Genomic DNA, 115,343 nt, shown 5'->3' on the forward strand with positions numbered 1-115,343 from the left:
GCTGTCCAGAAAGGTTCCCTGATTTTTTAACTCTTCTATAATATCATATATTTCCTCTATTGTGTCTACGGAAAAATCCCTTGTGTCCATCCCTTTTACTCTCCTGTTCCACTTAATCCCAGCAATAACTGCATTTGTAGTATGCTGTTATCCTCGCTTTCTTCATATCCGTCTCTTATCTTTTTTAACGTTTGAATCGTTTCATTGATAAGATACTCATCCAAAATAGCTATTACTTCATTACTGGCATTCACCAATTCATTCACACTGTCTCGTGCCAACCCTGCACCTTCCATTTCTCCGAGGCTTTCCCGTACTGCCCGGCAGGTATCCTGCAATGCTTCCAACTCTGCAATTCGCAGATTTACTTCTAAATAACTTACTTCCAGACTATTCTTCATAAAGTTCTTCGTCCGCCTCCTCAAAATCCACTTTCCACTGTTCCAACTGGTCTTCCACATTTTGAAAAATAGTTTCTGCTACTTCCTTCAGCGTACTGGTTTTTTCTATATATTCGGCAAGGTTATCGTGCACCTGTCCCTGCTTTACACTTTTCCACACCACATCTCCCATGATTTTCTGATATTCACTTAACAGATACATTACATTTTCCTTCATTTCCCGAAATGCAGTTTTTCCCATCGTTACCTTGGAAAAGCTTACCTTAATATCTACTTCTGCCACGTTGTTGCTCCTCCATCTGAATTTCCTGTTCTACTTGCACTATCCGCTCTCTGGTATATCTGATTTTTCGATTTAACTCTTCCAGTTCTTCTGTAAAAGAATTTTCTATCCTTTTCAATTCTTTTGTCTTTTCTTCCACCTTTTCATAAAAACTCCGAACATTCTGTCCGCTAACCCTGCCTTCCAAGACATATCGCATGGACGCAACACTCCGCTGACAAATAAACAGACTCTGAAAACGATTTAACACGCCTGTTTTTTCCAGTTCAAAAGTCACAATGTCTTCTAATCTCTTCTGGTTTGTGTTCAAAATCTCCTGTGCATATTCCAACTGTCTGCTACATTTCTTCTTTTTCATTTCCAAGTCTTCTAACTCTCGTTGCAGCCTTTCTTTTTCCATCCGCTTGCTCAAAAACTCACCCCACTTCCTGTTCTTTTCTGTTACAAAGTCAGCTACAATTTTTCATACTTTGGATTTTACTGAATCAGCCGTCTATGGAATCATAGACCTAGACAATTTCCCTATCCTTTTTGTATACTCTCCTCGTAACTTACTATAAGTGTAATTTTTTTCCTCTTTCCTGTCAACTGTTTTCTTTGTATAATAAAGAAAAAGTACCGTCTGCCATCAATATGGCTGACGATACTTCATAACTTACTATTTCGTTTTTATACTTCTAACATCTTAACATTCACTAATCATATTTCAACATTTCATCCATGTTTCCATGTAAACGTTCTAAATATTCCTTTACCTCATCTTTTAAGGTAGCATCACGCAATGCAAACTCAATGTTTGCCTGCAAGAATCCCATCTTACTTCCCACATCGTAACGATGTCCTTTAAAATCATATGCATACATTGCCTGATCCTTTGCTAAACGCTTTAAGGCATCTGTCAGTTGGATTTCTCCACCTTTTCCTGCATCCTGAGTTTCCAAAAATGAGAATATTTCCGGTGTAATGATATAACGACCTAATACCGCAACATTAGATGGTGCTTCTTCCAGAGATGGTTTCTCTACCATATCCTGTACTTTATATACACGGTCATCTACCTGCTTACCTGCAATAATTCCGTATTTATTTACTACTTCGTGTGGAACAGTCTGTACTCCTAAAATAGATGTCTGGTACTCATGGAATACATCTAACATCTGTCCTAAACATGGTTGTTTTGAAATAACCACATCATCACCTAACAATACCGCAAATGGTTCATCACCAATAAAATGCTGTGCTGCTAGTATAGCATGTCCCAGTCCTCTTGGCTCTTTCTGACGAATGTAATGAATATTTGCCATCTCAGAAATTTCTTTTACCATATCTAGCATTTCCTGTTTTCCACTTCGTTCTAATTCCAATTCTAATTCGATAGAACGGTCAAAGTGGTCTTCAATGGAACGCTTATTACGACCGGTTACCACGATAATATCCTGAATTCCTGCTTCCACTGCTTCTTCAATAATATACTGTATCGTTGGCTTATCAACAATTGGCAACATCTCCTTCGGTTGCGCCTTTGTTGCCGGCAAAAATCTGGTTCCCAAGCCAGCTGCCGGAATAATCGCTTTTCTTACTTTCATAATTATCTTCTCCTTTTATGTATTCTACGCCAATGAAAAGTCTTTCGCTTCCTTAGACTTAATATTCATGGTAATGGAACAATCTGCCAGATGTTCATAATTTACTTCCAAATTATACTTTACCTTGATGTCTATATTTTCATCGGTTTCATTAATATCTACACTTTTCGCATCTATTCCTATTAAAATACTTCCGAAAGGTGTGTGATAATAAGAAATGTTCTTTTTATTTTTCTCAAATATCATATGCACATTGGATACACCCTTTTTGGTAATATCCAAAGAATCGTCTGTAATCTTAATAAGATTGCGGGTACTTCCTTCAAAGCCTTCCATAACTTCATCGTATAAGATATAATGTTTTCCATTTTTCTTATAATAATCACCAGCAGTAATAACCTCTACCGGTTCTGCCTCTTCCTCACCCTGCGCTGCAAACTGCAAACCGCTAATTGTTAATAATACATCTTTTGTCATATGTTACTCCTCTATATGTATTAACCGTGCTTCCTCTATCTCACATGGTAAAATAGAATTGGCAAAATTTTTAAACTTCTCTGCTGCATCACTGACATAAAACTGATACATTGGCACTTCTCTGGTGTCCGCTCCGTCATTGGTAAGCTGATGCTCTGCCAATAATCGCTTCAAGCCTTGTGCTGTTTCATATGCAGGATTTACCAAATTAACCTTTTCTCCCATAATGCCTCGTATCGTAGAACGCAATAACGGATAATGGGTACAACCTAATATCAAAGTATCAATATCAGACTTTTGGAAATAATCCAAATACCGTTTGGCAACTTCAATGGTAACCGGATCTTTCAACCATCCTTCTTCTACCAGAGGTACAAATAATGGACATGCTTTTCCAAGTACCACTGCATCCGGATTATGCTCCTGAATTGTCTTGGTATAAATCTGGCTTCCAATGGTTCCTTCTGTTCCGATTACACCAATTCTTCCATTTACTGTCGTCTCTGCTGCCACCTTAGCCCCCGGCTTTACCACTCCGATAATGGGAATCTTCATTTCCGGGCGAATGGTTTCCAGTGCAAATGCACTTGCAGTATTACATGCGACTACAATTGCTTTCACTCCCTTAGATTCCAGAAAACGAATAATTTGTCTGGAATAAAGAGTAATTGTCTCTTTAGACTTACTACCATAAGGTACTCTTGCCGTATCACCAAAATAAATGATACGTTCTTCCGGTAATTGGCGCATAATTTCTCTTGCTACCGTAAGCCCACCTACACCGGAATCAAATACCCCAATCGGGGCATATTTTTTATCTTCAAATGATTGTATCATATTACTTTCTCCATACATTAAGTCATATAGATTTATATTACCTTTTTTAGTGAAAAATTGCAACTGATTCCTTGATATCTTTCCAGAAATCTAAAAATGCAAACTTTATTTCATAATTTTTATCTTCCATAAGACTCTGATATTCCTCTGGCGTTAATATTTGTTCCAACGATTTTTCTGCTTCTGCATCCACTACTTCATAAGTACTATTGAAAAAACATAAGTTTGGGTACATTACACACCACCAGTTATGTCCCTCTCCCTCCCCGATAACAACTTCCAATGCTTCATAATTTCCTGCCTGAAATGTATAGGGTCCATATGTCTTTTCCGGAAAATCAATATTAGAAAGTCTTGCAGATACAGTATATGTATATCCTTTCTCCGATATCACTTCTTCTGCTTTTTGTTCAATATCCGGAATACTTTCCTGTACAATCTGTCGGCTGCTTTCAATATCTGTTACATTTGCAAGTCTTGGCTGCATAAACGCACCGATTGCATCCCGCACTTCTAACTTTAAATTCTGGTCTTCCTGACTGTCACTATTTGCCAATACATGAAATCTTATAATTTTTCCTGCAATTTCTTCTGCCATTTTATGTTGCTGATACTGTTTTCCTCCGATTACAAGACAAATTGCCACTACTACTAATAATAAAATTTTCTTCACAAAAAATACCTTCCTTAACCGGGCTGCGCAAACCCTTTTTACCGGTTAAAGAAAGTATTACCCATTATTTTCCTCTTATACATTTATTGAAAATTTAAGATTGTAATCTCTGCCTGAAATACATGTCTGACACTTTTTCCGTAAGTTTTCGGCATATTATCATACTTCTTATATAATTCCCGCTGATGTCCGCCAAGTGTAATATAACTGTTTGTTATATCTACTCCGTATGTTTCCTGCAATTCGTTTGCTGTTTTTGTCAGTTGAAATGCTAATTGCTCTGCTACCTGTTTTTCCAGTCGATATTTTTCTCCATCTTCCAGAACAATCGATTGACTGATTTTCCCTTTTCCTACAAGGCTTGTCTTTACTACCGGAACTCCATCCTTCTCTTGAATTTCCTGTTCTACCCTGATGTTGCTGATTTCTATTACCGTGCCATCTTCACATTCATACGAAAAATGCTTTAACAGATTTTGACTTAAAAATACCTCCATTGCCTGTTCTACAGAAATGTCCCCTACATACTCAAAATCAGAAATCACACCGTACTGTGTAATTGCAGGCTGTCCTCCCTGTTCTGTCAGCACCGGAACCAGAAGAAGCTCATCTTGATTATGCCACTGATTCATCAAGTCTCCTATGGTTGCAACCTTATTTGCTCGAAAATCCTTCTGGCTTTCTAACATTTCTTCTAAATATTTTCCCACAGAACCTTCTGTCTTATCTGTTAATGTGAGGATTTCCGCCGCCTTTTTGGGTGTAAAAAATAGGCTGATATTTCTTGCTACTTCCGGTCTGTCTTCCCAGTTTTCCAATAAACCTCGTACCTTTTGCATGTTTCCGAAGTTCTCTTCACTTACAATTATTGTTTTCAAATGATTATAATCCAAAATTCGATTGGTATTATTCTCGTAAGACTTTTCAACGTGATACAAATCTTTTCCCTCTAAGGAAAACCCCATGGGTGTATCTGCTGTTTTGCTTTTTTCTGAAATCTGCTCTAAATCCGGGAAGTCATAAGTAATGACTAAATTTTCTTCCGGCTCTTGCATTTGTATATCAACCCCCATTGCCAGTGGGAAACTCCGTTGCTCTAATTCCGCAGAATCACATCCCCCCAGAAAACTCATACTTAGTAAGAAGATTGCTATTTTGACTGATTTTCCCATGTCGTTTTTTCTCCTTCCGGTTTTTTCATAATTCTTCGTACCTGATATACCAGAGGCACTATAATCAAAATAACTAACATTCCCGGCAATGCAATTCGCTCTTGGTATGCTTTAAATATATCCTCCATAAATCCATTTTTTATAAAACTATCTGCTATAAAAAATATAAAAATCAGAGCCACCCACATACTGTAATTACTTTTCTTTTCATTGCACAACTGCTTCATAATTAACGTCCCTTGAAAAACTCCGGTATGAAGAAGTGCAAATAATGCAAAAAACCAAATGGCTGTCATGGTTACATCTTGCCGTGTAAAAAATCCTCCCGGCAAATCTACCATTCCCATGAGTGTAATCACCGGATGTTTCAATACCTGCACTGTTTTTTGTCCAAAATTTCCTATCAAAATTAAATATATCACTACATTTAAAATCGTTACTGTTATAACTGCTATTTTTCCGCTTTTTACCAGTCTTTCCGGCTTTTGTGCAAATTCCTTTAAAAACAATAACCCTGACAACGGCAGTAAATAACTCCAAACGGTAATACTATGCTCCATATACCCTCTTCCATTGGTATAAAAAACAGGAGTCCATATATCTGTATCCACGGAACCGGTGGCAAATATCAACATAATCAACAACGGAATTCCAAGAAACCAAAATAAAATTTCATAAATTCTCACTCTTCCTTCGATTCCGCGAAACGTTCCATAAGCCGCTAATAATAACAGCAATACCTCCACCATCCAATAATTTCCCTTGGGCAACAGCCACGACAAAATAAGAATATCTAACTGATATAACACATATCCGGCTAATATTATAAAATACAGCAAATAAAACACCATAAAGACATCTGAAAGAATCTGCCCCATGGTTTTCTTTAAATACTGGTAATAGCTTCCTTCCATATACCGTACATTCCCCTGTATCACTCCCAGTAGCAGGATTCCGCCGCCCATTCCAAGAAGAAAACAAACAATCCCATCTGCTCCTGTCATATCTGCTACTATTCTCGGTAACACCAAACTACTAAGTCCAAACAAATCCAATATCATAATTCTGCTTATCTGGCGTAATGAAATTTTCCAATTATCTGCAAACATATTTTTCCGCCTTATTTTAGTTTTAATCTGGTTCTTGCGCCTTCTCGGGTATAAAGAGATCTCTTTTTCAGAAATTTCAACGGTAAACGCAAAAAGGTATCTCTTTCATCCTGATATCCATTTAAATCTGCCCCCACAAAGGGAGCTAAATATGGAATTCCAAAGCTTTCTAAATGAGATAAATGTATCAACACCGCCATAATTCCCATTAAGAATCCGAAAAATCCCAAATATCCACATACCAAAATAAATCCAAATTTCAAAATCCGAAACGCTGTGGCAAATTCTTCATTTGGTACTGCAAAGGAACACAGTGCGGTCAATGCCACCACAATTACCACAATAGGACTTACAATATTGGCATCCACTGCCGCCTGTCCGATAATCAATCCTCCTACAATACCAATGGTATTCCCGTTTGCTCCCGGTAGCCGTACTCCTGCCTCTCGTAACAGTTCAAAGGCAAGTTCCATTAAAAGCACTTCAATGACTGCGGGAAAGGGGACTCCCTGTCTGGATGCCGCCAGTGATAGCAATAAATCCGTAGGTAAAATCTGTGTATGAAAATTTGTCATTGCAAGATATAATCCCGGAAATGTCATTGCAAGAAACGATGCCACATAACGCAATACTCTGGTAAAGGAAGCAATTTCCCAGCGACTATAATAGTCATCGCTTGTCTGAATAAAGGAGTTATAGGTAGCCGGAAGTATCAACGCCACTGGTGAATTATCCGATAACAGTACAATTCTCCCCTCCAGAATCGCCATCGCCGCTCTATCCGGTCGTTGCGTGGTTTGAAACTGGGGAAAGGGAGAATACTTTTTCCTTTCTGTTAGCTGCTCAATAATTCCGCTATCCAATGTTCCATCAATTTCAAACTCCTGTAACCGCTTTTCAATTTCTTCTAATACTTCCGGATGAATTAAATCTTTTAAATAAACCAAATCCACGTTGGTATGTGTCCGCTTTCCTGCAAAGCTCTCTCGCACCTTTACATGGGGACTTCGAAGTCTTTTTCGAATCAATGCGGTATTTAACTTGACTGATTCTGAAAAGCCCTCATTAGAGCCTCTGATTACCTTCTCTGACTCTACCTCATATACTCCTCTTCCCGGATATCCCAGATCCGGAATCTTCAATGCCTTCTCATATCCTTCTAAAAAAAAGATGACATCACCGGTCAACATTCCCTGTGCTGCATCTTCTATGGTATCAAAGGGAGTCGAATCTGAAATATCCCATGTATTTTCTTTGACATAAGAAATAAGTTCCTCCTCTGGAAGTGTTCTAAGTGTAGTTAACAATTTTCCAATTGCCGACTCTTTCCACTCTGTATTATTCAGTGCCACCTCGATATAGGCAATATAACACTCTCGTTTTAATTTTGTTCCTACTTTAATGCGTCTTTTCTTGATGTCGGCACAATCCGAAAACAGTATCTCATAGTTTTTAATATTTTCTTCCAGGTTTTTGGTGATTTTTTTTGGCATAATCTATCTCATTCTTTCCACAAAAAAAGAACCCCTATGGAAAGGAATTCTTTTCTTTTTTCTTTTATTTTTTATTTTTTCCTGATTTTTCTTTTTTATTCCTAATTATTCCTGTTCACGAATAATATTTTTCACCATCATTTCCTGATTTACTACATGGTAACTCATCACTCGGATTACCTCATCCTTGTCTTTTCGCTTTAAACAGTCGAAAATCTTTTCATGTTCATGTATTAACGTTGGATAGATATCTTCATTTTTCAAGTATTCTACTCGATATCGGTATATCTGTTCTCTTAAATTATTTAACATATTAACCAGTTTCGGATTGTCCGTTGCCTGATAAATCACATCATGAAATTCCACGTCTGCCTGAGCAATTCTTTTTACATCATGCCCTCTGGTACTTGCTTCAAAATTTTTCAAAGCTACATGCAGCTTCTCTAAATCTTCTTCTTTCAAATTATCACATGCAAGTCCTACTGCAAGTTCGTCTAATGCCTTACGAATCTGTAATACATCTTCCATGTCTTTTTCTGTCATACGGGCAACCTCGGCACCTTTTCTCGGTACCGTTACTGCTAACCCCTCTAATTCTAACATACGAATTGCTTCACGAATCGGCGTTCTGCTAACCCCAAGCTTGGATGCTAACTGCAACTCCATCAATCGTTCTCCGGGCTTTAACTCTCCTTTTAAAATTGCTTCTCGCAATGTATTAAACACCACATCACGCAGAGGCAAATACGCATTCATATTTAATTCTAGCTTTTCTGTCATAACTTACCTCCCATTATTATAAACTTCTGTTAAATATACCTGTTTTGCAAGATTACCTTCAAGCATCCGTTTATAAGCAACTTCTGCCTTTTCCTTGTCATCAAATATTCCGAATACAGTAGGGCCGCTTCCGCTCATCATAGCGTTCAGGGCACCGTCTTTTATCATTTGCTCTTTGATTTGGGCAATTACAGGATAATTGGGAATCGTAACACTTTCTAATACATTTCCCATGTGTGCTGCCATATCTGCCAAATTTTTCGTTTCTATATCCTGTATTAAAAGATCGATGTCTGGATGCACAGTATTCTCATCAAGCTTCAAATTCTCGTATACAAACTTGGTAGAAACACTAATTGCCGGCTTTGCAATTAATATCTTACACTGTGGTACCGGAGAAAGTTTTGTTAACTGTTCTCCAATTCCTTCTGCCAAAGCCGTTCCTCGCATGAGACAATACGGAACATCCGCTCCTATTTTCACGCCACGTTCCATGAGTTCTTCTAACGATAACCCCAAATGAAACATTCGATTCATTCCATACAGTACTGCTGCCGCATCGGAACTACCTCCTGCCATACCTGCCGCAACCGGAATAAATTTCTGCAAATCAATCTGCACTCCCTGCTGTATCTTAAATTCCTCTATTAACAGTTTTGCAGCCTTATACACCAGATTATTCTCGTTTTCCGGCAAATAGAACAAGTTTGTTTTTACTTGTATCTTGGGTTCTCTCCGCTTACGCATAACGATTCTGTCATAGAGACGAATGGTCTGCATAATCATTTTCACTTCATGATAACCATCTTCTCTTCTTCGGATTACATCCAATCCCAGATTTATTTTTGCCAGCGCTTTGAGTCTCATTTCATACATTGTTTTTCTCCTGTATTTTGTATACATACTACTTATTAGTTAAACATTTTTTATAGAAAAAGTCAATGGCTATTAATTTTTCCCTTCTTTCTACCGATAGAAAATATAACAATAGATTAACGGGTATGGATACCCATGATATTTTCCAAGGAGGGTTCTATTATGAATGTAAACAGTGTGAACAATGTAGCTGCTTATACCGCAACAACCAATACGAAAACTTATACAAAGTCTTCTAACGATACAAGCACAACAACCGATAACTCCGGCGTTGTTTATGAAAAAGGTACAAATACCTCTTCCAAAACAATTTACGCAAAGGAAGATGTGGTTGCCCGTCTTAAGGCTGATGCTGATTCCAGAACTGCTCAGTTAAAGAGTCTGGTAGAAAAAATGATGTCTCAGCAGGGCGTTAAAATCGGCGAAGCTGATGACATGTGGAAGTTCCTTGCAAGTGGCGATTATACCGTTACTCCGGAAGTAAAAGCACAGGCTCAGGCTGATATTGCTGATGACGGATATTGGGGTGTAGAGCAGACTTCCGATCGTATCATTGAATTTGCAAAGGCTTTAGTTGGTGATGACCCGGATAAAGCAGAATCTATGCGTGCCGCTTTTGAAAAAGGTTTCAAAGCTGCTACAAAGGCCTGGGGAAAAGATCTTCCTGATATTTCTCAAAAAACTTATGATGCAGTTATGAAAAAGTTTGATGACTGGGCTGGCGTTAACAAGGATGATGATACTAAATCTAACGAAACAACATCTACAGAAACAAAATAAATCCTTTCTTAGTAACAACAAAAAGAACCGTTTACACGGTTCTTTTTGTTGTTACTGATTTTACTATCTTATTTTTTCTTTTTAAATCTTACTCTGAAAGTATACCATAATGCGCCTGTAATGCATACGGAAGAATAAGTTCCGCAAACAATACCCACCATCAACGGTAATGCAAATTCTTTTACAGAGCTTACTCCTAAAACAAACAACAATGCAACCATGACAAAAGTTGTCAAAGATGTATTGATACTTCTGGACAAGGTCTGTGTAATACTTCTGTTTGCCACTTCCATAAGGTTTTCTTTATTCTGATCTCGCAATGCCGGAAGATTCTCACGGATACGGTCAAAAATAACGATGGTTGCATTGACTGAATAACCTACAATAGTTAACATACATGCAATAAAGGTATTTCCAACAGAAACTCGCGCGATAGCATAGAATGCTAATACAACTAATACATCGTGTACCAACGCAAGTACTGCACTTCCTGCAAAACGTATATCTTTAAAACGGAACCAAATATAAATCAACATACAGATTGTTGCGATTGCTACTGCCCAAATAGCATCTGACTTCATTTCTGAACTAATGGTAGAACTGATGTTTTCAGATGTTATGGTTTCTTTATCTACACCAAACTTATCTGCTAATGTATCATTTAAGGCTTCACGTTCTTTCAGATTCAGGGAACGTGTCTTAATAACAATCTGGTTAGACTCTTTAATCTTTTGTGTCTGAATGTTCTTATCACCGGTTAATTCTTCTAATACCGGAACAATCTCTTTGTCAATTTCTGAAATAGAATAATCTTTTCCAAAATCAACTGTTGTTGATGTACCACCTACAAAGTCAAGACTATAATTTAAAATCTTATCACCCTTTGCATTATGTACACCCATTCCAATAAATCCTGCTGCAATAACTGCAATAGAGAGTGTAAAGAATACCGCTCTTTTTCCAAGGAAATTGATGGTTTTTCTCTCTTTTTTCTTACCGTAAAGCTTCTCACTCTTAGCTCCCAGTGTATAGAAGCATTTCATTAACCATCTGGTTACTACCAATGCGGTAAACATGGATAATACAATACCAATTCCTAATGTATAAGCAAATCCCTTTACCGGACCGGAACCTCTAAGTCCTAATACAACTGCTGCAATCAAGGTAGTAATATTACCATCTACGATAGCGGATAACGCCTTATCATATCCCATTTTCATTGCAGTCTTTACTGTTTTTCCTGCTGCAATTTCTTCCTGAATTCTGGCAAATATAATAACGTTCGCATCTACCGCCATACCAATGGAAAGAATAATACCTGCAATACCCGGTAATGTCAAAGTAATATCAAAAATCCACAAAGCCCATACCATTAATGCAGAATACAAAATCAATGCAATGCCTGACGCCAATCCTGAAATACGATACATGACAATCATAAACAGAATTACTAATACCAGACCGATTACTGCCGCCATTAAGCTTCCTGACAATGCAGAAGTTCCTAACTGCGCTCCAACTACCTTGGAATTTAATTCCTTTAATTCCAAAGAAAGAGAACCGATACGAATGGTAGATGCTAATTCATCTGCTGCTTCATAGCTTTCCATACCTGTAATCTGTGCATTTCCATCTGAAATAACAGACTGTACGGTTGGGCTGCTGATAGTCTCTCCATCGTAAACAATTGGAATACTCTTTCCTAAGTTTGCCTGTGTTGCATCTGCAAACTTCTTTGTTCCTTCATCTGTTAATGTTAATGCTACTACATTCTGCTTCTGCCCTTTATCATCTGTATAAGTCTTAGGCTGAGCATCTTTGATGTCAGATCCACTTAAAATTGTCTGTCCATCTGAGGTTTGAAATTCCAAAGAACCCGGTTTTCCCATTTCTTCCAATATGGTATTGGCATCGGAAACACCCGGAATTTCAATACTAATACGGTCAGAGCCTTCCTGATATACACTAGCTTCTGTACTGTACTTTTCTACACGCTTTTGCAGTTTATAAACGGTATCCTTCATATCTTCTGCGGAAGGATTCTTATCAACTGCCTTGTAGGTAATGCTGACACCACCTGCTAAGTCAAGTCCCAGCTTAATATTACGGCTTGCCCCAACACCTACTGTAGAAACAATTGTGCCTGCATACCAAGTCATTCCTGTCAGCACTACTAAAATCACTGCAAGAATCACTGCTGCTTTGCTTTTCTTCATGTTAGTTCTTCCTTTCTTGTATTCTTTATGCATGAATATTATGCTTCATCTGCCAATGCAGCTTTTATCATAATAGCACATTCTATACGTTTTTTCTCTAACTCACAGCCAATGTCATAAGCGTCCGTAATACTTCCATGGAAATTATATGAATTTGCTGCACAACCACCACTACAGTAAAATCTCGCAAAACAATTTCTGCATTTTTCCTTAGCATACACATTACAGCATTTAAATTCGCTCTGTAATTCTGTATTCTTAATACCGTCATATACATTTCCCATCAGGAACTTTTCATTTCCAACAAACTGATGGCAAGGATAAAAATCTCCCCAAGGAGTTACTGCAAGATATTCTGTTCCGGAACCACATCCGGACAATCTCTTTGCCACACATGGTCCACCTTCTAAATCTATCATAAAGTGGAAGAAATTAAAATCTTTTCCTTCTTTATGTCTCTTAATCATTTCCACAGCCAGCTTATCATATTCTTCAAAAAGCTGTGGTAAATCTTCTTCTTTCAGTGCATAACTTTCTGTTGGCTGAGCAACTACCGGCTCTACGGAAATCTGTTTAAATCCTAAGTCTGCCAAGTGCAATACATCTTCGGAAAAATCCAGGTTATTATGTGTAAAGGTTCCTCTTACATAATAGCGTTCCTGATTTCTACTGTCTGCAAACTTTTGGAACTTCGGTACAATCAAATCATAGCTTCCTGCTCCTTTACGGAATGGACGCATATAATCATGTACTTCTTTTCTTCCGTCAATACTAAGTACCACATTTCCCATTTCTTTATTGGCAAATTCCATGATATCGTCATTTAACAATACACCATTGGTTGTCAGCGTAAAACGGAAATTTTTATTATGAATCTTTTCCTGTTCTCTTCCGTATGCAACTAACTGCTTTACCACATCAAAATTCATCAGTGGCTCTCCGCCAAAGAAGTCAACCTCTAAATTCCGTCGATTTCCGGAATTGGCAATCAAAAAGTCTAATGCAGCCTTTCCTACTTCAAAGGACATCAGCTCTCTTCTGCCATGATATTCGCCTTCTTCTGCGAAACAGTAGCGACAGGCGAGGTTACAATCATGAGCAATGTGAAGACATAATGCCTTTACTACTGTTGGTCTTGTCTTAAACTGTTCAATATACCCTTCGTACTCATCCTTGGTAAACAGTTGTTCATCATCTGCCAGTTCTTTCACTTCTTCCCAAGCTTCTTCAACGTCTGCCTTATTATATTTACTCTCCAGGCTTTGTATAATCTCTTCCTTTGTATTTTCTTCAAACATTGGAATAACGTCATACATAACATCATCCACGATGTGTACTGCTCCGCTGTTTACATCCAACACAATGTTGTAGCCGTTGTTTTTATACTGGTGAACCATTGCAGTTCCTCTCTTTCTATAACGCACAAATGACCGCTCGCTACTAACGAACGGTCCTTTTTTGTGTTTTTATTCTTTTTGTATTCTTATTTATTTTCGCAGCTCTGATTTCCTACTGTACAGGATGTCTTACATGCTGACTGGCAAGATGTCTGACATTCACCGCATCCGCCTTTTTTTACTGTTTTCTGTAACTTTCTTGTATTTAATGTTTTTACATGTTTCATAAGAAATACTTCCTTTCCATATAATTCTGATTACTAATAGGCATTATATCATACTTGTTGTGGATTGCAAAGCATTTTTTGCATTTTCCTTGACAGGAAATTCCACAATTGCTTTAAATTGGTCACAGTCAATTTCTACTTCAAAAAGTCCTCCAAGGGCTGAGGTATAGGTACTTACAATAGCAAGTCCCAATCCATTTCCTTCTGTAGTTCGTGCCTTATCAGCTCTTGCAAATCGTTCTACAATCTGGTCTTTTGAAAAATTCATCCGGTAGTTGGCAGTATTGGTAATCTCAAATCGTACCATCTCTTTTCCTGCCTTTTCAACTCTGGCAGTTTTTAAGAAAATTCTGGTATGCTCTGCGGAATATTTCAATGCATTTTCCATTAGATTCTGACATATCCGGTACATATAGCTACTATCCGAGGTAAACTCCGTGTTTTCTTCCGTAAGTTCTGCTACCACCTCTCTATTTGCCTGTGTGAACTTATCTTCCATATCCGCCTGCACTTGCTCGATAAGACGATTCAATTCCATTTTTTCCATATGAAATTCTATGTTTCCACTGCTTGTTTTTGCCAGGTCAAATAGACTGTCTATCATCTCTTTCAACTTCTGTGCTTTATTTCCAAGAACTTCCACATAATCGGCAACAACATCACTCACTTCTTCCTTTTTTATCAGCTCAATATACCCAACCATGGAAGTAAGTGGCGTTTTTAAGTCGTGAGACACGTTGGAAATCAGGTCTACCTTCAGTCTTTCACTTTGAATTGCCTGTTCCATGGCTTTCTCCACATTCTGTTCTACTAACGCCTCCATATCTGCTATATGATGATTTAACAAACGAAGCATGAAACGAATTACCGTTGCCTCAGCTACAATAAACTGAATCAACACGCTTACAATAGTGACGTATCCCACACTATAATTGTATCCATACCAGTAATATACTTCAATAATCTGTGTTTTAAACATAAAAATTGAAAGAATTCCTACTCCCAATGCTATGCCTATCAGGAACTTCTGTTGCTTTTTCCACTCTTTTTTCCATTTTTGAAAGAAATCTTCCACAAAAGTATCCCATACCTGATAACGTTTCTCCATTCCGCACCGAATTCCGTTGAAAAGTGCTATTCCCAAAAGGACATTCAAAATTCCTCCTACTGCCCACGCTGACCTACTTGGAAAATTGAACCATTCCTTCCACATATATAGAAATAGCCATATTCCTAAAATTCCACATATCAGCGCAATGATAATTTTGGCTCTTTTCGTTTGCAAATGTTTTCGTATTTTCCACTCTGTTTTTTTAGTATTTTTCCATTTTGTATCCAATGCCCCACACCACCTTTACATATTTTGGTTTTTTCGGATTAATCTCCAGTTTCTCACGAATATGACGAATATGTACCATAACCGTATTTTCCACTGCATAATTTGCAATTTCTTTCCATGCTCTTTCGTAAATTTGTTCCGCTGAAAATACCTGTCCCGGATGTTCCATCAACACTTCCAGAATGCGGTATTCTGTTGCTGTAAGTTTTACTTCCTGTCCATCTACTTCTGCAACCTTCATTTGACGGTCCAGTACAATTCCACCATTTACCAGTCGGTCTTCCTCTTCTTTGGGTGCACTACCGCCCCAAGTATGATAACGTCTAAGCTGCGCTGCCACCCTTGCTGTAAGTTCTGCCGGATTATAAGGCTTTTCGATATAATCGTCTGCTCCCATCACAAGTCCCGACACCTTATCGCTTTCCTCTGTTTTCGCTGAAAGGATAATCACCGGAATTTTATTATTTTCCCGTATTTTCATCAATGCGGAAAGTCCGTTGAGTCGTGGCATCATTACATCCAAAAGAATCAAATCCACCTCTTCTTCCTGTAATACATCTAATGCCTCTATACCGTCATATGCCTTTAATATGCGATATCCTTCATACTCTAGAAGTTTTCCTAAGGAAAACACTATCTCTTTGTTATCATCTACTACCAGAATTGTCTGCTGTTCCATCGTTTTTAGCTCCTTGCCTTCTTACGTTTTACATTTGTAATTATAATAGGCGTTTTAAAAATAAAACTCAATGAAAATCTTAAAAAAATCTTAATCCTATTAGCTTGCCATTCCCCCAATCATTCCAGAGGCAATGCACAATATTAATGTGGTAAAAAATCTGCCAATTTCCATATTAATTCCATGTGTGAATAAAATGGAGCCGATTACTAAAATCACAAAGTAGCAGCCACCTAATACCATTCCCCACAGAAATTTTCTGGTTTTCATAATTTTTCCACCCAGAAATCCACCCAAAAATCCGGATATTACATAAATAAGTACAATTCCAACTGCTACCACACTTTCACTTAATTGTAACTTACAAAGCATTCCCGCTAAAATCACCAACAATATTCCCGTAATAATATACATAAACAGTAATAATTTCAAAATAGACAGTACCCATGTTTGTTTCATCATTCCTTTTCCCATTGTTGTTTCCTCGTATTCCAATTATTCTACTCTCATCATATTCTTTTTTACTTCTTACTATGCCCTTATGGTAAATTTTTCATATAATTTCTGAATTTTTTCTGAAATCCTTGCAAATAACACTGGTTTCCGTTATATTTATATCTATGTGATGAAAGGAGAGATGTACTTGGACACAAGTGACGTCATACAGTTATTAGTTATTATTATTTTATTATTGTTATCCGCATTCTTTTCTTCTGCGGAAACAGCACTTACTACCTCAAATAAGATTCGTATGCGGTCTTTAGCAGATGAGGGAAATAAAAAGGCAAAAAAGGTTTTAGAAGTTACAGACAATTCAGGAAAAATGCTTTCTGCTATTCTGATTGGAAACAACATTGTAAACCTTTCCGCTTCTTCTCTTGCTACTACCTTTGCGACCAAAGCATTTGGAAATGCAGGCGCAGGTATTGCAACCGGTGTATTAACCCTTCTTGTTTTGATTTTCGGTGAAATTTCTCCGAAAACACTTGCCACTATTCATGCAGACAAGATTTCTCTTTCTTATGCCGGAATTGTTAGTATGCTTATGAAGATACTGACCCCGCTTATTTTCATTGTAAATAAAATGGCGTTGGGATTACTTACTTTACTTCGAGTAGACCCTAACGGAGCTCAAAATACAATGACAGAAGATGAACTTCGTACCATTGTGGATGTCAGTCATGAGGAGGGTGTCATTGAAACAGAAGAACGTGAAATGATTAACAATGTTTTCGATTTTGGAGACGCACAGGCAAAAGAAGTTATGGTTCCTCGTATTGACATGACCTTTGCAGATATCAACAATACATATCAGGAATTACTGGATATTTTCCGTAAGGACAAATATACACGTCTTCCGGTTTATGAAGACTCTACCGATAATGTAATTGGTATTATTAACATGAAGGATTTATTGCTCTATGAAAATAAGGACAGCTTTTCTGTTCGGGATATTTTAAGAAAACCCTATTACACTTATGAGCACAAAAATACTGCCGAGCTTTTGGTAGAAATGAAAAAATCTTCCATCAATATTGCAATTGTACTTGATGAATACGGTGCAACTGCCGGTCTTATCACTTTAGAAGACTTGCTTGAGGAAATTGTCGGTGAAATTCGTGATGAATACGACATGGACGAAGAAGACCCAATCCAACAGATTAACGAGCACGAATATATGGTACAAGGTTCTATGAATCTGGAAGACTTATGTTCTACCTTGGCTTTAGATTGGATTTCCGAAGATTATGATTCTATCGGCGGCTATCTGATTGGACTTTTAGACCACTTACCTACGGTAGGGGAATGTGCCACTACTCCGGAAGGTGTTTTCCTTCGCGTAGAAGATATGGAAAAGAACCGTATTAATAAAATATTTATGAAACTTCCTGAAAAAATGAACGAAACGGAAGAAGAAGCATAAGAAAGAGTCCGCTTGTCGGACTCTTTCGCGCTCGAACGGTGTCATTTATGACTAATTTCATCTCCGCGAGGTGCGATTCCTTAGCGGAGCGTTTTTATAACCGAACTTCTACCGGCATATCCAATTCCATACTCTCTTTTGTAATACTGCAATCATAGGCAAGAACTCCTACACCATTTTTTGCTACCTGACGCAGTGTATCACCAAACTCCAAATGTGTTCTGTCATTTGGCTCAAACCATTTTATCCCTTTCATTTGTATTACAAAGAGAATATACGCTTCATATCCTTGTTGCACTGCCTGTTCTAGTTCTTTCATATGCTTAATGCCACGCAAGGTAGGTGCATCCGGAAATCTTGCGACACCTTCTTCTTCTAGTGTGACACCTTTTACTTCAATAAAAATTTTTCTTTCCTCTGCTGTTTCTAAATAGAAATCTACTCTGGAATTTCCATACTTACATTCCGGCTTCAAATAGGTAATATTTTTAAAATATACTTCTTTTTCTAACCATTCTTTTACTGCCTGATTGGGTGCCTGGGAGTCCATATTAATAAGAACTTTTCCCTTTTTCACTCCCACTAAATCATAAGCAGTTTTGCGATTGGGATTGCCGCTTTTTTCCAAATATACTTCTGCTTCCGGAAGCAATAATTCTTTACATCTTCCGGTATTTTTCACATGACACGTTTCTACCTTTCCATCCATATCCACCATGGCAATAAAACGATTCGGACGACTTTGAAATTTTCCGGTTACTATATTTTTATATTTCACGTTTTCTCTTTTCTTCTCCCAATCTAATTTCTCTTTCTAGAACTGAAATGTATTCGCTTCTATCTTAACACTCTTCTTTTCTTCCGGTGTTGCCTCTAACAAATCAAATTTCTTAAAGCCAAATATTCCGGCAAAAACAGACTTTGGAAACATCATAATCTGTGTATTATACTTCATTACGGTATCGTTGTAGAACTGACGTGCTTTTACAATCTTATCCTCTGTATCAGCCAATTCTTCATGTAATTTCATAAAGTTAGTATTTGCTTTTAATTCCGGATAATTCTCACTATGTACTAAAATTTGATTTAATTCTCTACCGAGGGCATTACTTGCCTGATAGGATTCGCTTGCGCTAGAAGCATTCAACACTTTACTTCTAAGTTCTGTTACCCTTTCCAATGTGGCTTTTTCGTAATTTGCATATCCCTTGGTTGTTTCAATCAGGTTGGGAATCAAATCTGCTCTTCTCTTTAACTGAACCTCTACTTGTGCTCCCTGATTTTCCACACGATTCTTCAATACCACTAATCCATTATATATTTTTATGATTATTGCCAAAATCAATACTACTACAACTGCTATTATAATTCCTACTACCATTTCTCATTTCTCCTTTTCATAATCTCTTTTACAATTTGCTGGTTTTCTTCTAAAACTACTGCATAAACCAAATAATCATCCCATAAGACTACCTGTTCTTTGTGTGCCTCACTTAAATTTGAAAAATCGTGAATAAAGTTCTTCATACCGTAAATACATTCTGCCATTTCATTTCCTGCATCCGTTCTCGTCCAAATTTTTCTTTTGGACATCGTAGCAATTCCACCAACTATTGCTAATAACGGTGAAATAATTGTCAATATAAAAAGAACCAGCGCAAGAATCATCTCAGCAATCACAGGATATACCTGTGGATATTTACCTAAATACTCCAATTGTTGTCCAAAGCTCATATCATCCGATGCTGCTTCCAATATGGCTTCCAATTCTCCCGTATTGGCATTTGCATGAAATGTCACTACCAAAAATAAAATGAATAGAAGAATCGGCATCAGACAACCTCCGCCACATCCACATCCTGTTTGCTTTTTGCCAAGTCCTCGTTTTCCCCTTGACAATGGATTTTTTAAGTAGCCTTCTTCCTCTGCTTCTTTTTCTACAAGTTTTCGCCACTCTCGATCATTTTCCATATTGAATGTATGATTTACCAAACCTTCTATCAGATACTTATCACTTTCTCTTAAATCAGCATTCTGATAATCTCCTGCTTCGTAGTTGTTTCCTTCTACTTTTAAAATACCCATTTCCTCGTATTTTAAAATAGAGGCTGCTACATCCTTTCTCTGCTCTATTTCAAGGTCAGATATAATACTGATCATGGCAGGAGATAATCCTGTCAGTTTATCACGATAGTAGTCAAAATCTTCAATGGGAATAAAACTGTTATTTTTTATCACCTGTTTTTTCATCTTACGGAAAAATACTTTTAAAATTGCGAATGGAATTATGGATTCCAAAAATGCGATAAATGCCAAAAAGCATATCAGCCCTATAATCACAACAAGAGAATGTTCTGCCTCTAATATCTCCGTGATTTTGCTTCTGCTTTTCCATGCACTTAATAGGAAAAAAAATACCGGTACTAACCATATAGCATGCTCTAACCTGCATATCCGGTTCAGACTTTCATTTCGAAATACTTTCTTTTTCACACTCTTCCCTCTTTTCTTTTATTATTTTACACCTATAAAAAATATCATATTACTTTCTTTTTGTAAACCAAAAAAGGATACCTTTTGGAATTTCAAAAGGTACCCTCTTTCACTCATATTATTTTTTCAAAATTAGTTCAATTTCCAGATATCCTTGTTGTACTCTGCAATTGTTCTATCGGAAGAGAAGAATCCTGCTTTAGAAGTGTTTACGATCATCTTCTTAGCCCATCCTTTACGATCTTCGTAATCTTTGTAGATTTCTTCTTTCTTAGCTGCATAAGACTTGTAATCTAACAGAGTCATGAACCAGTCTTTGTTTAATAACTCGTTGTAAAGTCTTTCCAGGTTTTCTTTATGTCCAACCTTTAATAAGGTATCACTTACGATAAAGTCAACTGCTTCTTTGATTTCCGGATCTTCTTCATAGAATTTTCTAGATACATAATCTGCTTTTTCATAATGTTCAATAACAGTATCAGAAGATTCACCGAAGATATAAATGTTATCTTTTCCAACTAAATCGGCGATTTCTACATTTGCTCCGTCCATAGTTCCTAAAGTAAGTGCTCCGTTTAACATGAACTTCATGTTTCCTGTTCCGGATGCTTCTTTAGATGCTAAGGAAATCTGCTCGGAAATATCACATGCCGGAATTAACTTTTCAGCCTTTGTTACGTTGTAGTTTTCTACCATAACAACCTTTAAGTATGGGCTTACTTCCGGATCATTGTTGATTACTTCCTGTAAGCATAAAATCAAATGAATGATATCTTTTGCAATAATATAAGCAGGAGCTGCCTTTGCACCAAAGATAACAGTGATTGGTGTACTTGGCTTGTTTCCTTTCTTAATATCTAAATATTTGTGAATTACATATAATGCATTCATCTGCTGACGTTTGTACTCATGAAGACGCTTAATCTGAATATCGAAGATAGAATTCTCATCGATTTCTACACCTTGAGTAGCCTTTAAGTATGCTGCAAGATTCTTCTTATTTTCTGCCTTAATCTCTAATAATTTATTTAATACTGCATCATCATCCTTGTATGCTAATAATTTTTCTAACTCATCAGCATCTTTGTGCCAGCCTGTTCCGATAGTTTCATCTAAGTAATGGCTTAATCCCTTGTTACAATGCATTAACCAACGACGGAATGTAATACCGTTTGTCTTGTTGTTGAACTTTTCAGGATAAATCTTGTAGAAGTTATTTAATTCGTTCTTCTTTAAGATTTCAGTATGCAAGTATGCAACACCGTTTACGCTGTATCCATAATGAATGTCCATGTGTGCCATGTGTACACGATTTTCATCATCAATGATTGCTACAGACTTATCATCGAATTTTTCTTTTACTCTTGTATCTAATTCACGGATAATTGGCATTAACTGTGGAACTGCTTTGTTTAAGTAATCCATTGGCCATTTTTCCAATGCTTCTGCAAGAATCGTGTGGTTGGTGTATGCACAGGTCTTAGAAACAATTTCAATTGCCTCGTCCATACGAATTCCTCTTTCCATTAATAAACGGATTAATTCAGGAATTACCATACTTGGGTGTGTATCGTTAATCTGGATTGTTGCATAATCTGCTAAGTCATGTAAGTTACATCCCTTTGCTTCTGCTTCTGCAAGAATGAGACGTGCACCATTGCTTACCATGAAGTACTGCTGGTATACACGAAGAAGTCTTCCTGCTTCATCAGAATCATCCGGATATAAGAACAATGTAAGGTTCTTTTTGATGTCGTTCTTATCGAAGTCGATTCCATCGCCTACTAAGCTTTCATCAACTGTTTCAATATCGAATAAATGTAATTTATTTGTTCTGTTTTCAAATCCTGTTACATCTAAGTCATACATTCTGGACTGTACGGTAAATCCACCGAACTGTACCGGATATGTTACATCTGTCTTTGTAAGCCAGCTCTGTGCTTCAATCCAAGGATTCTTGTTTTCTTTCTGTAAACGATCCTGGAATGTCTGTAAAAATAATCCGAAGTGATAGTTTAATCCAATACCATCTCCGTTTAATCCGATTGTTGCCATGGAATCTAAGAAACATGCTGCCAAACGTCCTAATCCACCATTTCCTAAAGATGGTTCCGGCTCAACCTGCTCGATTAAGTTGATGTCTTTTCCGTTTTCAGCGAAAAGCTGTGCTACTTCATCATAGATACCAAGGTTAATCATATTGTTAGATAATAATTTTCCGATTAAGAATTCTGCGGAAATATAATATACTTTTTTCTTTCCTGCATTGCTTTCTTTTTCCTTTGCAAGTTCCTTTACAACTGCAAGTAATCCGTAATATAATTCTTCGTTGCTACAGTCTGCAATTGCCTTACCACACTGTTTTTCCAGTAATTCTTTTACCTTCATTTTTATCCTCCTAAAATCTTTTGATTATTTAAGACACATCGTCTTGTGTTCTGTTTTTATCTTATGGGTACATTATAGCCTTATTTTTTCCGTTTTTCTTGCAATATGATAGCATAATATAGTACAATACTATCAAATTAACCAAATCTTTTTGAAAGGCTTTACGAAAGGATAACTATCTATGAATATACTGGAATATGAAAATACACAGGAAATCAAGTCTCATGGACTGGCAGATTTTCCTTTTAATATTTACCTTTGCAGTATCCCACTGGACTTCCCTTTAGTTCCTGCTCACTGGCACAATGATATGGAAATCATTTATATAAAGAAGGGACAGGGAAGAATCACTGTGGATCTGGTTCCTATTGTGGTAAATTCCGGAGATATTATTGTAGTTCCCCCGGGACAACTCCACTCTATCGAACAATTTGAAGACCGGTCTATGGAGTACGAAAATATTATTTTCCAACTTAATATGTTAATGGCTGTTCAGGGGGATACTTGTACGGAAAAGTTTTTTCAGCCATTGTTGCAACGCCAAATCAGCATTTGGAATCACTACACTCCGGATTCTTCTGTTTATCCGGTTTTGTCCAATTGTCTGGATACTATGGATAACATCTGTAAAACCTTTGCTCCCGGATATGAACTGGCAATCAAGGGACAGCTATTTACACTTTTCCATTCTTTAATTTCCTTTATTAAGGACCCGCTGCCCAGTCATCAGAACAAGTCCTTAGACCGACTCAGGGATATATTAAAATATGTAGAAACGAATTACAGTGATAAGATTTCCATTGCAGATGCGGCTGATATTTGCGGCTTTTCTCAGTCTCATTTCATGAAGTTTTTTAAACAAAATATGGCTGTTTCCTTTACTGATTATCTTAATGATTACCGCCTCACCATGGCGACCAGACTATTGGTTTCCTCTTCGGATTCCATTGTAAATATTGCCGCTGAAACAGGTTTTGACAACCTTTCTTATTTTAACCGACTTTTTAAGAGAAAATACGGATGTACACCGACTGCATTTCGTAACAGGAGCTAATACCTATGAAAACACTTACTTACCGAAACAAAAAATTTCGCAATACACTACTCTTTATACTGTTTCTTCTTTTTATCGCCTATTGGATTGCCTGCTATTTTGCAGTAAGTCTTGCCTTAGTGCCTTCTTTTATGGAAAAAACAGACGCTTTTGAAGAAGTAACAGAAACTGCAACGGAAGCCTTAGTGCAAACCAGTGATATTCAAAATAATCACGCTGCCGCTATCCAAAAAACAAATGAGTGGCTACAAACTGCTTCTTATGAAAAACCTACCGCTACTACCACGGATGGCTATCAGTTAATTGCTACTTCTTTTGCCCCACAGGAAGAAAGCCACTTGTGGGTACTGTTACTTCACGGATATACCGGCTGGAAAGAAGAAATGTACCCTATCGCCTGTGAATATGTTGCCCGTGGCTACCATGCTCTGGTTCCTGATATGCGATGCAGCGGAGAAAGTGAAGGCGATTTTATTGGTATGGGTTGGACCGACCGTCTGGACAACATGCTTTGGTTAGACCAAATCATTGCCAAAGACCCTGATGCCAAAATTGTCATTCACGGTCAGTCTATGGGGGCTGCCTGCGCGCTTATGATGTCCAGGGAAAAACTTCCTTCCCAAGTATGTGCCATTGTAAGCGACTGTGCCTACACCGATGCATACCAGATGTTTGCCAAACAAATGAAGGATTGGTTTGGACTCCCCTCTTTTCCGCTACTGGACAGTATGAACCTTGTGTTACAGCTACGGGGCGGATATAACTTAAAACATGCCTCTGCCCTCAAGGCTATTAAGAAAACCTCGCTTCCTGTTTTGATTATCCACGGAGACCAGGATGACATGGTACCGGTAGATATGGCATATCAACTTTACGATGCAGCCGGGGGCGAAAAAGAACTTCTTATTATTCCCGGTGCCGGACACGCACAGGCGATGGATAAAGATCCCCAGACCTACTATGAGACTACGTTTCAATTTTTAAAAGAGCATGGTGCAGAATAACACCATGCTCTTATCTTTTCTGTTGCTTATCTTTTTTGTTCAATCTGATTCATTGCCTTCCTAAACTGAAACCGGAATAAAATCATTGTAAATGTAACTGCAAAGAAATCGGCAACCGGCTCTGCCAGGTACACCGCCATAGTTCTGTTTTTCGTTACGATATGTGGCATAAGGTAAATCAGTGGCAGTAATAACACAAATTTTCGCATAATCGCTACTATGATAGATGCCCCTGCTTTTCCCAATGAAGTAAAGGTCATCTGACAAGCAATTTGTATGCCAAACAGCATCATACATGCCATATAAATACGAAGTGCTGTTTTGGTAAACTGTAACAGTTCTGTATCGGTAGTAAACATTGCTGCAAATCCTTGTGGGAATATCATTACACATAACCACAAGATTACTGCATAGCTAAGGCTCACTTTTAACAATAGCCAAAAAGCTTCTCTTACACGTTTTGCATTTTTCGCTCCATAGTTATAGCTGATAATGGGTTGCGCTCCCTGTCCAACTCCCTGTAACGGCAGCATGGCAAACTGCATAACACTTGTCAGTATCGTCATGGCACCAACTGCAATATCTCCGCCGTACTTTAATAAGGAAGAGTTAAAGCATACAGAAATCACGCTTTCGCTTGCCTGCATAATAAAGGTAGCCAGTCCCAATGCCAGACTTGGCAAAATAATCTTGGCTTTTGGCAGTAAATACTTGGTTTTTATTTTTAAAACGGTTTTGTTTCCAAACAAGAATGATAACACCCAGATACAAGAACATGCCTGTGAAATAACCGTTGCAAGTGCAGCTCCTTTTACTCCCATATGAAATCCGAAAATAAAAATGGGATCTAAGATAATGTTTGCCACTGCTCCGATTAGAACGGATAACATTCCTGTTTTTGCAAATCCTTGGGCTGTGATAAATGCATTCATTCCTAATGTAAGCTGAACAAATATGGTTCCTATGGCATAGATGCTCATATAACTTTCTGCATATGAAATGGTATTTCTACTAGCTCCAAAGGTCAACAACAAATCACGATTCCACAGTAACAGTACCACAGTTAAAATAATTGAAATGAGAATTTGCACAAAAAAGCAATTTCCCAACATATTCTCTGCTGACTCCTTGTCCTCTTTTCCCATAAAAATAGAAGCTCGTGGTGCACCACCATTGCCCACCAGCGCAGCAAACGCCGAAACAATCATAATGATTGGCATACATACCCCAACTCCGGTTAATGCCATAGCTCCTACTTTTGGAATATGTCCAATATAAATACGGTCTACGATATTATAAAGCATATTTATCATCTGTGCCGCTACTGTAGGTAATGCCAACTTTAATAACAATTTTCCAATGGGTTCTTTTCCTAAAAAATCTTTGTTATCACTCATCTTCTCTGTCTCCTTGTTCTATGTTTCTAGACCTATTTTATCATACTTTTCTTGCATTTTTCCTGTCAACTTAAAACTTAATAAATTTATTCTCCCATTGTCTGATATAAACCTTTGAAAATCTCCGGGCAGATATTGACAAATTTTTATCAAAGTTATATAGTTAAAGTATGTTTTGCCGATGTTTTGGGCAATCCGTGAACTATTAAATTACATATTATATTAGGAGGTTTACACATGAATAACTTAAAGTTAGAAGTGGAAAACGAAGTTGCTGTTCTTACAATCAGCAGACCTGCAGCATTAAACGCATTAAACAGTGAAACTTTAACTGAGCTTAATACTGTATTATCTGAAATTGAAGCTAGAGACGACGTAAAAGTTGTTATTTTAACAGGTGGTCCTGACAAAAAGGATAACCCATACAAATCTTTCGTAGCTGGTGCTGACATCTCTGAAATGGTTAACTTTACAGCTGCTGAAGCTCGTGCTTTTGGTATGAGAGCTGCTGAACCATTCTTCAAGTTAATGAACATGCGTCAGGTAACTATCGCTGCTGTTAATGGATTTGCTTTAGGCGGTGGATGTGAAATCGCAATGGCATGTGATATCCGTATCGCTGCTGACAACGCAAGCTTTGCACAGCCTGAATGTGGTCTTGGAATCATCCCAGGATTCGGCGGAACTCAGAGACTTGCTCGTTTAGTAGGAATGGGACGTGCAAAAGAAATGATCTTCACCTGCGATAACGTTAACGCAGAAGAAGCTTACAGAATCGGTCTTGTTAACAAAGTAGTTCCTAAGGAAGAATTAATGGATACTGCTAAGAAGATGGCTGCTAAGATTGCTTCTAAAGCAAGCTACGCTGTATCTATCGCAAAGGCTGCTATCAACAACGGATATGATATGGATATCAAGAACGCTGTTGAAATGGAAGCTAACTTATTCGGTGTAACATGTTCTACACATGACAAGAAGGAAGGAATGACTGCTTTCCTTGAAAAGAGAGCTGCTGACTTAACAGATTTCTAAGTCATTTGATAAGCACAATTTTAAAAGGTATTCTACTAAAAAGTGGGATACCTTTTTTATATTACATAAACTATTTTAGTCTTTCATATTCTTCTATAGCATATCTATCTGTCATTCCTGCAATATAATCAACAATACAACGAATCAAAATTTTTCGTTTTTCAAAAATCACAATACATTCTTTTGTTTGATCCCCTTTTCCCACTTTTAAATAACGCTCCATTCTAGGTTGATTTTCATCGCTATTCAACTTCTTTTTTCCCCCTCATACTTGCACAATTTCCTTACTATTGCTATCATAATAGTAATTACTTTTTTATAAAAACACAAATCGAGGAGGCATCATTATGAATCACAATATTACTTTTATTGGTGGCGGAAATATGGCAAGTGCTATCATCGGAGGTATTCTTTCTTCCGGTCTTGCATCCAAAGAACAGATTACTGCTACTGCCAAAACAACTACAACCTGTTCTTCTTTGGAAGAACGTTTCGGTATACATACTTCTCAGAATAACCAAACTGCTGTTGAAAATGCCGACATTATTTTCCTGGCAGTAAAACCTTTTCTATTCTCTGAAGTTATTCCCGAAATCAAAGACCATGTAAAAAAAGATGCATTAATTATTTCTATTGCTGCCGGTCAGCCGATTGCATCTATTGAGCATATGTTTGGTTTTTCCATTAAACTTGTTCGTGCCATGCCAAACACTCCGGCTCTGGTAGGGGAAGCTATGAGTGCACTTTGTATTAACGATAATGTCACTGAAGATGAGCTTTCTACTACTATTGATATTTTTAACAGCTTCGGAAAATGTGAAGTGGTAAAAGAATCTTTGATGGATGTAGTAACCGGTGTATCCGGCTCTTCTCCTGCCTATGTATATATGTTTATTGAAGCTATGGCAGATGCCGCTGTAGCTGACGGTATGCCTCGGGCACAGGCTTACAAATTTGCCGCTCAGTCTGTCCTTGGTTCTGCAAAAATGGTATTAGAAACCGGAACACATCCGGGAGCTTTGAAAGACGCTGTATGCTCTCCGGGAGGTACTACCATTGAAGCAGTTGCCGTATTAGAAGAAAAAGGACTTCGCAACTCTGTAATTACAGCACAACGTGCTTGTGTACAAAAATCAAAAGATATGAGTAAATAATTTTTACTATCATAAATAATTATGGGAAGGAATGTGAACATTATGTGGGCTTATGAAAGTGTATTTTATCAAATTTATCCTTTAGGACTATGTGGCGCACCTTTTGAAAATGACGGTGTACTTACACACAGAATTTTAAAAATCAAAGATTGGATTCCTCACATGGAAAAACTGGGTATCAATGCTATCTATTTTTCTCCATTAATTGAATCCGATACTCACGGCTACAATGCCAGAGATTATCAAAAGTTAGATACCCGTCTCGGTACTAATGATGATTTCAAAGATGTATGCGATGCACTGCACAATGCCGGAATCCGTGTGGTATTAGATGGGGTTTTCAATCATGCAGGACGTGGATTTTTCGCTTTTCAGGACGTATTGAAAAATCGAGAATCTTCCCCTTATAAGGACTGGTTCCACATTGATTTCAACGGAAACTCCAACTATAACGACGGATTATGGTACGAAGGTTGGGAAGGTAACTATGATTTAGTAAAATTAAATCTGAGAAATGAAGAAGTTATCTCTTATCTTCTGGATAGTGTTACCTTTTGGGTAAAAAATTGGAATATTGACGGATTACGTCTTGACGTGGCATATTGTCTTGACCACGACTTTGTACGACGACTTCGTAGCCACTGTGATAGCTTAAAAGAGGACTTTTTCTTAGTAGGAGAAATGCTTCACGGAGACTACAACCAATTAATGAATGATGCAATGCTTCATTCTGCTACCAACTACGAGTGTTATAAGGGATTGTATTCCAGCTTTAATTCTATGAATATGTTTGAAATCAATCACTCTCTTTTAAGACAATTCGGACCGGAAGACTGGACACTTTATAAGGGCAAACATCTTTTAAGCTTTGTGGATAATCACGATGTTTCCCGTATTGCCAGCATTTTAACCAATAAGGCTCATCTTCCACTTATTTATGCTCTTTGCTTTGGTATGCCTGGGATTCCATGCATCTACTACGGAAGTGAATGGGGAATAGAGGGTGATAAAAGTCAGGGAGACCCGGCACTTCGACCTGCATTAGAACATCCGGAATGGAATGACTTAACCGATTGGATTCAGAAATTAACTGCCGCAAAAAAGGCTTCGGAAGCTCTTAATTACGGTAACTTCCGTTCTGTGGTTCTTACCAACCAGCAATGCATTTTTGAACGCTCCTCAGAACATGAACGTGTTTTAGTGGCAATCAATGCAGATGGTCAGCCTTATACCGCACACTTTGATGCCGGATGTGGTACTGCTACTGACTTAATCACCGGAGGAAAGCATGATTTTGGTGGTGGTAGCGAACTTCCACCATATAGCGCATATTTCTGGAAATGCGAAGCATAACATTTATATCCTTAGCGGAGCGTTTTTATATCATAGGAAAATCATAACTTTCACACTTTTATGTAACACGATATTTCCTATTGCCAAAAAAAACAGGTAGTGGAAACTACCTGTTTTTATGTGTTATTTTTCTTAATTGATTAAACCAACTCTGTGGCAATGCCAGTCCAAATACAATTCCAAGCACCATAACTCCTGCAATTTTGAATGTTTCAATTCCTTTTGCGGTAAATTGTGCTAAGTCATTCATAATCAAATAATAGGAGGTATAGTAAATTCCGGCTCCGGGCACTAAAGTAAAGATTCCTGTCACCAAAAATATGGTAACCGGCGACCTTCGTATTGCTGATAAAATCCTTGCTACCAAAGTAAGAATCAAGGTTGCCCACAAAGAAGCCATTACTACACTTGCCCCGTAGCTTAAAAATAACTGATAGGACACCCAGCCAATACATCCATTCAATGCACAAAATACATATTCTTTTTTCGGTGCGTTAAATAAAATCGCAAATGCTATGGTTGCCACCATCGACATAATTATCTGATCAATCATATCAACACCGCACCTCCCGTTACAAACTGAAACAATTTAATTGCCGCACCCACTCCAATTGCAATACAAATTGCCGTCATTAGTGCATCCATCAACCGTATGCTGCCTGATAAATAATCTCCTCCAAATAAGTCACGAATCGCTGTAGTTAATGCCACCCCCGGTACCAGTGGAATAATTCCACCTATAATTACTTTGTCAAACCAAATTCCGGTTCCTGCCATATATAGCACCAGTGCTCCCGCTGTCACAATGGCACTTCCGATAATATTTAAAATAAATTTTGAAGTGTGATGTCTGGATGCTGTAAACAGAAATACTTCCAGTAACATCCCCAGGAAAAATGAAATGGCACTGTCGTATAATCTTCCGCCAAACAGATAACAAAATCCTGCACTGCCCATACCGCATGCCAGTACCCGCATCCATTTATCCGGAAGTTTCTTTTTCTTATACATTTCCAAACGCTCATATGCCTCATCTATGCTGCAAGTTCCTTCCCATATTTCTCTGGAAAGCTGATTAATGTCTTCTATCATTTGTAAATTTACATCACCAATGGTCACATAACGTACCATACTGCTGGCATCTTCTTCTCGTTCACGCACAGTAGCAAATATTCCATTTGTCACCACATATACATTGTAATCTTCTATCCCATATGCTTCTAAAATACGAGTGACAGTTTCTTGTACACGATAAATTTCTCCACCGTTTTTCAAAAGTACTTCGCCTGTGGATACCGCCAAATCCAAGATTCTTCTACTCTCCTGTTTGTTTTCCATAAAAGTAATCCCTTTCCTATGATAGAACAAAGAGTCTGCTCGCCGGACTCTTTCGCGCCCGCGGGGTGTCATCTATGACTAATTTCCTCTTGCATAAGAAGAGGCTCCTTGCGGAACCTCTCCGGTTATGTATCTTTGTTTAATTCCTGTTCTTCTTCCTGTTCCTCTTTCGCCTGAAGAATTGCTTCATTTAGGGAAAGCATCTTCGCATCCAGCATAGACACGATTCCGGCACATTCTCGTAAATCACGGCTAATATATTCTGGCGCATTTCCTTCAAATTTATAGTAAATCTTATGTTCCAAACTTGCCCAGAAATCCATGGCAATTGTTCGAATCTGAATCTCCACCTTGGTATCTACTACGCGGTCTGATAAGAAAATAGGTACTGTTACTAACATATGATAACTCTTGTAACCGCTGTCTTTGGGATTTTTGATATAATCTTTTACCGAAACTACCGTAAGGTCATTTTGTTTCCCAATCATTTCTGCCAAACGATAAATGTCGGAAGTAAAAGAACAGACAATACGAATTCCCGCAATATCTTTTACATAAGTCACCATATTATCAATGGTACTTTCGTAACCGTTTCTCTTTAACTTCTTTACAATACTTTCCGGTTCCTTAATACGAGACTTTATATACTCGATTGGATTGTATTTGTGTATATATTGAAATTCATCTCGCAGAATTTCCAGCTTAGTCCCTACCTCTTTTAGCGCAGAATTATATAAAAACATAACTGTTTTCCAGCTATCTACATCTTCATTAAATGTAATAGGGGTATCCATTTTGTTTCCTTCTTTCAATGATATTTCTTATAATTCACTTGCTCATATTATATCACATTTTTCCCCTTTTATGTGTCTTTTTTCCTATAATTAATAAACTTTTCATTTTATTTTGACACTAAATTTCTGCTTTTTCTTTTGCCTCTGTAATAATTTTTTTCGGAAATCCTAAATACTCTAACAGGCGAATTGCATTCTGGGAAGTAGATGGTCCCGGATACAATTTATAGTCAAATTCAATATCATGCTGTCCGATTTTCTCACTAAAATGATAGTTCTGATACTTGTTTTGAAGTAATACGGTAAGCTCCTGATCGTGGGAAGCAACCATTACCAGACAATTCTTTTCACACAAATACTCCATGATTGCCTGTGATGCTGCAATTCGCTCCTTTGTATTGGTTCCTCTCAATATTTCATCTACAATACAAATGGTACATCTATCCTCATTTAAGTGTTCCAACATTCGTTTCAAATACTTTATTTCTTTGATAAAATAACTATCTCCCGACATAATATCATCCTGTACTGCCATGGAGGTTACTATATCTGTATGCGGCAACTGCATTTTTTGTGCCATACAGGTGTGTATGGTCTGTGCTAAAATCACATTTACCCCTAATAACTTAATAAATGTTGATTTTCCCGATGCATTTGACCCTGTAATAATGCAATTTTGATTCCAATTGATAGAATTGCATACCGGATTTTCAATGAGTGGGTGATACGCTTCTTCCAGTAATACTTCCCGCTTTTTCCAAAATTCCGGCGTTGTATAAAAGGAAATACTTTTTCGAAAAGAAGCAATACTGATCGCCATGTCTATCTTTCCGATAGTTTCAAAAATCTCCATATATTCTTTTCGATATTGCACTAACATCTGAATACTTTTTTCATACGCAATTAAATGCCAAAGGGTTGCACCTAACAAATAGTCTCCCAAAGCTCCCATATCCGCTGACAGCATCGTTTTCTGGGCTGACTGCATCTTTTCAATATTTCCTTCTGCCTTCTTTAATGCCTGTAACGGTTCTGATAGCTTTTTTGCAAATACTTCTTCTAAATTCACTTTTTCCAAACGTTTTCCTGTAGTCAAAATGGCACTTATTGTTCCTAACATCGCAAGATTGTTCTCATAGCGCATTTTCATCATTGCATATATTACAATATTCAAAATCAGATTTGCTGCAAGAAATCCTGCAAAAAAAATATTTTTAGACACTAATAGCCCAATTAAGAAACAAATCGGCAAAATTTGCAGTATTCTATACACAGTTATATTTCCAATTTTACTTACTTCGAGATTTTCCATATAGGGAGAAATATAGTAGGAAGCCTCCTTTTTCCCGATTCGTTGCAGGCATTCTAACGTGTCATTTCGCTCTTTTTCATGTTCTGAAAAATACTGCACAGACTCCTCTAATTCTTCTAATTCTTCTTCTGTAGAATCTGTATTGTGCATGGTATCGTATAAAATCTGCTCTCCGGTAGCACTAGCACAATTATTGATACGCCAAAACACCTCATCCATTGACAAATCTTTCCAGGTAATATCATCCACCTTGGCTTCTTTTCCACGATTTTCTAAGAAAAAGCGAATTTTTTTCGTATCTTTCTCCTTCGGCTCCGGTTTCTTTCCGAAACTTTTTCTAATTTCCTGCCGTTTTTGTTTCTTATATTGCATTTTATAGTAAGTACTATATCCGAAATAAGCTAAAATCATTCCGATTACAACAATAATTGCTTCCATACTTCTTCCTCCACCTTCTATATACTGTATTATTTGTTTAATACAATAATACAGTATTTTGCTTTTGTCAAGAGGTGTACACTCTTAGCGGAGCGTTTTTTATACAATAGGACGCAATTTCCTATTATATAAAAAGAGCCGCTGCACAAATGTACAACGGCTCAAAAACTTTATACTTATTTACTTTCCAAAATCTTATCAATACTTACTAATTTTACACAAGTAACGAAGATATCTGTTGCCATCTTTAAATCCTCTGTTGTTGGGTAAGATGGTGCAATACGGATTGTGCTGTCTTTTGGATCTTTTCCATATGGATAAGGTGCTCCTGCCGGTGTCATGGTAACTCCTGCTTTCTTTGCCTTAGCAACGATTTCTTTTGCACAACCTTCTAATGCTTCAAAGGCGATAAAATATCCACCCTTTGGTGTAATCCAGCTTCCGATTTCACGACCTGCTAATTCTTCATTGAAGGTATTGATAATCATTTCAAACTTTGGTCTTAAGATTGCTGCATGTTTTTTCATATGTTCTTCGATTCCGTGAATATCTTTGAAGAATCTTACATGACGCAACTGATTTACCTTATCGTGTCCGATAGTTGCTACTTTCATCTGCTTTTTAATATCTACTAAATTGTTTGCGGAGGTTGCAATTGCAGCTACACCAGAACCCGGGAAACTGATTTTAGAGGTAGAACAGAACTTGTAAACCATGTCTGGATTACCTGCACGTTTACACTCTGCTAAGATTTCAATTAAGCTATCCTGATCTATATCATATAAGTGATGTACACCATATGCATTATCCCAATAAATACGGAAATCATTTGCTGCCGGTTTTAATCTTGCAAAACGACGTACTGTTTCATCAGAGTATGTAATTCCCTGTGGATTAGAGTACTTTGGTACACACCAGATACCTTTGATTGCATCATCTTTGCTTACCAGTTCTTCTACCATATCCATATCCGGTCCGGTTGGAAGCATTGGTACGTTAATCATTTCAATTCCGAAATATTCTGTAATAGCAAAATGTCTGTCATATCCCGGAACCGGGCATAAAAATTTTACTTTATCTAATTTGCTCCATGGAGTACTTCCCATAACACCGTGTGTCATAGAACGTGCAATACAGTCATACATAATGTTCAGACTGGAATTTCCATAAATAATAATATTGTCCGGATGGCATTCAATCATGTCGCCTAATAAAACTTTTGCTTCCTGAATACCGTCTAACACACCATAATTACGGCAATCTGTTCCATCTTCGCAGCTTAAATCTGTGCTGCTATTTAAAACGTCCATCATTCCCATAGATAAGTCTAACTGTTCTGCGGATGGCTTTCCTCTTGACATGTCCAATTTCAATCCGCTCTGAGCATAATTTTTATATGCTGCTTCTAGGCTTGCCTTTTCCTGTAATAATTCTTCCTTGCTCATCTCCTGATATGACTGCATTTTCAAATCCTCCTAAAACTTCCTTATATTTCATGTCTTTCTTTTTCTGCAACTTTTTATATTATGCACTATTTATGTATAATTTGTAAAGCAATTTCTTTCACAAATTTACATTTGTTCGTGTAGTGCGGACTATGCAAATTTACCAAAAAACGCTTTTTAAGCATTTTCTTTTAAAAATGTCAGATGATTTTTGATTGTTTTTTCATATCCGTTTTCAGTAGGTTTATAAAATTGACAATCTGTTAATCCATCCGGCAAATATTGCTGTTTTACATAGTGATTTGGATAATCATGGGCATACAAATACCCGTCTCCGTGACCTAATTTTTGTGCTCCTTTGTAATGAGCATCTTGCAAATGTACCGGAATTGGAGCCGTCTTTGTATTTCTTACGGTATCCATGGCATCAAACACCGCCATGCAGGAGGCGTTACTCTTTGGTGCAGATGCCACATAGGTAACTGCCTGTGCTAAAATAATCTGTGCTTCCGGCATTCCTACCCTCTCTACCGCCTGAGCTGCACTGACTGCTACCGTCAATGCATTTGGATCTGCATTTCCCACATCTTCCGATGCACATATCATAATTCTTCTGGCAATGAACTTAATATCTTCTCCTGCATATAACATACGCGCCAGATAGTATACTGCTGCATCCGGGTCTGAGCCACGCATACTTTTAATAAATGCAGAAATAGTATCATAATGGTTGTCCCCTGTTTTATCATAACGAAGTACACGTTTCTGAATACATTCTTCTGCTACCTCTAAGGTAATGTGAATTTTTCCATCCTCTCCCCTTGGAGTAGTAAGAACTCCCAATTCAATGGCAGTAAGTGCCGCTCTGGCATCTCCGTTTGACACATCTGCCAAAAATTCCAGTGCATCCTCTTCTAATACGGCATCATAAGAGCCCATTCCTTTTTCCCTGTCTGTTACCGCACGCACCAGAATGTTTTTGATATCTTCTTTTGTCAAAGGCTTTAATTCAAAAACAACAGACCTTGACAACAACGCTCCGTTTACTTCAAAATAAGGGTTTTCCGTAGTTGCTCCGATTAAAATAATGGTTCCGTCTTCTACAAATGGAAGAAGATAGTCCTGTTGCCCTTTGTTAAAGCGATGAATTTCATCAATAAACAAAATGGTTTTTTTTCCATACATTCCCTGATTATTTTTCGCCTGTTCTACTACCTCTTCCATATCTTTTTTCCCGGCAGAAGTGGCGTTTATCTGAGTAAACTCTGCACTGGTGGTATTGGCAATTACTTTTGCTAATGTCGTCTTTCCGGTTCCGGGTGGTCCATAAAAAATAACAGAACTCAACTTATCTGCCTTAATGGCACGATACAAGAGCTTATCCTTCCCTATAATATGCTGCTGTCCTACTACTTCCTCTAATTTTACTGGACGCAATCGACTGGCAAGTGGAGACTCTTTTTCTTTATTCTGTTCTCTCATATAATCAAATAAATCCATATTTTCTCACTTCCTAAAATACTTTTTTCTTTCATTATTCTAAAATCAATTTATCAACTGTAACAAATTCATACCCTTCCTTTTGTAACAGGTCAATGACTTCTGTTACAGCATCTACGGTACTTTCATAGCTGTCATGCATTAAAATAATATCACCTTCTTCTACATTCGTCACTACTTTCTTAATGATTTTATCCTTATTTTTACTGGACCAATCTAAGGTATCTACGTCCCATAAAACCTCTATCATATTCACTTCACAGTCCAGATGTTCTTTCCAATCTCCAAAAGGCGGACGCAAATATTCCGGATATTCTCCGGTTATACTATAAATCAACTCATTGGTTCGATTTACCTGCGTACACGCCTGTACACTGGATAACTTGCTAAGTTGCTCATGCTTATATGAGTGATTCCCTATCAAATGTCCTTCTTCGCTCATACGCTTTACAATTTCCGGATACTTTTCCACCTGTTCTCCTAAAAGAAAAAAGGTGGCTTTTACTCCTTTTTCTTTTAATACATCTAACATCTGTGGCGTATACACCGGATGGGGTCCATCATCAAAGGTCAGTGCTACCTTTTTCTTTTCTTTTTCCATATCTTCTCCTTCTTCCTCCTCTTTCGTTTCTTCTGCCTTTTCCTTATTATCTTCCTGATATATTTTACGAAAATTTTCCGTTTCCATGGTTGTCTTTTCTGTTTTTTTATAGGAAAATCCTACCAGAATCAGCATTATACAAATGATATCCAGACACAACCACTTTTCCCATACTTTTTTCTTTTTGCCTTTATTTTTCATATAATAATATCCAACCCTTCATAGATTATCATTACTAACTCTAATATATGAAAGGCTGGATGTCCTATATTAATTACTTATTTAACTTTTCGTAAATTTCTTTGGTCTGCTCACCCGATTCATCTCCCAGCAGATACCAGGTACCATCTTTTGTTTCTATCATTAAAAATGGATTTTCTTCCGGATTCAGACACACTTTAAATCTTCTATCCAGTTCTCTGCTAAACCACTTTCCCTTGTACAAATTATCCAGAGAAGTACCACTGCTTCTTGACATGGACGGTAATGTCTCCAATAAGGTAACAGAGGAAATGTCCTCTTCTTCAATCTGATATTCCTGTTTCCACTGGGAAGCATTCAGTTCTCCGTTTTTATATTCCAGCTTTATAGGAACAAATTCATCTAATGCGCAAAGCACTACCGCCCCTATAGAAATAACAACTGTAAGTCCAATTACAATTACATTAAATACTACGGCTCCCGGTTTTGCCATATTTACGGTCGTTCCGGTTCCTAACTTATTGTTTACCCAGAAACGATTATCGTTTTTATTATAGTAAAAGATTCCCCATATCCAGTTTTCATCATCTTCTGCCAATAAATTTTGTGGTGTCTCATTATTTTTAGCTTGATATTGTGCCTTATACAATCGCATCTTTTTATTCGCTTTAACATATGGAATATACATACAGATAATCATGGCAAACAGCCAGATAAGCCAGAGCATTATCACAATAGAAATATACTTAATGGGATACATTACTATCTGCGTTACCAAGAAAAACACGGTCCAGTATTTTAATTGTTTTTTATAGGTTCTGATTACCTCTTGTACTCCTTCTTCCTTCATTGCATCCTGCCATAAAGTAATTCCAAATAAGGAATGATTCCGTTCCTTTCCCATTCCTTTTAGTACAAAATACATAATCAGCAATACCGGCAATCCACTGACACCTAATATAATTGTGGTTATCATAACTTTTCCCTCCTGTATAACTTTTGACATAAAGTTAATAATTCTTCCTCTTTTACTCCTGCAATTTTAGCTTCTGCAATTATTAATCGAAAAGATTCCTTTAATTCTTCTGATATTCCATTTTCCATTTTCTTTTGAGAACATACCATTGCACCATTTCTCCTATCTGTAATGATATATCCCTCTTGCTTTAGTAGCTGGTATGCTTTATTTACCGTCATCGTATTGATTCCTGTCTCTTGTGCAAGCGCACGCACAGTTGGAAGTCTATCGCCATCCTTAAATATTTCATCTGCGATTGCCTGTACAATTTGATCACGCACTTGTTGGTAAATCGGAACGCTACTTGCAAAATCCAATTTCATAATCATTGTATCACGCCTTTTGTATTATTTGTATTATAGATTGTAATACTAATAATACATAGAGTCAATACCTATATACAAATATAAAAACACATAGATATTTTTTTATAACACGCATCTATAATTCATCAACAGCCTTTAATTATATAGCAAAGAGGCATTATCTGCCCCGATGCTTCTCTTTTCGTTTCTGTTGTTTTAGTTCAAATTGTCGCTGTTTTTCGGCATCCCGTTTTTCACGGCTAACCGTTTTTCGTATCAATTTGTTTTCTTCCCGTTGTAGTTGCAAAGCCTGCTGTGACTTCGTCCCTGTCCCGGAAACAGTAGATTGTTTTCGCAATTCCCTCTGTATCCGTTTCGGATTCGTTGCCTCCTTTTTTACAACCACATCAACAGACGGACTAAACCTAAGCCGACTATAATTTTTTAGTGCAAACTCCCAAATTTCATAATCCTTTGGTTCTGCTCCAAATGTAACTTTGCATACAGATAACTTTCCGCCCTCTATACGCTCAAATACACCAACCCAAAATGGATTTTCAAAATAAACCGTCAGCTTTCCTAAATTAATGTCCATAACGAAACCCTCCTGATAATTTAATATTTACAGGAATGGACAACCCGGAGGGGAAGGTTACTTACCTGAGTTTTGCGACTCAGACGGCTGGGCTACCTACCAGCTCTAGCACATAAAAAATGTACAGTGCGTTTTTATCCTGCATTTATATAAAGTGCATTTTTGCACAATATATCAACTGTATTCAGTTCTTAAAATTAGAAGTTATCACTCTTTAAAGCTTATACTCATACCATTCATCGTCAATTTTTTCAAACCCAACCGATTGAAACATAAATTGACTCTGTCCATTAAAAGAATAAATATTTGCTCTTACCCTATCCATTCCTTTCTCCCTTGCAAGTTTTAGTATATCTAAAACGCACCGTCTTCCAATGTGTCAATTCTGGTATTCTTTACAAACTACAATAGCGATTTCAGCGTTATCTCTTAGGGAAACATCCCCAACTAATACCCCCTTATATTCTATATAGTAGCAATCACCATGTGCATTAAGGTAATCATACATATTATGTAAGAGTTCCAAATCATATGGTTCATCTCTATTATCCACCTGCTTACATACATCCAAATCCTGATACCATGGAAACGATGCCTCGTCATTCCTATAATAAGAAATCAGTTTAATTTCCTCGTCAATAACTCGTTCTGTCATTTTCATTATCTCCTCAAATTTCGATTATTTTAAACTCTTTCTAACTTATACTTCTCGACCATTCCAGCACTAATACTACACATTTTTAGTAATCAACAGAATTTCCAAATAAACATAACATTCTGTTATTAATTTTCAATTCTATTCTTATACTCACTCTTTATACTCAGAAAATACAACCCTATAAACCAACAAAGAAATGAAAGGAAATACACTATTCCTTGATATTTTTCATTCATCATTGTTACCGCTGAATCAGGCAAAAGTGTTAATGCTATAACTATTAAAATTATAGCTAAAACATTAAGGTATTTTGACAACTTATCATAAATATATTTTTCAAAATTCTCATATCTGAAACACTTTAAAAATATAATTCCAAAAACAATAATTCCCACCAGCATTATCCAATCTTTTTGATATCTTAACAAAAAGTATGAAACTAATACACCTGCTAATAGTAAAGCAACAGCTCCAATCACCAACCTTATTTTACAATTTGTTTCTTTCATAGTAATTCTCTCCTTTATTATTAAAAATTTAACCCTAAAAATAATTCAACATCTTCATCTTAACTTTGAAAACCGACAGTTATCTCTCCATTTTAATCTTTGTAACATGAAAATTGCAACAATCATCTCCCTGTGCCAAAGTTTTTGTACGATGTAATTGCCCACCATCATTTCTATAATTTCTCTCATCCATATTACATAAACATGGGACAAATTCAAAGCAATTTTCCCTTTTGCCAAGTTTACTAATACTACATTCCGTATATGTATTATAGAATTCATCTATTCCTTTTTCATAATGAAATTTCCAGTCAGGTTCAAACTTCGATGTCTGACTTGCTATGCTTTCCTTCACTTTTTTATCCTGCACTTTATCCGTAAATAAAGTACATTTTTTATTTTTGTGTGCCTTTATCATAAATGGTGAATCAAAAACCGCTGTTACCATCTCATTCACAATATCAGGATTAATCTTGTCCGGTTCTGCTTTATGTAAAGAAAAAACAAATGCTGGTTTAAAACATAACAATTCTACTGCTTTTGCATAAATTCCATATTTTAGCATCTTTATCATCTATTCTTTCAAATTTCAATTAAGAAGCCTCATAAAACAGTATAACACAAAATAAAATTGATATGTTGAACTGATTGAAATGTTTTCGATTTTTGTAACTGATGATTGATTGAATGATACGGAGATAAGATACGATGAAAACGATATTTGCAGAATACAACCTGAGGGCAGAATAACCATTCAAAGATTATTCTGCCCTTTACTCTTATAGTTTTGTACAATCTATTATAATTTGTTCTGCGTCTTTTATCTGTATCATTTATCATTTTCACAGAATCTGCTTCCGTAACATTATATAGCTTACATATGCGTTGCGTTTTTTGTGGCATATCCCCATGTATAAAAACATTCAGCACATCATCTCTATCCTTTAAGATAAAGTCTGCATTTCTTCCTATAATCACACAATCTTCTTTTTCTGCAATTTCCAAAATCACTTTTCTCTGTGCTTCATACACCATATCTTCCACCGATTTTCCTGTAATATCACGTCCTGAAAAAGCATATGCAAACAAGCCTTTCTTGGGTGATAATTCTGCATTTGCCTGAATATACTCCGGTGATAACCCCGACTTTTCTGCAATCTGACCTATAATATCTTTGTCATAATAGGCAATTCCAAGCTTCTTTGCCACTTCCTCTCCAATAAAGCGACCACCACTTCCAAACTCTCTGCTGATTGTAATGATTCTTTTTGCCATTGCCAATTCCTCCTTATTTTTAGTAAAAATGCGCAAAAAAAGAAGATATGCACTTCTGTGTCATATCTTCTCAAATATCGTTTCCTCTTGCGCAAAGTTTATTTTACCAAATTACAAATATTAAATGCAAAAGGTATTTTTTACAATATTTTATATAGTATGTATAGTGATTTTTACTATAACTTCTGCATATATCTCGGATTTTCCTATATTATTTTTTATTTTCATGCCTCATATTATATGCCGTTCGATGTTCTACTGCTCTTTGCGATGCTTTCATCTTTTTTTCTTTCGCTGCAATTCGTCTGTTTTCAATGCCACGCAATGTAATTTCATACTGATGGTATAACTTTTCCCTTTCAGTTGTATAAACAACAAGAGAAGCTAAAAGGCAGCCTTCACAGCTGCCCTTCCTTTCATCTTATTATAGTAAAAAAATATTTTAACTTTCAATATATTTAACTTCATATCGCAATCTGAGATATGAGTTTTTCAAAGTCACACATTCTTGCAATTTCAACACACCTAATTGTGATAATTCACTTTCTGACACTAGAGATTTTCCATCAATTAAGGTAGATGTATCTTTTCCACCAATTAAAACAGGTGCAACAACAATATCAATATAATCTATCAGCTTTTCACGAAGAAATAGTCCATTTAATGTACCGCCGGTCTGTATCGTTATTCTCTCACAACCATATTCTGATTTGAGTTTTGTAAAAACATCCCTCAGCGATAATTTATTTTGATATATAATATGGAGATTGTCCTCTTCTATCTTAAATGCCGGATGGTTTTCATTAGATGTAACTAACACAAATTGTTTCGATAATGCACAAAAATAACGTATGCCATTTTCATTCAGATGTTTATTATCAATTACAGCAAAGGAAACAGGCGTTTTATTTGGCATATCCTTCGTATTAACACCGATTTTTGCCTGCACCCTGCCAGAATTAAGTGACCATAAATCTGTTGTCTGCTCTATTTCATAATATTGATGCAATCCTTCTTTCACTCCTGCAATTTTAGGAAAGTCTTTATCTACATCTAAATTATCAGACGCACCCGTGCTTATTTTTCCATCAACAGACATTAACATAAATAACGTTGTAATAGGTCTATCCATTTTTTCCTCCAAGTTTCGCTTTATCTAATTCCAAAAACTGAAATTTCTCTAGTTCTAAAAATTGGGGGTTATTTGTGTGTCTGCATATATTCAGCTTTAACTTTATCAATCGTTTTACCACCAATACCAAAATTTTTATCAGGTAATTCTTTTATTGTGGTTGCAAAAAATTCTTGTGGTACATTCATAATTTCAGAGGATACTTCTGTTAATCTTTTGATTAACTGTTCCTTTTGTGCATCTGTTAATACTCCACTTTCAATTGTTATGTATGGCATTTTACTTCTCCTTTCAAATCCCGATTTCTCAGTCTAATTATACACTATTTGTATTAGCGGTCAAGGCGGAATTTCAACAGACTTTCTATCAGCCGTTGGACGATATGCTCCTGCATATCCGTATTGAACTGTCCGTCCATTTTCGCACAAGAACGGATATACCCGGCATAATGGGATAGGACGGAGGCAACGGCTTCTGGGTCGCCCTCTTGATTACTGAACAGCAAAGACAGGCTCGGCTGGGTTTGCTACATAGGATAAAAGCCGGATTTGTTTAGCTGATACCATTCCAAACGTGCTTGCTCCGATTTTACATCTAACAGCTCCATTATTTTTTTGGCAAACTCTAATGTTGCGGAACCATTGGCTGTAATGATATTGCTGTCGCAAACAGCTTGTACTTCTAAAAAGTTATCATCCCCTTTGTAATGAGGTGCTTGCGCTTTCATAAATTCAAGGGTATTTCCAGAGTGTTTTATTTTGTCCAGATAGCCATTTTCTGCCATGAAATTTACTGCATTACAAATTGCGCCAACGGGAATATGCTTGCTGATAGCGTAATCGACAACCGGCAATATGCCATTATTTTTTTGCTCTATCCATGCTGTCCCGCCTGTTAGAATTAACAGGCTAAAATCGCTTGGATAATCATTGATAGCATAATCGGGAATTACATGAAAACCACCCATAGACACTTTCGCTTTTTTATCAAAGCTAATTGTTTTTACAGTATAGCCCGTACCTGGCGCATTGAGTTCGGCGCAGATATATGCTGGCTCCCAATCTGCAAAACCATCAAAAATAAACACTAACACTTCTTTCATAATCTGTTACCACCTTTCCGCAAACAGTATACAATACAAAAGGTGACAACTTATGTGTCACCTTTCATACAAATGATTGATACTTTTTAGTCGGCTTTTTATGTCTGCATATAACTCTGGCGGAGAAATAACTCTAACTTTATCCAGCAATTCAAATACTAAGTTGCTTGCAACAGACAAATTAGGTGTATAAAAGCATATACGGGCGGTATTACACGCTTTGTTGACTTCTCGAAAAAAGGATGCGTCAATTCTTTGTGTTAATGCAAATTCATTTTGTATATCATATTCCAGCACAATTTCAATAAATCCATCTATCGGGTGTGCTGAAAAAAGAGTTGTCGTATAGTCACTTTCAAATTGAATACTTTTTACTTCTCGTGGTGCAAATTTTTCTTGGGAAATTGTCTGTGAAATGATACGCCTAAGTTTGAACAGACGAAAATCCTTTCTTTCACGACAAAACGCGTATAAATACCAGTCTGATTGTTTGAAAATCAGTTTGTATGGTTCTACCGTCCGTTTACATCTTGAGTTTTGTGAAACATATTCCATAACGACACAGCAATTATCCTGGATAGCTTTATGGAGTATAACTGCCTTTTCGTGTATGATACTGTCCGAAAACCATGAGGATAAGTTTATAACATACTCGCTTTGAGAAAAAACATACTCACTATTTTCTGGGACAAGTTTTGCAATCAAGCTATTGACTGCATTATCACTATCAATGCTTTTTAATCCGTTCAATGCTGTAAATATTTTCTGTGTATCGTCCGTTGACAATATCTTTTTATCTATTTTGTAGCCTTCTATAACCGAAACACCTCCGCCGACACCCGGATATGAAACAATCGGTATTCCAGCACAATTCAAAGTATCTAAATCACGGAAAATCGTTCTTTTAGACACTTCAAATTTATCTGCTAATTCTTGGACGGTTATTTTATCAACCTCGGCAAGAACACAAAGTAAACCTATCAGACGTTGTATTCTCATAATGACTTACCTTTCGCGTTTTCTTCATATCTTAATTGTATCATGTCAAAAAGAATTTTTCCATGTCCTTTCCGACGTTCATTCAGCTTGTAATTTGGAATTGTTATATTCCTTTGGCAAAGGCTACATTATTTCCGTGTTCATGGAAACTATGTTTCTTGTAGAACGAATAAATAGGCACATCTTTTTCTATTAATAAAAATATTGTCTTGATATCATTTTTCATAATCATGTTATATTTCCAATCGAAAAAGCAATCGTCCATCTTCCAACTCTCCCCAGCAATTTACTGGTAGCTCGTCTGTTTGATGAAAACCACAGTCAGAATGTAATTTTATCGATGTGACATTACTCTTTCCAATAATACATTCTAGCTTTTTTGCATTGATTTTCTTAAAATAATCAATCGTATGAAGAAGAAGCATTTTCCCATAACCTTTATTTCTTTGGGTTGGCATAGTTTCAACTGCCTCAATAAACCAGATTCCTGTTTCTGACTCAATCGCCCGAAGTCCGCTCATCCATTGTCCTTCTACGGTTTCAACTAAAACTACCTGCTTCTGATTGGCTATAAAATCTTTCAGGAAAGCGGCATACGCTTCCTTCATTTCAGCATGACTGTTAAATTCCTCTGTCATATCTTCCATTGATTCCGCATATAAAAGAAACATTTTATCTATCACTTTTGTATCTACATTTTTAATTTGTTCTAACATTGTAATTCTCCATCTCAAAATAACTTAAAATTATACTATCACATAACACATGATACCTCAACATAAATGGACTGTTTAAACCGGTTGAAATGCTTTTACTGTTTATAGGGCAATTTCTATTAAGACCACTTTAGAGACTTATGTGAATGAAAGAACTGTTGTGGAAAATTATAAATATCATCATCCTTGCCTTTTTCATGGACGGAAACACCGTATAAATCTATACTGGTAAATCCGCCTGATAAAGATACAGACTCATTTTTCTCTGTTGCTTCCTGTAGGATATTCTTAGCAAGTTCGTATGGATTTTTCATAATCAAATCTCCTGTTTCAAGTATATCTATCCAAACAGTATCATATCATAACAAGTCAGTCAAGGATTCAAAATTATTTTACAAATATCCCTCTAATAGCACAAACACCCAACTATTCTTTTTCTCCACTATCTTTTTTTCCCTTACCTCTTTTTCGTCTTACTATTCCATAAGCCAATGCTCCGCCTCCGCCGGCTGTTACTGCGCCAATGCCAAGATATATCGGTATATTTTTCGTCTCTTTTTTCCCAGATGTTTCTTCTTTCTCGGATATTTTTTCTTTTTCCGCTGTCTCTTCTTCATCTAAATTTATAATATCTTTAACTTTTTCACCTTCTTTGGCATTATCCTGTTTCATTTCTCTTTCATTCTCTTCTTCCCCTCCCGGTATTCCTTCTACTTCATTTTCCGTTTCACCGTCTTGTGTGATTTTTCGCTCATCCTCTGCCGGTACCCCTCCTGCTTGGTTTTGTGCCGCTGCATTTCTTTGATTCATCCTTTGGTTTTCACTTTGAGCAATGCCATATGATTCTTCCCTTATGGGAGTTTCATTGGAATTTTCCTGATATACAAAAGTAAACACATTTTCCGCTTCATTCTTACGCAATGTTCGGGTTAAGTTATATGCCTGAGGCTGATAGTTTTCAATATAGCGAAATGCTACTACCGGTTGTTCCCCTACGATTCCGTAAAACTTCTGACTTTCTGCCAGTACTTTTCCTTGTGTATCCTGATAGTTTACTATATAAGAAACCATATCTCCCTTAATTCCATAAGCAACAACATACGACTGATCTTCTTTTACCGGAAATGCAGAGGCTCCTACTGTACCATTATCCCGTCCGCTTTCTCGCACTCCTTTTGCATAATAAGGAGAATCCTGCTTTAATTTTACCGCAGTAGATGCATTCACTGACACTACATCCCCGTACTGCAATCCGGTAATACAAAGTTTTGTTCCTTCTTGTTCAAATGTATTTATCTGATATTTGGAACCGGTTAGATGGTTATCCACGGTAATTCCCGTTTCTTCGGAAAGAATCCCCTGATTTCCTGCATACAAGGTCACAGTATAGGTATAACTTTTTTCACTTTCCTTCGCAAATACACCTTGCCCAAGCATGCAAATAAGTGTGCCGCCAATCACAATGGGCTGCCACACATATCTTTTTCTTTTCATTTCTCCACCTCCTGCCTCCGCTTTTTGCTAATTGCTATAACTCCGCAAATACTTCCCGCTACTAACGCTGCTACAGAAAAGACGAAAACACTTGTTTTATCTCCTGTCTTTACTAATTTATGTAAAACTGTAGTTGTTTTACCGGAAGCATTGACAGGCTCTACCGCAAAGTTCATTTGCAATTTTGCCAAGGTGTCCTGATACTGATTTCCCTGTGTTTCTCCTTCCAGGGTTACTGACAAAAGAATGGTTCCCCGGGCGTTAGGTTCTAATTCGTCTAAGAAAAAGAAGTCTTTCAAAGCATGGGTTGCCTGATGTAATCCTTTTCCGGCTTCATTTACCACTTCTCCACCAATGGCTTTGCTATTATATAACTGATTGCTGCTTCCATCCGGTTTTACATAAGTCAATACATACGCATATGCACCGCCCTCTGCCAAGGTCTGTGAATCCTCCAGACTTTGCAAAACATCATTTGCCATATACCAACTGGTTATTTCTTTATTATTATTTTTAAGAGACATATAAAACTTAGCGGTATCTCCCGGCTGAAGCTGCTGAATAACGTCATTAATTTCTTCGCTTTTAAAATTACTCTCCATCTGTTTTCCGTCAAACGTAACCTTCCAGTCAGCCCCTCCGGAAAATTCTTCCGCATGTACCCCCATTGTCATGGATAACATCCACACACTTATTAAAAAACTTACTTTTTTTCTCATGCTCATTTTCCTCCCTATGGTACAAGACTTAATGTTCCGTCATCTGCAATATTCACATCAATTCCCCAGGCACTTTTAATGGCATCTTTGGCATTGTGTGTCTGTACTGCATCCACTTCTGCTTCTACCAAAAATGAAACATCATCATAGAGAAACGTAGTAGTTACTGTGGTATACGCTCCCTCTGTTGTTGTTTCTTTTTTTACTTTAGATGCAATTTTTTCACTGATTTTAAGCGAATCCAAAAATTCCGGTGTTGTTTTTCCTACTGGCAAAATCTGTGGCCAATATAAAACCGTACGTTCTTCTGTTGACGCAGCTTCATCTACTAACCATCCGTTTTGTGTCATGTGAAGTTCAATTAACGTGGGTGCTAATGTTGTCTCCTTGGTTCCATCTTTTTTCACCCAGCTTTTCACAAGGGTTACTCTGACATATTCATCTATTTTTCCGCTATTTTTTACAGAAAGCTTTTCTACATAATTTCTTCCAAGCAATAACTTTCCATCCGTTTCCTGCAACATATCCTGCAAAAGCTCTTGACTGGTTTCCTCCCATATTCCACTACTTCCGGTATAATCTCTATTACAAATATTCTTACTTCCGCTTGCAGACTTTTCTACAAGACTCACTCCGATATCCGGAACTTCCATTTGTGCAGTATAATGCTCACTATAATACGTCAATGCTGCCTTAGCACTTCCGACTCCTCCCGATATGAGCAATATACCTGCCACTAAAAAGAGAACAACTGTGGACTTTTTTCCTGAAAACATCTGTTTTAATTTTTTCATTCTCCACCTTCCTCCTCACGCACAATTGTTCCGATATCTGTTTTGGTATCTATCTTCTTATTCCAATCCGCATAAGGTGTTCCGTCTTCTGTATACAGTACCGGTGTACATTCCTGAACCACTACCACATTGAAACTATCCTTCCATTCCTGTGGTACTTTCATTGTTACCACCAATTCCTGTGTTTCTGCTCCTACCGGAACAATTTCTTTATAATACCAATATCCATCCTCTTTTTCATTCCAATATGCCTGATTTGCTTCATCCATTGCAGAAACATAACTTACTTCTATGTCTTTACTGAAAAACACTTTTACACGCACATAGCAATCTTCTTCTCCGGTATTGATTAGTTGAATATGCTTTTTCATATCCTCTACATCTTCCTTGATGGTTATCTTAGAACCCAGAATAATGGGGTAGCCACCTGCTGTGGCTACATAAGTGGTAAAATATGCCATAACTCCCTGAATCTGTGTTATTTCCACCGCGATTAGCAGTCCCACAGCAAGCCAGACTATTTTTTGTTTCCATAATTTTTTCACTGTTTCAGCTCCCTTACTCTTGTGTTGACCACTGCCAGCCTTCATTCTCATCGTATTCAAAATGGTTGGTTACGCCATATCCGGGAATCAGCTCGTCATTGTATGTATTGCTAAAATCTGCTGTTACTATCTCATCTGCACTTATGACTACTGTTTTTTCTGCCTCGGTTTCTAAATGATAACTTGCTCCGCTGTATACCTCAGTTACAGTTACTATGGTTCCTGCGGGTATATGCTCTACTAAAATTTCTTTTTGCCCTGCCGCTGTATGGGTAGTGGAAAACACATTACTGTAAACGCTGTTTCCCTGCTTATCTACGCCCTCTACCTGAAATACAAAGGTGACTTTTTCCAGTGCCGTATTATAGGAAGTAAGGTTCTTACAGATTTTGAAACTTCCATACCTTGGACTTCGTTCCGGTTTTAAATCACTTTCTACCTGATAGTTCCATTTATCATCCGATAAAACTTCTGACTGTTCATACAGATTTTGCGGTAATGGCACTAAATACGGTTGAAATTGATACTCATATAATTCCGTAGTTTTTGCTTCCGGTATCACCAGATACAACCCGGTTTCTAAATCTGTAATTGTCCCTCTTCCATTTGTAATCTCAATTCTGGCATCCTCTGCTTTTCCTTCTGCCAGTTCCATGGATTTATCCGTCAGTTTCTCCCACTCTTCCTGCTTCATTACTCTGTCCTTCACGGTAAGGGATTCAAATGCAGATGTTGGCGTATAAGTTCCGTCTGCTGCAACATCTGCCACTTTGTATATCCTGGCTTCCAGTTGTAATCTGGAAAGTTCTTCCCCATAGGTTCCTGAATCTGCTACCTTAAGGGTGAGAGAACACGGTCTTGAAATATCTATTTTATTTGCGGCATATAACATGGAAACATTGATTTTTCCTATCCAAAGTCCTAAAATCAGTGTAAAACCTATGATTCCATATGCTGCCTTTCCTTTCACTTTTCTCATTTCTTTCCTCCCCAAATTTTCCTGTATTTTCCTTTATTCTGCCTTCATTCCACGTTTTCTTACTACTATAAGAGTTGCTGCTCCAAACATCAGCACACCTCCAAGGGTATAGAAAATCTTCGTACCAATACCACCGGTAGACGGCAGCTCTGTACCACTTACGTTTACTACATCCGTGCTTGCTGTTCCTTTTGCTAAATTAATAGTAAATACTGCATCTTCCCCATCTGAAATAATATTTCCGTCTTCATCTCGAATCACTAATTTCGTAAGTTTTGGATTATCGGCATTGGTATCATACTCTGCTTCTAGGGAAAAAATCGTATCATCTGCCTTGTTGTAACCATCCGGTACTGTTGTTTCCACTAACTTATATAAACCTGCATCCTGACCGCTAAAATTAAAGGTTGTAACCCCGAAAATTTCTTCTCCTACCGCCTGGTAAGTCTGCAATTTATCATCATATTTATAAAGTGTAAAGCCCGCTCCTTCCAGTGCGTTGCCTTCCTTATCTACCTTATTTACCTCTAATTCATAGGTAAATACAACTACCTTATCTTCCGGTGTTTCTCCGGTTCCATCTCCATAAGGATTGTTGCTGTACTCCAATTTTGCTTTATTTGGATTTCCTTCTGCACCAATAATTGCATTGCTGTTTAAAATTGCACTATAAGCTACCGTAATTTTACTTCCTGCCTTTACACTACTGATTTCCTTTAAATCTGTAAAACGTACTTCAAAAGTATCGCCATCTGTTAATCCGTCTGTTACTACCTGGTATCCACTGTCTATCACAATTCCGTCAACACTCACCTTTACACTATCTTTTTGAAAAGTAAGTCCCTCTGACATGGTATCGTGGAATGCATAATAGTATGTATTATAGTTGTCGTAATTTTTTTCCACTGTACCGGTCAACTGAAATGGTACTTCATCCCCAATGTCATAATCTGCTCCATCCTGCCAGTCACTTTCTGCTCCGGTTGAATCGTTCTTTTCTTTTACCTTCTTTTCTAACTCCGGTTTATCTTCCTTAGTCGTCACTTCCACATCTTCTTTTCCCGCTGTATCTAACATTACTAAGGAATAAGTATCCTGCGCATCCCCTGTCTGTTTTTCTACAATGAGATAATAGCCCTGTTCCATATTTTCAAACTTATCGGTATCTGTCACTGCTTCCGGTGCAACATCCTTTATTTCTGTATACACTGCATCTGCAAACGTACGGGTTTCTTCTGCTGTCAGTTCTGAAATATAATTTACAATGTCTCTTTCTTCTGTTTTTCCTGTCACCTTTTGAAGTGCATCCAGATATTTATCATTTAACGTATATGCATATTTTCCTTCTCCGCCATCTGTAACATTCAATAACTTATACGCTGCATACTGTGAGCCATTTGCTCCACCCTTAATCGTAATGTTTGCTGCAAACGTTGTCATTCCCATTGCAAGCACCATAACCATGCTTGCCAATACTGCCAATATCTTCTTCATATTTTTACTATTCTCCTTTTCATTCTTTTACCAATTTCCTTTCTATACACCGGAAGGTCAATTACACCTCCTTCCCCGCCTGCGGCGCAATCTATATCCCTGCATGAGACACGCAGTTCCCATGAAACTAATTCCTCCCAGTGTATATATAGTTGTTCCCGTTCCTCCCGTTTCCGGGATTTCCGGTTGATAGGTATCTACTTCATTTCTAGCTAAAATGGTAATATCTTTGCTGTCATAATAAACAAAGGAATATTTCTCTTTTCCTGCACTTCCCTTTTCACCAATACCGATAAGCTGATAGCCCTCCGGCATCTTATCTGTTACTTCGGTAACAACATATTCCCTGCCATTTTCTAACACCACTTTATTTCCGTTTTTATCTTTCAAATCGGACACCAGAATATATCCACCCTGGCATACTTGAAATTCACAAATAATTTCTTCTGATGCGGCATCCTTTTGAGACAAGGTAAAGGTAAATACTTTGCTTTCATCATAGTTTTGTACCTCGCCCCCAGCATCCACCACTTCTTTTTGAATCATTGGGATTTTCGGCATCTTCACCCCTACCTTTGGTGGTTCTGACTTCATAGGCTTGGTATGATTGCCGGAATAATATTGATATCCAAAACTGTTCCATGCAATGGCTCCCGGTTTTGCATCCGGTCCTAATTTACCGTCATACTGTACAACTAACGTCTGCTCATTCAAAAGCTTGAAGTTTTTCGGCAATGTTACCCGGAATGAGCGGTCTCCTTCCTGCCATATTTCATGCCACTCCTTTTCCTCTACACCATCAAAATCCTTCTGTGTAAACCGAACCTTAGGAGAAAATTCTACCTGATATCCTTCTATCGAAACCTTTTGACCATTCTCTAGTACATAGACTTCTAAGTTATCTGCAAAGGCTATGGAAAATTCACTGCCTCTTACATCATTTTGATTGATAACTCCTGTATCGTTATTGCCCGGCGTTACATCAATCAATACCAATCTACCAAATTCATTCTCACTTACATTTCGAATATTGTTTTTGTAAGTAACGTATTCTGTTCCCATTCCTACTGAAATATAATTTTTTTCCTGAGTTCCGCGAGCTGTATTGGTTTCTTTTCCTTTTTCTGCTACACTTTTCCATGAAACAGATGCATAATCTCCCAATGCGTTCACTTCATCGGAAGAGGTTACACCGATATAGTTTCCTTCATTATCTTTTTTCAGCTCTCCATGCTTTACCTTATTTGCCGCAAAAGCTGTGTCTGGCAAGATTGTTGCTGTATTCTTATATACTTTATAGTTTTCCACTGTATTATTGGTATATAGCGTTAGTTTTGCACAACCTCCCGGTGGAATTGCATACTTTTCCCCAGAAAATCGAAACTTATAATTGCTTTGGTTGGAATCTTCCGTTACAGTACTCCACACCTGTTTTGACAAATCAAATTCCTGCTGTTTTTGTCCGTCGTAGGAATATATCTCCAACTTATATGGCTCAGTGATTTGCTTTTTCTCTGCTTCTTTTTCCGTGATTAGATGAAAACTGGTAGTAACACTGTCTTCCACATCATAATCTGCTAAATCTACGGTTCCGTCATTATATAAATCAATTTCCCATTTTACTGTAGCATTGGGCTGAATATTGGACGTTTCATCTAATGGCATTTCTTCTGTTTTTCCCGGAATAATATAAGAAACTGCCTTTTTATTAATCCCCGGAACAATTACATTCTCTGGAAGAATGGCTACCGTAGAAGAAATTGTTCTTTTTCCATCCGTTACTCCCTCATCCATGGAATTTCCATTATTTTGGTTATAATCGTACGGTGTATTTCGTGTCTTAATTTCCTCATATTTCAGATAACTTACTTTCTCGTCTACCATAAGCTGCGCAGTATTTACAATCGGTCTTTCTGCCTTTGCCTGTTCATTTACCTCACAAAGCATAAGAAATGTCAGTGCCTTTCCGCTTTCCAGTTCATAGCCGCCCTCTGCCTGATTGAACGTAAATTCTACCTGATTCTCTTTTTCTTTATAATCAGAGTTTATTTTTACTCCCGATACCAACTTATTCGCTTCATAGGTATTCAGACATCCATAAGCATTTGACACAATCTCCTGTGTAAATGCCCCCCGCTTTTGCCAAAAGTTCCAAGAAACACTGTCAATTCCTATATAAGTAAGCTCTTTGGGCAATACATCCTTCAAGGTACTCAAATGAATAGCATCACTTCCGGTATTGATGACTGTCATATTATAAATCACCAGATTTTTCTCATTTTCCTCTTCTAAGTCCAGAGAAAACTGTTCTTTATCATACCAGTTCTGCCACAGGACACTTTCATTTTTCACCTTCTCTTTTTTGATTGCCCACACACTTTTTTGTACATCAGCAGAAGTTCTCGGTTCTGCCGTTTCTCCACCATACACGGTTACGGATTTTCTAATGTTATCTATGCGCGCCCTGTTGGTAAAACCATACTGTCCGCCCTCACTTTTTTGTTTTTCCGTTAATGTAATTTGTGCTCGGTATTTTATGGTAATCTCTTCCCCGGCACTCATTTTCCCTATGTTCCAGACTAATACGATACCATTCCAGCTTTTTCTTACTTCTGCCCTTCTTCCATCGATAACCGAAGTAAAAGTGGACGCTTCTTCACTTATATTTCCCTGCCAAAAATCTTCCCATGAAATTTCTGTATCTACAATCATTGTCCCTACCTTTTGATGTTGTATTAAGGTACAGTCTACTGGTAACATTCCTATGGGCAGGGAATCCGTTAATTGTAAATTTTCTTTTTGACTTGGATGTTCTGCATCATTTTTAAGAGATATTTTATAGTCAAATATCGTTTTATCCGGATAGATAACATTGGTATCCTGCTCCACCGTCTTTTCTAAATCAATAGGCGGATCTACCTTCACAACATCATAATCTTCTTTTTCTGAAGATGTTGTTACCTTATTTACGATTTGCATCTTTCCATCCAGCTGATCTACATCCACCTTACATACATAAGTAAGCACTATTTCTTCATGCGCATGCACAATTCCTACATTCCAGCACAAGGTTTGCCCATCAATCTGAAATTCCACTTCATGCTTATTTTTTTCTTCTCCTATTCCATAGTGCAAAATATAAGTTCCGCTTTGGGTAATATTCTGATTGATTCCTATGGTAGCCGATTCAAATATCAGACCTTTTGGCAACGTATCTGTTATTACTTCATCCATAACCGCATTCAAATCCGTATCATTGGATACTCGGATGATATAGGTAATCTTTTCTCCATTGGAAACTTTACCGTCTCCATCTTCGTCTTTACTGGTCTTTTCTACCTGCACTTCTGCTTTTTCATACAAAAGATTGACTTCGTTGGAATATTTTTTCTTATACTGCGCCACATTTTTAATCAAAGAACCATTGGAAAGTCCTCTCATCACTTCATCCGTTGCTTCTTTTACTGTGGTTTGAAAACTTATGTGTCGCTCCATGCCGGATGTTATATCTTCTCTGCTTGGTATCCAGTATATGGTATTTGTTTCTTCATTATATGTTACATCCTCGGGAAGTTCGGCAATTTGCTCCCGGGTGAGATACAGATACACGGGAAGTTCATCGGTAACCTGATAAAATGCTCCATTTTCATCCAATACCTTAATTGCACACTTTCCGTTATTTTCTACAGATAATGTATAAGTTACTGTATCTCCCGCCTGCACCGCTTTTTTATCAGCTTCTTTTTTTATAATTATTTCTTCCTTTTCTCCTACCAGAACCGTAACAGCAGAATCTGCCGAGCCTTTTACATCATAAGGCTTATAAGGCACCGGTTGTATTGCCACCTGATTTTCTATGGCACTATCCTTGGCATAATTTTCCGCTACCACCAGCAAATTTGCATTTAACTTCATTTCCAGCGCCAGATGATCCTGTTCTCTTGTTGGCACTCCGTCTTTTTTATATGTATTTGGCACTTTTACCTGAAAATTTACCTTTTTTCCCTCGAGTGTAATGGCAGTAATCTCACTATCCTGCTGCAATTTGGAGAAATAGCAGATGGTATTTCCATTGGCATCTACAATAGCTGTGTTACTCTCATTCACCCTTGCTCCTTCCGGAAATGCTACATCCTCCGGCAACTGCAATGTATCTGTTACTGTGATATAATCTGTCCAAATTTCACCAAACTTTTCATTGTTCAGACTATTTGCGGTAATGGTATAGGTCAACTCACCTGCCAGTTGATTCTCACTGTTGACTAAAATCTTATTTTTATCTACTCCATTTACCTTCTTATCTACCGGCTCCCATTCATTTTTTCCATGCCAGGTCAGTGTCAGTGGTTCACTGAAGTAATCATTGTCTCCAATAGGGGAATCCAGACCCTGAATTTTTTCTTTATCAATTTCTAACGTTACACATTCTCCATCTGCTCCGATTCCATTGCTGGAATTAAACTGTATTTCAAATTCTACCGTTGCACCTGCCGGTTGTTCAAACTCCACATACAGTTCTCCCTCTTCTTCTACCAACTGCAAAACAATATCATGTTCTTTCTTTTCTTCATCCTGCCAGATTACTTTCTTTTGTCCATTTTCAAATCCCGCAACCGAAATTTCTTCCGGCAGTTTTCCTATCTTTAGCCCGACTTTTACATTCTCTTTGGGATTATTCGCCTTGGAATATCTGGAAACTACTTTTGCATATAAGGTTTCTCCTGTTTGCGCTACACTTCCGTTTCTTCCTTCGGTAAGTTCTACTGCAAGTCTTTCGTTAATGGTTCCACCGCTTGCAATTACCGTTCCCAGTGATATGCCCGTTCCTAATACGGCTTCTACCATTAGGATTGCGCATATAGCTACTATTACGAATGTCCTTCTTTTCTTTTTCAAGCCCCATATCACCCTTCCACTATTGAAAATCATACTCATATCATTTATGTAAATTTTTACTTTCTATCTAAGTGTATGCAGGATATGGCAAATATATTCCTAATCTTTCTATTTGCTTTCCCGGCTTCTTATGCTAAACTATACATGTTCGTTTTAGGAGGAAATGAATTTTGAAAAGTTTAGAAACTTTAGCGCTATGCACCAGCGGCCCTCTTATGTCCGTTGGTTCACGAGGTGCCAGGTGGTCGAAAATTCAGCGGATGCCTGGACGCAGATACGGCTGTGAAGTATGGTAACAAATATGATGGCAACATCAAAACAAAAAATCCATAACCGTACAAACTATATCAAGGAGATTTTATATGTGCGGAATTATTGGTTTTACCGGTAAGTTAGAAGCTCAGGAGATTTTACTGGAAGGACTTGAAAAACTGGAATACAGAGGATATGATAGTGCCGGCATTGCCTATTTTAAGGAAAACGGAAGTATTTCTATTCGTAAAACGGCAGGAAAAGTAAAAGATTTGCGCGCCATTTGCGATGAAAATACTGCTACCTGTGGCATTGGTCATACTCGTTGGGCAACACACGGTGGTGTTACGAATGCAAATGCTCACCCTCATAAATGCGGGAATGTAGCTTTGATTCATAACGGAATTATTGAAAACTATCACGAATTAGTTGCTACTTATGATTTGGAAAAAGATTTAATCTCAGAAACAGATACCGAAGTTGCCGCTGCCCTGTTTAACAAGTTTTACGACGGTGAGAATCCAATCGCTGCAATACAGAAAGTAGTTCCTTTACTGAAAGGTTCTTTTGCTTTTTGTATTATATTCAAAAATAACCCAGACATGATTTATGCTGTAAGAAATGTAAGCCCTATGGTAGCAGCAACCTGTAAGGATGGCTCTTTTATTGCCTCTGACTTAACGGCTTTCATTCAATACAGCAAAAAATATTTTATTGTTCCTGAATATGCGATTTTAACCATGTCAAAAGAAGGTATTTCCCTTCAGGAACTGGACGGAACTCCCATTGAACCTGAATTTTTAGAAGTAAATTGGGATATTACTGCTGCACAAAAGGACGGCTACCCTACCTTTATGTTAAAAGAAATCAATGAGCAGCCGGCAGCAATTACAAGAACCATTGCCCCAAGAATTCACAATGGACTTCCGGACTTTTCTGCGGATAATATCCCGGAATCCCTTTTTGAAAATTGTCACGATATTACAATTATCGCCTGCGGTACTGCTATGTATGCGGGTATGGTAGGGAAAACACTCATCCAGGACTTTCTTGGTATTCCGGTAACTGTTGCAATTGCCTCTGAATTCCGATATGAAAAACCGGTTATTACAGAGGATAGTCTGGTGATTGTGGTATCCCAGTCCGGAGAAACCATTGACACCTTAGAGGCACTACGTCTTGCAAAAACTAAAACCAGCAAAACATTAGCAATTGTAAATGTAAAAGGTTCTTCCATTGCCAGAGAAAGCAACTATGTATTATATACGCATGCAGGTCCGGAAATTGCCGTTGCAAGTACAAAGGCATACACTGTGCAAACTGCCGCTTTCTACCTGATTGCTTGTAAATTAGGGCTTGTACAAAACAAACTGACAAAAACAGAGGCATTGGAATTTATCCAAAACCTGCAAAATGTAAGCGACAATATAGCTGAAATTTTAAAACTTTCTGCTAACATTGAGGAACTAACCAAACGTATGCTTAACGCTACCGACACTTTCTTTATTGGTCGAGGACTTGATTATACCCTTTCAATGGAAGGTGCCTTAAAATTAAAAGAAATTTCTTACATTCATGCAGAAGCATATGCAGCAGGAGAACTAAAACACGGCACCATTGCTTTAATCAGCGAAGGCGTTCCTGTTATTGCCCTTGCAACACAGGGTCATGTATATAGCAAAGTAATTTCAAATATCCGTGAAGTAAAGGCAAGAGGAGCTTATGTCATCTTATTAAGTATGGAAGAGAATGTAACCGATGCTTCCATCTGTGATGTACATATTCCTTTACCGAAAGTACCGGATCAGTTTGCAATCTTTGAAGCAGTTGTTGTGCTACAAATGATTGCCTATTATACTTCTACCGGAAAAGGCTTAAATGCCGATCAACCTAGAAATCTTGCAAAATCTGTCACGGTAGAATAAACAAAAAGAGAGAAACTCACAAAACGAGTTTCTCTCTTTTTCATTACTTTACTTTCTTTTTGCCTTCAACTCACCGTTTTCCACATCAATGAGAATGGTATCTCCGGCACCTACCTGATCTGCAAGAATCAGTTTTGCTGCCAAAGTTTCCACGGTCTTTTGCAGATAACGCTTCAACGGTCTTGCACCATAAACCGGATCATATCCATTGTCTACCACAAACTGCTCAGCCTGCGGTGTCAACTCTACTGAAATCTCACGGTCTACCAGACGTTTATTCAAATCTGCCATAAGTAAGTGAATGATTCCACCAATGTTATCTTTTGTTAATGGCTTAAACATAATGATTTCATCCAAACGATTCAGGAACTCCGGTCGGAAGTTGCCACGCAATTCATTCATAGCTGCTTCTTCTGCTTCCGGCTTAATATTTCCTTTTTCGTCAATACCATCTAACAGATAAGATGAACCCAGGTTAGAAGTCATAATTAAAATAGTATTTTTAAAGTCAACGGTACGTCCCTGAGAATCTGTAATTCGTCCATCATCCAATACCTGAAGAAGTACATTAAATACATCCGGATGTGCCTTTTCTACTTCATCAAATAAAACAACGGAATACGGTTTTCTTCGTACTGCTTCTGTTAACTGTCCGCCTTCTTCATATCCTACATATCCTGGAGGTGCTCCGATTAAACGAGACACAGAATATTTCTCCATGTACTCACTCATATCGATACGCACCATGTTATTCTCATCATCGAAAAGACTTGCTGCCAGTGCTTTAGCAAGTTCTGTCTTACCAACTCCGGTAGGTCCTAAGAACAGGAAGGAACCAATTGGCTTTGTTGGATCCTTAATACCTGCCTTGGAACGAATGATTGCCTCTGTTACCTTGGTAACGCCCTCATCCTGACCAATAACACGTTTATGCAACTCTTCGTCCAGATGTAACGTTTTGTTTCGTTCGCTTTCCGTTAATTTTGCAACCGGAATGCCTGTCCATCTGGAAATAATTCTTGCAATTTCTTCTTCACTGACATTTTCATGTACCAGGCTCAAATCCTTCTTGCGTACCTGTTCTTCTTCGATTTCCAGTTGTTTTTGAAGCTGTGGTAACTTTCCATACTGAAGTTCTGCTGCCTTTTCCAAATCATAGCTCTGCTGTGCTTTGGCAATCTCTGCATTTAATGCATCGATTTCTTCTCTTAACTTCTGCACTTTTTCCACAGACTTCTTTTCGTTGTCCCACTGTGCCTTTTTATTCTGAAATTCATTCTTTAATTCTGCCAGTTCTTTCTGCAAGGTTTCCAGACGGTCTTTGCTTAATCGGTCTTCTTCTTTTTTCAAAGCTGCCTCTTCAATTTCCATCTGCATAACCTTACGCTGCAATTCATCTAACTCTGTTGGCATGGAGTCTAACTCTGTCTTAATCAAAGCACAGGCCTCATCTACCAGGTCGATTGCCTTATCCGGCAGGAAACGGTCACTGATATAACGATTGGATAAAACTGCTGCTGATACCAATGCACCATCGGTAATCTTAACTCCATGGAATACCTCGTAACGATCCTTTAATCCACGAAGTATGGATATGGTATCTTCTACTGTAGGTTCGTCTACATGTACCGGCTGGAATCTTCGCTCTAATGCGGCATCCTTTTCAATATATTCCCGGTATTCATCTAACGTAGTTGCACCGATACAATGCAGTTCTCCACGGGCAAGCATAGGCTTTAATAACTGTCCGGCATCCATCGCACCATCTGTTTTTCCTGCTCCTACAATGGTATGCAATTCATCAATAAACAGGATAATCTGTCCTTCACTGCTCTTAATTTCATCTAAGACAGCTTTCAGACGCTCCTCAAATTCACCACGATACTTGGCACCTGCTACCAATGCACCCATATCCAAGGCAAATAACTTTTTATCCTTCAATCCTTCCGGAACATCGCCTCTTACGATACGCTGTGCCAGACCTTCTACTACCGCTGTTTTACCTACACCAGGTTCACCAATTAGTACCGGATTGTTCTTTGTCTTACGAGATAAGATACGAACTACGTTTCTAATTTCACTGTCTCGTCCGATTACCGGGTCCAGCTTCTGGTCTCTGGCACGTTCCACCATGTCATATCCATACTTTTCCAATGTATCATAAGTAGCTTCCGGATTATCCGAAACTACCTTCTGATTACCGCGTACTGTTGCCAATGCTTTCAAAAAGCGGTCTCTGGTGATTCCATACTCTTTGAAAATCTCTTTCATTGCCTGATTCGGGTATTTTAACAAAGTTAAAAACAAATGTTCAACGGAAACGTATTCGTCTCCCATCTTCTTTGCCTCATCTTCTGCACTGATTAACACTTTATTCAGGTTCTGTCCCATATAGACCTGTCCGCCGGAAACTTTTACTCGTTTCTCCAAATGCGTAATAGCATTCTGGGTAAAGTGTTCTTTATTTATTTCCATCTTTTCAATCAATTTGGGAATTAAGCCATCCTCTTGTGTCAATAATGAAACTAACAGATGTTCCTGCTCAATTTCCTGATTGCCATATTCATATGCAAGTTTTTCACAGCCATTGATTGCTTCAATTGATTTTTGTGTAAATTTTTGAATATTCATAAAGGGTTCCTCCTTCCCTTTCATGTTCTATTGTTCTACTTCGTGTATAACAATATCACACTTTGTTAGCACTGTCAATAGGTGAGTGCTAAATTTTTCAGATAATTTCAATTTTTTTTATAGCATACTAAATTAAAAAGTTCAGCAATATGTTACTACTGCTGAACTCTTTCTTCTCTAGGACTTCTGTTCCTGCTTTTTTAAATACATCTTTTTATCTGCATTTTTTATAATGTTATCAATATCTTTTCCTGCTCCAAAGTCATATCCAAGGGCAACGGAAATCTCTATTTTTGCCAGAGAACGCCAAACTTTTACAATCTCTTCCCATTTTTTTAATACTTCTTCCAGTTCTCCGTCCTTTGGATTTTCCATTACCATTACAAATTCATCGCCACCCAGTCGATATGCCTTTCTATTCTCCGCGGATAATCCTAAAATCATATTGCCCACATTGGTAATAACAAAGTCTCCCTGATTATGTCCCAAGGTGTCGTTTATCCGCTTTAAGTTATTTACATCCCAGAAAACTACGCATACCCGTTCAAACTTAGAATAAGACTTTTCCACCATCTGTAAAAATTTATTCTTATTGTACAAACCTGTCATCTCATCTATTTCGCTAAGGCGTTTCATATCTCCTGCATATTCGGCATAACCTAACAAGTTGGAAGAAATACTTTGAATTACCGGAAGTAACAGGAGCAACAAAATACAACGAGGTATAACGTAATACATTATCAGCGTATACCACGGATTGGTATTACTTGCCTGAAATTGCATCGTGGATGTGGCTGCATCCAAATAATAACTGGCTCTTTGTGTTGTGATAATCTGCATGTTCGCATCACATAATCCCCAGAAATATCCTCCTACCACACCGGAAAAAATACTTACTATACTTAGCAGATATGTGTACACAATCATTCGATTACTTGTATACTGCGTAGCTACCAATAATGGTAACACACTTAACAATACGGTATGATATGTTAATGTAATTCCTAAAATTGTAATTGCTAATATCATATTAAAAAGAAGCACATACTTGACCCATGGCTTATGCAAGTCACTCACTTTTCCAAATACAATCGCTGCCGCAATAACAATTGACGCACCTAATACTCCCTGAGACAACAATTCTGTATCTATAATAAAAATATTTAATACATTTGCTATCCAGATTGCCCATAATGCCACTAAGGTGATTTTCAGACACTTTAGTGTATATTTGTTTACTCTGCAATCAATCTCTCCCTGAGTATCGACTCCATAAACACTTTCAATCATTCTGTGCCTCCTTTCTATTTCTGGATATATGCTCTACATCCTTCTTTCAAGCGTTCCAGTCCATCTTTTACGCTTTCTCTCGGGCATGCAATGTTCATACGCAGAAACATTTCTCCGCCTTTGCCATACTGTCCTCCCGCAGACAAATACAGTCCGGTTTTCTTTCTCACAAATTCTGCAAGCTCGGATGCATCTTCACACCCTGATACCCCATTACAATCTAACCATAATAAATAGGTTGCATTTTCGGATACCAGCTTTATTTCCGGAAGCTCTTTTTCTAAAAACTCTTTTACACACTGCCTGTTTTCATATATATATGCTCTTAACTGCTCTAGCCATGGCTCTCCCTTGGTAAATGCTGCCACCGCTGCCTCCACTGCAAATACATTTGGTTCTGCAACCTCATCGGTATTCAATCCGCGATTTACCTTATGACGCAATGTTTCATCCGGTACTACTACTGCCGCAGTTTGCAACCCTGCAATATTAAATGCCTTGGTGGGAGCAATACATGTTATACTGTTTTTCCTACAGGTTTCTGAAACAGATGCAAACGGAATATACGCACTTCCCGGTGCTGTCAAATCACAATGGATTTCATCTGAAAGTACCAGTACATGATGTTTCCAACATAGTTCTCCTATTTTCTCTAGTGTGTCTCTATCCCATATTTTTCCTACCGGATTATGAGGATTGCAAAGAATCATCATAGTAGTCTGTGGATTAGAAAGCTTTTCTTCTAAGTCTGCAAAATCAATGATATAGGCTGTTCCATCATATTTCAAGGGACTTTGCAATACATTTCTTCCATTATTTACAATGGAGTTAAAGAAAATATTATACACCGGTGTCTGTATTAACACATTTTCACCCACAGTGGTCATTTTTCGTACAATACTGGAAATAGCCGGTACTACTCCTGTACAAAACATCATCCATTCCTTTTCTATTTTGAATGCATGTCTGTTTTTCCACCATCCAATGTATGCTTCATACCACTCATCCGGTACAATGGTATATCCGAAAACACCGTGTGCGGCTCTTTTTGTTATCGCCTCTGTAATCTCCGGTGCTGTTTGAAAATCCATATCTGCTACCCACATAGGAAGTTCATTTTCTGCAATATCCCACTTCAAGGAGTTGGTATTTCTACGATTTATGGGTGTATCAAAATTGTATTTCATACTAATTTTTCTCCTGTCTACATACTATTTTTGTCTTTTCGGGGTCAACTTTATCTCTTTCTATTATTAATTCATCAATGTACTCTGCACAAATAGTACCGCCGGACGGATTCAATACGCTGTCAATCTTGCTGGTAATATCTGCATCCACAGTAGAATATTCAAAAGCAAGTGTGGTATTTACCAACTTACAGTTTTTCATAATAAGGTTATCAATATAACACATTCCCTGTAAACTTTCTATGGTACAATTTACCAATGTTAAGTTTTTTGCATTCCAGCCTAAATATTCTCCCGAAATAAATGAGTCATATACGGTCGCATGATCACTATTCCAAAATGCATCCTTCGATAACATCCGCCCATTATGGATTTCTACATTTTCTGCTCCGTCAAAGGAATAATTTCCCACTAATTGAAAATCCTGAATCTTCATGTTACGACAATTCATGGCAAAGTAATCACCCTTTGCTGTAACATTTTCCATGGTGATATCCTTACAATTCCATAAGGTTTCCTCTGCATTTGGGAAGGTTACATTTTGTAATGTCACCCCTTGGCAACGACGAAAATTCTTCGGTGCTTCTATTATGGTATCTGCCACAGAAATCTCATTGGTATACCAAATTCCTGCTCGTGCCATCTCAAACAATGTACAATTCTTCAATGTAATATTACTACTATACCAAAGTGGATATTTCCACTTAAATAAACTTCCTACCAAATCAATATTATGGCTCTCTTTTAAAGGTGATTCTCCATCTGCAAATACCGTATCATATATCTGTAAATCTTTTCCCTGAAACAGTGCACGTTCTCCTGTCAGATACTCCTGTCTAATTTCTTTTTTCTTTTGCATGGTTTGCTCCCTTTCCTGCAATTACTTCATATGCCTTAAGTATACACTTGGATTTAGGAAATAGCAAATACTTCTCTTTTATAAATAATATACGAAAAAACTGCGGTGATAAGCTCTGTAACAGGAAAACTATACCATACCCCATTTGCGCCTGACATTCTGCTCAGTCCAAATGCCATGGGTATCATCACCACAATATATCGTGCCAATGATATATATAAGGAAGGCATTCCTTTTCCCAAACCTTCTAATGCACCTGAACAGGTAAGGGAAACTGCCGATACCAAGAATCCAAGACTGATTACATGCAGTGCAGTAATTCCAATCTGAACGGTCTGACTATTAGACGTAAATAAACCAATGAGATTTCCCGGTATCAGCCATGACAACAGGGTTCCTACTAACATCACTACACAGGATAACCCCAATGCTGTATGAAATATCTTTTTTACTCTTTCCTTTTCACCTGCACCGTAATTATATCCGATTAATGGTCGGATTCCCTGAATAATTCCATTAGCACTCAGATAAATAAAGGTTTGTAATTTATAATAAACACCTAAGACTAATACATACTTTTCCGAAAATCCTGCCAGGATTCCATTTAATGCTGAAATAAGCACTGACGGTAACGCCATATTTAATGTTGCAGGAATCCCTACCGCATAGAGCTTTCCTACCAGTTGCTTATCATTTGTTAAATATTTCCGTTCTATTTTTACCGGAATCGGGCGGGTCTTATATAATATGAGGTAAATGAGCAATGTAATACACTGTCCGATTCCCGTAGCGTATGCTGCCCCTGCAATTCCCATAACGGGAAACGGCCCGATTCCAAAAATCATCAGTGGGTCTAACACAATATTTGCAATAAATCCGCACATCATACTGAACATAGAGGCCTTCATTCTACCTACTGCCTGAAAGATTTTTTCTAATGAGATTCCTGTGGTAATAATAACAGAGAATAAAAATGCACGATTAGAATACAATAGCGTCAACTGTGTTACCTCTTTATCTGAGGTAAACATTTTTAAAAACAGCGGCATTCCGCCAATGCAGACAAATGTTAAAATCACACCATGCAAAAAGTTTAAAAATACACCCAGAGTTACTGCTCTATTTGCCTTTTCCTGATCATTGGCTCCTAAATAGAATGCCACTACTGCATTAATTCCCACACCAAATCCAACTGCAATAGAAGTAATCAGATTCTGTACCGGATATACCAAAGCTAATGCCGTCATGGCTTTTTCACTGATTTTTGCCACAAAATAGCTGTCTACAATATTGTACAATGAGTTCACTGCCATGGAAATCACCATCGGCAACGCCATAGACAATACTAAGGGTAAAATTTTCTTTTCTTTCATAAATGACTGATCCATATTTCTCTCCTTTGACATAAAAATACCACATAACTACAATCATGTAATTATGTGGCGAAAAAAGATTACTCTTGAAAAATCCACTCCTATAAAGGTTTTATGGATGCAGTGTAACATATGTTCGTAAAATTGTCAATTTTCCGCTAACCAATAGGTTGCCTTATCTCGTTCTAATATCTGTTCCGATATCATATCTCTGCGGATAGTACAAAAATCATCGTTAAAATCCGCAATTATGATATTTACTTCTCGTTCGGTATACTTTTTCCCTTTTTCAAAGGATTTCGCGATTTCTTCTAAAACAATTCGCTCCTTTTTCCTTTGTGCCGGAATTGACTTTAACTTACCGTATTCAAAAAATGCCTCGATTACTTTCTGACGATAGGCTTCCTCTCTTTCTTCCTGAAGCTTTGAGTCCGCAGATTCTTCTTTAATAATATCAATGATTTTTGTCATAAATACTTCTTTTTTTAAGGAATACATCATATAATACTGATCCTTATAAGACTCTACTGCTCCGGCATCTTCTAATTTATTCAAATGAAAAGAAATGGTTGGTGGTGTCAGATTCAATCGTTCTGCCAGACGCTCCACATACATATCTTCTATCATAAGAGACTTTAATATTTGAAGTCTTGACTTATCCGCCAGGCATTTAAATAATTTAATTGCTTCTGTCTCTGTCATTATTCTTCCTCCTACAATCTACGATATTCTGCCATAATTTTCTCTACTGTGTCAAGTTTGGTCTCTTCTATTAAAATCTTTGCCACATCCTGATATTCCTTTGCCTTTTCATAGGATTTCTTCCAGTTTGCAGGTACTGTTTCTGCTTTTTTCAAAAACATTTCCTCTGCTTTAGCTTCTTCTCCTCCGTTCTTTTCCGCTTCACGTTAAGATACCTGATATAAAGTTCCAAAAACATCATAAATATTTGCTTCTACTTTGCAAAGATTTGCCTCGTCTTTTCTATCTTCCACCACTTTATAATTTCACTATTATTAAAGCATGTATCCCAATCAACGCACTTATCCCTATTCTACCAGATTTATTTGGGCTTTTCCAACAAGATCCATATGCAACTGTACCTGATTCTTTCCACCAAACATCGTATTATCTCCAATGGCTATATGAAATGTATCGCACATCTTTTCACCCAATACTGCATAACCACAAAGCTTTGTAACATGGTCATTCATTCCGAATCCCAATTCACATACGGTTTTTTCTGCTGTTCCAAGCTGCTGTAAAAATTCATTTACTTCTTTACAATTGCTTTTTTCTACAATTCCGTTATGAATTTCCAATACTACATCATCATATGCTCCTACATTTTCTTCATACAATTCTCTTTTAACACTTCATAAGCAATGTCATATGCTTTTCCATACGGGTAATATATTCTGTCGGTTCTAATCCTGACTCCAATGCATTTTCCTGGGTAGGAATACGAATCTGCAAGAAACGTTGTACTTTTCCTAATGCCCCAAACAAATTTCCCATATAGTGTTTGTAAATCATCATCTGTTCCTGTTCTAACTGTGCACCCAGTACTACCGGCTGATATACAAAGATGTCTAATACCGTATCCACCTTTTCAAAAACAGAAAAATATTTTTTCCAAAAGAACGTTCTGTTGCCTGAGCAAACAACTTCTGATTTCTACCTCTGGACTGACGTAACTCTAATGGAGACGCACCTGCTGCCACGACTGTTTCTGCAAATTCTTCTAAAACATCCTCTTGCTCCTGTTCGCCCCAGAAATGCAAAAGTACCATCTCTCCTTCTTGTATTCCACTTGCTTTTACTATCTTGTTTATAATTTGTCTATTCATTATTTTTCCTTCTTTTTTTATATTTATCTAATCAAATTTTTCATTGCAAAAAAAGAAAGGTTTTCATAGACTTATTATCTTTCTATTAAAACCTTTCTTCTTCTATCACTACACAAAATAATATCTCATAATCACATTTCTTATAACAATAAGACTAAGGTTCCTGCCACTAACAGCACTAACCCCACAACTGCCTTTTTCGTCAGTCGTTCTTTTAGGAATACCCTTGCAAACAATATCGTAATCAATATGCTTAATTTATCAATTGGTACTACGATACTAGCCGGTCCTTCCTGCAATGCCCGATAATAACACAACCAAGACATACCGGTTGTCACTCCGGAAAGTATCAAGAATATCCAGCTAGTTCTTCCAACCCCTTTTACCTTCGATTGTTTCTTTTGCAAAAATACCACTACCCATGCCATTACAAGCACTACTCCGGTACGCACTGCTGTTCCGTAATTAGATGGAATTCCCTCCATTCCTAATTTTCCAAGAATAGAAGTTGCACTGGCAAACACGACTGAAAGTATTGCATATATCAGCCAGCGATAATCTTTTTTCTGCTGTTGTGTAACCACCGTTTCCTTTTTTTCTATCATTAGCATGGTTCCTGCTAAAATTCCAACCATTCCGATAAACATTGGAACGGTAAAAGCTTCACCTAAAAACAGAAATGCCAATATCATGGTAAGTACGGTACTGGTCTTATCGATTGGCGTTACCTTATTTACATCTCCCAGCTGTAATGCCTTGAAATAGCATAACCAGGATGCTCCGGTTGCTACTCCTGACAAAACCAGCAACCACAATGTCTTTTGTGTTACTTCATCAATGGGAACATAGGAATTTGTCACAAATACCATCAGCCAAGAAAACAGCAATACTACTATGGTTCGCAATGCCGTTGCCACATCTGAATCTGTATTTTTTACACCTATTTTTGCAAGAATTGCAGTTGCTCCTGCAAATAAAGCAGAGCCCGTTGCAAAAAGTATCCACATCTTTTGTCACCTGATTTCTCTATTGTTCTACCTTTATTTCATATGAGTGTTCAAAAACTTCCTGCGGTTTCAGTTTATTTCCCCACTCTCTTTCTTCTAATGTACCTTCAAATGTCTCTCTGTCACATCTGCCATACCAAAGCTCAATGCATACAAATGGTGCGCGCTTCTTTTCCAGAGACCAGATTCCCACTACCGGAGCCTGGAAAGATACGGTAATATATGGTTTCTTCTGTGGTCTACCAAGGAAACTTTTCGCACCTGATATTTTTCTATGATATAGGTACTTTCATCAAAAAATCCTTCTTCAAACTTATGATAGCCGTGCTCTAATTTTAAGCCATTCTTGTGATTAAACATCAATCCATCTTCTGCGCCTATGAATGAATACATTACTTCCTCTTCTTCATCCATTACAATACCATAATCGCTCTGTTTTTCTCCTTCGTTCAATGGACACATAAATGCCGGATGTGCACCAATGGAAAAATGCATTTCTTTCTCTTTTTCTAAATTTGTAACCTTCCACATTACCCGTACTGTATCATTTTCCAAACGATATCCGATTTCTAACTGAAATTCAAATGGATAATTCTTCTTTGTATCCGGTGTTGCCTTCAAACGGAACCATATTTCTTCCGGTTCCTGTGAAACACACTCGAATTCCATATCTCTTGCAAATCCATGCTGGGATAAATGATATTCCTGTCCGTCATATCTATATGCATTATCACGAACACGTCTACAATCGGAAACAATACCGGTGAATGTCTACCCCAAAATTTTGCATCTGCATTCCACAAATATTCCTTTCCGCTTTTGTTTCCCCTCAGGGAAATCATTTCTGCTCCTTTGGTTTCAAAACCAACTGTCAATTGTTCATTTTTTAATTCATATTTCATTGTTTCGTCGCTCCCTTTATTTTTCTCTATTCCCCTTATATTTTACCTATTTTTTAGTCATTTTTAAATCATTTTTTCAAATTCTTCCATGGGAATTGGTTTTGAGAACAAATATCCCTGTGCCATGTCGCATCCAATTCCTTTTAAAAATTCTGCCTGCTTTAGCGTTTCCACTCCTTCGCACAAGGTACCTATCTTCATTTTCTTTGCCATTTCCACTACTTGTTCTACAATAATACTGCTTCGTTCTGATTCTGCTGTTTCATCCAAAAATCCTTTGTCAATTTTTAAAATATCCACCGGTAAATCTTTTAATAAATTCAAGGAAGAATATCCGCTTCCAAAATCATCAATGGATACTTTATAACCTTGCTTTTTACACTCCTGTATAAAGTCCTTTGTCATTCCCTGCGCACTTCCCATGATAGTCTCTGTCAATTCCAGCTCGAAATACTCTTTTGGTATCTGATATTTTTCAATTAGCTCGTTTAATCTCTGGAAAAAGTCATAGGTTCTTACATGCACTCTGGACACATTTACTGATACACAAATTTGTCTTCTTCCTTCCTGTTTCCACTTCTGCATGCGTTTCATTACCTGCTCATACACATAAAAATCAACCTGTATAATAAATCCGTTGCGTTCAAATAATGGTATAAAGTTATCCGGCGGAATAATCTTTCCACTTGGTTCTACCCACCTTACCAAAGCCTCTGCGCCTACAATTTCACCTGTGGGCAGATAATATTTCGGTTGCAAATAGACTTGAAACTCACCTTTTAAAAGTGCATCTTCCATCTTATTTTCAATTGCAATTTCCTGTGCTATTCTCTTTTTTATTTTTTCATCATAATAAGCGATATTCTCACTGGCACTTTCCTTTATGTTCTTTCTTGCCATAGATGCCTGATCTACATATCGGGAAATATCTTTTCTTTCTCCACCTGCTTCGATTACACAGATTCCCGCTTTTATGGTGATTCTATAACTCTGACGTTTTCCGGCATTTTCAAAAGAAATTTCCTTTCCCAGCGGACGCAACATTTCTTCTCGATAATCTTTTTCAGCCATCATTATCATGAAAACATCCGCCGCTTCTCTGGCATAAATTCCTACTCCTCCGAAAATTTCCTGTATTCTTTTTCCCAGTGTTTTAAGTATGTTATCCCCTATGCGAACACCAAAATCATTATTTATGAACTTAAACTTATTTATATCAATGGTAATTACTATGTATGCCTGTTCCTGGTTTTTCTCCAGAAGTTCCTGTGCCTCTTTGTTAAATTTCACCTCATTCCACAGTCCGGTTACTGAATCTGTCAATGCTAAATGCTTGTAATGCTTCTCTCTTTTGGAAATAATATATGCTACTGCAACAATCACTGCTGAAATTGCCAGCAATATATGCGGTATAAACTGGCGTACCACTTCCCATATGGTTGGTTTATAGGATATATTAATTGCATTCTCCGTTACACATTTTTGGAACTTTTCTTCCGGTATTTTATTTATGGTTTTATCCAGAATACTTTTTAATACAGAAGCATTTTGTGTATTTTCTCCAATTCCAATATAAATCGGTATCGTACGAGTCATATTCGGCACGATACGCAGCTGCTCATAATTACTAAGATTATACACCGTCTGTAGAAAAACAGAATTTACTGCTGTTAAATCTGCCTCTCCTTCATTTACCGCCTCCAAACATGTAGTTATATCCTTATACTCTTTGATTTCCCACTTTGGCTCTTCACTTTGAAAATACGATTGAATTTCTACAAAACATTTCGGCAAAGCAATTACTGCATTTTCCGGTATTTCCTCTCCCTTTCGCCCTACGATTGTATACTCTTCGGAAAGATAACTTTGGGAATACAGCATATGATATTTTTCTGCCAGTTCCCTATCCATATAGCTTCCTGCAATGATATCTGCCTCTCCATCCCGAACCATTTCCCATGCTTTTGAAAAATCTTTTATCGGAATATACTCAAACTTCAAGCCACTCTCTTGTGAAATTAACTCCATGGTTTCCGCATAAACCCCTGCATATTTATTTGTCTTTTCATCTGTATATTCAATTGGATAGCTGTCAGAATTATATGCCACTTTTATCGTAGGTTCACTTGAAACATACTCATATTCTTCTCTGGTGATTCCTGTCAGTTTTTGATACGGCACACCAAAAAACACTTCATGCAAAGCTGCAATATAAAAAGGTTGTTCACGTTTTAACTCTAAATCTGTTTTATTCAGCTTATCCATTAGCTGCGGATTATTTCCACTTACTGCAAAAGATTCCGGTATGGAATATGTTTTTCCTACATATTTAATATTATCAATATCTCTTAAGCTTGACACTAACATAATATCTATGGTTTTGTTATTCAGTGCCTCTTGTAAGCTCTCATAATCATCAAAATAAACCGGTTCATATGAAATTCCATTTTCCTTTGCATAACGAACCAGTGCGTTTTCCAAATCGGAGCTTGTATTTATTCCAATCTTTTTTCCATTAATATGCTGAAAATCATCAAAAAAGATATCTGTATTATTTTTTAATGCAGCCAACATTCCATACTCCAAAGCAGTTGTCTCTTTACAGAACAATAACTGATCTTTTTGAGCACAGTCTTTATGTATACCACATAATAAATCAATATCTCCATTTAATAACTTTTCAATCCGTTCACTCTCATTCACTTTCACAAATTTATACGTCCACCCGGCTCTTCTTGCCAATTCATTCAGATAAGTGACACCATATCCATATAAGTTTCCATCTTTATCTTCCTTTATCATTGGATCATATGGTGTATAACCTACTGTAATTTTCTCCTTTTCGTCCTTTTTCTCCTGTTGTTCCGCCGCAAATACCCTGGCTGAAAGTGCTGTTAAAACTAATACCATTATTGCAATTGTAACAATACTACATCTTCCATGAAATTTTCTCATAATTTTCAGCCTTTCCCCGTGTTTTTCTTTCTTCTCATAATAATTTAATTATACTTTCTCATGATTAAAAAATCAATCTATTATTTTTCTAAATATAAAGAGTCCGTTTGCCGGACTCTTTCGCACCCGAGCGGTGTCATTTATGACCAATTTCCTATTGCATAAAAAGAGCTGTGCACTAATTTCTTAGTACACAGCTCTTGCTTAATAAAGTTCTGCAATTCTTGTAACTCCCACATAAATCTCTGATATCTTATACCAAGTGGGATAATCTACTACTCCCGTTGCCGGAAGCCCGAATATGGATTGAAATTGTCTAACAGCTTCTGCCGTGGCTGAACCATAAGTACCATCTGTAGCAATCCTTGGAATAGAAGTATAAACCTGTGCAATTCGATTTAACTGCTCCTGCATCTGACGCACCTTACTTCCGGTAGAGCCTATGGTCAAATCAGACCCAGGCCAGGATGCCGGTACCCCTGAAATTTCTTCTGCTTCATTAATGTACATGTCATTTCCATAATAATACCGTATAATCTCAACCGGAGAGTAATTCTGGTCTCCCAGATACTTTGACCCCCACTGACTTAACCAATTGGGGCAAGTAACTCTCTGTCCATCACAATACTGGGTCAAAATCGGCTGTTTTACATTTGGTCGGGACAAATAATTGGCAAATATCTCATCCACAACTCTGGAAATGCTTTCAAAATAGTTTCTTCCATACATCCATTTGTGATCATAAGCGGTGGATGAAGTAATGGTAAAATCATATCCCTTGTTTCGATACCATTCCGTATAAACTCGATTTAATGTAAACGACATAATTGCCAAAATATTAGCTGTAATAGTAGATTCCGGCCAAGTGGCATATATCTCACTGGAGGCTACATTTTTTATATAATCCCGATATCTTACATAATAATCGCTTGCGGTGGAGTCTCCCGGTGTTCCATCATGTACAATGACGTATTCCGGTATTACTACTCTGCTCAAAACAATCTCGCCACTTTCATCTACCGGCTTTATTTCATCCTCTGCAATTTTAGGAGGATAATCTCCAAATAAGGTATGTGCCGGAATCACAATGTTTTTTAAATCTTCTTCTGATACCTCTATGGGCTCCATGCGCACTCCCTGCAAGGCAGTCTGCCCGGAAAACACATCCGTTCCATCTACATTCACAGGTCGATACCCTTCTGCCTCTACATGTACCGTATATTCGGAATAAGGCTGTGGTTGATTGGGTTCCATACTATACTCTAGCGGTGGTGCCGCCACGGATATTTCTTCTGTCTGCCCATTGGCATTGGTTCGTAATTCCTCCATTGGACTTTCCGGGTCAGCCGTATAGGAAATGGTTATCCTTGCATTTTCAACCGGAACATTTCCCACTACGGATGTGGTTTCTACCCGCAGCTTTCCCATATCCACATGATTCATCTGTGCCGCTCGCAATTTCTGATTCATAAATACCTCTATATTATGCATTTATTGGTATTCTATGCAATTACCCGTTAAAAATTTCCTCCATTCTACATTCCTGCTGATTTTCTAATGAAATATATTCTTCGTCCATCTTAAGTTTTCTGGCACACATTACTCCTGTAACACAGATTGCCAGAACGGCTAATGTCACTACCACTACTTTTCCTGTATTTTTCGTTTTATTTATACTCGCAAATTCGTCTTTCTTTTGCTTCATTTTCTTTTCCTCCAAAGACCTTTCACGCTTACCACGCCATAGTACCACTAGTTTGTGAAAAAATCTTGAATTTCATTCTACATTTTTCTTAAGAAATTATGAAAGCGTTCTAGGAATTTTTTTTGAAATGTTGTATACTTATGTTAACAAATGAATTTTATAAAAAAGGAGAATACTTATGCATCAATTCCAACCATATCCTGTGGATCTTTTAGAATTTAACCCTTTTACCAAGATTGGAAATGACTGGCTGATAATCACCTCGGGGGATGAACAAAAGGCAAACGGAATGACTGCCAGCTGGGGTGGACTTGGTGTTCTTTGGGGTAAAAACGTAGCTTTTATTTTCGTTCGTGAGAGTCGTTATACCAAAGAGTTCATTGATAATAGTTCCACTTTTTCCTGTACTTTTTTTGATAAAAAATATAAGAATGATTTAAAATACTTCGGCATTGTGTCCGGTCGTCAGGAAGATAAGTTCAAGACTTCCGGATTGAATCTGGACTACAAAGACGGTATACCTTATGTAGATGAAGGTAATTTTGTTGTTCTTTGCAAAAAAATGGCTGCTGTTCCAATTGAAGAAGCACATTTTCTTGATCCGGAAATTAAGGAAAAATGGTATTCCGGCAATGACGCTGATAACTTCCACACCATGTATGTCGGAGAAATTACAGATGTTCTTGCAAGATAAAAAAAGTCCGCCAAGCGGACTTTTTTTTCTTGCAATAGGAAATTGCAGCCTATCACATAATAAACTTTACACTACTTCAATCTGACACATACCCATAGTGGTAAGTGCTGCCTCATGAGACTGTGGTGTTACTCCTGCGCAACAGGATGCATCTACACAAATCCGATTTTCCGGCATTGCGGCTTTTAATAACAATGCATTCGATACCACACAAATATCGGTACACAAGCCAACCAATTCTATTTCCAATGGTTCTTTTTCATTTTCCGTCTTTAATAATTCCATTAGTTCTATCGAACCAAAGGTAGGCTTTTCTACTACAACTGCACTCTTTGTTACAACTTCAACTCTCTCATCCAGTTCCCATCCTTCTGTTCCTTTTATGCAATGAACTACCGGAAGGTGTTTTCCTTCTGAGGTTTCCAGATAATTTTCTCCATGGGTATCTTTTGTTACATAGATATCACTGACTGAGTAGCTCTGTATCTTTTTCACTACTGCCGGAACAATTTCCTGTGCCTCTTTTGTTCCCAATGAGCCATCTATAAAGTCCTTTTGCATGTCTACTACTATTAATATTTTTCGCATACGCTTCACTCCATTCCCCATTATTATATTTATACTCCCCACAAATATCAAGTAGCACAACACACTTTTTATATACATATTATTTCAACATGTAGTCTTTTAATACCTCGTGGTCTCTTAATACTTTTTCCACAACAGTACCTTTGATTGCACGAATCAATGGTTTCTTTAATGCATTCAATGGTCCAGGTAACTGAATTTCCAACGGGGATTTTCCGTCCATCAGTTTTACAGAACTATCTAAAAGCTCTCTTACATCGTAAACACTGCCCCATACTTCCGGTACACCTCTGTCTACACCCAATAATCCATAGACTGCTTCCATTGCAGTTCTTACAGAATACTCTGTTGTAAAAATAGTGTCTCTTGGTGTTTCCGCAAACTGTCCTAAAAATGCAAAGTTTACACATCCATCCGGGATTACATCCGGTCTGTCTCCCTTTGCTCTTGGCATAAAGAATGCGGTAATATATGGCATCATCGTCGGAACACAAACTGCTTCGTTTTCTGCCAACTCATCAATTTCCTCTACCGGCACTCCCATGTGGTATAACCACTCAGCAGTAATTTCTTTTCCGGTACACTCTTTCATTGGTTTTTTAATGTAATCACCCGGTACATCGGTAAACAGACTGTATACCCAGATACACACATCTTTTTTATCCTGTTCCTTGAACTGTCCCTGCCTGTTAATGGTCCAGCTAAGAAGCCAATTGGAATCCTTGGCACTTACAATACCACCGGTTACTACTTTTCCTGTTCTTGGATCTCTCTTACATATTTTTTCAATATAAGAAATAATCTTATCGCTGGAAGTTGTTACGGTTGCTGATTCCCAGTTCGTCTTAGCTACATCGGAACAGAACTTTTCCGGATGGCCAAATGATTCATCCTGTTTTGCGATGTTTTTCCAAAGGCTCCAGCAACCACTTGTACGAACCTCTGCGTCACCGTTTGGTGCATGATTCTGATCTCCGTAAATGGTTCCTTCGGTACAGCTTCCATTGGTTACAAATACCAAATCATTTTCTGTGAGCTTGATTCCCTGTTCTTTTCCGTCAACTTTGCACTCAATGACTTTTGCTACTTTTTTACCATCCTTGATGTCAAAAATAACATTAGTTACTTCTGTTCCAAATCTGAATTCTACTCCTGCTTCTTCCAGATATTTCTGCATTGGCATAATCAAAGATTCGTACTGATTATATTTTGTAAATTTTAATGCACTGAAATCCGGAAGTCCTGAAATGTGATGGATAAATCTCTGAATGTAAAGTTTCATTTCCAATGCACTATGCCAGTTTTCAAATGCAAACATGGTTCTCCAGTATAACCAGAAATTGGACTCAAACACTTCTTCATCAAAGAAATCTTCAATTGTTTTATCATACAAATCTTCATCTTTTGTCATAAACAATTTCATGATTTCCATGCAGCCTTTTTGGCTTAACCCAAATTTTCCGTCTGTATGTGCATCCTCTCCGCGATTTTGTGTAGCACGGCAAAGAGAATAGTTTGGATCTTCTTTATTTAACCAATAATATTCATCTAGTACGGAAGCTCCCGGTATTTCAAGAGATGGGATACTGTGGAACAAATCCCACAAACATTCAAAATGATTTTCCATCTCACGTCCACCACGCATTACATAACCTCTGGTTGCATCATAAATTCCATCACATGCGCCTCCGGCAATATCCATCGCTTCTAAGATATGAATATTTTTTCCCGGCATCTGTCCGTCACGCACTAAGAAACATGCTGCTGCAAGAGATGCCAATCCACTCCCTACCAGATAAGCCTGTTTTTCTTCCACGCCTTCCGGCTTCTTTGGACGAGCAAATGCTTCATAATTTCCATTGGTATAATAGATTCCTTTGCTGTTCTTTTCGTATTTTCCACGCTCTGTATTGCGGTATTCACTTTGTGTTTTTTCTACTCTTTCTTTGATTTCTTTTTTCTCTATGTTTTGTTTCTTCAAACTCTTGGCTGCTACCGCTGCTGCTCCTGCACCTGCTGCAAGCATTGCCATTCCTCGTACTATATTTTTCTTTGCCATAACCAATTACCTTCCTTTCCTGTGATTCTTCATTCACTGTTATCACTATACCTTTATTATCTTTTCCTTACAATTTACAAAATTGCCGGAATGAATAAAAATTATACATTCCGGCAATTTTGTAAACTTATTCTATTTTATGTTCTTTTCTGGCAATTTCAAAATTTCGTACAGAATTGGCTATATTTCCTCGTACGGTTAAACTAATCTTCTCCACAAGAATCTGCGGTTCTTCTTTCATGCCTTGTTTAATCCAGTCTAACATAATTCCTACAAAGCTATATTTATAAAAACCTGCAATAAATAATTTATCTTCTAACGATATTTCTCTTCCAACAGACTTTTCTTCTACTACGTTCTCAATCAAATCTCTGGTAAGTCCAAACAAATAGTTCTCAATCTGCTCCCTGCTAACGGTACGATACACATTTAAAATAAATGGTTTGTTTGCCAATACAGCCTGAAAGATTTGATATAATCCTTCCTGCCAGGTGTCATAGGTATTATTGTTCTGTAATGCCTGTTTTCCGTCTTCTTCACAACTCCATTCCACCAAATCATAAATATCTTTAAAGTGATTGTAAAATGTCATGCGACTGATTCCACAATCTTTTGTCAAATCGTTAATGGTTATTTTATCAAATGGTTTCTGAAGCATCAGCTTTTTTAAGGATGCTTCTAATGCTATTTTCGTTGTATTAGACATTTCAAGCTACCCCGTTTACTTTCTGTCATACTCGGTTTTTCCTGCACATGAGGTACTGATAGACTCAATGGCAACCGCTCCGCCACGCACTACCTCAATATGATGAAATCTGCTCTTTAACAATGCAATCAATTCATTATTTTTTCGTTCTGTGGCTTTGCACTCCAACAAGACACTGTCTTTTCCTATATCAGATACTTCTACATGAAATACCTGCGCAATCTGAAATACCTCTGCCTTATCTTCCGAAGAACAGTCCTTTACTTTTGCAAATAAAATCTCTTTCATATGAATTGGCACATTACTAAGGTCTATTACCTTAATTACCTCTACCATGCAATTCAACTGTTTCTTTATCTGTTCAAAGGTCACATCATCACTGCTGACACAAATCGTCATACGAGAGATTGTTTCGTCCTCGGTAGTTCCTACGGTAAGACTTTGCAGATTATAGGATTTTCCGGAAAAAAGACCGGAAACCTTGGCAAGGACACCTACTTCATTTTCTACATATAATGCAATCCATCTCTTTTTCATGTCCTTCCCTCCTTATTTTAAAATCATTTCACTCATGGGATTTCCGCTCTTTACCATGGGGAGTACAATTTCTTCTGTTGCTATCATAAACTCAATAATTATCGGTCCGCTCACCTTTTTGGCTTTTTCAAATGCAGGTGCAATTTCCTCTTCTTTGGTTACACGCATTCCGGTTGCCCCATAGCTTTCTGCCAGCTTTACAAAGTCCGGCTCATATGGTGGACATGACGGATTTGGTCCTTTACAATCCCTTGGACAGTTCTTTCTACGGCGCAAACAAGTTGCTTCGTAACGCTTGCCGTAAAATAGCTGCTGCATCTGTCGTACCATACCAAGATAATAGTTATTGAATACACACACAATTACATGTGCATTCTGCACCATGGCTGTTGCCAACTCCTGAATATTCATCTGCATACCGCCATCACCACTAATGCAGATAACTTCTTTGTCCGGACAACCTATTTTCGCTCCAATGGCTGCCGGGAATCCAAATCCCATGGTTCCTAAACCACCGGAAGTAATAAACTTCTTTTTCTCATTCAATTCAATATACTGTGTCGCCCACATCTGATGCTGACCTACATCGGTTACAATAATGCCTTCATCAAACTGTTCATTGATATGCTCCATAATCATCTGTGGAGTCATGCCATGATCTCTTCGCATTTCCAAAGGATTTTCCTTATCCCATTCACGAATCTGCGTAAGCCATTTATCTGTTTTCTGTGGTTCTGCCCACTCTAACATTTTTTCAATTGCAAGTCCTGCATCTGCTACGATTGGCACATCTACCACTACATTTCGTGAAATAGAAGCAGTATCTACATCTACATGGACAATCTGTGCCTTTGGTGCAAATTCATTCAAATCTCCGGTGATTCTGTCGTTAAAACGTGTTCCAATGGAGAACAATACATCACATTCACTGACTGCCATATTTGCAGCATAGCGACCATGCATTCCACAGTTTCCGATATAATATGGATGGGTAGTAGGAATTGCTCCCTTTCCCATAATCGTTGTAACTACCGGGATTTTTGTCTTTTCTACTAACTCTTGCAACTTCTCATTTGCCTTAGCAATATTTACACCACCGCCAATTAAAAACAGTGGTTTCTTCGCAGATTTTAACAGCTTATAGCCCTTTTTCAGCTGACCGATATGTACACTCTCATTTGGCTTATATCCTCGTATATTCACAGTCTTTGGATATTCTGCCGGCCCCGGTTGCGTCTGGATATCCTTTGGTAAGTCTACCAATACCGGTCCCGGTCTTCCGGTTCTTGCAATATGGAATGCCATTTTTAATATTTTTCCAAGGTCTTTTCTGTCACGAACCGTTACACCATACTTGGTAATACTGCGGGTCATTCCCACAATATCCACTTCCTGAAATGCATCATTTCCGATAAGATTCAAAGGAACCTGTCCTGTAATACATACCAAGGGAATACTATCTGAATGTGCATCTGCAAGTCCTGTCATGATATTCGTAGCTCCCGGTCCACTGGTCACAATGCAGACTCCCACTTTTCCGGTTGCCTTAGCATAGCCTTCTGCTTCATGTATTAACCCCTGCTCATGTCTTGGCAATACCAGTTCTATTTCTTCATGCTTATACAGCTCGTCCATGATATCCGTTACCATTCCTCCCGGATATCCGAATACGATATCAACACCTTCTTCTATTAATGCTTTTGCAAATAATTTTCTCCCAGTTATATCCAATGCCATATTTTCACCTCATCCTATATCAGTCCCATTGTTTTTAGCAGGAAAATCCATCCCGTCAGAGTAAATGCTGCAAGTAATGTTGTAGTCACTACAATACTTGCTGTCAGCACACCATCATTATTCATATTTTTTGCCATAATATAACAGCTTGGAGTTGTGGGTGATGCCAGCATAATAAGTAAAGCAATCATCTTTTCTCCGGCAAATCCCATCCATGCTGCTATAGGTAGAAAAACTGCTGCCTGCACAACTAACTTGATGAAAGAAGCTGCCAAAGTTGGTTTAATTTTCGCTAATGCTTTCTTTCCTTCAAATCCCGCGCCTAATGCAATTAAAGCTAACGGAGTTGCCATTTGTGCAACATTGTTTACTGTTTTATCCACTAATACAGGGAAATCAATTTCTAACAGAGAAGCCATAAGTCCTAAGAAAATTCCAATAATAATCGGATTTTTTAAAATATTAAGAAAAACATCTTTTATTTTATTTTTCTGACTTTCCTCCTCACCCTTTTGTGCCTCAAAGGTCAGTACAATGACTGAATAAATATTATAAAGCGGAACTGCTCCGACAATCATTAGTGGTCCCATAGCTGACTGTCCATAAATATTCTGTATAAACGCCAGTCCCATAACGGCTGCACTGCTTCGGAAAGATGCCTGTACAAAGGCTCCTGTCATGGTCTTGTCCTTCATGAACAGCTTTGTACCACCCCAGATTACCCAAAAGCAAACGGAACTTGCAATGGCGCAAAACAGTACATACTTTAAATCAAAGACAGCTTTAATGTCTACCGAAGAAAGATCCCGAAACAGTAAAAACGGCAATGTCACCTTAAAATTAAACTTATTCGCCACTGTTACAAAATTATCATTTAACATTCCGATTTGTTTCAATCCCCATCCCAGTACCATAACCAGAAAAATAGGAATTGTCACATTAATACTAAAAATAAAATTTTCCATATCCTACTTCTTCTTTTTCTCATATTTCAGAAAATAAAATTCCAAATCAAAATACGTCTGTTCTTCACTATCTGCTGTAATCTCCCAATCTTCTTTTTCATCCAGATTCGGGAAATATGAATCTGCTTCATATGCATAATCGATTTTGGTAATATGGGCTACATCACACATATCTACCATCTGGCGATAAATGCTCTCACCACCAATTACATAAATATCTTCACTGTTATAGTTTTTTAATTCTTCTAATAACTCATCCATGGAATGCACAATAATGGCATCCTTTACTTTATAATTCTTATCAGAAGTCAATACGATGTTCACTCGATTTTTCAACGGAAGTCCGTTTGGAAAACTTTCCAGTGTTTTTCTTCCCATAACTACAACTTTTCCCGTAGTGGTTTTTCGAAAGAATTTCATATCTTCCGGAATACTTACTAACAGCTTGTTATTTAGTCCGATTGCCCAATTTTTGTCTACTGCTGCAATTAAATTCATGTTGTATCCTCCTATATTTAAACTGCTACCGGAATGTTTGTTATCTGTGGTCCGGTGACATAGTTATCTAAACGCACATCATTTCTGGTAAACTGATAAAAGTCCTTAATTTCCGGATTCAGCCAAAATGTAGGCGCAGGATATGTCTCTCTGCTGATTAATTCCTTTACTAGTGGAATATGACGGTCATAAATATGTGCATCTGCAATTACATGCACCAATTCTCCTACTTCCATATCACACACTTGTGCTAACATATGCACTAACACCGCATACTGGCATACATTCCAGTTATTGGCTGTTAATATATCCTGTGAACGCTGATTTAAAATAGCATTTAATATCAATTTATCATGTCCGGGCTTTTGTGTTACATTGAAAGTCATACTATATGCACATGGATAGAGATTCATTTCATGTAAATCCTGATGAACATAAATATTGGTCATGATACGACGACTGAAAGGATTATTTTTCAAGTCATAAATCACACGGTCTACCTGATCCATCATTCCTTCCTTATATTGATGCTTGACTCCCATTTGATAACCATATGCCTTACCGATAGAGCCTGTTTCATCTGCCCATTCATCCCATACATGGCTGTGAAGATCATGAATGTTATTGGACTTCTGCTGCCAAATCCAAAGCATTTCATCCGTACAACTTTTAATTGCTGTTTTTCTCAGGGTAATTGCCGGAAATTCCTTAGACAAATCGTAACGATTTACTACACCAAACTTTTTAATGGTATAAGCACTTGTCCCGTCTTCCCAGTGAGGACGCACCTTCTCTCCCTCTGTACTGGTTCCATTATCAATGATATCCTGACACATATTAATGAATATTTTATCCGCTAAACTCATTTTCTTTCTCCTTATTATGTCTCTCTTTTCTTCTCGCTTTCGCTCATTATATCATGAAGCAAAGCTTCATGATCGACATTCGTCGTTCGTCAAGAGCGAGCAAGCTCTCTCTGACTCTCTTGCGCTCATTGTATCACAAAACGAGGTAACATGAAACCTCGTTTTTTCTCCTTTTCTTGAACTTTTTCGTGGTTTTGTCTAAAATTTTAAATTTTTCAAGATTTTTTCACAGAAATAGTGTATACTATAAATATTACATATGGAGTAAGGAGATTTACTATGAGTCAGGAAAAAGTAGAACGTTATAAAAAAGAAAAAGCAAATCGAAAAAAAGTCTTAAAACGTGAAAAAATTAAAAAAGGTATCCTTTCTGTAGTTGGAACCATTGTCTGTGTTGCAATTGTTGGTTGGATTGGATATTCCGGATATGGTTATTATAAGACACAGAAAGCAGAAAATACCACTAAGACTGAGGTTGATTTAAGTGCTGTGAATGACTACCTTGGCAATTTAAGCAGTAGTGATGCACAATAAAATAAATATAACACTTTTACAATTCTGTAAAAGTGTTATATTTATTTTAGAAAAGGAACAACCGCTCACAAGGGGTTGACCTTATATCAAATAGTAATAAGATTACCACCCAAAATACCGGTCAAAGTTTAGAGGGTGGTTTTCTTATGCTTTAAGTCATTACTTCAAATTCGCAAAAACGAATGTCAGTAATGTAAGAATGAACATACCAAAAGACATCACGTCTTTAAAATCAAAATGATTTCTATTGTCCACTTGTCGGGCTATTTTTCTCCAATATACAAAAAATGTTGACTCGTTCCGTAAAGTTTTTCATCTTCTGCTAATGCAATTCCAAGTTCTAACCACTTTTTCTGTTCCTCGTTTGGAAGCTTTAAAATTTCCTGTTCTTTGCATCCTAATATATTTTCCACTCCTACAAACGCTAATTCTTTAAACTGTTGCTCTTGCATAAGACTTCTCGCTTCTTCTACACTGGTAAAATATGCTGTTGTAAATCCTCCTTCATTATTTTTACCATCTTCTAAATAATGTAGCAATTCTTTTACTTCATCCTCGTAGAAATCAAGATACGAAAAGCAATCTTGAATCGGTGCATATCGGGAAATAAATGCTGCTATTAAAATGCCACCTTTTTTCAAAAGTTTTCTTGCTTCTTCTACTGCTTTTTTTCTATCCTCTGCTTTGGTAAGATGATACAATGGACCCATGAGCAAAATCACATCAAACGATTCTTTTTCATATTCCGGAAGTGCCAGTGCATCTCCCTTCACACAATCTTCTAAAACTACTCCTGCTTCTGCCGTTTTTTCTTTTGCCACGCACACATTTTTTCCTGATAAATCAAGCAGCGTTACTTTATGTCCTTGTTTCGCCAAATAAATAGAATATCTTCCCGGACCTCCGCCAATATCAAAAATCTTACTTTCCGGTTTGGTTATATACTTGTCCAGATAGTGTTTGGTTATTTCAAATTCTATCTTATGCCGTTCTAACCTATTCCACTCCTCATATTCATTGTCGTACCAGTTTTCAATTTCATTCATGCCCATGTCCCCTTTCGTGTTTTTAGAATTGAGTATAACACCGTTGGAAACGAAAGTCAAAGAATATAATCACATCTTAAAATGTTTTTGAAAATACAAACAAAGTTTATTTTTTAACCAACATTTAACCAATTTCAACAATTCCAGAGAATATAAAAAATGCTGAAACCTTGTAAAATCAATAGTTTCAGCACTTATCTATTAGAGCGATAGACGGGGCTCGAACCCGCGGTCTCGACCTTGGCAAGGTCGCGCGTTACCAACTACGCCACTATCGCATATTGCATCTTTGAGACACATCTAGCATATTACTATAAAAAATCCACCTTGTCAATAGTATATTTCCATCTCTTTTTTCATATAGTAAATCAAACAGATTCTTAGGAGGACTCCTGTGAGTTCAAAAACCAAAATTGTTGTTCTGCATATGAAGGAGCTGATTTATACAGCCATTTTTGCTGTACTGGGAATTTTACTGATTCTACTGCTGATTTTCATGTTTTTACCAGATAGCAAAAACAATGGGCAATCGGAAGAAACCATGCAGTATGTAGCGGGGGTATATACCTCCTCCATACAATTAAATGACAATGCAATTGATGTGGAAGTGGCTGTGGATGCCAATCATATTAATTCCATCTCACTCATAAATCTGGATGAAACAACTGCTGCAATGTACCCGCTAATGCAGCCCGCTTTAGATAACCTGACACAACAGATTTATGAAACGCAGTCTTTGGATGATATTTCTTACGGCGAAGACACACAATATACTTCTACGGTATTGCTAAATGCCATTCGCTCTGCCTTAGAAAAAGCTGTCTATATACCGGAAAATTGAATTTTCTATGCCAAAGTGCTACATACAAACAGGAGCATATCACTTTCTTTTCTTTGTGATATACTCCTGTTTCCTATACTTTTCTTACTATACTGCCATAATCACTCCACCGTCATTGGCATACATACTACTGATTCCGGCAGTATCAATGACAAATACATCCTTAAACTTTCCAAGGCTTTTTACTTTTTCCAGTATCGTTTGTGCCCGTTCCGGACAATTACAATGGGAAATCGCCAGTATCTTTTGTTCCGGATTTTTCACTCTGGATAACAACGTTGTAATCATCTTATCCAATGCCTTTCCCATTCCTCTTGCCTGACTAAGCTGACAGATACTGCCTTCCGATGTAGAACCCATAACCGGTTTGATATTCAAAGCACTTGCCACAAATGCCTTAATGTTGCTTAATCTTCCATTTTTCCGAAGTGTTTCTAATGTCTCCAGTACAAAATAAGTATTCTGCTCCGCAATATATGCATCTACCTTTGCCACTACTTCTTCAAAACTACAACCTGCTTCTTCGTATTCCTGAATCTTCATGGCAATCAATGTTTCTCCTATTGACGCAGATTTTGAATCAAACACATGAATCTTTTTCTCGCCTTTTTCTTCCAGATACAGATTCTTACCCAACTCTGCACTATTATAGGAACCACTAAGCTGTGCAGACAATGTTACTGCATATACATGATCTGCCTCACAGTCATACGCCTCCTGAAATGCCTCCGGAGAAGGGCATGCAGACTTTGGACAATTCGGACTTTCCTTTACCTTTCTTAAAAATTCCTTCTGATTGAAGTGTTCATCATCAGTTACATGATAATCATCTACAAAAAGTTCTAAGGATACCGTCTGAAAATGTCCATCTTCCTTTAACTTTTCCGGCAGTTCACCACAACTGTCTACCACAATCTTATAGCTCATTGTATTCCTCCTGAATATTTCTGTTTTATATAGTATTCTTTCTCATTCTATTTGATATCCAAAATAACATTCTAAAATATAGCAATTTCTTTATGTAGTTTTAAATACTACTTTATCCTAACATAAATATTTAGGTTTGAAAAGACTTTTTTTATATCATAGGAAATATTGTGTCACGCTAAAATGCAAAAGTGTATAATTTTCCTATAATATAAAAAACTCTCCGCTAAGGAGACCCACCTTACGGAGATGAAATTCATCATAGATGACAACGCTCAGGCACGAAAGAGTCCGTTGCCGGACTCTTTATTCTTCTGAAAAGTAAAAACTTATCTCTAACCAGTCATCCTCCGTTATATAATTAATTTCCTGCACATCCGGACAATACTCTGACACATTTCCATCTTCCAGAAAATACTTTATTGCTTCATCATATAATTGCCGGTTTGCAAACCGTATTGTAACTATTTGTTTTTCCTCATACGCCTTTGCAAAGTAAGCACCAATCACCTCAGGATTCCATTCTTCAATATATGCGCCTTCTTTTCGGTAATAATTATCTGCTACTGCGGTACATTCCGGCAGATTCAACTCACCATCCGGCAAATGGCTACGCAACATTTCTTCGGTAGTCATTGCCATATATTTATAATCTATGAAGTATTTTTCCACTGTATCTTCTACATACTTTCCTCTTCCCCAGGTCACATCCATGTAATAATATGCTCCATTCATCTGAAAAAGATTCCATGCATGTGCATCACCTAATGCCGTTCCTGACACAATCACACTTTGAATTCCAAGTTGCTTCATCAAATACTGCGCTGCACAGGCATACCCCTGACATACCGTCTGTCCATTCAAAAATACACTTATAATATTTTGACTGTTTTGTGCTCCCTCCACATACTCTGTATTAGTACTAAGTAATTCATAAATATATTTTACTTTTTCATAATCGCTATCGTTGACAGAGATATTTCCTAACCATTGCTCTACTACCTGGTCAATCTGTTGCTGCGTTTGCTCTCGTTCTTCCTCTGTCATGGTGTAATTGGGAGTAAACTCTAAGCCTACCATCTCATCTCCCTGCATGTACTTAGTAAACACATAACCGTCAATCCAAAAAAGTCCACCATAATCTGCGCATACTGCCGTATACGCCTTGCGCATCACTTCTGTATCCATACTGGATAACATTATTTTTTCCTGATGACTTAAAATAGCAGTCAGCATCTCATCATATACTTGCTGCTCTTCCTGCTTCAAATTCTCATACGCATAATTTCCATCTGAGATTTTGGATACTTCTACCGTTTCCTCGGCTGCATTGGTCTGGTACTGCTGCGGCTCTACCTGTTCCTTCTTTACAGCAGTACAAGCTACCACCTGACTTGCAAGTACTCCCAGTACCAAAGGCAGCCATAAATGCCTGTTTTTCGTTCCCTTCACTTATATCTCCCTTCCTATATTAAAGGCTGAAAAATTCTCGCACCAATCCGGTTAATGATTCCATATCTTTCTTTCCCATGGTTTCTGCTGCTGAATGCATTGCTAAAAGCGGAATTCCAACATCGACCGTAGGAATCGGTATAATACTGGATGCAATGGAACCTAATGTTCCTCCGCCTGCCATGTCGGAACGATTTACAAATTTTTGATATGCAACACCTGCCCTCTGGCATATCTGTTCCACCACTGCAACTGCTTCACAATCCGTAGCATAGGACTGAGAACAAGCCTCTTTTATGCAAAGTCCTCCACCTAGCACCGGTTTGTTTGTAATATCCATTTTTCCTGCATTATTTGGATGCAAACCATGAGCTACGTCTACTGACAACAAAAAGGATTCGTAAATGCTTTCCTTGGTCTGTGCCGTTGTTTTTCCAAAACTATCACATATCTTTTCCAATACATTTAATAATAATAAGGAACCTGCTCCCTGCTTTGTCTTGCTGCCGATTTCCTCATGGTCAAACAATGCAATTACATTGATTCCCTTCTTCTGCTTTCCTTCGATAATTCCTGTTAATAATGCCTGTACCGAAGTAAGATTATCTAAACGTGGGGATAATATCAATTCCTCATTCATGCCAAAGGTTACCGGCTCTTGCATACAATATACCCACAATTCATAATCTAAGATATCTTCTACTGCTACGCCCTCTTCTTTTGCCAAAAACTTTAAAAATGCCTGTTTTTCATTTAACTCTTTTTCCAAAAGCCCTACAACGGGAAGCATATCTGTCTGTCGATTCAATTCTACTCCCTTATTCACCTCACGATTCATATGAATTGCAAGATTCGGAATTGTCATCAATGGGCGTTTTATATCTATATATTGCATATCCGGATGCATCACATCATTGCTTTTTACTGCAATACGACCGGATATACTTAATGGTCTGTCTAACCATGTATTTAAAATAGCTCCACCATACACTTCTACATTTACCTGTGCATATCCGCTGGTCACTACATCCGGATTTGGTTTAATTCTAAGACATGGAAAATCCGTATGTGCTGCTGCGATTTTAAATCCTTCTTGAGATTCCACCTGCTGACCTACGGTAAAAGCCAACAAGGTTGTATCGTGATGTTTCATATAGTATTTTCCACCCTCAGTAAGTCCCCATGTATTGGAAAAACGCAATTCTTCAAAACCAGCCTCTTTCAACTGCTGCTCTGCCTCTTTTACCACCATAATGGCACTGGTTCCTGCCTTTAATAATTGTAATAATTTTTCAGCCATAATATCCTCCTGCTTTACATCCGTTTCTTTTTCTTTTCTTACTATACTATAAATAGTTCTTTTTTTCTAGTATGACTCATTTCATTTCTGCAAGGTGAACTTTCTTAGCAAAACGTTTTTTATGTAATATGGAGTAATTTCCTATTGCATAAAAAGAAGTCTGACACTTCTGGTTGTCAAACTTCCTTTCTAATTTGAATATATTAAGGTAATACTCCACTTTCTCTTTTATCCTACTTTTCTGCCACAGTTTATGTAATTTGACTTTGGCCTTTTGTTTTGTAGCAACTCCATGATTTTCCGCTTATACTCTTCATCCTCTGTAATCCTTGTCAGGCTAATCAAACGATAGCGATCCAAATGATATGGGATACTCTTATGAATGGCTAAATCCACTAAATATTTTGCCGATTTAAAACTGTTAAGATGGGTGTGTCCGTCCTTAAACTCTTTGGCTGTATTATGAATAATAAAACCTCCGGAAGCTTTGTAAATATTATAGTTCTGCTTGCTGCAAATCTGATTCATCTCTCCACATCCTCTACATATGCTATTCATACTGTAAATGTACACATTTATTTTCGTATTGTCAAGTATTTTCTGAAAACTTTACATATTTTTCTATTTTTTTACTTATTTTTACTTATTACGCAAAGAAATCTTTCATTATATTGGCGTAGATTTTTAAAATGCAGTTATGGTATAATCACATTTATAACATGTTTAGAAGGAGGCATTCTATGATTGCACTGAAAATAGATAATATAAAAGAATTTATGCATCTGCTTTTGCTTTCAGAGACTTTTGATCATTTTTTACTTTCTGAAGCCTCCATTACTACATTTGCTACTATGATTTTAGATGGACATTCTTACGCTGACTTCTTCAGTCCTGAGGACGAAGGATATGAGATGATTGCAGAAGAATCTTATGCTCCCTTTGCCTTGTTGCGTCCATGTTGTTTAGATTTTATTAAGGGTAAACGTACTCCTGTTTCCTTTAAATTTGTTTTTTTACTTTCAAAGGTAAATCAGGAAAAAACTCTTGCCTCTTTACACAGTTCTTTTGCTACGGAAGACATTTCCGGCATGTATCTGAACTTGAAATACCAGGCTGGGGAAATCATCTGCACCACAGGCATTTCCTACCGTAATTTTTCCATGGATAAGTCCTTGGATCAAGCCTGGGATGATATGGTAATCCGCTTTTTCAAGAATCACAAAATCTTATTTGAAACTTTGACATAATTTTATAAAAATTTTACAAACTTTCTTACAATTTTCCTTTACTTTTACACTGTAATGTGCTATTCTAAGGCTATGTTGCAGGGCAGCATATATTATTTTTTTGGAGGTACTTGACATGCAGGGTACAGTAAAATGGTTCAACAACCAAAAGGGATATGGTTTCATCTCTGATGAAGCTGGAAACGACGTATTTGTTCACTATTCCGGATTAAATATGGATGGTTTCAAATCCTTAGAAGAAGGCGCTACTGTTGATTTCGAAGTAACCGAAGGTTCTAAAGGACCTCAGGCTGTAAACGTAACCGTAGTTCGCTAATTTAATCAGGTTTTCGCAATGTACCTTTGTCTCTAATATAGAAATTTCGATTTTTTATTAAGATTAAGATATTGATGAAACGCAGGTGATTAGAGAAAAGAGGATGTAAACACATCCTCTTTTTTTGTGCAATAGAACGCAATTTCCTATTATCTATCATTTTCCTTTTCCAAATAATACAACTAAGATACTTCCTGCAAATATGAACATATCGGATATATTAAACACGATTTTGTTAAACCAGTTCCACGGAGTACGAAAACTAAAATAATCCACTACATGCCCTTTTATGATTCGGTCATACAGATTACTGGCTCCGCCCCCCAACATCAAACTTAATCCTAAGAGAACTCCGGGATTTCTTTTTTCCCGCAAAAATAAGTACCAGATTATTCCCACAATCAGTACAATTCCACCACAAAAGCTTCTTAATACTTTTGGTCTTTTTTCCATAAAATTTAAGGCAGCACCATTATTATAGTATTTTTGTATTACAATTTTCCCACCACATACTTCATGCTGCTGATCCTTCTCTATCTTTTCTTCCACTTGTCTCTTGAGGAAAAAATCTCCTGCAAATAATATCGCCACTATCACACCATATACCATTTTGTTTTCTCCTTATCCTCCGGCTATTTTACTCGAATGTTTTCAAATGCCTGGTACAAATCCAGTTTTCCATATCCCCACTCTCGGTTTGGATAGGTTCTGCCCGGGTCACGCTGTGCTCCACGAATCAATATGTTCTTCATATCTAAATTATTAATCAATGTATTATTTCCTCTGACTACCGCCCACTCTAACAGCAATGCCACTGCTCCACTGGTGACTGCTGCCGCCACACTGGTTCCGCTTTGGGTTACAAATTGATTACGCAGTCCTGCTCCATATACATTTACTCCCGGTGCTGCAAAATCCGGCTTAATCATGCCGGTAACGGTAAATCCCCTGCTGGCATCGATAAAAATGCTATTATCACTTGCATCATATGCAGTAACTGTCATAACGGTATAACCATTTCCCGGTGTGGTAATGGTGGTATCCGGATTAGAACGTAGGAAATACACTTCACCTGTCATTAGTTCTCGTATCGGTAGCCACATATGATAACTTTCTGCATACACTGCCTGACGGTACACACGAATATTCCAAATGCCCTGTACCGGATTGATAAACCGTATAAAAATAAGCTGATCACCTGCGGATATTCTTGCAATTCGATAATCTATGGACACTGTGGTATTTTCAAATAAGAAGGTATATTCCTTCCCACCGGACAGGATAAATTCCCTTGGTATTCGCTCTCCGGTGGGAGATATGATTTCCACTGCAAAAAGCTGTGGCGCACTTGCCCACATTTCCAGAATAAATCCGTCTACTCCGGTTCCTACACTGATTTCCACATCCTGATACTCTTCCTGTTCCGGTATCTGTCCTGCAAAATGATGTCTCTGATTTCCTTCATTTCCGGCAGCAACTACCACACCTCTGGGTCTTCTTAATGCGATTGACTCTAATACCGACAGTAACGGATTGCTTCCTGTCCCATGACTTCCCGAATTAGAGCCTACTGAGGTACATAACACCAATGGCACATTCATTTTTTCTGCAAGTTGATTTAAATATGCAACCCCCGCCATAATGTCATTTTCCTGATATGCTGTTGCATTTTCCGGAATAAAATAAAATTCTCTCAAATATGGTTTTGCTTCCTTTAGCTTTACCATTGCAATTTGAGCATACGGAGCTGCCCCTATAAAATCCTGTTCCGGCAATTCACTTCCCGCTGCTACGCTTGCCAAAAATGTTCCATGTCCGTCTGAATCTTTTGATGGTACAATATTTTCCGGTTTCTGGCTCTCTAAAGCCGCATTGATAACTGTATTTTGATACTCACTTCCGTAAATAAAGCCCTCCGGTGGAGTTCCGCTTCGCTCTGTCTGATCCCAGATAGCGGCAATTCTACTACTGCCGTCTGCATTTAAAAATACCGGATTTTGGTAATCAATTCCAGTATCTACAAAACCAATTAATATTCCTTGTCCTTTTAATGACAAAGTGGGATAATTTTGCATACGCAATATCCCACTCGCCTCTAATGCACTCTTATCCATTAATGTAAAACACTTTGGAATGGATGAATAAGTATAATTGGCAATACTTAACGGCAACAATCCCTCTCGTGCTGCATACACAATTGTATACACATTATTAATCTTTTGTGTGCAATACTCATATATATTTCCTGCTGTTCCACTAAACTTTTCTGCTATAAAATCAAAGTAATCATTGGAATAAACCATATCTTCACAGTCCATGTATGGAATCCTTCTTTTTTACTAGGATATGACGGATTCCTCTTTTGGTGCTGCTTTGTCTTCTAATTCCATGCATCCACGCATTGTAATCACCGGGCCACCTTTATTTTCTATGTAGTCCTCTGTGATGGTGACAACCCCAATATTGTCATCCTTTGGAATCTCATACATAATATCCAGCATAAAATCTTCGATAATGGCACGCAATGCTCTGGCTCCTACATCCTTTTTCTTTGCTTTTCTCGCGATAGCACGAAGTGCTTCCGGCTCAAACTCCAACTTCACTTCATCCATTGCCAATAACTTCTTGTACTGTTTAATAATTGCGTTTTTCGGTTCTTCTAAGATTTTTACCAACATATCTTCTGTCAGTGCATCTAATGCAAAGATAACCGGCAAACGCCCTAAGAACTCCGGAATCATACCATACTTTCGGATGTCCTCTACTGCAACCTCATGGAGTAAATTCTCTTCCTTGTCATACTTATCTTTTAAATCTGCCTGAAATCCCATAGATGAATGCTTATTCAAACGTTCTTTGATGATTTCTTCCAAATCCGGGAATGCTCCGCCGCAAATAAATAAAATATCCTTGGTATTCACAGTCACCATCGGTACCATAGCATTTTTACTGTTTGCTCCTACCGGAACTTCGATTTCCGCTCCTTCTAAAAGTTTCAACATTCCCTGCTGTACACTTTCACCGCTTACATCACGCTGATTGGTGTTTTTCTTTTTCGCAATCTTATCAATTTCGTCAATAAAAATAATCCCGTGTTCTGCGCGTTCTACATCATTATCCGCTGCTGCAAGAAGTTTCGATACAACGCTTTCAATATCATCACCGATATATCCCGCCTCAGTTAAAGATGTAGCATCTGCAATAGCCAAAGGTACATCCAAAAGTTTTGCCAGAGTCTTAACCATATAAGTTTTACCACTTCCGGTCGGTCCGATCATTAACATATTGGACTTTTCAATCTCAACTCCATCCAGATTATCGCAGGATATTCTTTTATAATGATTATATACTGCAACAGCCATTACCTTTTTTGCCTTTTCCTGACCTACCACATATTCATCCAGACTTGCTTTTATCTTATGTGGTGCCGGAATAGACTTGATATCTAATACCGGTGCTGTTTTCTTTTCTTCCTTCGGTTTCTTTTTCTTCAGTCTCTGACTCTTTGGTACGGAATTCATATTCTGAATGTCAGATAAGTTTACCAGACTGATATTTGGCATTCCTGTCATATTGCTAAAATCACCCATTGGGAATCCGGAGTGATTCATACTGTCAAAAGTCTTTTGCATACAATCTGCACAAATGCAAATATTATTTGGAATCTTTATCATCTTACCGGCTTTGCTCTCCGGTCTGCGGCAAATATAACAAACATCTTCATATTCGTTGTTATCGTTATTTTCCTGATTATCACTACTATTACTATCAGTTACATCTTCTCTTGTATCATTTTCGTCCTGTAACTGTGTATCGTCAAATTTTTCGTTATCGTTCATTGTGTTCTCCTCTTTTCCTACGATTCCTCTAACAGAATCTTATTTTTATTATAATTCAAGGAGTATTTTTGTACAACTGATTTTTCAAAGGCTTTCGAAAAATTTTAGATTCTATTTATATTTTGTTTATTGCATAAACATGTTATATCCGCAAACCGTTTGCTCTATCGGATCATAATATATTCCCTGGCACATATAATCTCCCTGTACCAATAATAAAATCACATCATTTAATTCAATTATCTGATAAGAATAGTTTTCAATATCATCATACATACTACCACTATCATCGCTATCTACTGCCCATGCCTCATTTACTACTCCTATATTATTTTCTACTCCTACCTCCCCATTTTCGTTGAGATTAAGCATTTGCTGCAAGTTTTCCATCTGCATGGCATAGGATTCTGCAAAAGAACTTTCCACATTCTTGTTTGCATTCTTTGGATTCTCTATCACATATAACTCATCGTTATTCAAACATTCCAACTCTTCTACATTAAACGTCACAATCCCAATTTCATACTGATAGTTATCCAACATCTTTTTCAGTTTTTCTTTACCCCTTTTCCACTCTTCTGTCTGTCTTACATCCGCTCCCACATTTTTCATACAGGTAAAGTTATAAATAGCATAATCGGAAAATGCGGCTTTTACCTGATATTCCTCTCCACGCACTTCTAAAGTATCCTGATAAAAAAATATTTCTCCATAATCTGTATCAAAAGCTCGCACATTCTCTACGATGTTACTGCCCTTCTTTTCATATGCTGCATCTATGGTTTCTCTGGAAACGCCACAATGTACCGCTTCCATACTATACACTTTTTCCTGCATTAACGCTAATGTTTCCGTTAAATATGTTTCTTCTAACGCTTCATGTACTTCATTTTTCCCGTAATAATTCCATGGAAATAGCTGTATGTCTTCTTCTATTTTTCCGAAAAATACGTTGGAACTGGTATCTTCAAAATTTGCCTTTTGGGGCTTCTCCTCATTTCCAAGTACCATTTTTCCACCTTTTACAACTCCCAGATACCCCACTCCAAGAATCAGTCCTGCACAGAAAAAGGTTCGTATCATTGAACCCACTTTTCTATTCTTCATTTTCTTTTCCCCCTCTCATTCGGATAATAACACGGGTTCCTTGATTTACTTCACTTTCAAATCGCATACTTCCCCGATGTATTTCTACAATTTCCGCACATAGGGCAAGTCCTAATCCTGCCCCTCCTTTTTTCCTGCTTCGTGCTTTATCTACCATGTAAAATGCCTGTGTAATCTTTTTTAATTCTTCTTTTGGGATTCCGATTCCATTATCTTCTACCGTAATCACAAATTCCTCTTTTATAAAATACCCGGATACCTGAATTTTTCCACCTTCATTGGAAGCTTTTATGGCATTATCCACCAAATTATAAATCAAAGACTTGAATAATTCCTTATCAACCACCAACTGTCCGGACTCTGCTTCACATACGAACTGCATTCTTTGTTTCTGTGCCACTACTTTAAGAGATGCTCCGATTTCTTCAAATAATGCCTTCATATCTTCTGACTGCCACTCGATATTTGCTTCTCCTACGGTAATCAACTCCATGAGTTTTCCAGACAACGTACGCATTCTTGCAGCCTCTTCTTTAATAATTCCTGCATATTCGATTCTTCCTTCTTCTGATATATCCTTTTTGATCTGTAACAGGTCTGCAAATCCCAGAATAGAAGTAAGGGGTGTTTTCATTTCGTGGGCGAGATTATCTATAAATTGTTTGCGATTTTCCGCTACGTCTTCCAATGCTTTTACATTTTTCTCCACCGCAGCCGCCATAGTATTCATATTATGAGCAAGCTCCGAAAGTTCACCACTTCCTTTTTCCGGTATTCGCTTTTCATAGTCTCCCTGCGCAATTGCCTTAGTTCCCGCATTCATCTTCTGTAATGGAAGTAATAATAACTTTACCACGATGAGAAGAATTACAGAAATTCCTACTGCACATCCCATACTAATTATTTGGATTCGTTGCAACATATCCTGATGAATCTCCATTACATCTGAAATATCCTGCACGGTAACCAGATAATACTCCACTCCCTCGATTCGCTCTAAAGATACTGTATAAATCTTTTTTCCACTTGCCTGCATACAAGTATCTTTTTCTTTTTTTACCAATGCCAATAATTCCTTTGGTATTTCTTCTTTTTTATTGGCACATATCTGCTTTTGATTCTCATCCAGGAAAATTGTACTGTCAGTTGTTTCTTCATCCATCACTTCTTTCATTAACTTTTCTACCTGGGTATCTTCAAGTACTACCGCATTCTGTTTCAAACGCTCTGTGATAACCATGCTTTTAAAACCGGAACAAAAGAATTCATGTTCACTGTATACACTTTGTTTCTTCTGGTTCATTGCTAATGAATAACTGTTTTCCAATAACAAAATACTGGTCACACCTACTGCAAGCATCACCAGTATTAATGTATAGAGAAAAATCTTTTGCCAAAGCTTCATTCCCTACTCCTTTATACTTTCCAGACGATATCCAAGTTTTGGAATCGTCACTAATTTGTCCTTTAGATTCAATTTTTTCCGAAGCTGCTGAATATGAATATCTATGGTTCTTGTCTCTCCTTCGTATTCATATCCCCACACCGCTGTCAATAGACGCTCTCTGGAAATTGCCACATCCTTATGCTGCATAAAAAATATCAATACTTCAAATTCCTTCGGTGTTAAATATACCTCCTGTCCATTCCATTTACAGGTATGTTCTTCTACATTTACGGATATTTCTCCATAACGATATGTATTTTCCGACTTTTTCACTCGCCGCAGGATTACTTCGATTCTTGCTAAAAGTTCCATTGCTTCAAATGGTTTTACAATATAGTCCTCTGCCCCTAAACGAAGTCCTCGGACTTTATCCGTTAATTCCTGCTTTGCCGTAATAAAAATAACAGGTGTTTCCGTATTGGTTCGATTTTTCATTATTTCAAATCCACTCATATCCGGCAACATCACATCTAATAACACTAAATCATATTTTTGATTTTCCATTTTTGCAAATGCTTCTTTTCCATTATCACATACAGTTCCCTGATAACCGCCTATGGCAACCGTAGCTTCTATTAATTTTGCTATATTTGGATCGTCTTCTACTATTAATATCTGTATCATCTTTACTCACCTTTTCCTCCCTGCTCGCGTAAACCCATGTTTTTCAAGTTATCACGGTGCTCTTCAACCCTTCATGCAAGCACTCGGTTTTCCTCGCTACTCGCGTAAATTATATCAATTCTTTTTACGGAAATATGCAAAAAGTTGTAAGAAAATTGTAAAAGCAGCAATTCCCACCAAACTTCCTACCGCATCCACACCTACGTCAAAAATTCTGCCACTTCTTCCCGGCACAAATAGCTGATGAATTTCATCTGTTATTGCATACAAAATACAAACGCTCCATCCCCACAAATAATACCTTTTGGGTTTATTCGCATAGCAGCTCATATGTGCCAATACTAAAATTGCCAGTAATGCATATTCTCCCATATGTCCCGATTTTCGTATGAGAAATTGCATACCCTCTACTTGTTCCTCTATTTTCTCTTTGCTTTTTTCCTGCTGCTGTAACTGGTTCTGCTTTTCTGCAATCCCATATCCTATAAAACGGCTGATTCCGGAAGACCTGGTTCCGTTTTGGGCGGAAAAACAAAATATCACAATCATCCATAGTACTAATATTATAAATGTAATTTTCTTTTTCATGGTAATTTCCTTTTATCTAAAAATAGCACCTCTATAAAATAACACAGAAAAGGAGGATAAGCAAATGCTCATCCTCCTAATACACCTAACGGTTTTTATTCTACATTTTTTAAAGCTTCATCCATTGGAATCTTTCGAATCTTTCTAAACTGCAATAATGCTACTACCAAGTATGCTACCATGCTCATGATAAACATTTCCACATACACCTTTGGATCAATATACATGGTCAGCCAGCCGCTGTAATCACTCATCATAACTCGATAAATTCCACCGATTACTACCGTAGAAATCCACATACCCAGAATCAATGATAAAATTACCACCCAGGTAGTTGCCATCAAATACAGTCGGGCAATTTCTCCATTTTCATATCCAAGAATTTTTACCATAGAAATGGAATTGGTATTTTTCTCTAAAATCAATTTTGTCAGCAAATAAATTAACAGTGCTGACAAGGCTACTGAAAAGACATTTACCAGATAGAACATATTTCCCATGGAAACGTCCAACTGTCTGGATATCTTGGTTAAATCATCCTCTGTAATACAAGATGCTACATATTCCTTCTTTAGCTCTCCTAATTTCGTATTGGAGAAATAGCCGTTAAAATATCCCTCTTCTTTGTCAAAAGTTTCACAAAACTGTTTTTCCGGCATAAATACTGCTAAGGATGATGGATATTCTACAATCTTCTTAATCTGGAACCCATACATTTTGTTGCCGTATGACTCACGAAGTACAATTGTGTCTCCTTTTTTCAATTGATATTTTTCTGCATAACCATCGGAAATACAAATCCCGTCTGACGGTAAGTTCCACTTTACATATTCACTGTCCTTTTGTACTCCGTATACGCTGATTTCTTCTCCTTCTTTGTCTCCGTTTACGGTTTTCAAAGACACTACACAGTATTTTTCTGCTTCCTTATCGTCAACTTCTACCGGTGCTTTTAAAACATACTGATAATCTGCTATCATATTATTTACCACTTCATCCTGATAATGGGATAAGAGTGGCGACATCATCATACCGAACAAAAGTAAAATATTGGCAAATAACATTCCCACAAATAAGGTTATGTAACTGGAGCGGTTCTGTATGATAATTCGCAATCGGAATCTGGTAAAAAACTTCACCTTTGGAAGTCGTACTGCTTTTTTCTTCTTCTGACTGCTTAAATCTCTTCGTATAAATCGAAGTGGAGATAGTTTCAAACGATGTACCAAGGAGAATAAATTCGTAAGTAACATAATAATCATTGGTACCACTGTGGTTAAAACAAATGCCTCACCATTCCATATGGTTTTATAGGTTGGAAGGCTATAACTTCCGTAATACATATCTGCTACCATATTTTTAAAGATGGTATAGCCTAAAATATTTCCTATTATTGCCGCCAATAGCGTTACCAACATAGGAATTGCCAGATAATGTCTTACCATTTCTCCTCTGGTATATCCTGATGCACGCAAGGTTCCGATTACCGTTGCTTCTTTTGCAATGGTGTGATTAATGGTTACTGCAAATACAAATGCCAGTATCACGATTAAGATATACAATAATACTATCATCATTGCTTTATCGCCACCCATGTCATCCCCGGTAAAATTAATTGCCTGATTGATGTAACGTGGCACATATTTTTCAATGGTTGCATGTTGTGCTAATACTTTCATAAAATCATCGGAAGTTTCTTTTTCTTTGATTTCATTTTTTGGCTCTTTATCGTATTTCCATGCATAACTGTAATAGATTCTGCTGTCTTCAAAACTGTCAAATCCTTCGTCTGTCATAACAGCTACGCCGAATTTTACGGAATCAAACATCAAATCGCTGGTATCTGAAAACAACGCACTATAATCGGAAAGAGCTACCAATCCGCTAATCTTTAACTTTTTTCCATCGACTTCAATGGTGTCTCCTGTTTTCAGATTGTTGTTATCCGCATACATACGGTCTATGGCAATTTCCTTTTCATTCTTTGGCATTTTTCCCTTCATAACACATACCTTATTCACATCGGTACGGTTTTCAAAAATACGAAGGGTACTGTCCGTTTTTACGTTTCCGTTTACATCCGTATCTTCTTCTATATAAAACTGCGGATAAATCGTCACATCTTCTTTTTCTAACTCAGTAAGCGTATCTTCATCTGCCTTTTCATCCAAGACAAAGTGTCCATTTTCAATATTGTACTTTTCAAAGCTCTCATCATACGCCTGAATCATGCTGCTTCCTGCCACCAGAAAACCGGAAACAAAACCAATGGTTGCTGTCATAAACAGAAAAATTGATAAATATTTTGCAAATTCTCCTTTGAATTCTCGAGGCAGTCTTTTATTTAATGGATTTTTCATCTTACCACCGCCTTTACCAATCCAATTCACTTGCAGGAATCTTAGATTCATTTCGATAATCCTTGCGAATCTGTCCATCACGCAGCTTAATTACCCGGTCTGCCATATTCTTAATAGCATCGTTATGTGTTACCATGATAACCGTGTTTCCGTACTTCTGGTTTACTTCTTCAATTAATTTTAAAATCTCTTTGGAAGTATTGTAGTCTAAGGCTCCTGTTGGTTCGTCGCAAAGAAGAATATCTGGATTTTTCACAATTGCACGACCAATTGCTGTTCTTTGCTGCTGTCCACCTGACAACTGGTTTGGTAATTTATGTCTGTGCTCATATAATCCTAAGGTTTTCAATAAATCATCAATATCCAATGGCTTATCACTTAAATATGCGCCCACTTCTATATTTTCTTTTACACTTAAATTAGGAATGAGGTTGTACATCTGAAATACATATCCGAGATGTTTTCTACGGTATCTGGTCAGTACTTTTTCCTTCATATCCACTGTTCTCTCCCCATTAATAGCAACATATCCACTATCTGCTGCATCGATTCCTCCAATTACATTAAGCAGTGTGGACTTTCCGGAACCGGATGGTCCTAACAATACACAAATTTCTCCACGTTCAATGGAAAAACTGATTCCCTTTAGAACCTCTACTCGGTTGGAATCATTTCCGTAACTTTTTTTCAAATCATTAATTTCCAAAAACATACTTATTCCTTCCTTCATAACTCTTTTTCATATGAATAATTGTTCACATGTTTATTTAATCATATTTTTTCTGTACTGTCAATAGTTAGCTTTTACTAACCCGTTAAATATACTACAAATATGTTTAAAATGAAATAAATTAGTTGATAATATTTATCATTTTTTCTTATTCTTACCAGCCCGGCGATGACACTTACACGCGCTATAGTTATAAGTTATAACCAGCACCCGGAATTTTGTGTTTTACAATTGTTATGTTTTGTGATATAACAGTTTTGTTCCAAAATATTATTATTTTTAATTAGCAGAGTAGAATCTTGTGCGTTAAGTGCTGAGTGAACAGGGAGTTGTCACCCGGACGAAAGGCGAATGCCTGCGGTACAAAGTTCGCATCCCGCTGCTGCATATAGGCTGTCTGTGTCTCCTTTATGTAGTTATTGGAAAACTGCTATGAAGGAGGTTTTTTATTTATGAAAAAGATATTACAACTCTACAAAGCATCTTTACAGGAGCTTTCCGTTACCAGAAACATTGTATTCTGTGGTCTTATGGCTGCACTTGGTATCGTACTTGGTACCGTAGCAACCATCCCTATTGGGCAATACATACGAATCGGATTTTCCGGTCTTCCCAACCGCATGGTAGACTTTCTCTTTGGCCCTGTGGTAGGTTGTCTCTTTGGCGGTGCATTAGATGTTTTAAAATATTTTCTAAAGCCAACCGGACCATTCTTCTTTGGATTTACTTTAAACGCTATGCTTTCCGGTATCATTTATGGAAGTATTCTGTATCGTAAACCTGTAAGTTGGAAACGCATCCTTATTGCCGAATTTTTGGTAAAACTTTTCATAAACTGCGTTCTTGGAACCTACTGGTTATCCATGTTATATGGAAATGCATTTCTGGTTCTTCTCCCGGCAAGACTTTTAAAGAATGTAATTATGCTTCCAATTGACTGCGTTATTTTGTATTTTACATTGAATTATATTGGACAAGCTGCAAAACAGTTTGGATTTGTGAAAAATAAGATAATTGCTTAGCAAAAATAGCGGATACCAAAGATAAGACACAGATTGGTACCCGCTACTTCTATATAAAGTTCTATAATAATTCTTTTAATATTTTATTTACCATTCCGGGATTTGCTTTTCCTTTCATGGCTTTCATGGTCTGACCTACTAAAAAGCCGATTGCCTTTTCCTTACCGTTACGATAATCTTCTACGGATTGAGGGTTGTCCTGAATGATTTTTTCGATTGTTTCGCGAAGTGCTCCTTCGTCATTCACCGTTTTTAATCCTTTTTCTTCTACATATTTATCCGGATCGATATCCTCAGTAAATACCTTTTCAAATACCTCTTTTGCTACGGAACTATTAATCGTTCCCGCTTCTGTTAATTCGATAACCTTTGCTAAGTTAATTGGTGAGAACTTGATATCTTCCGGGTCCATATCATGCTCTTTTAATAATCGCATGGTTTCTCCCATCAACCAGTTGGATACTTTTTTCGGTTTCTTGCAAAGTTCTGTTGTTGCTTCAAATACATCTGCTAATTTCTTTACGGATGTAAGAATCTGTGCATCATATTCCGGCAAACCAAACTCTTCCTGATATCGTTTTAATTTTTCATCTCGCAACTCCGGTTGATTGTCCTTTACCTGTTGTAACCACTCGTCACTAATCACAATCGGTACTAAATCCGGTTCTGGGAAATAACGGTAATCCTGTGCATCTTCTTTAGAACGCATTGCATAGGAGTATCCCTGTTCGTCATTCCAACGTCTTGTTTCCTGAACTACTTTTTCTCCTGACTCAATCAAATCAATCTGACGTGCTGTTTCAGCTTCGATTGCCCTTGCAATTGCTTTAAAGGAACCGATATTTTTCATTTCGGTACGCGTACCAAATTCTTTTGCTCCTACTTCTCGTACCGACAGGTTCACATCTGCTCTCATCGAACCTTCCTGCATCTTACAGTCGGAAGCTCCAAGATACTGAATAATCATGCGTAACTTATCCAGGTATGCAATTACTTCTTCTGCGGAACGCATATCCGGTTCGGATACAATTTCGATTAACGGTACACCGGAACGATTATAGTCTACCAAAGACACTTCTTCCCAATCGTCATGTACTAATTTTCCTGCGTCCTCTTCCATATGAATTTCGTGAATACCTATGGTCTTTTTTCCGTTTTCCATTTCAATTTCAATGCCACCATCATGGCAGATTGGCAGATACAATTGAGATATCTGATAGTTCTGAGGATTGTCCGGATAAAAATAATTTTTTCGGTCAAACTTGCTGTATTGGTTAATCTGACAGTTCGTTGCAACTCCTACTGCCATCGCATATTCTACTACCTGCTTATTTAATACCGGAAGAGATCCCGGCATACCGGTACACACCGGACAGGTATGCGTATTTGGAGCACTTCCAAATGCGGTAGAACAGGAGCAGAAGATTTTTGTCTTAGTTGCTAATTCTACATGGACTTCTAATCCGATGACGGTTTCATACTGTTTACTCATAATCTTCTCTCCTTTCTAATCCTGTGCTATCGGACTATGCTGATATGTTCTGGTCTGCTCATAAGCATATGCCGCACGAATAATATTTTTTTCTTTAAAACAGTCACCAATCAACTGAAGTCCGATTGGTAATCCCTTAGAATCCAATCCGCATGGCAAGCTGATTCCCGGAAGTCCTGCCAGATTTACAGAAACGGTATACACGTCTCCTAAATACATCTTTAACGGATCACTTAATGATTCTCCTAACTTCGGTGCTGTGGTTGGCGCTGCCGGTCCTAAAATAACATCATACTTTTCAAACGCCTTATCAAATGCCTGTTTTATTAATGCCTTGGTGCGTAAAGCCTTCAGATAATATGCATCATAATATCCGGAACTTAATACGAAAGAACCTAACATAATACGACGTTTTACTTCCGGTCCAAATCCTTCGGAACGTGACTTCTTGTACATATTATGAAGTCCTTCGTACTCCTTGGTACGATAACCGTATTTTACACCGTCAAAACGTGCTAAATTGGAGCTTGCTTCTGCTGCTGCAATAACGTAATAAGCAGGAATCGCATACTCTACCAAACTTAAATCAAATTCTTCTACAATGGCTCCCTTTTCTTCTAAGGTCTTTGCTGCCGCAAGAATTGCTGTTTTTACCTCTGAATCTAATCCTTCTCCCAGGTAATCTCTTGGTATACCGATTTTCATTCCTTTGACATCATCTACCAATGCAGAAGTAAAGTCTGTGTCCTCTCTTTTTACAGAAGTAGAATCCTTCTTATCATAAGAAGTAATTGCCTCTAATATTGTGGCACAATCTGTGACATCCTTTGCAACCGGTCCAATCTGATCTAAGGAAGAACCGTAAGCAATCAGCCCATAACGGGAAACCGTTCCGTAGGTTGGTTTTATTCCTGTCACACCACAAAAAGAACTTGGCTGACGAATGGAACCACCGGTGTCAGAGCCTAATGCATAAAAACATTCTTCTGCTGCTACTGCTGCACAGCTTCCTCCGGAAGAACCTCCCGGTACATGTTCTGTATTCCATGGATTTTTAGTCACTCCATAAGCAGAAGTCTCTGTGGTACTTCCCATGGCAAATTCATCCATGTTGGTCTTTCCAAGAATGACTGCCCCTGCTTTTTCCAAATTAAGTACTGCTTCTGCTGTATAGGTTGGAATAAAATTATACAAAATCTTGGAACTGCATGTGGTAAGCATTCCTTTGGTACACAAATTATCTTTGATTGCTACCGGAACTCCTGCAAGTGGTCCGGTAAGTGTTCCATCATCTATCAATTTTTGAACCTCTTTTGCACGGTTCATTGCGCCTTCTTCATCTATGGTTACAAAGCTGTGAACTTGTTCTTCTTTTGCTTTTATGGCATCTAATGCTGCACGGGTAGCTTCTTGTACGGTTACTTCGCCAGCCTTAATTTTCTTGCCTAATTCTACAGCCGTTAACTCTAAAAGCTTCATATTATAATGCCTCCTTTACTGGTCTACGGTTTTTGGTACAACAAATGCACGATCTCTTTTCTCCGGTGCATTGGCAAGTGTCGCCTCTCCACCGTCTCCATTTTCTACTACGTCTTCCCGGAATACATTTTTTACCGGGAAAACATGTGACATCGGTTCTACCTTGGAGGTATCTAATTCGTTTAATTTATCAATATAATCAAGCATACTTTCCATATCTTTTTTGGCTGCCTGTTTTTCTTCCTCTGACAGCTCTAATTTAGCAAGGATGCCCACATATTCCATGGTTTCATCTGAAATTACATTTGCCATCTTTCTTCCTCCTCTAAGGATTTTAATCTCTTACCTTGATGTGTACTTCTCGCAACTGCTGTTCTGTTACTTCATTTGGTGCTCCACACATCAAATCCTGTGCATTTCCGTTCATTGGAAATGCAATGACTTCACGAATATTTTCTTCATTTCTAAGGAGCATAATCATACGGTCAACCCCCGGTGCCATTCCTGCATGTGGTGGTGCTCCGAACTGGAATGCACTGTATAATGCTCCGAACTTATTCTTCAGCACTTCTTTGTCATAACCTGCGATTTCAAATGCTTTTTCCATAATCTGCATATCATGGTTACGAACTGCTCCGGAAGATAACTCAATACCGTTACATACAATATCGTACTGATAAGCCAAAATGCTCAATGGGTCTTCCTTCTCCAGTGCTTCTAAGCCACCCTGCGGCATTGAGAACGGGTTGTGTGTAAATCCGATTTTCTTTGTTTCCGGGTCACGTTCAAACATTGGGAAGTCATTTACATAGCAGAAACGATATGCATTTTTCTCTATTAAATCCAACTTCTCACCTAATTCATTACGAATCATACCTGCATAATATGCTGCGCGTTCTTCCTTGTCTGCCATGAAGAAAATAGTATCTCCTACTTCTAATCCGGTAAGGGTGCGGAATTCTTCCTTTAACTCTGCCGGAATGAATTTATCAATTGGTCCTTTGTAACTTCCGTCTTCTAATACTTCCAGATAACCAAGTCCGCCCATACCAATTCCGGTAGCAAACTTCAACAGTTTTTCATGAAATCCCTTGGACATATCTGCATGAACTTTGATGGCTCTTACGGTTTTTCCAATAAATGGCTTAAAGGTACATTCCTGGAAGAAATCTGTTACATCCATAATACGAAGCGGATTTCTAAGGTCCGGTTTATCGGAACCAAACTCTAACATTGCCTGCTTGTAGCTGATAATTGGATATGGTGCTTTTGTTACAACGCTTCCTTCCGGTGCAAACTTTTCAAAAGTTGCAGATAATACTTCTTCTCCTACGCGAAATACATCTTCCTGTGTAGCAAAGCTCATTTCAAAGTCTAACTGATAAAACTCTCCCGGAGAACGGTCTGCTCTGGCATCTTCATCACGAAAACACGGAGCAATCTGGAAATACTTATCGAATCCGGATACCATTAACAACTGCTTATACTGCTGTGGTGCCTGTGGCAATGCATAAAATTTTCCTTTATATTTTCTGGAAGGTACAATATAGTCTCTTGCGCCCTCCGGAGAGGATGCACAAAGGATTGGAGTCTGTACTTCTAAGAATCCCATTTCTGTCATCTTCTGTCTTAAATAAGTAATTACCTTGGAACGGAAAATGATATTGTCCTTTACCTTCTGATTTCTAAGGTCTAAATAGCGATATTTCAAACGAACGTCTTCTCTTACTTCCTTACTTGTCATAATTTCAAATGGAAGCTGTGTATATACTTCGCCTAATACCTGAATCTCTTTTGCCTCTAATTCAATGGTTCCGGTAGGAATCTTCGGATTGTAAGTCTCTTCGTCTCTCTTTTCGATAATTCCTTCGATAGAAAGTGCCTGTTCCTTACGGATACCTTCTAACAATTTACCGTCACGAATAACCACCTGCATCACTGCATACATATCTCTTAAGTCAATAAAAGATACACCACCGTGGTCACGGATATTTTCTACCCAACCGGCTACTCGAATAGTTTTTCCAATGTCGTTTTCACTTACTTGGTTCAATGTTACGTCTCTGTAAATATTGCTCATCTTCTTCTACTCCTTTTTCTCATTCCGGAGTATTTTATATACAAAAATGCCCCGGAATACTTATTGGTATTCCGGGGCGAATAATCTGACTTATCCGCGGTACCACCCGCATTGAAAAATGACGCTGTCATCTTCCCTCTCTTTGTGCGTAACGTGCACTGCCGTACTGACCTACTTAAGTTCAACCAGTCTGCTCCAGAGTGTTCCCTTCGCTTTCTCTTCCAAGTGGTGCTCTCAGTCGGTGACACCTCATTCCTGTCGGCCTCTAAAAGCAAGAGTCTCCTTCAACGCTTTACTTTGTTAATGTCTTTTTGATGTTGATTATGATAGCACGGATTTTTTATTTTTGCAAGAGGTTTTGGAAAGATTTATGGATTTTATTTCCTAATTCACAAATTGTCTCTTATATTTTTCTACATATTTCTCCGCTTTTTCCTGTGATAATAAAAACTTTTTCTGCAATTTTTCAATAATACGACTTTCCGTCACCTTTTCTTCCATATTATCCTCAATAAAAATCCGAATTCCTATTTCAACACCTTCCGCTTTGCCCTTTGCTTCATGCTCTACTAATTCATCTGCAAATAAATCATACAACGCTTCACACATAATCCCTAACTCTCCTTTCTTTCGATAATTCGACCAGATAATGGCGTTCATTGGTGCACTGTATCTGGGCTCATCTTTATGTTGACTGTATGCTTGTTCTAAACGTTCATACAATTCTTTTTCTTTCAACTGGCTGTCCAGACATCTTAGCCACAATATTCTATTAAGTTATAAGTTTGAAATTTTTCAGCGATTTGCTTTGGAATATACAGATTTGAACGTTTTTCAATAATTAACACATCTACCCTTAAGGAATCTTTTGACTTTCCTAAATGATATTCTTCCCAAAACTCCAGTTCTTCCAGACATTCCTCCAATTCGATTTTTAATACCCCGGAAAGCACAAGCTATTTCCGGGATATTTTAGAATACTTTTAGAACCTTTATTAAATTTTTATAAGTGAAAGAAACTGCTTTTATCCATCTTTATTTCTTATTATCTCCTCTTCGAATATTTTCCCCCCAGTAGTTTTTCCCTGCTTTCATACTCTTCTTATATTCCTGAAATTTTTCACACATTTAACTCAAACAAATTGGTTCTATCAGATTGAAATTTGTATACGCTGAAAAATCCACTACATATTTATCTATCCACTCTAAAATATCTAATCGCTTTGAATAAAACAATTCTTTATTTTCCTGATATTGTTTTGCAGCAAGTCTATAAACACCATCTCGTGTTGTTTTTACTACAGGATTTTTCCCCTCATCGATACTTGAATTCTCCTCTTCTTTCCAATGAAAAATGGTTCCTTTATAAATATTTACAATATGAGTCTCCAATTTATGTTCAAAACTATTGTCCTCATAAATCTGCAACGCAAACTGCAAGTTTCCATTCAAGTACTCCGCCGGTGCTATATTGGCATCTGCTACGGCTTCTGTTTCTGCACGATAACCATCAAAATTAATACCGAGATGATCTAACAACAGACCGCTTGAAACATATGCAATATAATCTTTATTAGCCATTGCATTAAATTTACGTTTTTTATTAATTCCCGGATTTCTAAGTTCAATAGCTGCAGAAAGATATGCATTTCTCCACAAGGCACTTTCCGCCTGATATCCAAGTTGTTCCAAAGCATCTGCACAAAGATAGCGTGCCTCAAGATTCTGTGGATTGGCAAATACAAGATGGTTTGTTACTGTTGCAACCCACTGATATTCCCCACTTTCATAGTCCCTTTTTGCATATTCAAGAACTTTTTCAAAAGAACCTACATATTCTATAAACTTCTCTGCTAATTCTTTTTCCGGAAGTGGTAACAAATGCACTGGATTTCCATCATAAAACCCAAGATACCTCTGATATGCACCTCTTGCATTGAATGTATAGTTTCCATAATGTGCTCTTGTATACCAGGTTCTACTAATTGATTCCGGTATCTCAATAGCATTTCCAATCTCGTTTAAAGTATATCCTTTATTTGCCAATAACAATGCCTGGTCACTTGTGAACTTATATGCCGCTGCATTATCTAATAAAAACCGCTTTAATTTTTCCGGTCTTTCCTCTGTTTTCCAAAGAGGAATACCATGCCCCGCAAATATCACTTCCACCTCTTCGCCATAATCGAGATACAACTTATAGAGTACTTCTCCCCAATAATTGGCATCACGAACCTGTGCCCCTCGCATAGTATAGGTGTTGTGAATTGTCCCCACAGCATCATCTGCAAGATATAGCGTATGATAATTTCTAAAATAAGTTACCATATGTGCTTCTGTTTCTGTATCAGGTGTAAGGATAAAATCCACCTCTATTCCATCCAGTTCAAGTGTTTTATCCTGTTCTATCAACTCATTTGGAAAAACAGAAGAAATTCTTCCTGGAATATATGGAGTATTACTTAATCCCATGGAAACATACCCTTTATCATCTCGTGGAAGAAATACTCCTGCCTGATACTGTACTCTTCTTGCCATTGCAATTCCGGTACTCAAATTGTCATTCGTCATGGACTTTTCATAGCCAATGGGTGCATATATTGGTATCTTTTCCGGCTCCTTTTCATATTTTAAGAAGGTTTCTGTTCCTCCAAAATGATCATGGTGTGTATGACTGATAATAATTGCTTTTATATGCCCACGAACCTTTTCACCTGTTGCCTTTTCCAAGAGTTCGAGGGAAACTTCCGCATCCTCAACCGAAGAGCCTGTATCTTGGATAATCCATCCATTGGTACTTTTAATGTATCCTATGGGCGCAACCGAGATTCCTGTCGTGATATAAACTTTTCCTTTTATCAATTCTGCAACCCCCGGAATCATTCCTTCTTTTGCGTTGCGCCAAAGGTAAGAATTCACGGAATCTGGATAATCTTCCTGAATGTAACTCTGCGCCTGGATATTCCAGATAACATTTCCGTTTTTATCGAAAATATTATCTTCCAGTCGTAAAATAAAATGTGACCGAAATTCTTCAACATCCTTATCCTCTTCTGCAATATATTCCTGATTGAAATTTTTCCGAATATTCTGATTGAAATTTTTTGTAAATACTGTTGCTTCTTTTCTCTTGGCATTCAATATATTTTCCATATTTTTCTATCCTCCGCTTGTTATATCACAACCTATTTCTGAACTGCCTTTTCATAAATTGCGGTATCGAAAAAGTCATCTACATTCACATCATTTGTAATAATGTTATTTGCCTTCAGAAAAGATACCGTACTCTCAGCCTTCTTTTTTGTTACATTATCTATTATAGGATTAAACCCAGCAAAAGTAGTATCTGCATAAACCTGCTGTTGAATTTCTGCCGGAAAGCTATCTGTTGCTAAATCTTCGTATACCTTCTCCGGATTTTCCTGTGCAAATTCATACGCTCTTTGTAATGCTTTTACAAATGCCTGTGCCACTTTCGGATTTTCTTTAATAAATTCTGTTCTTCCTGCTAATACAAATAAAGACGATAATTCACTTGCTACATCTGATGTATCAAAAACTTTTCCGATCCCATTTGCTTGATAAAGAAGTGCCGGACCTTCTGCCGTAACAAATGCATCTGCTTGTTTTGCTGGAAGCATCGTTGGTCCATCTGTTGCTGAGTTTACAATTTCAACATCATCTATGGTTAATCCATTCTTTTCCAACAAGTCTGATAAGAATTTATACGGAGCAGTACCAAATCCTACTACTATCTTTTTTCCTTTTAAGTCAGCAATAGATGAGATTTTCAAATCATTGTCAACAACCACACTATATGTCATATCAGAACTTGTAGTTGCAATTACTTCAATATCTATTCCATTACTTTTGGCTGTAATTGCCGGTAAATCTCCATATACAGCAAAATCGATTGCCTTAGAGGAAAACGCCTCGTTGATTGCCGGTCCTTGCTGTGCAAATGCTTGATACTCCGGATAGTATCCTACCTTTTCTAATTCCTCTTCAAAGAATTTTTCTTTCTGTGCAATTGCAGCACTTTCCGTCATAGAACCATCTAATCCGGTAGTTCCAATCACTACTTTTTTCAGTTCCTTATTTTCATTTGAGGCGGTTTCTGTTTTATCTGCTTTTTCTATTGCATTATTATTGTTCTTAGAAGCACCGCAACCTATCACTCCAACTGCCAATGTTAATGCTACTAAGATTCCTGTAACTTTCTTTAAATTTTTCATAATATTTTCCTCATCTTTCTATCTGTATTTTTATATTTCTTCTAATGGTTCAATCAAATTGAAATTTCTATACTTACCGGTATCAACTACATAATCATTTATCCATATGAGAACATCTGTTCTGTCTGTTTCAAATAATTCTTTGCTCTGTTCATACTGCTTCACTGCAAGATTATAAACTCCTTCACGAGTAGCTTTGATTACCGGTAATTTTTCTTTAAAACTGTCTGATTCTTTTTCTTCCTGCCAGTGGAAAATTGTTCCTTTATAAATATCTACAATATGTGATTCCACTATCTTAGTGAAACTTTCATCTTCTGTGATTTGCAAACGGAACTGCAATTTTCCTTTCTTATATTCCGATGGTCCAAAGTTTTTTCCACTATCTACATCTTTTTCTGCAAGATATCCATCAAAGTTTATTCCTAAATGGTCTAACAACAGTTCTGTAGAAACATATGCTACTGTATCACGATTATCCATTGCACGAATATTTAAGTGCTTTGCAAATTCCGGATTACGCAGTTCTACAGTTGCCGCCAAATATGCATTTCTCCACAAACCATTTTCACTCTGATATGCCAACTGTTCTAAGGCATCTGCACATAAGTAACGTGCATCCAGATTTTTCGGATTATCAAATACTAAATGATTCGTTACTGTTGCGACCCACTGATATTCCCCTTTTTCAAAATCTGCTTTTGCCTTTTCTAATACTGTTTCTGCAGATCCAACATATTCAATAAACTTTGCAGCCAATTCTTTTTCCGGCAATGGCAACAGATGCACAGGATTTCCATCATAGAATCCAAGATACTTCTGATAAGAAGCTCTTGCATTGAAGGAATAACTTCCATAATGCCCTCTGGTATACCATGTCCTGCTGATAGATTCCGGAATTTTAATTTCATTTCCTATTTCATTGAGGCTATATCCTTCATTTGCTAAGAGCAATGCCTGATCATTGGTAAACTTATATGCCGCTGCATTGTCCAGCAAAAACTTTTTCAACTTATCCGGTCTTTCTACTGACTTCCAATATGGTGTCCCATGACCTGCAAAAATCACTTCCGCCTCTTCACCGTATTGCAAATATAATCTATAAAGAATCTGTCCCCAATAATTGGCATCTCTGACTGGAGCTCCTCGCATGGTATATGTATTATGAATGGTTCCTACCGTATTGTCTGCAAGGAATAATGCATGATAGTTTCTGAAATAGCAAATTAAATGCGCTTCCGTTTCCGTATCTGGTGTCAAAAGAAAATCAACTTCAACACCATCTATATTAACTGTAGTATCTTTTTCAATGCTTTCCGTTGGAAAAACCGAAGACACTCTTCCATATGCTCCCGGTGCTGTGCTAAGTCCTAAGGTAATATATCCTTTTTCATTTCTTTGCAAAAACAATCCGCATTGATACTGTAACCTTCTTGACATTGCAATGCCACCATATAGGTTGTCATTTACCAAAGAATGTTCATAGTCTTTCGGTCCATATACCGGAACCTGGGAGTTTTCCTGCTCTGTGAATACTTCTGCCCCTCCAAAATGATCCTGATGGGTATGACTGATAATCAGTGCCTTGATATGGTCCCTTACATTTTCACCTAAAGCTTTTTCTATGATGTCTAATGTAAGTTCCCCTTCATTTATGGAACCTCCTGCATCTACAACAATCCAACCGTTGTCACTTCTTATAAATCCAACTGTTGACGGTGTAATTCCTGTTGTTACATATACTTTATCTTTTATCAGTTCTACCACGCCTGCCCAAAGACCATCCTGAGCTATCTGCCATAAATAAGGATTGACGGTATCCGGTGCTTCTTTGCGAAGATAATCCTGCTGCTTTCGATTCCACCGGACATTTCCCTCTGTATCTGTAATATTTTCCTTTCCCAATTCATAAATAAAATGAGACTTTAATTCTTCAATATCCTTTTTTTCTTCTTCCAGATAATGAAGATTTACATTTTCTTTTATATTCTGATTGTACTTCTTTGTAATTTCAGTTGCTTCTTTTGGATTTGCATTTAATATGTAGCTCATCTGTTTTCCTCCCTTCCTGTTACTAAATGTTGTATTCTTCTGTTTCTCTTTCATCTTCAAAGAAGTGTTTATATACCTTCTGCTTATAATAAGAAAAATCTGTACTTCCTCTTACTTTTGCATTTGCCGAATCTACTGTAATAATTTCCTTAATCTCACCAGGTCTTGCTGACATTACCACAATTCTGTTTCCTAAGTAGATTGCCTCATCAATATCATGTGTCACCATAATCATAGTTGTTTTTTCTTCTTCCCAAATACGAAGGATTTCCTTCTGCATCTGCACTCTGGTCAATGCATCCAATGCTCCAAAAGGTTCATCCAAAAGCAGTATATCCGGACTTGTAACAAGCCCTCTTGCTATAGCAGCTCTTTGTGACATTCCCCCTGACAACTGAGAGGGATATGCATTTTCAAACCCTTGCAATTTTACCAATTCTATATGTTTTTGAACCGTCTCATTCCATTTCTTTTTGTCTGACTTATCCAGTCCAAATCCAATGTTATCCTTGATTTTTAACCATGGAAGAAGGCGATGTTCCTGAAATACCATTCCACAGTCAGTATCTGGTCCGGTAACAGGTTTTCCGTTTCGAATAATCTCTCCTTCTGAGTATCCCACAAGTCCTGCAATAATTTTTAACAAAGTAGACTTTCCGCAGCCGCTGTGCCCCACAATGGTAATAAATTCACCTTTTTTTATTGTTAGATTAATATCTTTTAAAATCTCTACCTGCTTCTTATCTACATCAAACTTCTTATTTAAATGGTTAATTACTAAGCTATTTTCTTCTGCCATTATCCTCTTTCCCTCCTTTTTCTCTCCCATGGAGTTAATGCTGTGAAAATGATGGTAAGTAATTTGTCCATCAGAATTCCGATGATTCCAATAACAATCATGCAGATAATCACCACATCCGACTGCATAAGGGTTCTTGCATAACTCATCCGATAACCAATTCCTGAAGTAGATGCAATCAATTCTGCTGCAACTACTGCCATCCACGAAACACCAAGTCCAAGTTTTAATCCTGTCTGGATATGTGGAAGTGCGTG

Annotated in this window: 115 protein-coding genes, 1 tRNA gene and 1 riboswitch (1 of these 117 running past the window's edge); of the genes, 14 read left to right on the forward strand and 102 right to left on the reverse strand. The window is 37.5% G+C overall.

The window, feature by feature from the left end; all coding sequences use genetic code 11:
• Nucleotides 1–95 precede the first annotated feature (95 nt).
• The 12 genes from KQI83_RS09085 to ispE all read right to left on the reverse strand — a co-directional run bounded on the left by KQI83_RS09085 (nucleotide 96) and on the right by ispE (nucleotide 9,687).
• A complete protein-coding gene (locus KQI83_RS09085) occupies nucleotides 96–401 on the reverse strand; it encodes a hypothetical protein (RefSeq protein ID WP_216556845.1) in 306 nt (101 codons plus the stop codon).
• Nucleotides 391–684, reverse strand: a complete 294-nt coding sequence (locus KQI83_RS09090; protein WP_216556847.1) for a hypothetical protein — start codon at nucleotides 682–684, stop codon at nucleotides 391–393. The genes KQI83_RS09085 and KQI83_RS09090 overlap by 11 nt, the downstream gene beginning before the upstream one ends.
• Nucleotides 665–1,096, reverse strand: a complete 432-nt coding sequence (locus KQI83_RS09095; protein WP_216556849.1) for a hypothetical protein — start codon at nucleotides 1,094–1,096, stop codon at nucleotides 665–667. The genes KQI83_RS09090 and KQI83_RS09095 overlap by 20 nt, the downstream gene beginning before the upstream one ends.
• Before the next feature lie 283 nt (nucleotides 1,097–1,379).
• On the reverse strand, nucleotides 1,380–2,270 hold the full coding sequence (gene galU, locus KQI83_RS09100) for a UTP--glucose-1-phosphate uridylyltransferase GalU (RefSeq protein ID WP_216556851.1): 891 nt from the start codon (nucleotides 2,268–2,270) through the stop codon (nucleotides 1,380–1,382).
• Between the two features lie 24 nt (nucleotides 2,271–2,294).
• A complete protein-coding gene (locus tag KQI83_RS09105) occupies nucleotides 2,295–2,747 on the reverse strand; it encodes a DUF1934 domain-containing protein (RefSeq protein WP_216556853.1) in 453 nt (150 codons plus the stop codon).
• Nucleotides 2,748–2,750: 3 nt separating this feature from the next.
• The gene (gene murI / locus KQI83_RS09110) at nucleotides 2,751–3,584 is read right to left on the reverse strand and encodes a glutamate racemase (protein ID WP_216556855.1); all 834 of its coding nucleotides are present in this window, start codon (nucleotides 3,582–3,584) and stop codon (nucleotides 2,751–2,753) included.
• A gap of 46 nt (nucleotides 3,585–3,630) precedes the next feature.
• Complete coding sequence (gene spoIIR / locus KQI83_RS09115; protein ID WP_216556857.1) at nucleotides 3,631–4,257, reverse strand: stage II sporulation protein R; 627 nt, start codon at nucleotides 4,255–4,257, stop codon at nucleotides 3,631–3,633.
• 83 nt (nucleotides 4,258–4,340) lie between these two features.
• Nucleotides 4,341–5,429: a Ger(x)C family spore germination C-terminal domain-containing protein gene (locus KQI83_RS09120; protein ID WP_216556859.1), complete on the reverse strand. Its 1,089-nt coding sequence runs from the start codon at nucleotides 5,427–5,429 to the stop codon at nucleotides 4,341–4,343.
• Nucleotides 5,408–6,538, reverse strand: a complete 1,131-nt coding sequence (locus KQI83_RS09125) for a GerAB/ArcD/ProY family transporter (RefSeq protein ID WP_216556861.1) — start codon at nucleotides 6,536–6,538, stop codon at nucleotides 5,408–5,410. Before KQI83_RS09125 ends, KQI83_RS09120 begins: the two co-directional genes overlap by 22 nt.
• Before the next feature lie 11 nt (nucleotides 6,539–6,549).
• Nucleotides 6,550–8,031: a spore germination protein gene (locus KQI83_RS09130; RefSeq protein ID WP_216556863.1), complete on the reverse strand. Its 1,482-nt coding sequence runs from the start codon at nucleotides 8,029–8,031 to the stop codon at nucleotides 6,550–6,552.
• 105 nt (nucleotides 8,032–8,136) lie between these two features.
• The gene (locus KQI83_RS09135; RefSeq protein WP_216556865.1) at nucleotides 8,137–8,811 is read right to left on the reverse strand and encodes a GntR family transcriptional regulator; all 675 of its coding nucleotides are present in this window, start codon (nucleotides 8,809–8,811) and stop codon (nucleotides 8,137–8,139) included.
• A gap of 3 nt (nucleotides 8,812–8,814) precedes the next feature.
• Nucleotides 8,815–9,687: a 4-(cytidine 5'-diphospho)-2-C-methyl-D-erythritol kinase gene (gene ispE, locus KQI83_RS09140; RefSeq protein WP_216556867.1), complete on the reverse strand. Its 873-nt coding sequence runs from the start codon at nucleotides 9,685–9,687 to the stop codon at nucleotides 8,815–8,817.
• A 162-nt stretch (nucleotides 9,688–9,849) separates the two neighbouring features.
• On the opposite strand from ispE, the gene KQI83_RS09145 reads away from it, so the two are divergent.
• On the forward strand, nucleotides 9,850–10,467 hold the full coding sequence (locus KQI83_RS09145) for a hypothetical protein (RefSeq protein ID WP_216556868.1): 618 nt from the start codon (nucleotides 9,850–9,852) through the stop codon (nucleotides 10,465–10,467).
• Between the two features lie 68 nt (nucleotides 10,468–10,535).
• Here KQI83_RS09145 and secD read toward each other — a convergent pair whose 3' ends face one another.
• From secD to KQI83_RS09175, 6 genes are all read right to left on the reverse strand, one after another.
• Nucleotides 10,536–12,683 (reverse strand): protein translocase subunit SecD, encoded by a 2,148-nt coding sequence (secD, locus tag KQI83_RS09150; RefSeq protein ID WP_216556870.1) that lies wholly within the window; start codon nucleotides 12,681–12,683, stop codon nucleotides 10,536–10,538.
• Nucleotides 12,684–12,721: 38 nt separating this feature from the next.
• Nucleotides 12,722–14,080 (reverse strand): thioether cross-link-forming SCIFF peptide maturase, encoded by a 1,359-nt coding sequence (scfB, locus tag KQI83_RS09155; protein WP_216557131.1) that lies wholly within the window; start codon nucleotides 14,078–14,080, stop codon nucleotides 12,722–12,724.
• Between the two features lie 86 nt (nucleotides 14,081–14,166).
• Nucleotides 14,167–14,307, reverse strand: a complete 141-nt coding sequence (scfA, locus tag KQI83_RS09160) for a six-cysteine ranthipeptide SCIFF (protein ID WP_216556872.1) — start codon at nucleotides 14,305–14,307, stop codon at nucleotides 14,167–14,169.
• A 43-nt stretch (nucleotides 14,308–14,350) separates the two neighbouring features.
• Nucleotides 14,351–15,646, reverse strand: coding sequence for a sensor histidine kinase (locus KQI83_RS09165; RefSeq protein ID WP_253295568.1), 1,296 nt, complete (start codon nucleotides 15,644–15,646; stop codon nucleotides 14,351–14,353).
• A complete protein-coding gene (locus KQI83_RS09170) occupies nucleotides 15,621–16,325 on the reverse strand; it encodes a response regulator transcription factor (RefSeq protein ID WP_216556874.1) in 705 nt (234 codons plus the stop codon). Before KQI83_RS09170 ends, KQI83_RS09165 begins: the two co-directional genes overlap by 26 nt.
• 99 nt (nucleotides 16,326–16,424) lie before the next feature.
• Nucleotides 16,425–16,799, reverse strand: coding sequence for a TIGR04086 family membrane protein (locus KQI83_RS09175; protein WP_216556876.1), 375 nt, complete (start codon nucleotides 16,797–16,799; stop codon nucleotides 16,425–16,427).
• A 169-nt stretch (nucleotides 16,800–16,968) separates the two neighbouring features.
• Between KQI83_RS09175 and KQI83_RS09180 the strand changes: the two genes are divergently transcribed.
• The gene (locus KQI83_RS09180) at nucleotides 16,969–18,249 is read left to right on the forward strand and encodes an HlyC/CorC family transporter (RefSeq protein WP_216556878.1); all 1,281 of its coding nucleotides are present in this window, start codon (nucleotides 16,969–16,971) and stop codon (nucleotides 18,247–18,249) included.
• Between the two features lie 94 nt (nucleotides 18,250–18,343).
• On the opposite strand, the gene sfsA is transcribed toward KQI83_RS09180, so the two are convergent.
• The 4 genes from sfsA to KQI83_RS09200 form a co-directional block, all read right to left on the reverse strand.
• The gene (gene sfsA, locus KQI83_RS09185) at nucleotides 18,344–19,027 is read right to left on the reverse strand and encodes a DNA/RNA nuclease SfsA (protein WP_216556880.1); all 684 of its coding nucleotides are present in this window, start codon (nucleotides 19,025–19,027) and stop codon (nucleotides 18,344–18,346) included.
• A gap of 36 nt (nucleotides 19,028–19,063) precedes the next feature.
• Complete coding sequence (locus KQI83_RS09190; protein ID WP_216556883.1) at nucleotides 19,064–19,630, reverse strand: LemA family protein; 567 nt, start codon at nucleotides 19,628–19,630, stop codon at nucleotides 19,064–19,066.
• Nucleotides 19,624–20,742 carry a DUF2207 family protein gene (locus KQI83_RS09195; RefSeq protein WP_216556885.1) on the reverse strand — a complete coding sequence of 373 codons (1,119 nt, stop codon included), beginning with the start codon at nucleotides 20,740–20,742 and terminating at the stop codon, nucleotides 19,624–19,626. Before KQI83_RS09195 ends, KQI83_RS09190 begins: the two co-directional genes overlap by 7 nt.
• A 132-nt stretch (nucleotides 20,743–20,874) precedes the next feature.
• Nucleotides 20,875–23,130, reverse strand: coding sequence for a glycogen/starch/alpha-glucan phosphorylase (locus tag KQI83_RS09200; RefSeq protein WP_216556887.1), 2,256 nt, complete (start codon nucleotides 23,128–23,130; stop codon nucleotides 20,875–20,877).
• Nucleotides 23,131–23,311: 181 nt separating this feature from the next.
• Between KQI83_RS09200 and KQI83_RS09205 the strand changes: the two genes are divergently transcribed.
• The gene (locus KQI83_RS09205) at nucleotides 23,312–24,184 is read left to right on the forward strand and encodes a helix-turn-helix transcriptional regulator (RefSeq protein WP_216556889.1); all 873 of its coding nucleotides are present in this window, start codon (nucleotides 23,312–23,314) and stop codon (nucleotides 24,182–24,184) included.
• 5 nt (nucleotides 24,185–24,189) lie between these two features.
• Nucleotides 24,190–25,188: an alpha/beta hydrolase gene (locus KQI83_RS09210; RefSeq protein WP_216556891.1), complete on the forward strand. Its 999-nt coding sequence runs from the start codon at nucleotides 24,190–24,192 to the stop codon at nucleotides 25,186–25,188.
• Between the two features lie 26 nt (nucleotides 25,189–25,214).
• Here the strand turns inward: KQI83_RS09210 and KQI83_RS09215 are convergent, their stop codons facing one another.
• Nucleotides 25,215–26,585 carry an MATE family efflux transporter gene (locus tag KQI83_RS09215; protein ID WP_216556893.1) on the reverse strand — a complete coding sequence of 457 codons (1,371 nt, stop codon included), beginning with the start codon at nucleotides 26,583–26,585 and terminating at the stop codon, nucleotides 25,215–25,217.
• Nucleotides 26,586–26,822: 237 nt separating this feature from the next.
• Here KQI83_RS09215 and KQI83_RS09220 point away from each other — a divergent pair, with 237 nt between their 5' ends.
• A complete protein-coding gene (locus KQI83_RS09220) occupies nucleotides 26,823–27,617 on the forward strand; it encodes an enoyl-CoA hydratase-related protein (RefSeq protein WP_216556895.1) in 795 nt (264 codons plus the stop codon).
• A gap of 70 nt (nucleotides 27,618–27,687) precedes the next feature.
• On the opposite strand, the gene KQI83_RS09225 is transcribed toward KQI83_RS09220, so the two are convergent.
• The gene (locus KQI83_RS09225) at nucleotides 27,688–27,867 is read right to left on the reverse strand and encodes a hypothetical protein (protein ID WP_216556897.1); all 180 of its coding nucleotides are present in this window, start codon (nucleotides 27,865–27,867) and stop codon (nucleotides 27,688–27,690) included.
• 97 nt (nucleotides 27,868–27,964) lie between these two features.
• Between KQI83_RS09225 and proC the strand changes: the two genes are divergently transcribed.
• Both proC and KQI83_RS09235 read left to right on the forward strand, forming a co-directional pair.
• The gene (gene proC / locus KQI83_RS09230) at nucleotides 27,965–28,771 is read left to right on the forward strand and encodes a pyrroline-5-carboxylate reductase (protein ID WP_216556899.1); all 807 of its coding nucleotides are present in this window, start codon (nucleotides 27,965–27,967) and stop codon (nucleotides 28,769–28,771) included.
• A gap of 42 nt (nucleotides 28,772–28,813) precedes the next feature.
• Nucleotides 28,814–30,124 carry an alpha-amylase family glycosyl hydrolase gene (locus KQI83_RS09235; protein ID WP_216556901.1) on the forward strand — a complete coding sequence of 437 codons (1,311 nt, stop codon included), beginning with the start codon at nucleotides 28,814–28,816 and terminating at the stop codon, nucleotides 30,122–30,124.
• Nucleotides 30,125–30,230: 106 nt separating this feature from the next.
• Here KQI83_RS09235 and KQI83_RS09240 read toward each other — a convergent pair whose 3' ends face one another.
• The 28 genes from KQI83_RS09240 to KQI83_RS09375 all read right to left on the reverse strand — a co-directional run bounded on the left by KQI83_RS09240 (nucleotide 30,231) and on the right by KQI83_RS09375 (nucleotide 56,983).
• Entirely contained in the window at nucleotides 30,231–30,677 is a 447-nt protein-coding gene (locus tag KQI83_RS09240) for a threonine/serine exporter family protein (RefSeq protein WP_216556903.1), read from the reverse strand.
• Nucleotides 30,674–31,462 (reverse strand): threonine/serine ThrE exporter family protein, encoded by a 789-nt coding sequence (locus KQI83_RS09245; protein WP_216556905.1) that lies wholly within the window; start codon nucleotides 31,460–31,462, stop codon nucleotides 30,674–30,676. Before KQI83_RS09245 ends, KQI83_RS09240 begins: the two co-directional genes overlap by 4 nt.
• 125 nt (nucleotides 31,463–31,587) lie before the next feature.
• The gene (locus tag KQI83_RS09250) at nucleotides 31,588–32,256 is read right to left on the reverse strand and encodes a GTP pyrophosphokinase (protein ID WP_216556907.1); all 669 of its coding nucleotides are present in this window, start codon (nucleotides 32,254–32,256) and stop codon (nucleotides 31,588–31,590) included.
• A 118-nt stretch (nucleotides 32,257–32,374) separates the two neighbouring features.
• Nucleotides 32,375–34,006 (reverse strand): MutS-related protein, encoded by a 1,632-nt coding sequence (locus tag KQI83_RS09255; protein WP_216556909.1) that lies wholly within the window; start codon nucleotides 34,004–34,006, stop codon nucleotides 32,375–32,377.
• Between the two features lie 176 nt (nucleotides 34,007–34,182).
• Nucleotides 34,183–35,469 carry an aminotransferase class I/II-fold pyridoxal phosphate-dependent enzyme gene (locus KQI83_RS09260; protein WP_216556912.1) on the reverse strand — a complete coding sequence of 429 codons (1,287 nt, stop codon included), beginning with the start codon at nucleotides 35,467–35,469 and terminating at the stop codon, nucleotides 34,183–34,185.
• A 159-nt stretch (nucleotides 35,470–35,628) separates the two neighbouring features.
• A complete protein-coding gene (locus tag KQI83_RS09265; protein ID WP_216556914.1) occupies nucleotides 35,629–36,951 on the reverse strand; it encodes a replication-associated recombination protein A in 1,323 nt (440 codons plus the stop codon).
• A 34-nt stretch (nucleotides 36,952–36,985) separates the two neighbouring features.
• On the reverse strand, nucleotides 36,986–37,753 hold the full coding sequence (locus KQI83_RS09270; RefSeq protein ID WP_253295569.1) for a polysaccharide deacetylase family protein: 768 nt from the start codon (nucleotides 37,751–37,753) through the stop codon (nucleotides 36,986–36,988).
• Nucleotides 37,754–37,826: 73 nt separating this feature from the next.
• On the reverse strand, nucleotides 37,827–38,729 hold the full coding sequence (locus KQI83_RS09275; protein ID WP_216556916.1) for a hypothetical protein: 903 nt from the start codon (nucleotides 38,727–38,729) through the stop codon (nucleotides 37,827–37,829).
• Entirely contained in the window at nucleotides 38,726–39,100 is a 375-nt protein-coding gene (locus KQI83_RS09280; RefSeq protein ID WP_216556918.1) for a GntR family transcriptional regulator, read from the reverse strand. Before KQI83_RS09280 ends, KQI83_RS09275 begins: the two co-directional genes overlap by 4 nt.
• A gap of 154 nt (nucleotides 39,101–39,254) precedes the next feature.
• On the reverse strand, nucleotides 39,255–39,671 hold the full coding sequence (locus tag KQI83_RS09285) for a YjdF family protein (protein ID WP_216556920.1): 417 nt from the start codon (nucleotides 39,669–39,671) through the stop codon (nucleotides 39,255–39,257).
• Nucleotides 39,672–40,050: 379 nt separating this feature from the next.
• Nucleotides 40,051–40,326: a hypothetical protein gene (locus tag KQI83_RS16760; RefSeq protein ID WP_253295570.1), complete on the reverse strand. Its 276-nt coding sequence runs from the start codon at nucleotides 40,324–40,326 to the stop codon at nucleotides 40,051–40,053.
• 128 nt (nucleotides 40,327–40,454) lie between these two features.
• The gene (locus tag KQI83_RS09295) at nucleotides 40,455–40,838 is read right to left on the reverse strand and encodes a hypothetical protein (protein WP_216556922.1); all 384 of its coding nucleotides are present in this window, start codon (nucleotides 40,836–40,838) and stop codon (nucleotides 40,455–40,457) included.
• 79 nt (nucleotides 40,839–40,917) lie between these two features.
• Nucleotides 40,918–41,412 (reverse strand): L-2-amino-thiazoline-4-carboxylic acid hydrolase, encoded by a 495-nt coding sequence (locus KQI83_RS09300; RefSeq protein WP_253295571.1) that lies wholly within the window; start codon nucleotides 41,410–41,412, stop codon nucleotides 40,918–40,920.
• Nucleotides 41,413–41,441: 29 nt separating this feature from the next.
• Nucleotides 41,442–42,113 carry a cytidylate kinase-like family protein gene (locus tag KQI83_RS09305; protein WP_253295572.1) on the reverse strand — a complete coding sequence of 224 codons (672 nt, stop codon included), beginning with the start codon at nucleotides 42,111–42,113 and terminating at the stop codon, nucleotides 41,442–41,444.
• A gap of 442 nt (nucleotides 42,114–42,555) precedes the next feature.
• The gene (locus KQI83_RS09310) at nucleotides 42,556–43,245 is read right to left on the reverse strand and encodes a dihydrofolate reductase family protein (protein WP_216556924.1); all 690 of its coding nucleotides are present in this window, start codon (nucleotides 43,243–43,245) and stop codon (nucleotides 42,556–42,558) included.
• Between the two features lie 68 nt (nucleotides 43,246–43,313).
• Nucleotides 43,314–43,523, reverse strand: a complete 210-nt coding sequence (dmpI, locus tag KQI83_RS09315; protein ID WP_216554013.1) for a 4-oxalocrotonate tautomerase DmpI — start codon at nucleotides 43,521–43,523, stop codon at nucleotides 43,314–43,316.
• Between the two features lie 53 nt (nucleotides 43,524–43,576).
• A complete protein-coding gene (locus KQI83_RS09320; protein WP_442969782.1) occupies nucleotides 43,577–43,750 on the reverse strand; it encodes a helix-turn-helix domain-containing protein in 174 nt (57 codons plus the stop codon).
• 21 nt (nucleotides 43,751–43,771) lie between these two features.
• On the reverse strand, nucleotides 43,772–44,347 hold the full coding sequence (locus tag KQI83_RS09325; protein WP_216556927.1) for a type 1 glutamine amidotransferase family protein: 576 nt from the start codon (nucleotides 44,345–44,347) through the stop codon (nucleotides 43,772–43,774).
• Nucleotides 44,348–44,404: 57 nt separating this feature from the next.
• A complete protein-coding gene (locus KQI83_RS09330) occupies nucleotides 44,405–45,346 on the reverse strand; it encodes a helix-turn-helix transcriptional regulator (RefSeq protein WP_216556930.1) in 942 nt (313 codons plus the stop codon).
• A 233-nt stretch (nucleotides 45,347–45,579) separates the two neighbouring features.
• On the reverse strand, nucleotides 45,580–46,062 hold the full coding sequence (locus KQI83_RS09335; RefSeq protein WP_216556933.1) for a GNAT family N-acetyltransferase: 483 nt from the start codon (nucleotides 46,060–46,062) through the stop codon (nucleotides 45,580–45,582).
• A gap of 119 nt (nucleotides 46,063–46,181) precedes the next feature.
• Nucleotides 46,182–46,376: a hypothetical protein gene (locus tag KQI83_RS09340; RefSeq protein ID WP_216556937.1), complete on the reverse strand. Its 195-nt coding sequence runs from the start codon at nucleotides 46,374–46,376 to the stop codon at nucleotides 46,182–46,184.
• 112 nt (nucleotides 46,377–46,488) lie between these two features.
• Nucleotides 46,489–47,556, reverse strand: coding sequence for a hypothetical protein (locus tag KQI83_RS09345; protein ID WP_216556940.1), 1,068 nt, complete (start codon nucleotides 47,554–47,556; stop codon nucleotides 46,489–46,491).
• The gene (locus KQI83_RS09350; RefSeq protein WP_216556943.1) at nucleotides 47,553–48,275 is read right to left on the reverse strand and encodes a hypothetical protein; all 723 of its coding nucleotides are present in this window, start codon (nucleotides 48,273–48,275) and stop codon (nucleotides 47,553–47,555) included. The genes KQI83_RS09345 and KQI83_RS09350 overlap by 4 nt, the downstream gene beginning before the upstream one ends.
• A 14-nt stretch (nucleotides 48,276–48,289) precedes the next feature.
• Nucleotides 48,290–49,069: a hypothetical protein gene (locus KQI83_RS09355; protein WP_216556946.1), complete on the reverse strand. Its 780-nt coding sequence runs from the start codon at nucleotides 49,067–49,069 to the stop codon at nucleotides 48,290–48,292.
• Nucleotides 49,066–49,614, reverse strand: a complete 549-nt coding sequence (locus tag KQI83_RS09360) for a hypothetical protein (RefSeq protein WP_216556949.1) — start codon at nucleotides 49,612–49,614, stop codon at nucleotides 49,066–49,068. Before KQI83_RS09360 ends, KQI83_RS09355 begins: the two co-directional genes overlap by 4 nt.
• 13 nt (nucleotides 49,615–49,627) lie before the next feature.
• Nucleotides 49,628–50,593, reverse strand: a complete 966-nt coding sequence (locus tag KQI83_RS09365) for a DUF5979 domain-containing protein (RefSeq protein ID WP_216556952.1) — start codon at nucleotides 50,591–50,593, stop codon at nucleotides 49,628–49,630.
• 33 nt (nucleotides 50,594–50,626) lie between these two features.
• Complete coding sequence (locus tag KQI83_RS09370; RefSeq protein WP_216556955.1) at nucleotides 50,627–52,087, reverse strand: isopeptide-forming domain-containing fimbrial protein; 1,461 nt, start codon at nucleotides 52,085–52,087, stop codon at nucleotides 50,627–50,629.
• A 57-nt stretch (nucleotides 52,088–52,144) separates the two neighbouring features.
• The gene (locus KQI83_RS09375) at nucleotides 52,145–56,983 is read right to left on the reverse strand and encodes an isopeptide-forming domain-containing fimbrial protein (RefSeq protein WP_216556959.1); all 4,839 of its coding nucleotides are present in this window, start codon (nucleotides 56,981–56,983) and stop codon (nucleotides 52,145–52,147) included.
• A 362-nt stretch (nucleotides 56,984–57,345) separates the two neighbouring features.
• On the opposite strand from KQI83_RS09375, the gene glmS reads away from it, so the two are divergent.
• Nucleotides 57,346–59,160, forward strand: coding sequence for a glutamine--fructose-6-phosphate transaminase (isomerizing) (gene glmS / locus KQI83_RS09380; protein ID WP_216556962.1), 1,815 nt, complete (start codon nucleotides 57,346–57,348; stop codon nucleotides 59,158–59,160).
• Between the two features lie 48 nt (nucleotides 59,161–59,208).
• Here the strand turns inward: glmS and clpB are convergent, their stop codons facing one another.
• The 16 genes from clpB to KQI83_RS09455 form a co-directional block, all read right to left on the reverse strand.
• Nucleotides 59,209–61,791, reverse strand: a complete 2,583-nt coding sequence (clpB, locus tag KQI83_RS09385; protein ID WP_216556965.1) for an ATP-dependent chaperone ClpB — start codon at nucleotides 61,789–61,791, stop codon at nucleotides 59,209–59,211.
• Nucleotides 61,792–61,968: 177 nt separating this feature from the next.
• Nucleotides 61,969–63,081 (reverse strand): GGDEF domain-containing protein, encoded by a 1,113-nt coding sequence (locus KQI83_RS09390; protein ID WP_216556968.1) that lies wholly within the window; start codon nucleotides 63,079–63,081, stop codon nucleotides 61,969–61,971.
• A 14-nt stretch (nucleotides 63,082–63,095) separates the two neighbouring features.
• The gene (locus tag KQI83_RS09395; RefSeq protein ID WP_216556971.1) at nucleotides 63,096–64,268 is read right to left on the reverse strand and encodes a MalY/PatB family protein; all 1,173 of its coding nucleotides are present in this window, start codon (nucleotides 64,266–64,268) and stop codon (nucleotides 63,096–63,098) included.
• A gap of 1 nt (nucleotide 64,269) precedes the next feature.
• Nucleotides 64,270–65,127 carry a DUF3737 family protein gene (locus KQI83_RS09400; protein ID WP_216556974.1) on the reverse strand — a complete coding sequence of 286 codons (858 nt, stop codon included), beginning with the start codon at nucleotides 65,125–65,127 and terminating at the stop codon, nucleotides 64,270–64,272.
• 53 nt (nucleotides 65,128–65,180) lie between these two features.
• Nucleotides 65,181–66,515, reverse strand: coding sequence for an MATE family efflux transporter (locus KQI83_RS09405; RefSeq protein WP_216556977.1), 1,335 nt, complete (start codon nucleotides 66,513–66,515; stop codon nucleotides 65,181–65,183).
• Between the two features lie 132 nt (nucleotides 66,516–66,647).
• Entirely contained in the window at nucleotides 66,648–67,202 is a 555-nt protein-coding gene (locus tag KQI83_RS09410; protein ID WP_216556981.1) for a DUF2087 domain-containing protein, read from the reverse strand.
• 11 nt (nucleotides 67,203–67,213) lie between these two features.
• Nucleotides 67,214–67,357, reverse strand: coding sequence for a hypothetical protein (locus tag KQI83_RS09415; protein WP_216556985.1), 144 nt, complete (start codon nucleotides 67,355–67,357; stop codon nucleotides 67,214–67,216).
• 192 nt (nucleotides 67,358–67,549) lie between these two features.
• Nucleotides 67,550–67,861 carry a hypothetical protein gene (locus KQI83_RS09420; protein ID WP_216556988.1) on the reverse strand — a complete coding sequence of 104 codons (312 nt, stop codon included), beginning with the start codon at nucleotides 67,859–67,861 and terminating at the stop codon, nucleotides 67,550–67,552.
• A gap of 7 nt (nucleotides 67,862–67,868) precedes the next feature.
• The gene (locus KQI83_RS09425; RefSeq protein WP_216556991.1) at nucleotides 67,869–68,108 is read right to left on the reverse strand and encodes a hypothetical protein; all 240 of its coding nucleotides are present in this window, start codon (nucleotides 68,106–68,108) and stop codon (nucleotides 67,869–67,871) included.
• The gene (locus KQI83_RS09430; RefSeq protein ID WP_216556993.1) at nucleotides 68,093–68,350 is read right to left on the reverse strand and encodes a hypothetical protein; all 258 of its coding nucleotides are present in this window, start codon (nucleotides 68,348–68,350) and stop codon (nucleotides 68,093–68,095) included. Before KQI83_RS09430 ends, KQI83_RS09425 begins: the two co-directional genes overlap by 16 nt.
• Before the next feature lie 140 nt (nucleotides 68,351–68,490).
• Entirely contained in the window at nucleotides 68,491–69,357 is an 867-nt protein-coding gene (locus KQI83_RS09435; RefSeq protein ID WP_216556996.1) for an EamA family transporter, read from the reverse strand.
• Nucleotides 69,358–69,376: 19 nt separating this feature from the next.
• Nucleotides 69,377–69,550: a hypothetical protein gene (locus KQI83_RS16765; RefSeq protein ID WP_253295573.1), complete on the reverse strand. Its 174-nt coding sequence runs from the start codon at nucleotides 69,548–69,550 to the stop codon at nucleotides 69,377–69,379.
• Nucleotides 69,550–70,116 carry an aldose epimerase family protein gene (locus KQI83_RS16770; protein WP_330622351.1) on the reverse strand — a complete coding sequence of 189 codons (567 nt, stop codon included), beginning with the start codon at nucleotides 70,114–70,116 and terminating at the stop codon, nucleotides 69,550–69,552. Before KQI83_RS16770 ends, KQI83_RS16765 begins: the two co-directional genes overlap by 1 nt.
• Before the next feature lie 206 nt (nucleotides 70,117–70,322).
• On the reverse strand, nucleotides 70,323–73,214 hold the full coding sequence (locus KQI83_RS09445) for an EAL domain-containing protein (protein WP_216556999.1): 2,892 nt from the start codon (nucleotides 73,212–73,214) through the stop codon (nucleotides 70,323–70,325).
• 204 nt (nucleotides 73,215–73,418) lie between these two features.
• Complete coding sequence (locus KQI83_RS09450) at nucleotides 73,419–74,684, reverse strand: peptidoglycan-binding protein (protein WP_216557002.1); 1,266 nt, start codon at nucleotides 74,682–74,684, stop codon at nucleotides 73,419–73,421.
• A gap of 40 nt (nucleotides 74,685–74,724) precedes the next feature.
• On the reverse strand, nucleotides 74,725–74,919 hold the full coding sequence (locus KQI83_RS09455) for a hypothetical protein (protein WP_216557005.1): 195 nt from the start codon (nucleotides 74,917–74,919) through the stop codon (nucleotides 74,725–74,727).
• Between the two features lie 178 nt (nucleotides 74,920–75,097).
• Here KQI83_RS09455 and KQI83_RS09460 point away from each other — a divergent pair, with 178 nt between their 5' ends.
• A complete protein-coding gene (locus KQI83_RS09460; RefSeq protein ID WP_216557008.1) occupies nucleotides 75,098–75,613 on the forward strand; it encodes a flavin reductase in 516 nt (171 codons plus the stop codon).
• Nucleotides 75,614–75,679: 66 nt separating this feature from the next.
• On the opposite strand, the gene KQI83_RS09465 is transcribed toward KQI83_RS09460, so the two are convergent.
• From KQI83_RS09465 to thyA, 8 genes are all read right to left on the reverse strand, one after another.
• Nucleotides 75,680–76,201, reverse strand: coding sequence for a cysteine hydrolase family protein (locus KQI83_RS09465; RefSeq protein WP_216557010.1), 522 nt, complete (start codon nucleotides 76,199–76,201; stop codon nucleotides 75,680–75,682).
• A gap of 79 nt (nucleotides 76,202–76,280) precedes the next feature.
• Entirely contained in the window at nucleotides 76,281–78,260 is a 1,980-nt protein-coding gene (locus KQI83_RS09470) for an oleate hydratase (protein WP_216557013.1), read from the reverse strand.
• Nucleotides 78,261–78,387: 127 nt separating this feature from the next.
• Nucleotides 78,388–78,966, reverse strand: a complete 579-nt coding sequence (locus tag KQI83_RS09475; protein ID WP_216557016.1) for a TetR/AcrR family transcriptional regulator — start codon at nucleotides 78,964–78,966, stop codon at nucleotides 78,388–78,390.
• A 15-nt stretch (nucleotides 78,967–78,981) separates the two neighbouring features.
• Nucleotides 78,982–79,503, reverse strand: coding sequence for an acetolactate synthase small subunit (gene ilvN / locus KQI83_RS09480; protein ID WP_216557019.1), 522 nt, complete (start codon nucleotides 79,501–79,503; stop codon nucleotides 78,982–78,984).
• A 12-nt stretch (nucleotides 79,504–79,515) separates the two neighbouring features.
• Nucleotides 79,516–81,234, reverse strand: a complete 1,719-nt coding sequence (gene ilvB, locus KQI83_RS09485; RefSeq protein ID WP_216557147.1) for a biosynthetic-type acetolactate synthase large subunit — start codon at nucleotides 81,232–81,234, stop codon at nucleotides 79,516–79,518.
• A gap of 20 nt (nucleotides 81,235–81,254) precedes the next feature.
• A complete protein-coding gene (locus KQI83_RS09490) occupies nucleotides 81,255–82,205 on the reverse strand; it encodes an AEC family transporter (RefSeq protein ID WP_216557022.1) in 951 nt (316 codons plus the stop codon).
• Nucleotides 82,206–82,208: 3 nt separating this feature from the next.
• A complete protein-coding gene (locus KQI83_RS09495; RefSeq protein WP_216557025.1) occupies nucleotides 82,209–82,703 on the reverse strand; it encodes a dihydrofolate reductase in 495 nt (164 codons plus the stop codon).
• A gap of 17 nt (nucleotides 82,704–82,720) precedes the next feature.
• Nucleotides 82,721–83,569, reverse strand: coding sequence for a thymidylate synthase (gene thyA, locus KQI83_RS09500; protein WP_216557028.1), 849 nt, complete (start codon nucleotides 83,567–83,569; stop codon nucleotides 82,721–82,723).
• A 279-nt stretch (nucleotides 83,570–83,848) separates the two neighbouring features.
• Between thyA and KQI83_RS09505 the strand changes: the two genes are divergently transcribed.
• Nucleotides 83,849–84,103 (forward strand): hypothetical protein, encoded by a 255-nt coding sequence (locus KQI83_RS09505; RefSeq protein WP_216557031.1) that lies wholly within the window; start codon nucleotides 83,849–83,851, stop codon nucleotides 84,101–84,103.
• Between the two features lie 263 nt (nucleotides 84,104–84,366).
• Here the strand turns inward: KQI83_RS09505 and KQI83_RS09510 are convergent, their stop codons facing one another.
• Entirely contained in the window at nucleotides 84,367–85,149 is a 783-nt protein-coding gene (locus KQI83_RS09510) for a class I SAM-dependent methyltransferase (protein WP_216557034.1), read from the reverse strand.
• A 205-nt stretch (nucleotides 85,150–85,354) separates the two neighbouring features.
• Nucleotides 85,355–85,427 (reverse strand) — tRNA-Gly (locus KQI83_RS09515).
• A gap of 116 nt (nucleotides 85,428–85,543) precedes the next feature.
• Here KQI83_RS09515 and KQI83_RS09520 point away from each other — a divergent pair.
• Nucleotides 85,544–85,990, forward strand: coding sequence for an FMN-binding protein (locus KQI83_RS09520; RefSeq protein WP_216557037.1), 447 nt, complete (start codon nucleotides 85,544–85,546; stop codon nucleotides 85,988–85,990).
• 87 nt (nucleotides 85,991–86,077) lie between these two features.
• On the opposite strand, the gene KQI83_RS09525 is transcribed toward KQI83_RS09520, so the two are convergent.
• The 4 genes from KQI83_RS09525 to KQI83_RS09540 all read right to left on the reverse strand — a co-directional run bounded on the left by KQI83_RS09525 (nucleotide 86,078) and on the right by KQI83_RS09540 (nucleotide 90,197).
• Entirely contained in the window at nucleotides 86,078–86,917 is an 840-nt protein-coding gene (locus KQI83_RS09525; protein ID WP_216557040.1) for a DegV family protein, read from the reverse strand.
• Between the two features lie 306 nt (nucleotides 86,918–87,223).
• Complete coding sequence (locus KQI83_RS17095; RefSeq protein WP_216557043.1) at nucleotides 87,224–88,369, reverse strand: transglutaminase domain-containing protein; 1,146 nt, start codon at nucleotides 88,367–88,369, stop codon at nucleotides 87,224–87,226.
• 19 nt (nucleotides 88,370–88,388) lie between these two features.
• On the reverse strand, nucleotides 88,389–89,669 hold the full coding sequence (locus KQI83_RS09535) for a M18 family aminopeptidase (RefSeq protein WP_216557046.1): 1,281 nt from the start codon (nucleotides 89,667–89,669) through the stop codon (nucleotides 88,389–88,391).
• Between the two features lie 228 nt (nucleotides 89,670–89,897).
• Nucleotides 89,898–90,197 (reverse strand): hypothetical protein, encoded by a 300-nt coding sequence (locus KQI83_RS09540; RefSeq protein ID WP_216557048.1) that lies wholly within the window; start codon nucleotides 90,195–90,197, stop codon nucleotides 89,898–89,900.
• 212 nt (nucleotides 90,198–90,409) lie between these two features.
• Between KQI83_RS09540 and KQI83_RS09545 the strand changes: the two genes are divergently transcribed.
• Nucleotides 90,410–90,916: a DUF5721 family protein gene (locus KQI83_RS09545; protein ID WP_216557050.1), complete on the forward strand. Its 507-nt coding sequence runs from the start codon at nucleotides 90,410–90,412 to the stop codon at nucleotides 90,914–90,916.
• A 115-nt stretch (nucleotides 90,917–91,031) separates the two neighbouring features.
• The gene (locus KQI83_RS09550; protein WP_216557052.1) at nucleotides 91,032–91,232 is read left to right on the forward strand and encodes a cold-shock protein; all 201 of its coding nucleotides are present in this window, start codon (nucleotides 91,032–91,034) and stop codon (nucleotides 91,230–91,232) included.
• A 156-nt stretch (nucleotides 91,233–91,388) separates the two neighbouring features.
• Here the strand turns inward: KQI83_RS09550 and KQI83_RS09555 are convergent, their stop codons facing one another.
• The 9 genes from KQI83_RS09555 to KQI83_RS09595 all read right to left on the reverse strand — a co-directional run bounded on the left by KQI83_RS09555 (nucleotide 91,389) and on the right by KQI83_RS09595 (nucleotide 101,909).
• Complete coding sequence (locus KQI83_RS09555) at nucleotides 91,389–91,841, reverse strand: signal peptidase II (protein WP_216557055.1); 453 nt, start codon at nucleotides 91,839–91,841, stop codon at nucleotides 91,389–91,391.
• 23 nt (nucleotides 91,842–91,864) lie between these two features.
• Nucleotides 91,865–93,550, reverse strand: a complete 1,686-nt coding sequence (locus tag KQI83_RS09560) for a S8 family peptidase (RefSeq protein ID WP_216557058.1) — start codon at nucleotides 93,548–93,550, stop codon at nucleotides 91,865–91,867.
• Between the two features lie 21 nt (nucleotides 93,551–93,571).
• Nucleotides 93,572–95,071, reverse strand: coding sequence for an ATP-dependent Clp protease ATP-binding subunit ClpX (gene clpX, locus KQI83_RS09565; protein ID WP_216557061.1), 1,500 nt, complete (start codon nucleotides 95,069–95,071; stop codon nucleotides 93,572–93,574).
• A gap of 126 nt (nucleotides 95,072–95,197) precedes the next feature.
• Nucleotides 95,198–96,178 (reverse strand): hypothetical protein, encoded by a 981-nt coding sequence (locus KQI83_RS09570; RefSeq protein WP_216557064.1) that lies wholly within the window; start codon nucleotides 96,176–96,178, stop codon nucleotides 95,198–95,200.
• Nucleotides 96,168–97,583: a HAMP domain-containing sensor histidine kinase gene (locus KQI83_RS09575; RefSeq protein WP_216557068.1), complete on the reverse strand. Its 1,416-nt coding sequence runs from the start codon at nucleotides 97,581–97,583 to the stop codon at nucleotides 96,168–96,170. Before KQI83_RS09575 ends, KQI83_RS09570 begins: the two co-directional genes overlap by 11 nt.
• A gap of 3 nt (nucleotides 97,584–97,586) precedes the next feature.
• The gene (locus tag KQI83_RS09580) at nucleotides 97,587–98,249 is read right to left on the reverse strand and encodes a response regulator transcription factor (RefSeq protein WP_216557071.1); all 663 of its coding nucleotides are present in this window, start codon (nucleotides 98,247–98,249) and stop codon (nucleotides 97,587–97,589) included.
• A 114-nt stretch (nucleotides 98,250–98,363) separates the two neighbouring features.
• On the reverse strand, nucleotides 98,364–98,837 hold the full coding sequence (locus KQI83_RS09585; RefSeq protein WP_216557073.1) for a VanZ family protein: 474 nt from the start codon (nucleotides 98,835–98,837) through the stop codon (nucleotides 98,364–98,366).
• Nucleotides 98,838–98,932: 95 nt separating this feature from the next.
• Nucleotides 98,933–101,197 carry an ABC transporter permease gene (locus KQI83_RS09590; protein WP_216557075.1) on the reverse strand — a complete coding sequence of 755 codons (2,265 nt, stop codon included), beginning with the start codon at nucleotides 101,195–101,197 and terminating at the stop codon, nucleotides 98,933–98,935.
• A gap of 13 nt (nucleotides 101,198–101,210) precedes the next feature.
• Entirely contained in the window at nucleotides 101,211–101,909 is a 699-nt protein-coding gene (locus KQI83_RS09595; protein WP_216557078.1) for an ABC transporter ATP-binding protein, read from the reverse strand.
• Between the two features lie 303 nt (nucleotides 101,910–102,212).
• Nucleotides 102,213–102,311, forward strand: a riboswitch (THF riboswitch).
• A gap of 68 nt (nucleotides 102,312–102,379) precedes the next feature.
• On the opposite strand from KQI83_RS09595, the gene KQI83_RS09600 reads away from it, so the two are divergent.
• Nucleotides 102,380–102,949 carry a folate family ECF transporter S component gene (locus KQI83_RS09600; protein WP_216557082.1) on the forward strand — a complete coding sequence of 190 codons (570 nt, stop codon included), beginning with the start codon at nucleotides 102,380–102,382 and terminating at the stop codon, nucleotides 102,947–102,949.
• A gap of 61 nt (nucleotides 102,950–103,010) precedes the next feature.
• Here the strand turns inward: KQI83_RS09600 and gatB are convergent, their stop codons facing one another.
• The 11 genes from gatB to KQI83_RS09655 all read right to left on the reverse strand — a co-directional run.
• Complete coding sequence (gatB, locus tag KQI83_RS09605; RefSeq protein ID WP_216557085.1) at nucleotides 103,011–104,441, reverse strand: Asp-tRNA(Asn)/Glu-tRNA(Gln) amidotransferase subunit GatB; 1,431 nt, start codon at nucleotides 104,439–104,441, stop codon at nucleotides 103,011–103,013.
• Nucleotides 104,442–104,456: 15 nt separating this feature from the next.
• Complete coding sequence (gene gatA / locus KQI83_RS09610) at nucleotides 104,457–105,920, reverse strand: Asp-tRNA(Asn)/Glu-tRNA(Gln) amidotransferase subunit GatA (protein WP_216557087.1); 1,464 nt, start codon at nucleotides 105,918–105,920, stop codon at nucleotides 104,457–104,459.
• Nucleotides 105,921–105,935: 15 nt separating this feature from the next.
• Complete coding sequence (gene gatC / locus KQI83_RS09615) at nucleotides 105,936–106,232, reverse strand: Asp-tRNA(Asn)/Glu-tRNA(Gln) amidotransferase subunit GatC (protein WP_216557090.1); 297 nt, start codon at nucleotides 106,230–106,232, stop codon at nucleotides 105,936–105,938.
• A 22-nt stretch (nucleotides 106,233–106,254) separates the two neighbouring features.
• Nucleotides 106,255–108,000 (reverse strand): aspartate--tRNA ligase, encoded by a 1,746-nt coding sequence (gene aspS / locus KQI83_RS09620; RefSeq protein WP_216557092.1) that lies wholly within the window; start codon nucleotides 107,998–108,000, stop codon nucleotides 106,255–106,257.
• Nucleotides 108,001–108,384: 384 nt separating this feature from the next.
• Complete coding sequence (locus KQI83_RS09625; protein ID WP_216557095.1) at nucleotides 108,385–108,738, reverse strand: hypothetical protein; 354 nt, start codon at nucleotides 108,736–108,738, stop codon at nucleotides 108,385–108,387.
• A gap of 17 nt (nucleotides 108,739–108,755) precedes the next feature.
• The gene (locus KQI83_RS09630) at nucleotides 108,756–108,953 is read right to left on the reverse strand and encodes a hypothetical protein (protein ID WP_216557098.1); all 198 of its coding nucleotides are present in this window, start codon (nucleotides 108,951–108,953) and stop codon (nucleotides 108,756–108,758) included.
• 175 nt (nucleotides 108,954–109,128) lie between these two features.
• Nucleotides 109,129–111,153, reverse strand: coding sequence for an alkyl sulfatase dimerization domain-containing protein (locus tag KQI83_RS09635; protein ID WP_216557101.1), 2,025 nt, complete (start codon nucleotides 111,151–111,153; stop codon nucleotides 109,129–109,131).
• A gap of 32 nt (nucleotides 111,154–111,185) precedes the next feature.
• On the reverse strand, nucleotides 111,186–112,235 hold the full coding sequence (locus KQI83_RS09640) for an ABC transporter substrate-binding protein (RefSeq protein WP_216557104.1): 1,050 nt from the start codon (nucleotides 112,233–112,235) through the stop codon (nucleotides 111,186–111,188).
• Between the two features lie 30 nt (nucleotides 112,236–112,265).
• Nucleotides 112,266–114,287: an alkyl sulfatase dimerization domain-containing protein gene (locus tag KQI83_RS09645; protein WP_216557107.1), complete on the reverse strand. Its 2,022-nt coding sequence runs from the start codon at nucleotides 114,285–114,287 to the stop codon at nucleotides 112,266–112,268.
• Between the two features lie 22 nt (nucleotides 114,288–114,309).
• Complete coding sequence (locus KQI83_RS09650; protein ID WP_216557109.1) at nucleotides 114,310–115,086, reverse strand: ABC transporter ATP-binding protein; 777 nt, start codon at nucleotides 115,084–115,086, stop codon at nucleotides 114,310–114,312.
• Nucleotides 115,086–115,343, reverse strand: partial view of an ABC transporter permease gene (locus tag KQI83_RS09655; RefSeq protein WP_216557112.1) — the 3' end only. It continues 513 nt past the right edge of the window; only the last 258 of its 771 coding nucleotides appear in the window; its start codon lies beyond the right edge, outside the window; its stop codon occupies nucleotides 115,086–115,088. Before KQI83_RS09655 ends, KQI83_RS09650 begins: the two co-directional genes overlap by 1 nt.

The sequence above is a fragment of the Roseburia sp. MSJ-14 genome, from assembly GCF_018918225.1.
GTDB lineage: Bacteria > Bacillota > Clostridia > Lachnospirales > Lachnospiraceae > Petralouisia.

Excerpts from the sequence above, each read along its gene's own strand:
- KQI83_RS09085 (WP_216556845.1), bottom strand. The coding sequence starts at position 401 with ATGAAGAATAGTCTGGAAGTAAGTTATTTAGAAGTAAATCTGCGAATT.
- galU (WP_216556851.1), bottom strand. The coding sequence starts at position 2,270 with ATGAAAGTAAGAAAAGCGATTATTCCGGCAGCTGGCTTGGGAACCAGA.
- KQI83_RS09105 (WP_216556853.1), bottom strand. The coding sequence starts at position 2,747 with ATGACAAAAGATGTATTATTAACAATTAGCGGTTTGCAGTTTGCAGCG.
- murI (WP_216556855.1), bottom strand. The coding sequence starts at position 3,584 with ATGATACAATCATTTGAAGATAAAAAATATGCCCCGATTGGGGTATTT.
- KQI83_RS09120 (WP_216556859.1), bottom strand. The coding sequence starts at position 5,429 with ATGGGAAAATCAGTCAAAATAGCAATCTTCTTACTAAGTATGAGTTTT.
- KQI83_RS09125 (WP_216556861.1), bottom strand. The coding sequence starts at position 6,538 with ATGTTTGCAGATAATTGGAAAATTTCATTACGCCAGATAAGCAGAATT.
- KQI83_RS09130 (WP_216556863.1), bottom strand. The coding sequence starts at position 8,031 with ATGCCAAAAAAAATCACCAAAAACCTGGAAGAAAATATTAAAAACTAT.
- KQI83_RS09135 (WP_216556865.1), bottom strand. The coding sequence starts at position 8,811 with ATGACAGAAAAGCTAGAATTAAATATGAATGCGTATTTGCCTCTGCGT.
- ispE (WP_216556867.1), bottom strand. The coding sequence starts at position 9,687 with ATGTATGAAATGAGACTCAAAGCGCTGGCAAAAATAAATCTGGGATTG.
- KQI83_RS09145 (WP_216556868.1), top strand. The coding sequence starts at position 9,850 with ATGAATGTAAACAGTGTGAACAATGTAGCTGCTTATACCGCAACAACC.
- secD (WP_216556870.1), bottom strand. The coding sequence starts at position 12,683 with ATGAAGAAAAGCAAAGCAGCAGTGATTCTTGCAGTGATTTTAGTAGTG.
- scfB (WP_216557131.1), bottom strand. The coding sequence starts at position 14,080 with ATGGTTCACCAGTATAAAAACAACGGCTACAACATTGTGTTGGATGTA.
- scfA (WP_216556872.1), bottom strand. The coding sequence starts at position 14,307 with ATGAAACATGTAAAAACATTAAATACAAGAAAGTTACAGAAAACAGTA.
- KQI83_RS09170 (WP_216556874.1), bottom strand. The coding sequence starts at position 16,325 with ATGGAACAGCAGACAATTCTGGTAGTAGATGATAACAAAGAGATAGTG.
- KQI83_RS09175 (WP_216556876.1), bottom strand. The coding sequence starts at position 16,799 with ATGGGAAAAGGAATGATGAAACAAACATGGGTACTGTCTATTTTGAAA.
- KQI83_RS09190 (WP_216556883.1), bottom strand. The coding sequence starts at position 19,630 with ATGGTAGTAGGAATTATAATAGCAGTTGTAGTAGTATTGATTTTGGCA.
- KQI83_RS09200 (WP_216556887.1), bottom strand. The coding sequence starts at position 23,130 with ATGAAGGTAAAAGAATTACTGGAAAAACAGTGTGGTAAGGCAATTGCA.
- KQI83_RS09205 (WP_216556889.1), top strand. The coding sequence starts at position 23,312 with ATGAATATACTGGAATATGAAAATACACAGGAAATCAAGTCTCATGGA.
- KQI83_RS09210 (WP_216556891.1), top strand. The coding sequence starts at position 24,190 with ATGAAAACACTTACTTACCGAAACAAAAAATTTCGCAATACACTACTC.
- KQI83_RS09215 (WP_216556893.1), bottom strand. The coding sequence starts at position 26,585 with ATGAGTGATAACAAAGATTTTTTAGGAAAAGAACCCATTGGAAAATTG.
- KQI83_RS09220 (WP_216556895.1), top strand. The coding sequence starts at position 26,823 with ATGAATAACTTAAAGTTAGAAGTGGAAAACGAAGTTGCTGTTCTTACA.
- proC (WP_216556899.1), top strand. The coding sequence starts at position 27,965 with ATGAATCACAATATTACTTTTATTGGTGGCGGAAATATGGCAAGTGCT.
- KQI83_RS09235 (WP_216556901.1), top strand. The coding sequence starts at position 28,814 with ATGTGGGCTTATGAAAGTGTATTTTATCAAATTTATCCTTTAGGACTA.
- KQI83_RS09240 (WP_216556903.1), bottom strand. The coding sequence starts at position 30,677 with ATGATTGATCAGATAATTATGTCGATGGTGGCAACCATAGCATTTGCG.
- KQI83_RS09245 (WP_216556905.1), bottom strand. The coding sequence starts at position 31,462 with ATGGAAAACAAACAGGAGAGTAGAAGAATCTTGGATTTGGCGGTATCC.
- KQI83_RS09250 (WP_216556907.1), bottom strand. The coding sequence starts at position 32,256 with ATGGATACCCCTATTACATTTAATGAAGATGTAGATAGCTGGAAAACA.
- KQI83_RS09255 (WP_216556909.1), bottom strand. The coding sequence starts at position 34,006 with ATGGAAGCAATTATTGTTGTAATCGGAATGATTTTAGCTTATTTCGGA.
- KQI83_RS09260 (WP_216556912.1), bottom strand. The coding sequence starts at position 35,469 with ATGCAGTCATATCAGGAGATGAGCAAGGAAGAATTATTACAGGAAAAG.
- KQI83_RS09265 (WP_216556914.1), bottom strand. The coding sequence starts at position 36,951 with ATGGATTTATTTGATTATATGAGAGAACAGAATAAAGAAAAAGAGTCT.
- KQI83_RS09270 (WP_253295569.1), bottom strand. The coding sequence starts at position 37,753 with ATGAAAAATAAAGGCAAAAAGAAAAAAGTATGGGAAAAGTGGTTGTGT.
- KQI83_RS09275 (WP_216556916.1), bottom strand. The coding sequence starts at position 38,729 with ATGATAACCACAATTATATTAGGTGTCAGTGGATTGCCGGTATTGCTG.
- KQI83_RS09280 (WP_216556918.1), bottom strand. The coding sequence starts at position 39,100 with ATGATTATGAAATTGGATTTTGCAAGTAGCGTTCCGATTTACCAACAA.
- KQI83_RS09285 (WP_216556920.1), bottom strand. The coding sequence starts at position 39,671 with ATGGACATTAATTTAGGAAAGCTGACGGTTTATTTTGAAAATCCATTT.
- KQI83_RS16760 (WP_253295570.1), bottom strand. The coding sequence starts at position 40,326 with ATGACAGAACGAGTTATTGACGAGGAAATTAAACTGATTTCTTATTAT.
- KQI83_RS09295 (WP_216556922.1), bottom strand. The coding sequence starts at position 40,838 with ATGAAAGAAACAAATTGTAAAATAAGGTTGGTGATTGGAGCTGTTGCT.
- KQI83_RS09300 (WP_253295571.1), bottom strand. The coding sequence starts at position 41,412 with ATGATAAAGATGCTAAAATATGGAATTTATGCAAAAGCAGTAGAATTG.
- KQI83_RS09305 (WP_253295572.1), bottom strand. The coding sequence starts at position 42,113 with ATGGCAAAAAGAATCATTACAATCAGCAGAGAGTTTGGAAGTGGTGGT.
- KQI83_RS09310 (WP_216556924.1), bottom strand. The coding sequence starts at position 43,245 with ATGGATAGACCTATTACAACGTTATTTATGTTAATGTCTGTTGATGGA.
- dmpI (WP_216554013.1), bottom strand. The coding sequence starts at position 43,523 with ATGCCATACATAACAATTGAAAGTGGAGTATTAACAGATGCACAAAAG.
- KQI83_RS09325 (WP_216556927.1), bottom strand. The coding sequence starts at position 44,347 with ATGAAAGAAGTGTTAGTGTTTATTTTTGATGGTTTTGCAGATTGGGAG.
- KQI83_RS09330 (WP_216556930.1), bottom strand. The coding sequence starts at position 45,346 with ATGAGAATACAACGTCTGATAGGTTTACTTTGTGTTCTTGCCGAGGTT.
- KQI83_RS09335 (WP_216556933.1), bottom strand. The coding sequence starts at position 46,062 with ATGTTAGAACAAATTAAAAATGTAGATACAAAAGTGATAGATAAAATG.
- KQI83_RS09340 (WP_216556937.1), bottom strand. The coding sequence starts at position 46,376 with ATGAAAAATCCATACGAACTTGCTAAGAATATCCTACAGGAAGCAACA.
- KQI83_RS09345 (WP_216556940.1), bottom strand. The coding sequence starts at position 47,556 with ATGAAAAGAAAAAGATATGTGTGGCAGCCCATTGTGATTGGCGGCACA.
- KQI83_RS09350 (WP_216556943.1), bottom strand. The coding sequence starts at position 48,275 with ATGAGAAAAAAAGTAAGTTTTTTAATAAGTGTGTGGATGTTATCCATG.
- KQI83_RS09355 (WP_216556946.1), bottom strand. The coding sequence starts at position 49,069 with ATGAAAAAATTAAAACAGATGTTTTCAGGAAAAAAGTCCACAGTTGTT.
- KQI83_RS09365 (WP_216556952.1), bottom strand. The coding sequence starts at position 50,593 with ATGAGAAAAGTGAAAGGAAAGGCAGCATATGGAATCATAGGTTTTACA.
- KQI83_RS09370 (WP_216556955.1), bottom strand. The coding sequence starts at position 52,087 with ATGAAGAAGATATTGGCAGTATTGGCAAGCATGGTTATGGTGCTTGCA.
- glmS (WP_216556962.1), top strand. The coding sequence starts at position 57,346 with ATGTGCGGAATTATTGGTTTTACCGGTAAGTTAGAAGCTCAGGAGATT.
- clpB (WP_216556965.1), bottom strand. The coding sequence starts at position 61,791 with ATGAATATTCAAAAATTTACACAAAAATCAATTGAAGCAATCAATGGC.
- KQI83_RS09390 (WP_216556968.1), bottom strand. The coding sequence starts at position 63,081 with ATGATTGAAAGTGTTTATGGAGTCGATACTCAGGGAGAGATTGATTGC.
- KQI83_RS09395 (WP_216556971.1), bottom strand. The coding sequence starts at position 64,268 with ATGAAATACAATTTTGATACACCCATAAATCGTAGAAATACCAACTCC.
- KQI83_RS09400 (WP_216556974.1), bottom strand. The coding sequence starts at position 65,127 with ATGCAAAAGAAAAAAGAAATTAGACAGGAGTATCTGACAGGAGAACGT.
- KQI83_RS09405 (WP_216556977.1), bottom strand. The coding sequence starts at position 66,515 with ATGGATCAGTCATTTATGAAAGAAAAGAAAATTTTACCCTTAGTATTG.
- KQI83_RS09410 (WP_216556981.1), bottom strand. The coding sequence starts at position 67,202 with ATGACAGAGACAGAAGCAATTAAATTATTTAAATGCCTGGCGGATAAG.
- KQI83_RS09430 (WP_216556993.1), bottom strand. The coding sequence starts at position 68,350 with ATGAATAGACAAATTATAAACAAGATAGTAAAAGCAAGTGGAATACAA.
- KQI83_RS09435 (WP_216556996.1), bottom strand. The coding sequence starts at position 69,357 with ATGTGGATACTTTTTGCAACGGGCTCTGCTTTATTTGCAGGAGCAACT.
- KQI83_RS09445 (WP_216556999.1), bottom strand. The coding sequence starts at position 73,214 with ATGAGAAAATTTCATGGAAGATGTAGTATTGTTACAATTGCAATAATG.
- KQI83_RS09450 (WP_216557002.1), bottom strand. The coding sequence starts at position 74,684 with ATGAATCAGAAATTGCGAGCGGCACAGATGAATCATGTGGATATGGGA.
- KQI83_RS09455 (WP_216557005.1), bottom strand. The coding sequence starts at position 74,919 with ATGAAGCAAAAGAAAGACGAATTTGCGAGTATAAATAAAACGAAAAAT.
- KQI83_RS09460 (WP_216557008.1), top strand. The coding sequence starts at position 75,098 with ATGCATCAATTCCAACCATATCCTGTGGATCTTTTAGAATTTAACCCT.
- KQI83_RS09465 (WP_216557010.1), bottom strand. The coding sequence starts at position 76,201 with ATGCGAAAAATATTAATAGTAGTAGACATGCAAAAGGACTTTATAGAT.
- KQI83_RS09470 (WP_216557013.1), bottom strand. The coding sequence starts at position 78,260 with ATGGCAAAGAAAAATATAGTACGAGGAATGGCAATGCTTGCAGCAGGT.
- KQI83_RS09475 (WP_216557016.1), bottom strand. The coding sequence starts at position 78,966 with ATGTCTAATACAACGAAAATAGCATTAGAAGCATCCTTAAAAAAGCTG.
- ilvN (WP_216557019.1), bottom strand. The coding sequence starts at position 79,503 with ATGAAAAAGAGATGGATTGCATTATATGTAGAAAATGAAGTAGGTGTC.
- KQI83_RS09490 (WP_216557022.1), bottom strand. The coding sequence starts at position 82,205 with ATGGAAAATTTTATTTTTAGTATTAATGTGACAATTCCTATTTTTCTG.
- KQI83_RS09495 (WP_216557025.1), bottom strand. The coding sequence starts at position 82,703 with ATGAATTTAATTGCAGCAGTAGACAAAAATTGGGCAATCGGACTAAAT.
- thyA (WP_216557028.1), bottom strand. The coding sequence starts at position 83,569 with ATGAGTTTAGCGGATAAAATATTCATTAATATGTGTCAGGATATCATT.
- KQI83_RS09505 (WP_216557031.1), top strand. The coding sequence starts at position 83,849 with ATGAGTCAGGAAAAAGTAGAACGTTATAAAAAAGAAAAAGCAAATCGA.
- KQI83_RS09510 (WP_216557034.1), bottom strand. The coding sequence starts at position 85,149 with ATGAATGAAATTGAAAACTGGTACGACAATGAATATGAGGAGTGGAAT.
- KQI83_RS09525 (WP_216557040.1), bottom strand. The coding sequence starts at position 86,917 with ATGAGCTATAAGATTGTGGTAGACAGTTGTGGTGAACTGCCGGAAAAG.
- KQI83_RS09535 (WP_216557046.1), bottom strand. The coding sequence starts at position 89,669 with ATGGCTGAAAAATTATTACAATTATTAAAGGCAGGAACCAGTGCCATT.
- KQI83_RS09540 (WP_216557048.1), bottom strand. The coding sequence starts at position 90,197 with ATGAATCAGATTTGCAGCAAGCAGAACTATAATATTTACAAAGCTTCC.
- KQI83_RS09545 (WP_216557050.1), top strand. The coding sequence starts at position 90,410 with ATGATTGCACTGAAAATAGATAATATAAAAGAATTTATGCATCTGCTT.
- KQI83_RS09550 (WP_216557052.1), top strand. The coding sequence starts at position 91,032 with ATGCAGGGTACAGTAAAATGGTTCAACAACCAAAAGGGATATGGTTTC.
- KQI83_RS09555 (WP_216557055.1), bottom strand. The coding sequence starts at position 91,841 with ATGGTATATGGTGTGATAGTGGCGATATTATTTGCAGGAGATTTTTTC.
- KQI83_RS09560 (WP_216557058.1), bottom strand. The coding sequence starts at position 93,550 with ATGGACTGTGAAGATATGGTTTATTCCAATGATTACTTTGATTTTATA.
- clpX (WP_216557061.1), bottom strand. The coding sequence starts at position 95,071 with ATGAACGATAACGAAAAATTTGACGATACACAGTTACAGGACGAAAAT.
- KQI83_RS09570 (WP_216557064.1), bottom strand. The coding sequence starts at position 96,178 with ATGAAGAATAGAAAAGTGGGTTCAATGATACGAACCTTTTTCTGTGCA.
- KQI83_RS09575 (WP_216557068.1), bottom strand. The coding sequence starts at position 97,583 with ATGAAGCTTTGGCAAAAGATTTTTCTCTATACATTAATACTGGTGATG.
- KQI83_RS09580 (WP_216557071.1), bottom strand. The coding sequence starts at position 98,249 with ATGATACAGATATTAATAGTAGAAGACGATCCAAATATAGCAAAATTA.
- KQI83_RS09585 (WP_216557073.1), bottom strand. The coding sequence starts at position 98,837 with ATGAAAAAGAAAATTACATTTATAATATTAGTACTATGGATGATTGTG.
- KQI83_RS09590 (WP_216557075.1), bottom strand. The coding sequence starts at position 101,197 with ATGAAAAATCCATTAAATAAAAGACTGCCTCGAGAATTCAAAGGAGAA.
- KQI83_RS09595 (WP_216557078.1), bottom strand. The coding sequence starts at position 101,909 with ATGTTTTTGGAAATTAATGATTTGAAAAAAAGTTACGGAAATGATTCC.
- KQI83_RS09600 (WP_216557082.1), top strand. The coding sequence starts at position 102,380 with ATGAAAAAGATATTACAACTCTACAAAGCATCTTTACAGGAGCTTTCC.
- gatB (WP_216557085.1), bottom strand. The coding sequence starts at position 104,441 with ATGAGTAAACAGTATGAAACCGTCATCGGATTAGAAGTCCATGTAGAA.
- gatA (WP_216557087.1), bottom strand. The coding sequence starts at position 105,920 with ATGAAGCTTTTAGAGTTAACGGCTGTAGAATTAGGCAAGAAAATTAAG.
- gatC (WP_216557090.1), bottom strand. The coding sequence starts at position 106,232 with ATGGCAAATGTAATTTCAGATGAAACCATGGAATATGTGGGCATCCTT.
- aspS (WP_216557092.1), bottom strand. The coding sequence starts at position 108,000 with ATGAGCAATATTTACAGAGACGTAACATTGAACCAAGTAAGTGAAAAC.
- KQI83_RS09635 (WP_216557101.1), bottom strand. The coding sequence starts at position 111,153 with ATGGAAAATATATTGAATGCCAAGAGAAAAGAAGCAACAGTATTTACA.
- KQI83_RS09640 (WP_216557104.1), bottom strand. The coding sequence starts at position 112,235 with ATGAAAAATTTAAAGAAAGTTACAGGAATCTTAGTAGCATTAACATTG.
- KQI83_RS09645 (WP_216557107.1), bottom strand. The coding sequence starts at position 114,287 with ATGAGCTACATATTAAATGCAAATCCAAAAGAAGCAACTGAAATTACA.
- KQI83_RS09650 (WP_216557109.1), bottom strand. The coding sequence starts at position 115,086 with ATGGCAGAAGAAAATAGCTTAGTAATTAACCATTTAAATAAGAAGTTT.